Annotated in this window: 76 protein-coding genes and 3 tRNA genes; 39 read left to right on the forward strand and 40 right to left on the reverse strand. The window is 70.9% G+C overall.

What is annotated here, in order from left to right; translation table 11 throughout:
* Positions 1–339: 339 nt before the first annotated feature.
* Positions 340–951: a TetR/AcrR family transcriptional regulator gene (locus ACWGJB_RS08975; RefSeq protein ID WP_453379540.1), complete on the reverse strand. Its 612-nt coding sequence runs from the start codon at positions 949–951 to the stop codon at positions 340–342.
* A gap of 144 nt (positions 952–1,095) precedes the next feature.
* Here ACWGJB_RS08975 and ACWGJB_RS08980 point away from each other — a divergent pair, with 144 nt between their 5' ends.
* Both ACWGJB_RS08980 and ACWGJB_RS08985 read left to right on the forward strand, forming a co-directional pair.
* Positions 1,096–1,830 carry an SDR family NAD(P)-dependent oxidoreductase gene (locus tag ACWGJB_RS08980; protein WP_037738440.1) on the forward strand — a complete coding sequence of 245 codons (735 nt, stop codon included), beginning with the start codon at positions 1,096–1,098 and terminating at the stop codon, positions 1,828–1,830.
* A gap of 32 nt (positions 1,831–1,862) precedes the next feature.
* A complete protein-coding gene (locus ACWGJB_RS08985; protein ID WP_453379541.1) occupies positions 1,863–2,498 on the forward strand; it encodes an NADPH-dependent F420 reductase in 636 nt (211 codons plus the stop codon).
* Between the two features lie 269 nt (positions 2,499–2,767).
* On the opposite strand, the gene ACWGJB_RS08990 is transcribed toward ACWGJB_RS08985, so the two are convergent.
* Positions 2,768–3,007, reverse strand: coding sequence for a hypothetical protein (locus tag ACWGJB_RS08990; protein WP_453379542.1), 240 nt, complete (start codon positions 3,005–3,007; stop codon positions 2,768–2,770).
* Positions 3,008–3,165: 158 nt separating this feature from the next.
* On the opposite strand from ACWGJB_RS08990, the gene ACWGJB_RS08995 reads away from it, so the two are divergent.
* Entirely contained in the window at positions 3,166–3,429 is a 264-nt protein-coding gene (locus ACWGJB_RS08995; RefSeq protein ID WP_059205553.1) for a type II toxin-antitoxin system VapB family antitoxin, read from the forward strand.
* On the forward strand, positions 3,426–3,839 hold the full coding sequence (locus ACWGJB_RS09000; RefSeq protein WP_393839027.1) for a PIN domain nuclease: 414 nt from the start codon (positions 3,426–3,428) through the stop codon (positions 3,837–3,839). Before ACWGJB_RS08995 ends, ACWGJB_RS09000 begins: the two co-directional genes overlap by 4 nt.
* A gap of 863 nt (positions 3,840–4,702) precedes the next feature.
* On the opposite strand, the gene ACWGJB_RS09005 is transcribed toward ACWGJB_RS09000, so the two are convergent.
* Both ACWGJB_RS09005 and ACWGJB_RS09010 read right to left on the reverse strand, forming a co-directional pair.
* Positions 4,703–5,392: a response regulator gene (locus ACWGJB_RS09005; protein WP_453379543.1), complete on the reverse strand. Its 690-nt coding sequence runs from the start codon at positions 5,390–5,392 to the stop codon at positions 4,703–4,705.
* Complete coding sequence (locus ACWGJB_RS09010; protein ID WP_453379544.1) at positions 5,389–7,053, reverse strand: ATP-binding protein; 1,665 nt, start codon at positions 7,051–7,053, stop codon at positions 5,389–5,391. The genes ACWGJB_RS09005 and ACWGJB_RS09010 overlap by 4 nt, the downstream gene beginning before the upstream one ends.
* Positions 7,054–7,290: 237 nt before the next feature.
* Here ACWGJB_RS09010 and ACWGJB_RS09015 point away from each other — a divergent pair, with 237 nt between their 5' ends.
* The 3 genes from ACWGJB_RS09015 to ACWGJB_RS09025 all read left to right on the forward strand — a co-directional run bounded on the left by ACWGJB_RS09015 (position 7,291) and on the right by ACWGJB_RS09025 (position 10,182).
* A complete protein-coding gene (locus ACWGJB_RS09015) occupies positions 7,291–8,151 on the forward strand; it encodes an ABC transporter ATP-binding protein (RefSeq protein WP_453379545.1) in 861 nt (286 codons plus the stop codon).
* Positions 8,148–9,029, forward strand: a complete 882-nt coding sequence (locus tag ACWGJB_RS09020) for an ABC transporter permease (RefSeq protein ID WP_453379546.1) — start codon at positions 8,148–8,150, stop codon at positions 9,027–9,029. The genes ACWGJB_RS09015 and ACWGJB_RS09020 overlap by 4 nt, the downstream gene beginning before the upstream one ends.
* A 64-nt stretch (positions 9,030–9,093) precedes the next feature.
* Positions 9,094–10,182, forward strand: a complete 1,089-nt coding sequence (locus ACWGJB_RS09025; protein WP_453379547.1) for an ABC transporter substrate-binding protein — start codon at positions 9,094–9,096, stop codon at positions 10,180–10,182.
* Between the two features lie 73 nt (positions 10,183–10,255).
* Here the strand turns inward: ACWGJB_RS09025 and ACWGJB_RS09030 are convergent, their stop codons facing one another.
* The 5 genes from ACWGJB_RS09030 to ACWGJB_RS09050 all read right to left on the reverse strand — a co-directional run bounded on the left by ACWGJB_RS09030 (position 10,256) and on the right by ACWGJB_RS09050 (position 15,311).
* A complete protein-coding gene (locus ACWGJB_RS09030) occupies positions 10,256–11,905 on the reverse strand; it encodes an alkaline phosphatase family protein (RefSeq protein WP_453379548.1) in 1,650 nt (549 codons plus the stop codon).
* A 586-nt stretch (positions 11,906–12,491) separates the two neighbouring features.
* The gene (locus tag ACWGJB_RS09035) at positions 12,492–14,087 is read right to left on the reverse strand and encodes a phospholipase D family protein (protein ID WP_453379549.1); all 1,596 of its coding nucleotides are present in this window, start codon (positions 14,085–14,087) and stop codon (positions 12,492–12,494) included.
* Between the two features lie 810 nt (positions 14,088–14,897).
* Positions 14,898–14,971, reverse strand: a tRNA-Ile gene (locus ACWGJB_RS09040).
* Between the two features lie 189 nt (positions 14,972–15,160).
* Positions 15,161–15,233 (reverse strand) — tRNA-Asn (locus tag ACWGJB_RS09045).
* 5 nt (positions 15,234–15,238) lie between these two features.
* Positions 15,239–15,311, reverse strand: a tRNA-Asn gene (locus ACWGJB_RS09050).
* Positions 15,312–15,455: 144 nt separating this feature from the next.
* On the opposite strand from ACWGJB_RS09050, the gene ACWGJB_RS09055 reads away from it, so the two are divergent.
* From ACWGJB_RS09055 to ACWGJB_RS09070, 4 genes are all read left to right on the forward strand, one after another.
* On the forward strand, positions 15,456–15,758 hold the full coding sequence (locus ACWGJB_RS09055) for a YtxH domain-containing protein (protein WP_453379550.1): 303 nt from the start codon (positions 15,456–15,458) through the stop codon (positions 15,756–15,758).
* Between the two features lie 173 nt (positions 15,759–15,931).
* Entirely contained in the window at positions 15,932–17,386 is a 1,455-nt protein-coding gene (locus ACWGJB_RS09060; protein WP_453379551.1) for a xylulokinase, read from the forward strand.
* Between the two features lie 151 nt (positions 17,387–17,537).
* Complete coding sequence (locus ACWGJB_RS09065; protein WP_453379552.1) at positions 17,538–19,271, forward strand: ABC transporter ATP-binding protein; 1,734 nt, start codon at positions 17,538–17,540, stop codon at positions 19,269–19,271.
* Entirely contained in the window at positions 19,271–21,199 is a 1,929-nt protein-coding gene (locus ACWGJB_RS09070) for an ABC transporter ATP-binding protein (RefSeq protein WP_453379553.1), read from the forward strand. The genes ACWGJB_RS09065 and ACWGJB_RS09070 overlap by 1 nt, the downstream gene beginning before the upstream one ends.
* Before the next feature lie 228 nt (positions 21,200–21,427).
* On the opposite strand, the gene ACWGJB_RS09075 is transcribed toward ACWGJB_RS09070, so the two are convergent.
* The 5 genes from ACWGJB_RS09075 to ACWGJB_RS09095 form a co-directional block, all read right to left on the reverse strand.
* Positions 21,428–22,750: an RNA polymerase sigma factor gene (locus ACWGJB_RS09075; RefSeq protein WP_453379554.1), complete on the reverse strand. Its 1,323-nt coding sequence runs from the start codon at positions 22,748–22,750 to the stop codon at positions 21,428–21,430.
* 104 nt (positions 22,751–22,854) lie between these two features.
* Positions 22,855–24,762: a DNA primase gene (gene dnaG, locus ACWGJB_RS09080; RefSeq protein ID WP_453379555.1), complete on the reverse strand. Its 1,908-nt coding sequence runs from the start codon at positions 24,760–24,762 to the stop codon at positions 22,855–22,857.
* A gap of 103 nt (positions 24,763–24,865) precedes the next feature.
* Positions 24,866–26,128 carry an NAD(P)/FAD-dependent oxidoreductase gene (locus ACWGJB_RS09085; RefSeq protein WP_453379556.1) on the reverse strand — a complete coding sequence of 421 codons (1,263 nt, stop codon included), beginning with the start codon at positions 26,126–26,128 and terminating at the stop codon, positions 24,866–24,868.
* A 158-nt stretch (positions 26,129–26,286) separates the two neighbouring features.
* Positions 26,287–27,567 carry a deoxyguanosinetriphosphate triphosphohydrolase gene (locus ACWGJB_RS09090; protein ID WP_453379557.1) on the reverse strand — a complete coding sequence of 427 codons (1,281 nt, stop codon included), beginning with the start codon at positions 27,565–27,567 and terminating at the stop codon, positions 26,287–26,289.
* Positions 27,568–27,731: 164 nt separating this feature from the next.
* Entirely contained in the window at positions 27,732–28,466 is a 735-nt protein-coding gene (locus tag ACWGJB_RS09095) for a sirohydrochlorin chelatase (RefSeq protein WP_453379558.1), read from the reverse strand.
* Positions 28,467–28,652: 186 nt separating this feature from the next.
* Here ACWGJB_RS09095 and ACWGJB_RS09100 point away from each other — a divergent pair, with 186 nt between their 5' ends.
* On the forward strand, positions 28,653–29,342 hold the full coding sequence (locus tag ACWGJB_RS09100; protein WP_453379559.1) for a SanA/YdcF family protein: 690 nt from the start codon (positions 28,653–28,655) through the stop codon (positions 29,340–29,342).
* Between the two features lie 5 nt (positions 29,343–29,347).
* Here ACWGJB_RS09100 and ACWGJB_RS09105 read toward each other — a convergent pair whose 3' ends face one another.
* Positions 29,348–30,691, reverse strand: a complete 1,344-nt coding sequence (locus ACWGJB_RS09105) for an AMP-binding protein (protein ID WP_453379560.1) — start codon at positions 30,689–30,691, stop codon at positions 29,348–29,350.
* Positions 30,692–30,936: 245 nt separating this feature from the next.
* A complete protein-coding gene (locus ACWGJB_RS09110) occupies positions 30,937–31,389 on the reverse strand; it encodes a gamma-glutamylcyclotransferase family protein (protein WP_453379561.1) in 453 nt (150 codons plus the stop codon).
* Positions 31,390–31,524: 135 nt separating this feature from the next.
* On the opposite strand from ACWGJB_RS09110, the gene ACWGJB_RS09115 reads away from it, so the two are divergent.
* The 6 genes from ACWGJB_RS09115 to nirD all read left to right on the forward strand — a co-directional run bounded on the left by ACWGJB_RS09115 (position 31,525) and on the right by nirD (position 39,286).
* Positions 31,525–33,168, forward strand: coding sequence for a M4 family metallopeptidase (locus tag ACWGJB_RS09115; RefSeq protein WP_453379562.1), 1,644 nt, complete (start codon positions 31,525–31,527; stop codon positions 33,166–33,168).
* A gap of 244 nt (positions 33,169–33,412) precedes the next feature.
* On the forward strand, positions 33,413–34,075 hold the full coding sequence (locus tag ACWGJB_RS09120; RefSeq protein ID WP_453379563.1) for a YceI family protein: 663 nt from the start codon (positions 33,413–33,415) through the stop codon (positions 34,073–34,075).
* Positions 34,076–34,624: 549 nt separating this feature from the next.
* Positions 34,625–35,149, forward strand: coding sequence for a hypothetical protein (locus tag ACWGJB_RS09125; protein WP_450755372.1), 525 nt, complete (start codon positions 34,625–34,627; stop codon positions 35,147–35,149).
* 223 nt (positions 35,150–35,372) lie between these two features.
* Positions 35,373–35,990, forward strand: a complete 618-nt coding sequence (locus ACWGJB_RS09130) for a class F sortase (protein WP_453379564.1) — start codon at positions 35,373–35,375, stop codon at positions 35,988–35,990.
* A 321-nt stretch (positions 35,991–36,311) separates the two neighbouring features.
* Positions 36,312–38,921: a nitrite reductase large subunit NirB gene (nirB, locus tag ACWGJB_RS09135; protein ID WP_453379565.1), complete on the forward strand. Its 2,610-nt coding sequence runs from the start codon at positions 36,312–36,314 to the stop codon at positions 38,919–38,921.
* Positions 38,918–39,286, forward strand: a complete 369-nt coding sequence (gene nirD, locus ACWGJB_RS09140; protein WP_453379566.1) for a nitrite reductase small subunit NirD — start codon at positions 38,918–38,920, stop codon at positions 39,284–39,286. The genes nirB and nirD overlap by 4 nt, the downstream gene beginning before the upstream one ends.
* A gap of 91 nt (positions 39,287–39,377) precedes the next feature.
* Here nirD and ACWGJB_RS09145 read toward each other — a convergent pair whose 3' ends face one another.
* Positions 39,378–40,313, reverse strand: coding sequence for an oxidoreductase (locus ACWGJB_RS09145; RefSeq protein ID WP_453379567.1), 936 nt, complete (start codon positions 40,311–40,313; stop codon positions 39,378–39,380).
* Between the two features lie 137 nt (positions 40,314–40,450).
* On the opposite strand from ACWGJB_RS09145, the gene ACWGJB_RS09150 reads away from it, so the two are divergent.
* The 3 genes from ACWGJB_RS09150 (at position 40,451) to ACWGJB_RS09160 (ending at position 43,035) form a co-directional block, all read left to right on the forward strand.
* A complete protein-coding gene (locus ACWGJB_RS09150; protein WP_453379568.1) occupies positions 40,451–41,383 on the forward strand; it encodes an aminoglycoside phosphotransferase family protein in 933 nt (310 codons plus the stop codon).
* 171 nt (positions 41,384–41,554) lie between these two features.
* Positions 41,555–42,109, forward strand: a complete 555-nt coding sequence (locus ACWGJB_RS09155) for a dihydrofolate reductase family protein (protein ID WP_453379569.1) — start codon at positions 41,555–41,557, stop codon at positions 42,107–42,109.
* Between the two features lie 11 nt (positions 42,110–42,120).
* The gene (locus ACWGJB_RS09160) at positions 42,121–43,035 is read left to right on the forward strand and encodes an RNA polymerase subunit sigma-70 (protein ID WP_453379570.1); all 915 of its coding nucleotides are present in this window, start codon (positions 42,121–42,123) and stop codon (positions 43,033–43,035) included.
* An 88-nt stretch (positions 43,036–43,123) separates the two neighbouring features.
* Here the strand turns inward: ACWGJB_RS09160 and ACWGJB_RS09165 are convergent, their stop codons facing one another.
* Both ACWGJB_RS09165 and ACWGJB_RS09170 read right to left on the reverse strand, forming a co-directional pair.
* Positions 43,124–43,705: a YciI family protein gene (locus ACWGJB_RS09165; RefSeq protein ID WP_453379571.1), complete on the reverse strand. Its 582-nt coding sequence runs from the start codon at positions 43,703–43,705 to the stop codon at positions 43,124–43,126.
* A 252-nt stretch (positions 43,706–43,957) separates the two neighbouring features.
* Entirely contained in the window at positions 43,958–44,518 is a 561-nt protein-coding gene (locus tag ACWGJB_RS09170; RefSeq protein WP_453379572.1) for a TetR/AcrR family transcriptional regulator, read from the reverse strand.
* A 263-nt stretch (positions 44,519–44,781) separates the two neighbouring features.
* On the opposite strand from ACWGJB_RS09170, the gene ACWGJB_RS09175 reads away from it, so the two are divergent.
* Positions 44,782–45,750, forward strand: a complete 969-nt coding sequence (locus ACWGJB_RS09175) for an SDR family NAD(P)-dependent oxidoreductase (RefSeq protein ID WP_453379573.1) — start codon at positions 44,782–44,784, stop codon at positions 45,748–45,750.
* A gap of 3 nt (positions 45,751–45,753) precedes the next feature.
* Here the strand turns inward: ACWGJB_RS09175 and ACWGJB_RS09180 are convergent, their stop codons facing one another.
* Positions 45,754–46,317 (reverse strand): TetR/AcrR family transcriptional regulator, encoded by a 564-nt coding sequence (locus tag ACWGJB_RS09180; protein ID WP_453379574.1) that lies wholly within the window; start codon positions 46,315–46,317, stop codon positions 45,754–45,756.
* 114 nt (positions 46,318–46,431) lie between these two features.
* Here ACWGJB_RS09180 and ACWGJB_RS09185 point away from each other — a divergent pair, with 114 nt between their 5' ends.
* A complete protein-coding gene (locus tag ACWGJB_RS09185) occupies positions 46,432–47,241 on the forward strand; it encodes an SDR family NAD(P)-dependent oxidoreductase (RefSeq protein WP_453379575.1) in 810 nt (269 codons plus the stop codon).
* A gap of 110 nt (positions 47,242–47,351) precedes the next feature.
* Here ACWGJB_RS09185 and ACWGJB_RS09190 read toward each other — a convergent pair whose 3' ends face one another.
* Positions 47,352–48,515, reverse strand: coding sequence for a lactate 2-monooxygenase (locus ACWGJB_RS09190; RefSeq protein ID WP_453379576.1), 1,164 nt, complete (start codon positions 48,513–48,515; stop codon positions 47,352–47,354).
* A gap of 70 nt (positions 48,516–48,585) precedes the next feature.
* Between ACWGJB_RS09190 and ACWGJB_RS09195 the strand changes: the two genes are divergently transcribed.
* Entirely contained in the window at positions 48,586–49,674 is a 1,089-nt protein-coding gene (locus ACWGJB_RS09195) for an Lrp/AsnC family transcriptional regulator (RefSeq protein ID WP_453379577.1), read from the forward strand.
* Positions 49,675–49,690: 16 nt separating this feature from the next.
* Here ACWGJB_RS09195 and ACWGJB_RS09200 read toward each other — a convergent pair whose 3' ends face one another.
* The gene (locus ACWGJB_RS09200; protein WP_453379578.1) at positions 49,691–50,149 is read right to left on the reverse strand and encodes a hypothetical protein; all 459 of its coding nucleotides are present in this window, start codon (positions 50,147–50,149) and stop codon (positions 49,691–49,693) included.
* Between the two features lie 303 nt (positions 50,150–50,452).
* On the opposite strand from ACWGJB_RS09200, the gene ACWGJB_RS09205 reads away from it, so the two are divergent.
* Entirely contained in the window at positions 50,453–51,163 is a 711-nt protein-coding gene (locus tag ACWGJB_RS09205) for a rhomboid family intramembrane serine protease (protein ID WP_453379579.1), read from the forward strand.
* A 267-nt stretch (positions 51,164–51,430) separates the two neighbouring features.
* Here ACWGJB_RS09205 and ACWGJB_RS09210 read toward each other — a convergent pair whose 3' ends face one another.
* Entirely contained in the window at positions 51,431–55,669 is a 4,239-nt protein-coding gene (locus ACWGJB_RS09210) for a S8 family serine peptidase (RefSeq protein ID WP_453379580.1), read from the reverse strand.
* Positions 55,670–55,871: 202 nt separating this feature from the next.
* Between ACWGJB_RS09210 and ACWGJB_RS09215 the strand changes: the two genes are divergently transcribed.
* Positions 55,872–56,858 carry a TrmB family transcriptional regulator gene (locus ACWGJB_RS09215; protein ID WP_453379581.1) on the forward strand — a complete coding sequence of 329 codons (987 nt, stop codon included), beginning with the start codon at positions 55,872–55,874 and terminating at the stop codon, positions 56,856–56,858.
* Between the two features lie 227 nt (positions 56,859–57,085).
* Here the strand turns inward: ACWGJB_RS09215 and ppdK are convergent, their stop codons facing one another.
* Together ppdK and ACWGJB_RS09225 are read right to left on the reverse strand one after the other, a co-directional pair.
* The gene (gene ppdK, locus ACWGJB_RS09220) at positions 57,086–59,806 is read right to left on the reverse strand and encodes a pyruvate, phosphate dikinase (protein WP_453379582.1); all 2,721 of its coding nucleotides are present in this window, start codon (positions 59,804–59,806) and stop codon (positions 57,086–57,088) included.
* Between the two features lie 463 nt (positions 59,807–60,269).
* Positions 60,270–61,493 (reverse strand): ROK family protein, encoded by a 1,224-nt coding sequence (locus ACWGJB_RS09225; protein WP_453379583.1) that lies wholly within the window; start codon positions 61,491–61,493, stop codon positions 60,270–60,272.
* Positions 61,494–61,613: 120 nt separating this feature from the next.
* Here ACWGJB_RS09225 and ACWGJB_RS09230 point away from each other — a divergent pair, with 120 nt between their 5' ends.
* The 3 genes from ACWGJB_RS09230 (at position 61,614) to ACWGJB_RS09240 (ending at position 67,588) form a co-directional block, all read left to right on the forward strand.
* A complete protein-coding gene (locus tag ACWGJB_RS09230) occupies positions 61,614–63,035 on the forward strand; it encodes an MGH1-like glycoside hydrolase domain-containing protein (protein WP_453379584.1) in 1,422 nt (473 codons plus the stop codon).
* Positions 63,036–63,099: 64 nt separating this feature from the next.
* Entirely contained in the window at positions 63,100–65,037 is a 1,938-nt protein-coding gene (locus tag ACWGJB_RS09235; protein WP_453379585.1) for an amylo-alpha-1,6-glucosidase, read from the forward strand.
* A gap of 979 nt (positions 65,038–66,016) precedes the next feature.
* Positions 66,017–67,588, forward strand: a complete 1,572-nt coding sequence (locus tag ACWGJB_RS09240; protein ID WP_453379846.1) for a sulfatase-like hydrolase/transferase — start codon at positions 66,017–66,019, stop codon at positions 67,586–67,588.
* A 23-nt stretch (positions 67,589–67,611) separates the two neighbouring features.
* On the opposite strand, the gene dusB is transcribed toward ACWGJB_RS09240, so the two are convergent.
* Positions 67,612–68,799 (reverse strand): tRNA dihydrouridine synthase DusB, encoded by a 1,188-nt coding sequence (gene dusB / locus ACWGJB_RS09245; RefSeq protein ID WP_453379586.1) that lies wholly within the window; start codon positions 68,797–68,799, stop codon positions 67,612–67,614.
* 131 nt (positions 68,800–68,930) lie between these two features.
* Between dusB and ACWGJB_RS09250 the strand changes: the two genes are divergently transcribed.
* The gene (locus tag ACWGJB_RS09250; RefSeq protein WP_453379587.1) at positions 68,931–70,382 is read left to right on the forward strand and encodes an MFS transporter; all 1,452 of its coding nucleotides are present in this window, start codon (positions 68,931–68,933) and stop codon (positions 70,380–70,382) included.
* Positions 70,383–70,442: 60 nt separating this feature from the next.
* On the opposite strand, the gene ACWGJB_RS09255 is transcribed toward ACWGJB_RS09250, so the two are convergent.
* On the reverse strand, positions 70,443–70,790 hold the full coding sequence (locus ACWGJB_RS09255) for an SCO4225 family membrane protein (protein WP_453379588.1): 348 nt from the start codon (positions 70,788–70,790) through the stop codon (positions 70,443–70,445).
* A 45-nt stretch (positions 70,791–70,835) separates the two neighbouring features.
* Between ACWGJB_RS09255 and ACWGJB_RS09260 the strand changes: the two genes are divergently transcribed.
* The gene (locus ACWGJB_RS09260) at positions 70,836–71,021 is read left to right on the forward strand and encodes a hypothetical protein (RefSeq protein WP_453379589.1); all 186 of its coding nucleotides are present in this window, start codon (positions 70,836–70,838) and stop codon (positions 71,019–71,021) included.
* Between the two features lie 109 nt (positions 71,022–71,130).
* On the opposite strand, the gene ACWGJB_RS09265 is transcribed toward ACWGJB_RS09260, so the two are convergent.
* Entirely contained in the window at positions 71,131–72,957 is a 1,827-nt protein-coding gene (locus tag ACWGJB_RS09265; protein ID WP_453379847.1) for an ATP-binding SpoIIE family protein phosphatase, read from the reverse strand.
* A 722-nt stretch (positions 72,958–73,679) separates the two neighbouring features.
* On the opposite strand from ACWGJB_RS09265, the gene ACWGJB_RS09270 reads away from it, so the two are divergent.
* The 3 genes from ACWGJB_RS09270 to ACWGJB_RS09280 all read left to right on the forward strand — a co-directional run bounded on the left by ACWGJB_RS09270 (position 73,680) and on the right by ACWGJB_RS09280 (position 75,722).
* Positions 73,680–73,898: a hypothetical protein gene (locus ACWGJB_RS09270; protein ID WP_453379590.1), complete on the forward strand. Its 219-nt coding sequence runs from the start codon at positions 73,680–73,682 to the stop codon at positions 73,896–73,898.
* Between the two features lie 61 nt (positions 73,899–73,959).
* Positions 73,960–75,102 carry a serine hydrolase domain-containing protein gene (locus ACWGJB_RS09275; protein WP_453379848.1) on the forward strand — a complete coding sequence of 381 codons (1,143 nt, stop codon included), beginning with the start codon at positions 73,960–73,962 and terminating at the stop codon, positions 75,100–75,102.
* A gap of 188 nt (positions 75,103–75,290) precedes the next feature.
* The gene (locus tag ACWGJB_RS09280; RefSeq protein ID WP_453379591.1) at positions 75,291–75,722 is read left to right on the forward strand and encodes a hypothetical protein; all 432 of its coding nucleotides are present in this window, start codon (positions 75,291–75,293) and stop codon (positions 75,720–75,722) included.
* On the opposite strand, the gene ACWGJB_RS09285 is transcribed toward ACWGJB_RS09280, so the two are convergent.
* Positions 75,709–76,311: a TetR family transcriptional regulator gene (locus tag ACWGJB_RS09285; RefSeq protein ID WP_453379592.1), complete on the reverse strand. Its 603-nt coding sequence runs from the start codon at positions 76,309–76,311 to the stop codon at positions 75,709–75,711. The genes ACWGJB_RS09280 and ACWGJB_RS09285 overlap by 14 nt on opposite strands.
* A gap of 26 nt (positions 76,312–76,337) precedes the next feature.
* Positions 76,338–77,348, reverse strand: a complete 1,011-nt coding sequence (locus ACWGJB_RS09290; RefSeq protein ID WP_453379593.1) for an aldo/keto reductase — start codon at positions 77,346–77,348, stop codon at positions 76,338–76,340.
* Positions 77,349–77,581: 233 nt separating this feature from the next.
* Here ACWGJB_RS09290 and ACWGJB_RS09295 point away from each other — a divergent pair, with 233 nt between their 5' ends.
* Positions 77,582–78,628 carry a chitinase gene (locus ACWGJB_RS09295; RefSeq protein WP_453379849.1) on the forward strand — a complete coding sequence of 349 codons (1,047 nt, stop codon included), beginning with the start codon at positions 77,582–77,584 and terminating at the stop codon, positions 78,626–78,628.
* An 89-nt stretch (positions 78,629–78,717) separates the two neighbouring features.
* On the opposite strand, the gene ACWGJB_RS09300 is transcribed toward ACWGJB_RS09295, so the two are convergent.
* Positions 78,718–80,100 (reverse strand): glycine--tRNA ligase, encoded by a 1,383-nt coding sequence (locus ACWGJB_RS09300; RefSeq protein ID WP_453379594.1) that lies wholly within the window; start codon positions 80,098–80,100, stop codon positions 78,718–78,720.
* A gap of 185 nt (positions 80,101–80,285) precedes the next feature.
* Here ACWGJB_RS09300 and ACWGJB_RS09305 point away from each other — a divergent pair, with 185 nt between their 5' ends.
* The 4 genes from ACWGJB_RS09305 (at position 80,286) to ACWGJB_RS09320 (ending at position 83,398) form a co-directional block, all read left to right on the forward strand.
* On the forward strand, positions 80,286–81,242 hold the full coding sequence (locus ACWGJB_RS09305) for a metal ABC transporter substrate-binding protein (protein ID WP_453379595.1): 957 nt from the start codon (positions 80,286–80,288) through the stop codon (positions 81,240–81,242).
* 11 nt (positions 81,243–81,253) lie between these two features.
* A complete protein-coding gene (locus ACWGJB_RS09310; RefSeq protein ID WP_453379596.1) occupies positions 81,254–82,015 on the forward strand; it encodes a metal ABC transporter ATP-binding protein in 762 nt (253 codons plus the stop codon).
* Positions 82,015–82,917, forward strand: coding sequence for a metal ABC transporter permease (locus ACWGJB_RS09315; protein WP_453379597.1), 903 nt, complete (start codon positions 82,015–82,017; stop codon positions 82,915–82,917). Before ACWGJB_RS09310 ends, ACWGJB_RS09315 begins: the two co-directional genes overlap by 1 nt.
* Before the next feature lie 61 nt (positions 82,918–82,978).
* Positions 82,979–83,398 carry a Fur family transcriptional regulator gene (locus ACWGJB_RS09320; RefSeq protein ID WP_360484170.1) on the forward strand — a complete coding sequence of 140 codons (420 nt, stop codon included), beginning with the start codon at positions 82,979–82,981 and terminating at the stop codon, positions 83,396–83,398.
* Positions 83,399–83,635: 237 nt separating this feature from the next.
* Here the strand turns inward: ACWGJB_RS09320 and ACWGJB_RS09325 are convergent, their stop codons facing one another.
* The 9 genes from ACWGJB_RS09325 to ACWGJB_RS09365 all read right to left on the reverse strand — a co-directional run bounded on the left by ACWGJB_RS09325 (position 83,636) and on the right by ACWGJB_RS09365 (position 93,648).
* Positions 83,636–84,988 carry a histidine-type phosphatase gene (locus ACWGJB_RS09325; RefSeq protein ID WP_453379598.1) on the reverse strand — a complete coding sequence of 451 codons (1,353 nt, stop codon included), beginning with the start codon at positions 84,986–84,988 and terminating at the stop codon, positions 83,636–83,638.
* Between the two features lie 88 nt (positions 84,989–85,076).
* Positions 85,077–85,916, reverse strand: coding sequence for an isoprenyl transferase (locus ACWGJB_RS09330; protein ID WP_453379599.1), 840 nt, complete (start codon positions 85,914–85,916; stop codon positions 85,077–85,079).
* A gap of 17 nt (positions 85,917–85,933) precedes the next feature.
* The gene (recO, locus tag ACWGJB_RS09335) at positions 85,934–86,683 is read right to left on the reverse strand and encodes a DNA repair protein RecO (protein WP_351691460.1); all 750 of its coding nucleotides are present in this window, start codon (positions 86,681–86,683) and stop codon (positions 85,934–85,936) included.
* Between the two features lie 49 nt (positions 86,684–86,732).
* Positions 86,733–86,957 (reverse strand): hypothetical protein, encoded by a 225-nt coding sequence (locus ACWGJB_RS09340; RefSeq protein WP_453379869.1) that lies wholly within the window; start codon positions 86,955–86,957, stop codon positions 86,733–86,735.
* Positions 86,958–87,128: 171 nt separating this feature from the next.
* On the reverse strand, positions 87,129–88,055 hold the full coding sequence (locus tag ACWGJB_RS09345) for a dihydrodipicolinate synthase family protein (protein WP_453379600.1): 927 nt from the start codon (positions 88,053–88,055) through the stop codon (positions 87,129–87,131).
* The gene (locus ACWGJB_RS09350) at positions 88,055–89,053 is read right to left on the reverse strand and encodes an oligopeptide/dipeptide ABC transporter ATP-binding protein (protein ID WP_453379601.1); all 999 of its coding nucleotides are present in this window, start codon (positions 89,051–89,053) and stop codon (positions 88,055–88,057) included. Before ACWGJB_RS09350 ends, ACWGJB_RS09345 begins: the two co-directional genes overlap by 1 nt.
* A complete protein-coding gene (locus tag ACWGJB_RS09355; protein ID WP_453379602.1) occupies positions 89,050–91,092 on the reverse strand; it encodes a dipeptide/oligopeptide/nickel ABC transporter permease/ATP-binding protein in 2,043 nt (680 codons plus the stop codon). Before ACWGJB_RS09355 ends, ACWGJB_RS09350 begins: the two co-directional genes overlap by 4 nt.
* Positions 91,089–92,048: an ABC transporter permease gene (locus ACWGJB_RS09360; RefSeq protein ID WP_453379603.1), complete on the reverse strand. Its 960-nt coding sequence runs from the start codon at positions 92,046–92,048 to the stop codon at positions 91,089–91,091. The genes ACWGJB_RS09355 and ACWGJB_RS09360 overlap by 4 nt, the downstream gene beginning before the upstream one ends.
* Before the next feature lie 4 nt (positions 92,049–92,052).
* On the reverse strand, positions 92,053–93,648 hold the full coding sequence (locus tag ACWGJB_RS09365) for an ABC transporter substrate-binding protein (protein WP_453379604.1): 1,596 nt from the start codon (positions 93,646–93,648) through the stop codon (positions 92,053–92,055).
* Between the last annotated feature and the right edge of the window lie 319 nt (positions 93,649–93,967).

Here is a 93,967-nt window from a genome sequence, read left to right on the forward strand (position 1 = left end):
GGTGGGGGGGGGGGTCTCTCTGGGGTTGTGTGTGTCTAGCGGCGGGGGGGCGGCCCCCCCGCGCCCCGGGGGCCCCCCCCCCCCATCTTCTTATGTGATCAGCCGTCTGTTCGAACCGGCGGCGCGTCAGCGCCCTGGGCCGGGATGACGGCCTCGAGCTCCTGAAGCCTTCGGGGGTCGCCGGTCTCCCCGGCGGCTTCTGCTGCGGCCTTCAGCAGGCGGCGGCCAGTTTGGTAAAAGCCAGCAGGTCCGGTCCAGGTGCCGGGCGGCTGGTGTCGCGTACCTGCGGGTGCAGCCGCGCGAGGGGCGGCGCGTCGAGCCCGGTCGCGGAGTGCCAAGTCAACTTGACACTTCCTCCCGTCGCCGGTCATCGCCGGCTGTGGCGGGGATGGCGTTGTCGATGAGGACGGCGGCGATGGCGGCGGCGGTGGGGAAGGCGTCGGCGTCGAGGACCCGGGTGCGGGCCGCGGCGCCGTCGATGAGCAGCGCGAGCTGCTCGCCGAGCCGTTCAGGGTCGGCGGCGCCGGCTTCGCGGGCGGTCTCGGCGAGCCGCGCGGCGACGGCTTTCTTGTAGTCGCGTGCGTACTGGGATGCGGGGTGCTGGGGGTCGTGGAGTTCGACGGCGGCGGCGATGTAGGGGCACAGGGGGGTGGTGGGGGGGACGTCGAAGGCGGCGAGGAGCCGTTCGCGGGGCGTGAGGTCGGTGCGGTCGAACACGCCGGACAGAACGGAGGGGTCGAACCGGCGCAGGTACTCGGCGACGAGTTCGTCCTTGCCGGCGAAGTGCTGGTAGGCCGTGCGCTTGGACACCTCCGCCGCCGCGCACAGCTGGTCCATGCCGGTGCGGTTGATGCCCTGCTCGCGGAACAGCTGCTGGGACGCGCCGAGGATGCGCTCGCGGGCGCCCCGGCCGCGGCGGCGGCCCGTGGGGCCCTTCTCCAACTCCGTCATGGGCCCATGGTACCCCGGCTGGGTAACGACCGGTGTACATAGTTTGCGTCCCGGCCGGTCGCCCCGTACCGTAAGCACACAGGACGGTGTACTTAACGCCGTCGCCCCAGGTACACCCGGCACCACCGACCCAAGGGAACGACTATGGGAAAGCTCGACGGCAAGGTAGCGGTCATCACCGGCGGCACCACCGGCATGGCGCTGGCCGGCGCGAAGCTGTTCGTCGACGAGGGAGCGCACGTCTTCATCACCGGCCGCCGCCAGGACGCCCTGGACGAGGCCGTGAAGCAGATCGGCCGCAACGTCACCGGCGTCCAGGGCGACGCCGCCGACCTGGACGACCTGGACCGCCTGTACGACACCGTCAAGCGGGAGAAGGGCAGCCTCGACGTGCTGTGGGCCAGCGCCGGCGGCGGCGAGCCCGCCCCGCTCGGCGAGATCACCGAGGCCCAGTTCGACACCTGGTTCGGGCTCAACGCCCGCGGCACCCTGTTCACCGTCCAGAAGGCCCTTCCGCTCTTCAACGACGGCGGCTCCATCCTCATGACCGGCTCCAACGCCTCCCTCGGCGCCTTCCCCGGCTGGAGCGTCTACGCCGGCAGCAAGGCCGTCCAGCAGGCCTGGGCCCGCATCTGGCTCAACGAACTCAAGGACCGCCGCATCCGCGTCAACGTCCTGACCCCCGGCCAGGTCGCCACCGCCAAGCAGGAAGAACTCTTCGACGAGGCCACCAAGCGCCAGTTCGAGTCCCTCATCCCCCGCGGCCAGATGGGCCGCCCCGACGAGATCGCCACCGCCGCCCTCTTCCTCGCCTCCGACGACTCCAGCTACGTCAACGGCATGGAACTCGTCGCCGACGGCGGCACCACCGCCATCTGAACCGGACACACACAACCAGGGCAGGACATCTCATGAGCAGCATCAGCATCATCGGCACCGGGAACATGGCCCGTACCATCGGCGCGCGGGCGATAGCGGGCGGCAACACCGTCGAGGTCATGGGCCGCGATCAGTCCAAGGCCGCCGACCTGGCCAAGGCTCTCGGCGGCGGCACCACGACGGGAGAATGGGGCACCGCCCCGGCCGGGGACATCGTCATCGTGGCCCTGTTGTACGACGGCGTCGTGCCGGCCGTCGCCCAGTACGGAGACGCTCTCGCGGGCAAGGTCATCGTCGACATCAGCAATCCCTTCAACTCCACGTTCGACGGGCTGGCCCACCGCGAGGAGACCTCGATCGCGCAGGAAGTCGCCAAGGCCGCCCCGGCAAGCGCCAGCGTGGTGAAGGCGTTCAACACCGTCTTCCGCCATGTCCTGGAGAAGGGGCGGCCCGACGTCTTCATCGCCGGCGACAATGCGCAGGCCAAGGCGAGTGTGGAGGCGTTCATCGAGACCCTCGGGCTGCGCCCGCTGGACGTCGGCGGCCTGCAAATGGCGCACTGGCTGGAAGGAGCGGGCGTGGTCACGGTGGGCCTCGCCAACCACGGGGTGGGTAACTTGGACTTCGCCCTCAGCATCACCGAACTTCCCGTCCGAGTTCACGGTTGACGGATCGCCGAAAGGACTCGCCAAGTGAGGCCGTGGTGAGTCGGCGGGGTAGCCGTCCTGCACGTCCTCCGGGGGGATCACGCGCCGCATGGCTGTGCCCTTGGGATTGATGTAGATCAGCTCACGCGTCCCGATCCGGGACACCTGCCTGCCCCGCTCACGCGGCCTCGCCGCCTACCGGGACCTGCGTTCTCCTCGTCTGGGCATCAGACCGCCTGCCGTTCTGTCAGACGGCTCGCGTTGTCGGCGTAGGTCTTGTTCTGGTCGTTTCACTCCGCAATCGCCCTCGCAACCAGCAGGTTCGTCTGCCGGATGTAGCGCAGAGACCGCATCGTAGAGCCGGCGTGTCCGAGCAGCCGCTGAACGATCAGCAGATCGCCGAAGTCGGCGTGTTCGGCCGGCAAAGCACCCTGTCCGCCCTCGGCGATCTTCTCGGCGAGGGCGGACAGGATCATCTTGGTCAGAATTTCCAGCACGATCACGGCGTTCGCCGCCTTCTCTGGCAGCATCTCGACCGCGCACCGCCGGGCATCGACCCCGCCCTCACCACCGTGGCGAAAGGAGTGCCTAGCGCACGCGAACGGTTGCGGCCCCGCGCCTTGGAATATACAAAAGATCTTGTATCTTGATACACTTCGCCTGATACACTCAAGCGGAGGAGGCCACCATGAGTCGGACGGTCATTGATCTCGACGACGAGGCACTGGAAGCAGCTGCCAGAGAGCTCGGCACCTCTACCAAACGCGACACCATCAACACCGCACTGCGGGAAGTCACGGCCCGCTACCGGCGTTTGCGAGCACTCGACGAGGCCCGCGAACTGGTGGCCGAGGGCGCTCTGGACATCGACCTACTGCTGGACAAGAGCGCATACCGCCCCACGAGCGCGGGCGCGGCGGACGATGACCGCGACACCGGAGCGCACGAGTGACAGTCGCCGACTACCTCATCGACACCTCCGCCCTCGCCCGCGTCCTGCTCCGCCAGAACACGGCCGAATGGGACGACAGGATCGCCGCCGGCCTCGTCGCGATCTGCGACCTCACCGAACTGGAAGTCCTCTACTCGGCCCGTTCGGCCACGGACCGCGCCCGCTTGAAGTCGGCACTCGACGCCCACTACGCCTGGTGCCCCATGCCCGACGGCGTCTACCGCCGCTCCCGCGTCATCCAGGAACAGTTGACCGCCAAGGGAGAACACCGCAGCGCGGGCCCCGTGGACCTCCTGGTGGCCGCAGCCGCGGAAGAAGCGGGACTCACTCTGCTCCACTACGACCGCGACTTCGAAACCATCGCCCGCACGACAGGGCAGCCGGTCCGCACGATCGACCTCAGGCAGTAAAGCTCGCGCGGTGCCGACGGGCACCGAGCTTGTGACCGACCGGGCCGCCTGGCGGTCAGTCCGCTGTGGCCTGGGCCGTCTCCCGACACCCAGGGGTCACCGGGCGACACCACTTCCGGAACCTCGCGTCCAGCCAGCGTCCAGAATTCGACGTCCAGACGCTCGCACAGCCCACCCACGACGCCATCCTCCAGCCGCAGGCAGATACGTCTGCGCAGGTCAAAGCGATCCCAACGCACACTGACGGCCACAGAGTTGAACTCACGAGCAGCGGATTCGGCCCCGCAGCCCAAAGTCCTGCATCCGCACCCCAGATGAGACGTTTTCGCAGGTCAAAGCCCTGCACAGTGGGGCGGGTGGGACTCGGACCCACGGCCGACGGATTATGAGTCCTTTGAGGGTCTTGGCGGTCCTTGCCGATCAATACTCATCTTTGATGTTTTCCCAGGTCAGACACACTGATCAGTGTCAGTCCTGTGTGGTGCTTGTCGACGTGTTCCTGCCCTTGTGGCCCCTCAATGGCCCCTGGGAGTCGATGAGTTGGACGCTTCCCACAACAGCAGCCGCGTCCGCCCAGTTCAGCCAAGGGGATGCGATCCTCGCACAGCGGATTTCCTTTCCAACGACCTGACCAGCAACTTCACTGGCGGACCAGGGGGCTTGAGGGAACTTGGCGGACCTGGCGGGATCCAGGACACATGATCCAGGGGCCAAGCTTGGGGCCGGCGACTGGCCGGTATGCGTGATTGGTTCGCAGCCCGTGGGGTCCGAATTGATCCTTTCGGGCGTGTTCCGAACGCCCTGTTGCTGAACTGCTCTCTGTGGGCTGGCGAGCTGCTGTCGGGTGGGGCTCGGCGCCCGGCTCATCGGGCGATCCGGTAGCGGTGTTCGGGGCGGCCGGTGGCTCCGTAGCGGAGTTCGAGCCGGACCATGCCCTCCCGTACGAGGTACGAGAGGTACCGCTGGGCCGTTGCGCGGGAGACGCCGGTGAGTTCGGCGGCCTGGGCCGCGGACAGGGGGTCGTGGGCGGTGCGCAGGACCTGGTGCAGGAGGGCGAGGGTCGGTGCGGAGTGCCCCTTGGCCGGAACCCGGGGGACGGCCGGTGGCCGGGCGGCGCTGAAGAGGGCGTCCACGTCGGCCTGGTCGGTCCGCGGGGCGAGGCCCAACGCGGCTACGCGGTGCTGGAGTTCGCGGTAGGCGGTGAGCCGCTCGGCCAGGTCGGCGGAGCCGAACGGCTTGACCAGGTAGCCCACTGCGCCGAGCTTCATGGCGGTCCGTACCGAGGTGATGTCCCGGTCTGCGGTGATCATGATGACGTCGGGGCGGGCGCCGCCCTCGTCCGAGCTGAGCCGCCGCAGCACGTCGAGTCCGCTGCCGTCGGGCAGGAAGACGTCGAGCAGCAGCAGGTCGGGGTGGAGGGTGCGCACCGCGTCCAGCGTCTCGGCCACCGTCGCCGCCCGGCCGACCACCTCGAAGTCCTCGACGCGGGACGCGTAGTCGCAGTGGATGTGACCGACCCGGAAGTCGTCGTCCACCACCAGGGTCCGGATCATCCGCGGTCACCTCCGGTCGGCGAGGCCGTCGTGAACTGTGCGTCGCGTGGCCCGGGAGTGGCGTCCGGCAGCGGCAGGACGACGGTGAAGACCGCGCCCGGCCCCTCGCTGACCGTGATCGTCCCGCCGTGCCGCTGGGTCAGCCGGTGGACGAGGGCCAGCCCCAGCCCGCGCCGGGCGGTGCCCCGGTCGGGCCGGGTCGACCAGCCGTCCTCGAAGATCGACTCGGCGGCGCCCGGCGGAATCCCCGGGCCGCTGTCCGCGACCCGCACCATCACCAGGCCGACGGCCTCGACCAGCGAAAGCAGCACCTGCCGGCCGCCCGCCGGGGGCGGTCCCCCGGACGCCGCGTCGGTCGCGTTGTCCAGGAGGTTGCCGACGATGGTCAGCAACCGGCGCAGATGCGGCGGGTCCTCGCCGAGCGCGGAGTCGTCACTGAGCACCATCCGTACCCCGCGTTCCGCGGCAACCGTGGTCTTGGCGACGATCAGCCCCACGAGCAGCGCGTTGCCGATCCGTTCGCGTACGGACTCGGTCAGCGCCTGGTCGGCGCCGGCCGACTCGACGGCGTACTCGAAGGCGGCGTCGTGGTCGCCGATATCCAGCAGCCCGGCCACCGTGTGCATGCGGTTGGTGAACTCGTGCTGCTGGGCGCGCAGGGCGTCGGTCAGCCCGCGCACCGAGTCCAGTTCGCGCAGCAGCCCGATCAGCTCGGTGCGGTCGCGTACGGTGACCACCGCGCCCAGTTCACGGCCGTGCAGCGTCACCGGCATCCGGTTGACCACCAGGCAGTGGTCGTCGGTCAGCACGCTGAGGTCTGTGCCGGTCAGGGTGCCGTCCAGGGCGCGGCGCAGCCGCCCGTCGGGCAACACCTCGTCGAGCCTGCTGCCGAGCGCCGTACCGAGGCCGAGCAGAGTGCGGGCCTCGTCGTTGACCACAGTGATCCGGCCGTCGGGATCGAAGGCGATCACACCTTCCCGGATGCCGTGGAGCATGGCCTCGCGATCCTGGAGCAGTCCGGCGATCTCCTCCAGTTCCAGCCCAAAGGTCGACCTCTTCAGCCGACTGGCCAGCAGGAATGCCGCCGCCGAGCCGAGCGCGACGGCGATCGCGGCGTACAGGCCGAAGGTGGGCAGCTCCCGCCACAACTCGCTGAGGACGTCGCGTTCCGGAAGGCCGGCCGACACCTCGCCGACCAGGGTGCCGGTGGGCCCCTTCAGCGGGGCCTTGCCGTTGGCGGACCGTCCGGTGGCGCCCTGGTCGGAGCCGACGTGGGTGTGTCCGTCCAGGACCACGATCGGGTCGTCCACCGGCTCGCCGACCAGCGACGGGTCGGGGTGCGAGTGGCGGACACCGTGCAGGTCGATCACGACCACGTACGACGCCCCCGACGCCTTGCGGATCCGTTCGGCGACGGTCTGGACGACGTCGCCGCCACCGCCGTACTGCATGGCGTGCCGGATCTGCGGCTCGGCGGCCGCGGTCTGGGCGATGGACAGCGCCCGCTGCTCGTAGGACCGGTCGATCTCGCTCCGCTGCGCGAACGCGAGCAGTACGAAGCCGATTGCTCCGGTGAGGGCCAGGATGACCAGCTGGTTGGCCAGGATCCGCGCGGAGAGCCTCCCCTTCCCGCCGCGGTCGGTCCGGATACGGATGGGCATCACAGGTGCCTTCGCCCTTGTCGTACGGCCGGGCCCGGCCCCTTCGCCGTACCCGTGGTGGCGTGATTGTGTCCCACCGCGGATATTCTGCCCACCCCCTGAACCGCTGAGCAGAATGCGCAGAACCCCTGTCAACACTACTAACGCGGGATACGTCTGAAACAACGACGTAACACCACGAGGCCTTTAGCGTCTGCCTTCCTCGACCTCCGAGGTTAGGAAGGGAGACGGCCTCAGATGGCTTCGCGAAACGATGTCGCGACCAGCCCCGGCGCCGAGAGGATCGGCCGGGACAGCGCGCGAGTCGAGATTTCAGGACTCACCAAACGATTTCTGACTCCTGCGGGTGAGGTGTTCACGGCACTGCAGGACGTTTCGTTCACCGTGGAGCCGGGCCAGTTCTGCGCGGTGGTGGGCCCGACCGGCTGCGGCAAGTCGACGACGCTGAGCATGGTGTCCGGGCTCGACCGGCCCAGCGAGGGCTCGGTCAGAGTCGGCGGCCGTGAGGTGGAGGGCGTCACCGACGGCGTGAGCTTCATGTTCCAGACCGACGCGCTGCTGCCCTGGAAGACGGTCCTCGGCAACGTCCTGATGGGCCCCGTCTTCCGCAAGGTGCCCAAACAGCAGGCCCAGGCCTCGGCACGCGACTGGCTGCGCCGGGTGGGCCTGACGGGGTTCGAGGACCGCTACCCGCACCAGCTCTCCGGCGGCATGCGCAAGCGCGTGGCGATGGCCGCGGCGCTGATCAACGAACCCAAGATCCTGATCATGGACGAGCCGTTCGGCGCCCTGGACGTGCAGACCAAGGCGATCATGTCGACCGAACTGCTCGGCCTGTGGGAGCAGATCCGTCCGTCGGTCATCTTCATCACCCACGACCTCGACGAGGCCGTGGCGCTCGCCGACCGGGTCGTCGTCATGACGTCCAGCCCCGGCTCGGTCAAAGCGGTCTTCGACATCGACCTGCCGCGCCCACGCGGCGCGGTCCAGGAGATCCGCTTCCAGCCCCGCTTCATCGAACTCCAGCACCAGATCTGGGACTGCCTGCGCGAGGAGGTGGAGCGCGCCTACGCACGCACCGCAGGAGGTACGGCATGAGTACGACGTCCATCGTTTCCACCGGCCCGGTCAAGGACGGCTCACAGGTCTCCGCCAGGGCCGCCGCCAAGCGCGCCGTCCGGCGGCGCACCCTGCTGGTGTGGTCGGGTCGCATCGGGCTCGCGGTCTTCGTCCTCGGTGGCTGGCAGGCGTTCACCACCTGGGGGATCGTCGACCCGTTCTTCTTCGGGCAGCCGTCGGGCATCGCCAAGCGGCTGGTCGACCTCTTCCGGCAGGGCACCGAGTTCGGGTCCTTCTACTCGAACATCTGGACCACAATCCAGGAGGCGCTCGTCGGCTTCGCCCTCGGGGCCGTGACCGGAGTGATCTTCGGCGTCGCGCTCGGCCAGAGCCGCTTCCTCGCCGACGTGCTCGGCCCCTACATCAAGATGGTCAACGCCATCCCGCGTATCGTCCTCGGCTCGATCTTCATCGTCGCGTTCGGCATCGGCGTACTGCCGAAGATCCTGCTCGCCGCGGTGCTGGTGTTCTTCATCGTCTTCTTCAACGCCTTCCAGGGCGTCCGCGAGGTCGACCGCAACATCCTCGCCAACACCAAGGTCCTGGGCGCCTCGCAGCTGCAGATCATCCGGCACGTCACCGTGCCCTCCGCACTCACCTGGATCATCGCCAGCCTGCACAGCGCCTTCGGCTTCGCCATCGTCGGCGCGCTGGTCGGCGAGGTGCTCGGCGCACAGAGCGGCCTCGGCCTGGTCATCAAGACCGCGCAGAACAACTTCGACCCCAACGGTGTGTTCGCCACGATGCTCGTCATCTCGGTCATCGTGCTCGGCGCCGAGTGGCTGATCGGCAAGCTCGAACACCGGCTGCTGTCCTGGCGCCCGCCGGCCCCGTCCGAGGCCGCCAACACCATCTGACGCCCCCTCCCCCGCGCCCCCTACTTCACCCCAGAACCCCCTCAGCAAAGGAATGTGGTCAGCCATGTCCAGACGACCCGTCGCCGTCGCCGCGTCTCTGCTCACCGTTCTCGCCCTCGGTGCCACCAGCGCCTGTTCGGGCAACTCCTCGGCCTCGACCGGCGGTTCGGGCTCCACGCCGACCGTCAAGCTCATGGCCGGCGGCCTCGACAAGCAGATCTACCTGCCGTACCAGCTCGCCCAGCAACTCGGCTTCTACAAGAAGTACGGCGTCAACGTGCAGCTGAGCACCGAGCAGGACGGTGGCGTGGGCGCCGAGGAAGCCATGGCCTCGGGGCAGGTGGACATGGCGGGCGCCTGGTACAACCACACGATCGAGTTCCAGGCGAAGGGCAAGGCCGTGGAGGACGTCGTGCAGCTCTCCGGCGCGCCGGGCGAGCGCGAGATGTGCACCACCAAGTCGGGCGTCCACTCGGCCGCCGACTTCAAGGGGAAGACCCTCGGCGTCACCGACCTGGGTTCGGGCACCGACACGCTCACCCAGTTCCTGGCCGCAAAGAAGGGCGTCAAGACCAATCAGTTCCACCGGATCGGGGTCGGCGCGGGCTCCACCGCCATCGCCGCGCTGCAGAACGGCAAGGTCGACTGCGTGATGACGACGCAGCCGACGGTCGCCGCGATCCAGAAGAAGGGCGTCGGTACGTCCGCGATCGACCTGGCCACCACGGACGGCGCCACGGCGGCCATGGGCGGTGCCTACCCTGCCGCCAGTGTGCTCGCCCGCACCGACTGGGTGAACTCGCACAAGGCCACGGTGCAGAAGGTCGTCGACGCTCTCGTCGCCACCATGCACTGGATCAACACCCACAGCGCGGCCGACATCGCCAACAAGCTGCCGGCGTCGTTCGTCTCGAACCAGCTGGTGACCAAGGCCGACTACATCACCGCCCTGACCGAGGACAAGGGTCAGTTCCTCCCGGACGGTCTCATGCCGGCCGGCGGTCCCAAGACCTCCCTGGCCACGGAGCAACTCGTCGGCAACGTGAAGGGCTCGGTGGACCTCGGCAAGACGTTCACCAACGACTTCGCCCTCCAGGCCAACAAGACCGAGGGCTTCAAGACGACCACGACCCCGGCCGGGTCCAACGGCTGAGCCCGCACCATGCATGAGGCCGCCCGGCTGACTATCACCTGGGCGGCCTCATGGCCAGTCGTAAACGACCAGGTCAGCGGACCGGCAGGACGGCGGTGTGCTCCTCGCGCACGGCCTTGAGGGAGCGCGGGTCGAGACCGAGCAGGCTCAGGATCGTCGGTGCGATCTGCTTGGTCTGCACGCTCGCGGAGTCTCGCACGCCGCCCGGGACGGAGGCGCCGGACACGACGAGGGGGACGTCGAGGTCGTCGGAGTGGCTGCCGCCGTGCTCGGCGATCTTCTTGGTGCCGCCGGTGTAGACGACGCCGTACTGCGCGACTCCGAGGAGGTCAGGGACCCGGGCGTCGCCGGCCTTGACGTGGAAGTAGTCGGCGGCGGCCTGGCCGGCGTAGACCTTGTGGAGCCCGCTGTGGGTGTAGGCCTTGGGCGCGGCGTTGATGTCGGTGCCGGTGCCGCTCTGTGCGAGCAGGTACCTCTTGGCGAAGGCGGTGGCGGCCGCGGAGCGGTCGGAGAGCCAGAGCAGCATGGCGTCGTCGTCCACCGCGTGCGTCACCAGGTCGGCGGCGCCGGGGTGCAGCTTCTTCCAGGCGGCGTTGAGGCCGTCCAGCAGCGGGCCGTCGTCGACGCGGGTGAGCGCGGCGGGGTCGGTGGGCGACTGGCCGTGCTTGGCGGAGAGAATGACGGCGGTGCTGCCGGACAGGTGCCGCTTGCGGATCTCGGCGGTCAGGGCGCCGATCTCCGTGTTGACGAAGTCCAGGTTCTTCACCAGCAGCGGGCCCGGGACGTTCTTGGCGGTGTAGCCGCCGGTGAGGCCGTCGGAGGCGGGCAGCTTCTGCGCGGTGGAGACGGACTGGAAGTTGAGGCCGAAGATCGCCGGGGTGCCGACCTTGTGGGTGCGGCTGTGGTCGTAGCCGTCGATCTCGTTGAGGACGGCCTTCACCTTGTAGCCGTCGTACTGCTCGGTGGCCTTGTTGTCCGTGGTCCAGTCGTTGCCGGCGGCGTAGCCGAGGGCGTCGCTGTTGATCTCCGGGGTGAACAGGTCCTGGACGCCGGTGCCCGAGGGGCCGTCGAGGATCTCGTAGGCGGCGTGCTTGTCCGACCAGGCGGTACGCAGACCCGCCTGGCGGGCCACCTCGAAGACCGTGTTCACCTTGAGGTACGAGTGCGGGTAGACCGGCTTGCAGGTCTTCGGGTCGACGGGCAGCTTCGACGCGTTGATCAGGCTCTGCGGGTGGCCCGTCATCGACAGGATGCTGTCCGGCAGGCCCGCGAGGCCCTGACCGGCGTCGATGGAGGCCTGGTTCTTGTCCAGGTCTTCGGTGAGGTCCACCTCGACTCCGGGCTTGACGCCCTTGCAACTGGTGGTTCCCGCCGGGAGGAGCGCGGCGTTGTAGGTGTCGTCGTAGTAGATGCCCGTGGTGCCGGGGCTGCCGCCGGTCGCCTGGGCGACCATGCCGGGGAAGGAGTCGGACGGCGTGGTGGTCCTGGCGTGGGTGTACTCCACGCCGCCGCCGGCCAGCCGGGCCAGCGCGGACTCCGGGTGTCTGGCGATGTACCAGGCCAGGTCCGACTGGTGCAGCCCGTCGACGGAGACCAGCAGGACGTGCCGGGCGGCGGCACGGTGGTGGGAGGCGGCGAACGCGGCGGGCTGGGCGGCGGTAACCCCGGTCAGGACTCCGGCGGCGGCGAGGACGGCTGCGGGCCTGACGTGGCGTCTGGACATCTGGTCTCTCCCGGGTGTTCGGGGCGGGCTGCGGGTGCCGGGCCCATCAGAGGCCCGCCTTGTGTACCGGAAACGGCGCATGTGTGAACACGCCCGGAATGAGCGGTCGGGTCTTCACCAAGCGGGCCCGGCTTTCCCCAGGACGGAGACGCTCGAGAAGGTGGATATGGCCGCCCGTACCGCCGATGCGGGAGTGCGGCGGCGCTGCACACGTGCGCCCGCCGCAGACCGGCCGCCGGCTTCCGGCAACGCGGGCAGCCCTCAGCAGCAGCACCGGGGCATGACGCTGATCGGCACGATCAGCGTGTTCATCGGCACCCGCTCGGCCTGGACCCGGGCGATGCTCTCCCACCCGCCCGTCGCCGCGGACGTGCAGGCCGCGAACCAGATCGTGCACGGCCGCCCCGTCTACGGACAGCCCTGGCCCTGGCTGTTCGGCACGTCCAATTCCGGCCTGACCAAGACGATGTCCGGCTCGGCGCACTACACGTACGGCTGTCCACCGCTGACCGCCCTGACGGACCGGCACCAGCACGGTGAACGCGTTGGGGTGGCGGCTGGTCAGAAGGAGTCCGCCCAGGGAGCTTCAGTACTCGTTGGTGCGGCGGAGGGCCAGAGGGCGGCCGTCGGGGTCGGCGAGCAGTCGGTAGAGCGGGGTGACCAGGGCCGTCGTAGTGGGCGACAGACGCGGGGTGCGGTAGGTCCGCAGGCGGCCGGGAGGCCGGGGTCCCTGGCACCCGCCGTCGTACCACGCGTCCAACGCCGCGGCGGACTCCGCGAAGGCGCGGAAGGCCTTCACCGGGTCGCACAGTCCCTGCGGGTCAGCGCGGTCCAGGTGCTCGCAGGCCAGTTCGAGTCGCAGGTCGCGGGCGTAGGCGCGGGCGCCGTCGCCGAGACCTCCGGGGTCGCGTGGCTCACGGGGGTCGATCGCCTCGTCCACGACGGCGCAGCTCAACTCGGAATCGTGCGTCCAGGAACGGCGGTTGACGTTGTCCGAACCGACTGAGGACCACACGTCGTCGATGACGCAGACCTTCGCGTGGACGTACACGGGAGTCCCGGCGTGGTTCTCCACCGCGTAGACGGCGACACGGTCGCCGCCCGCGCGGCGCAGCAACTTCAGGGCGCTGATCCGCCCGACGAGGTTCATCGCCTGCGTCACCCGGCCGTCCTCGTCTGGCTCGGCGGGAATGACCGCGATGAGGCGCAGCCCGGGGTGGGCGGCCAGTGCCTCGGCGAAGCACCTGACGACCTGGGCGGACCACAGGTACTGGTCCTCCAGGTAGACCAGCGAGCGGGCCCGGCGCATGACCTTCTGGTAGCCGCGGGCGATGCTGCGCTCGCCGTGCGGGGCGAAGTCGTAGCCGTGGACACGGGCCGGATAGGTGCGCAGTAGTTGCACGGTGTGCGTTCCGCAGGGCTCCGGGTCGTCCAGCTGCGGAGGCAGCGTGTCCGCTGTGGTGTCCTCATGGCGCAGGAGTTCTCGCAGCCGCCCCAGCGGGCTGCGGCTGAGCGGAGCCGGGTCCTCCCAGCGTTCGCGGAAGTGGGCTTCGACATCACCGACGGCGGGGCCGTGGATCGCGAGCTGGACGTCGTGCCAGGGCGGACGCGACCCGTAGACGGCGGCGAACGGCTGGCTGAGCGGGTCGCCCTGATGAGCGGTGTCGTCGCGGCGGCTGTGGCACAGGTCGATTCCGCCGACGAAGGCGACGTCCCGCTCGGGCCGTCCCGGGTGGCGCAGTACGACGGACTTCTGGTGGTGCGAGCCGCCGGGGCGCACCCGCATGTCGAGCAGGCACTCTCCGCCTGCCGCTCTGATCTCCTCACCGAGGTGACGGTTCTCGCGTTCGCTGAACTGGAAGCGGTCCAGATGAGAACGCCAGATCAGCCCCTTGACGATGACACCGCGCTCGGCCGCCGCACACAGCACCTGTCCGATCTCGCTGCCGGGGCCGTCGAGCCGTTCGTCGGGGTCGCCGCGCCAGTCGGTGAACAGCAGCAGGTCGCCCGGCTGTTGGGCGCGGACGGCCTTGAGCAGTTCACCGAAGTACACCGCGCCGTGGACGAGTGGACGTACCTGGTTACCCGTCGACCACGCCGTTCCTCCGGGCCGGCGGCTCTCCAGACGGGTCGCGGGGTTACCTCGCTCGCCGGGCGCTAGCAGCCAGTCGGCCAGCTTCATGGCCCCTCCCACGGGCAGCGCCCGGCAAAGCAGGCATGTCCATCAGTCATCTGTGTGCCCAGGCCGCTGTCAGATGCTCCGGGGCGGGCATCTCGGCAGCATGGTTCCGTGATGTCCGCGATGCGGAGGATGCCGTCCCCGCGGGGTTGCCGCCGTAGCGTCTGGACACGTCCGCCGAGTAGCCCGCAAAGAAGTGCTGAAACCTCGCCGCCCCGGCCTGGGTCACCGTTTCGCAGGCGGCGCCGACGGGCCGGGCGTAGGCACGAAGAGAACGAGCCCGATCTCGACGCCGATCAGGAGCCGCGGCCCCGTCGGTGTCTGTGCGAGGCGGCGGAGCATCGCGTCCACGCCCCCTTCCTCGCGGGGGGTCACCGGAGCCCAGGTCCCGGGCCGGCTCCTACAGCAACCGGCGCGCGTCGGTCCTCACCCGCCTCGGCATCTCCGGCTACTGCACCATCAGCACCACCAGCAGCTGAGACCCCTCGGCCATCCCCAGACGCTCTCTCAGCAGCCACCTGCTGCCACTGAACACCAGGGCCACTATCGGCCCTGAGACACCGTCACCTGGACACGGCCGCGCCGTCCCGGCCCCTGTACGGCCCCTGGGCCTTGGCATCGACCCTCAGGACAGTCGCCCGGACGCCGAGCGACAACCTCGATCACCGATTCCGCCGCAGGTCAGATGGGGTGCAGCTCCCCCAACCACCGCCGGACTCCAAAGCCACGAGCAGCGGATTCAGTCCGTTCGGGCAAAGTTGACGCTGCGACACCCAAAAACGAATGTTTCCGCAGGTCAGAGACCTGCACAGGTGGGGCGGGTGGGACTCGAACCCACGGCCGACGGATTATGAGTCCGCTGCTCTAACCGGCTGAGCTACCGCCCCATAGCGGCGTGTCGCGTACAAGTGTGCGCGCCGTCTGCCGCAGCATAGCCGCTCATACGATCTCCTGCTTCGGATGGTCGGCTTCCGCGGACGTTCACGACCTTGAGGACATCGGTGCAGGCCCAGCGGTTCCCGCGGACACGGAACGGACATGAAAAAGGACCCCCGAAGGGGTCCTCGTTCAGCATGCTCCCCCGACTGGACTCGAACCAGTAACCTGCCGGTTAACAGCCGGCTGCTCTGCCAATTGAGCTACGGAGGACCGAGCTCCCCCGACTGGACTCGAACCAGTAACCTGCCGGTTAACAGCCGGCTGCTCTGCCAATTGAGCTACGGAGGAATGCCTCGTTGCATCGAACGTACCTACCTGGGTATTCGCCAGGGGGCGCCCGCTCGCTGCGACACATACATTAGCGCAAGCAGGGGGGTGCTCCGCCAATCGGTACTCTCCGACAAGACTCCCCCCGAGGGAAGGGTGGCCGCCATGCGCTACAAGCTCACGTTCGTCGCCGGGCTCGCTCTGGGTTACGTGCTGGGTACCAGGGCCGGACGCGAGCGATACGAGCAGCTGAAGAAGTCCGCCCGCCAGGTCGCCCAGAACCCCGCGGTCCGCAACACCGCCGAGACCGCCGCCCAGCAGGGCCGGGTCTACGCCGGCAAGGCATTCCACTCGGTCAGCGCAAAGGTCGGCGACCGGATGCCCGACTCGGTGGCCGCCCGGGTCCGCTCCCTGCGCGAGCGCAGCCAGAACGACGGCGGGGACGAGTGGGGCACCAGTAACACGTAGCGCCCACTTGTCAGCGCGGCTTCCCCGCACCTCCCAGGGGCGCGGGGCCGTGACATATGCGGCTCCGCCGCGTGGGCGCGACCAGCCCCGACGCACCCGCACTTCGACTCGGCCCTCACCCCAACGGCGCCCGTCGGCCAAACCACAGCGGCGCGTGCGGCAGAATTTCGTGCATGGGGATAGTCGCCGGGTTGGACAGCTCACCGGATTTCACTCGCATCGTGGTCTGCGACACGGACACGGGCGCGGTGCTCCGCCAGGGATACGCACCGCACCCGGTCGACACGCCGGACGGCGCGCCGCGCCCCAGCGACGTCGACCCGCAGGCCTGGCTGCTCTCCCTCGGCGAGGCCGCCGGCGGCGGGCTCCTGGAGGGCGTGCAGGCCATCGGCGTCTCCGCGCAGCAGAACGCGCTGATCCCGCTGGACGCCCAGGGCAACACCGTGCGCCCGGCGATCGTCGGCGGCGACCGGCGCGCCCAGGTCGCGGCGGCCGATCTCATCGACGCGCTCGGCGGCCGGGAGGCCTGGGCGCAGGCGGTGGGGTGCGTGCCGCAGGCCGCGCAGCCGGTGACCAAGCTGCGCTGGCTGGCGAAGGCCGAGCCGGAGAACGCCCGGCGGACCGCCGCACTGCTGCAGGCCCATGACTGGCTGGTGTGGCAGTTGCTCGGGCGGCCGGTGCGAAGGACCACCGACCGCGGGGGTGCCTCCGGGACCGGGTACTGGTCGGCCGCCACCGGCGGCTACCGGTCCGACCTCGTCGAACTCGCCCTGGGCCATCAGGCCATGCTCCCCGACGTGATCGGCCCCTCGGACGCCGCCGGTACGACTCCGGAGGGGCTGCTGATCTCCGCCGGGACCGGCGAGACCATGGCCGCCGCCTTCGGGCTGGGGCTTGGCTTCGGGGACGCCGTGGTGTCCCTGGGCGCGTCCGGGTCCGTGATGGCCATCCACCCGGAGGCGCTCGCCGACACCTCCGGGATGATCACCTCGCTCGCCGACGCCACCGGGATGCACCTGCCGGTCGTGACCACCCTGAACGCCGTACGGACCCTGCGCGGGACCGCCGAGCTGCTCGGGCTGTCGGACCTGGAGAGCCTCTCCGACCTGGCGATGAAGTCGACGCCCGGCTCGCACGGGCTGGTCATGCTGCCGTACCTGGAGGGTGAGCGGACGCCGAACCTGCCGCACACCGCCGGGATGCTGGCCGGGCTGCGCCGGGAGTCCATGAAGGCCGAGCACCTCGCGCGGGCCGCCTTCGAGGGCATGCTGTGCGGGCTCGCCGACGCGCTGGACGTGCTGCGCGGCCGGGGTGTGGAGGTGCGGCGGATCTTCCTGCTGGGGCAGGCGGCCGAACTGTCGGCCGTACAGGCGGCGGCGCCGATGCTGTTCGGCGCGCAGGTCGTCGTACCGCAGCCGGCGGACTACGCGGCGATCGGGGCGGCCCGGCAGGCGGCCTGGGCGCTCGGGGTCTCGCAGGGGGCCCTGGATCCGCGCACCCCGCCCGTCTGGCAGGGTGCGGCGGCGCAGGTGCTGGATCCCGGGGACGAGCTGGCCGTCGGGCAGGCGGTGCGACAGCAGTTCGTCTCGGTGCGGGAGCAGACCCATCCGGGGGCGTTCCGGTCGTAAACACCGCGAAGCCACGTCGGCGTACGTCCGCTGTCGGGTTAATCAGTTGAGGTAACGCGGGTGGAGTGTCGGACGATAGGGGCCTAGGGCAAGCGATCCCGCCTTTCGGGCAAGCGACCCCGCCCCCACCGCCGACTCCGAGAGACGTAGCGTGCTCATACGACTTCTGCGGACCTATCTCAGGCCCTACAGGAAACCCATCTCCATCCTGGTGCTGCTGCAGTTCCTGCAGACCTGCGCCACCCTCTACCTGCCCACGCTCAACGCACACATCATCGACAACGGCGTCGTGAAGGGTGACACGGATTACATCCTGTCCTTCGGGGCCCTGATGATCGGCATCTCGCTGGCCCAGGTGGTGTGCAACGTCGGTGCCGTGTACTACGGCGCCAGGACCGCGTCCGCGCTCGGCCGGGATGTGCGGGCCGCGGTCTTCGACCGGGTGCAGTCCTTCTCCTCGCGTGAGGTCGGTCACTTCGGTGCGCCCTCGCTCATCACCCGTACGACCAACGACGTACAGCAGGTCCAGATGCTGGTCCTGATGGCGTTCACACTGATGGCGTCGGCGCCCATCATGTGTGTCGGCGGCATCGTGCTCGCCCTCGGCCTGGACGTTCCGCTGTCCGGGGTACTGGTCGCCGTCGTCCCGGTGCTGGCCGTCTCCGTGGCCCTGATCGTGCGTCGGCTGCGTCCGCTGTTCCGGGCCATGCAGGTACGCCTCGACACGGTGAACCGGGTGCTGCGCGAGCAGATCACCGGCAACCGGGTGATCCGCGCGTTCGTCCGCGACGAGTACGAGCAGGGCCGGTTCGGGAAGTCCAACAAGGACCTGACCGACATGCAGCTGGCCACCGGCAACATGCTCGCGCTGATGTTCCCCATCGTCATGACGACGGTGAACGTCTCCTCGATCGCGGTGGTGTGGTTCGGCGCCCACCGCATCGACAGCGGTGACATGGCGATCGGCGATCTGACGGCGTTCCTCGCCTACCTGATGCAGATCGTGATGTCCGTGATGATGGCCACCTTCATGTTCATGATGGTGCCGCGTGCGGAGGTCTGTGCCGAGCGCATCGAGGAGGTCCTGGACACCGAGTCCAGCGTCGTGCCGCCGATCGCGCCGGTCGTCGAGCTGCGCCGGCACGGGCACCTGGAGATCCGGGGCGCGGGCTTCCGCTATCCGGGTGCCGAGGAGCCGGTGCTCAAGGCCGTCGACCTGGTGGCCCGGCCCGGTGAGGTGACCGCCGTGATCGGCTCCACCGGCAGCGGCAAGTCCACCCTGCTCGGCCTGGTGCCGCGGCTCTTCGACGCCACGGACGGTCAGGTCCTCGTGGACGGGGAGGACGTCTCGGGTCTCGATCCGAAGCTGCTCGCCAAGACGGTGGGGCTGGTGCCGCAGAAGCCGTACCTGTTCGCCGGCACGGTCGCGACCAACCTGCGGTACGGCAACCCGGACGCCACCGACGAGGAGCTGTGGCACGCGTTGGAGGTGGCGCAGGCCAAGGGCTTCGTGGAGAAGCTGGAGGGCGGACTGAACGCGCCCATCGCCCAGGGCGGCACCAACGTCTCGGGCGGCCAGCGGCAGCGTCTCGCCATCGCCCGCACGCTGGTGCAGCGCCCGGAGATCTACCTCTTCGACGACTCCTTCTCCGCCCTCGACTACGCGACCGACGCGGCCCTGCGTGCCGCGCTCGCGGAGGAGACGGCCGAGGCGACCGTCGTCATCGTCGCCCAGCGGGTGGCGACCATCAGGGAGGCCGACCGGATCGTCGTCCTCGACGAGGGACGGGTGGTCGGCACCGGCCGCCACCACGAACTCATGGCCGGCAACGAGACCTACCGGGAGATCGTGCTCTCCCAGCTGACGGAAGCGGAGGCCGCCTGATGGCCGGGCCCATGGGACGCATGATGGCCGGGGGCGGCCCCGACCAGCGCTCGATGGACTTCAAGAACTCGGGCAAACGGCTTCTCGCCCGGTTCAAACCCGAACGGTTCACCATCTATGTGCTGCTGTTCTGCGTGGTCGCGAGCGTCACCCTCAACGTGATCGGCCCCAAGATCCTCGGCCGCGCCACCGACCTGGTCTTCGCGGGTGTCATCGGCAAGCAGATGCCGGCCGGGACCTCCAAGGACCAGGTCCTGCAGGGCATGCACGACCGGGGCCAGGGCACCGTCGCCGACATGCTCAAGAGCACCGACTTCACCCCGGGCAAGGGCATCGACTTCGGCCAGGTCGGCGACGTCCTGCTGCTCGCGCTCTGCACCTACGTCGTCGCCGGCCTGCTGATGGCGGTGGCGACCCGGCTGGTCAACCGGTCCGTCAACCGCACGATGTACCGGCTGCGCGAGGACGTCCAGGGGAAGCTGTCCCGGCTCCCGCTGTCGTACTTCGACAAGCGGCAGCGCGGCGAGGTGCTCTCCCGGGCGACCAACGACATCGACAACATCGGCCAGACGCTCCAGCAGTCGATGGGCCAGCTCATCAACTCGCTGCTCACCATCATCGGCGTGCTCGCGGTGATGTTCTGGGTGTCCTGGATCCTGGCGCTGGTGGCCCTGGCCACCGTGCCGCTGTCGTTCGTCGTCGCCACCCGCATCGGCAAGCGCTCGCAGCCGCACTTCGTGCAGCAGTGGCGCACCACCGGCAAGCTCAACGCCCATGTCGAGGAGATGTACACCGGGCACACCCTGGTGAAGGTCTTCGGCCGGCAGCACGAGTCGGCGCAGCAGTTCGCCGAGCAGAACGACGCACTGTACGAGGCCGGGTTCCGGGCGCAGTTCAACAGCGGTGTGATGCAGCCGCTGATGATGTTCGTGTCGAACCTGAACTACGTGCTGGTGGCGGTCGTCGGCGGGCTGCGGGTGGCCTCCGGCGCGCTGTCGATCGGTGACGTCCAGGCGTTCGTCCAGTACTCCCGGCAGTTCTCGATGCCGCTGACCCAGGTCGCCTCGATGGCCAACCTGGTGCAGTCGGGTGTCGCCTCGGCCGAGCGGATCTTCGAACTCCTCGACGCGGAGGAGCAGGAGGCCGACCCGGTACCGGGCGAGCGTCCGGCGGAGCTGCGCGGGCGGGTGGCCCTGGAGCACGTGTCGTTCCGGTACGACCCGGAGAAGCCGCTCATCGAGGACCTCTCGCTGACGGTGGAACCTGGCCACACGGTGGCGATCGTCGGCCCGACCGGCGCCGGCAAGACCACCCTGGTGAACCTGCTGATGCGGTTCTACGACGTCTCCGGCGGCCGGATCACCCTCGACGGCGTCGACATCACGCGGATGTCCCGGGACGAACTCCGGGCCGGGATCGGCATGGTGCTCCAGGACACCTGGCTGTTCGGCGGCTCCATCGCGGAGAACATCGCGTACGGCGCCTCCCGCGAGGTCACCCGGGGCGAGATCGAGGAGGCGGCGCGGGCGGCCCACGCCGACCGGTTCGTCCGTACCCTCCCCGAGGGCTACGACACCGTGATCGACGACGAGGGCACCGGCGTCAGCGCGGGTGAGAAGCAGCTCATCACCATCGCGCGGGCGTTCCTGTCCGACCCGACGATCCTGGTCCTCGACGAGGCGACGTCCTCGGTCGACACCCGCACCGAGGTGCTGATCCAGAAGGCGATGGCCAAGCTGGCCCACGGGCGCACGTCGTTCGTCATCGCCCACCGGCTGTCGACGATCCGTGACGCCGACACCATCCTGGTGATGGAGAACGGCTCGATCGTCGAACAGGGCGCGCACACCGAGCTGCTGGCGGCCGACGGGGCGTACGCGCGGCTGTACAAGGCGCAGTTCGCGCAGGCGGTGGCCGAGGTGGACTGAGCAGGTACGGCACGGGTGGGGACGCTTACCGGCACTTGCAGGGTGCCGCTGCGCCCACCCGTGCCGCCTGGGGGCACCTCCCAGGCCCTTGAGGCACTGGGGGAGGCACGCCTGCCCGCAGCTATGCGGGACACGGCTGGGCAGCGCCCCTTCGGGGGCGCGGGGCCGTATCGATGTGCGGCTACCGCCGCGTGGGCGCGACCAGCCCCCACGCACCCGCACCCGGCGTCAGTCCAGATAACCCCTCAGCTGGTCCGCGAAAGCGTGATCCCGCAGCTTGTTCAAGGTCTTCGACTCGATCTGCCGGATCCGTTCCCGTGTCACGCCGAAGATGCGCCCTATCTCCTCCAGGGTCCGCGGGCGGCCGTCGGCCAGGCCGTACCGCAGTTGCACGACCTTCCGCTCCCGCTCCCCCAGCGTCGACAGCACCGCCTCCAGGTGCTCGCGCAGCAGCAGGAACGCCGCCGACTCCACGGGGCTCGCCGCGTCGCCGTCCTCGATGAGGTCACCGAGGGCCACGTCGTCCTCCTCGCCCACCGGGGCGTGCAGGGAGACCGGTTCCTGGGCGAGGCGGAGCACCTCGCCGACCCGCTCGGGCGCGAGGTCGAGGTGGGCGGCGACCTCCTCTGGCGTCGGCTCGTAGCCCCGTTCCTGGAGCATGCGGCGCTGGACGCGCACCACCCGGTTGATGAGTTCCACGACATGCACCGGGACGCGGATGGTGCGGGCCTGGTCGGCCAGGGCGCGGGACATGGCCTGGCGGATCCACCAGGTCGCGTACGTGGAGAACTTGTAGCCGCGGGCGTAGTCGAACTTCTCGACGGCGCGGATCAGGCCCAGGTTTCCCTCCTGGACGAGGTCCAGCATGGTCAGGCCGCGGCCGACGTACCGCTTGGCCACCGACACGACCAGCCGCAGGTTGGCCTCGATGAGGCGGCGCTTGGCCATCCGGCCCATGACGACCAGCCGGTCGAGGTCGAGGGCCAGCTCGCTGTCGAGGTCCGGGGCGCCGCCCAGCTTCTCCTCGGCGAACAGGCCGGCCTCGACGCGGCGGGCGAGTTCGACCTCCTCGGCGGCGGTGAGCAGCGGGATACGACCGATCTCGCGCAGGTACTGCCGGAACAGGTCGGAGGAGGGGCTGCCGTTGTCGGCGCGGGCGACGGCGGCCGGCTCGGGCTCCGGCTCGGTCTCGGGCTCGGGCCCGGTCTCCGGGGGGTCGGCCGCGAGTTCCTCCACGGCCGGGCCCTCGGCCTGAGCCGGCAGCTCGGTCTCCGTCTCGGGATGGAGCGCGACCCGGCTCTGCGGTGGTACGCCGGCGTAGACGTCGGCGTCGGCCTCCGGTTCGTCCGTGAGCGTGCTGTCGGTCTGGGTCAGGGTCTGGGTCTGCACGGGGGCGACCTCCAGGATGATCGCTGCCAGGGGGTACGGCAGCGGTACTTCGGGGACGGAGACGACGGCCTCGCCGCTGTCCGTCCCGTACGCGATGAGTGGAACGGCGGGGGTGTGGGACCCGTCCGGGACGGGCCGGCCGCGCTCCGAGGACTCAGGCACCGCCCCCCAGTGTGGGGTAAGACACATCGCCGCCACGAGGGGCGTGCGGTGACTTTTTGCGTCCGGTCCGTGACCGCGTGGTTATCCTGTCGGCCGCTCGAAGCTCACAGGGCGGCGACGCCGCGCTCGCGCAGCGCCTGCCCGTACTGCTGGAGCACCCACAACTCGTTCTGTACGGCGGCGAGTTGGGCCGGGTCGCCACCACTGCCGAGGCGGGTGAGGGTGATCTGGATCTCGTGGATACGGCGGTCCACGGCCCGGCGGCGGACGGTCACGAGCTGCTCGCCCGCGTAGTTCTCGTCGACCGTGCGGCGCATGATCGCCTCGACGGCGAGCTCCGTGACCATCGCGCGCACCGTGTCGTCGGGGGCCGACTCACGCACCCGGACCAGGTACTCCTGCGGATCCTGCACGCCCCACTCGGAGCCGCCCGCCTCCATGATGGTCTGGCGTACGGCCGCGTACGGCGCGGCGGTGAACTCGTCGATGCCGTACGCGTCGAACGCCGGGGAGACCAGCTCGGGCCGCTGGAGAGCGAGTTTCAACAGCTCGCGCTCGGTGGCGTAGACCGCGTTGCGCAGATTGAGGGCGGGCCCTGAGACGGCCGGGCGCGGGGCGCCGGTGTCGTACGAGGGCTGCTGCGGGCCGCGCGCCGGGGAGGGGCCCCTGCCGCCCTTGTCACGTGCCCAACGGGCCAGCTGGGCCACCCGCTTGACCACGAACTGGGTGTCGAGGATACCGAGCATGCCGGCCAGTTCGACGGCGACCTCGTGCTGGGCACCGCTGTTCTTGATCCGGGCGACGATCGGCGCGGCCTCGTCCAGGGCGGCCGCGCGGCCCGCCGGGGTGTCCAGGTCGTAGCGGGCCACGATCTGGCGGAGCGCGAACTCGAAGAGCGGGGTGCGGGGTTCGGCCAGGTCGGCGACCGCCTCGTCGCCCTTGGCGAGACGCAGCTCGCAGGGGTCCATGCCGTCCGGCGCGATGGCGATGTACGTCTCGGCGGCGAACTTCTGGTCGTCCTCGAAGGCGCGCAGGGCGGCCTTCTGGCCGGCCGCGTCGCCGTCGAAGGTGAAGATCACCCGGGCGCTGCCGTTGTCCATCAGCAGCCGGCGGAGGATCTTGATGTGGTCGCCACCGAAGGCCGTACCGCAGGTCGCGATCGCGGTCGTCACCCCGGCCAGGTGGCAGGCCATGACGTCCGTGTAACCCTCGACCACGACCGCGCGGCTGGCCTTGGCGATGCTCTGCTTGGCGAGGTCGATGCCGTACAGGACCTGGGACTTCTTGTAGATCGCGGTGTCGGGCGTGTTGAGGTACTTGGGGCCGTTGTCCGCCTCGTACAGCTTGCGGGCGCCGAAGCCGACGACCTCGCCGCCGATGTCCCGGATCGGCCACATCAGCCGCCCCCGGAACCGGTCGATGGGCCCGCGCCGCCCCTCCTGCGACAGCCCCGACAGCAGCAGCTCCTTGTCGGTGAAGCCCTGGCCGCGCAGATAGCGGGTGAGGTGGTCCCAGCCCTGGGGGCTGTAGCCGACGCCGAAGTGGACGGCGGCGGCCTGGTCGAAGCCGCGCTCGGCGAGGAAGACCCGGCCGGTCTCGGCCTCGGGGCTGGTGGCGAGCTGTTCCGCGTACCAGACGGCGGCGATCTTGTGCGCCTCGACCAGCCGGATCCGCTCACCGCGCTGGTGGGAGGGGTTGTACCCGCCCTCCTCGTACCGCAGGGTGATGCCGGCCAGCCCGGCCAGCCGCTCGACCGACTCCGAGAAGGAGAGGTGGTCGACCTTCATCACGAACGTGATGGTGTCGCCGCCCTCCTGGCAGCCGAAGCAGTGGAAGAGTCCCTTGCTCGGGCTGACCTGGAAGGACGGCGACTTCTCGTCGTGGAACGGGCAGAGTCCCTTCAGGTTCCCGCCGCCCGCGTTGCGCAGCTGGAGGTACTCGGACACAACGGCGTCGATCGGGACCGCGTCCCGTACCGCCTTCACGTCCTCGTCATTGATCCGTCCTGCCACGGATGAATTCTACGGTCACTGCAGTGCCCCGAAGGGGCGCGGGGAACTGCGCGACCAGCCCCCACCCACCCGCACCCGCGCAAACGCAGCGGAACGCAGACGGCTAGGCGAGCGATTCCAGCGGCACATGCGGATCCGCCAAGGCATCCGTGTCCACCACGGCCCCCGAAGTGATCAGCTTCTGGATCGGCTCTGTGACGTCCCACACATTCACGTTCATCCCGGCCAGCACCCGCCCCTCCTTCAGCCAGAACGCGATGAACTCCCGCTTCCCCGCGTCCCCCCGGATGACGACCTCGTCGTAGGACCCGGCCGGCGCCCACCCGCTGTACTCCATCCCGAGGTCGTACTGGTCGGAGAAGAAATAGGGCACCCGGTCGTAGGTCACGTCCCGGCCCAGCATCGAGCGTGCCGCCGCCGGACCGCCGTTCAGCGCGTTGGCCCAGTGCTCCACCCGCAGCCGCGTGCCGAACAGGGCGTGCGGGAAGGAGGCCACGTCACCGGCCGCGTAGATGTCGGGGTCGGACGTCCGCAGGCGTTCGTCGACGACGATGCCGCCGCCGTGCGCCCGGTCGGCGATCTCCAGCCCCGCCGCCTCGGCGAGCCCGATCCGCGGCGCCGCGCCGATCGCCGCGAGGACGTCGTGCGCCGGGTGCTCCTCGCCGTCGTCCGTGCGGGCGGCGAGCACCATGCCGTCCTGCCCGACGATCTCGGTGAGCTGTACACCGAAGCGGAACCGGACCCCGTGCTCCTCGTGCAGCTGGGCGAAGACATTGCCCAGCTCGGGCCCGAGCACGCCGTGCAGCGGGGTCGGCCCGTGCTCGATGACGGTGACCTCGGCGCCGTACGTCCGGGCCGCCGCCGCGATCTCCAGGCCGATCCAGCCGGCGCCCGCGATGACGAGGTGCCCGTTGTCCCGGCCGAGGGCGGCGAGGACGCCCTTGAGGCGCTCCGCGTGCGCGAGGCGGCGCAGGTGGTGGACGCCGGCCAGGTCGGTGCCGGGGATGTCGAGGCGGCGGGGCTCGGCGCCGGTGACGAGCAGCAGCTTGTCGTAGCGGACGATCGTGCCGTCGTCGCCGAAGCGGACGGTCCTGGCGGCGCGGTCGATCCGGTCCACGGTCTGGCCGAGGTGCAGCTCGATGTCGTTCCGCGCGTACCAGGCGGGCTCGTGCACGAAGACGCTGTCGCGCTCCTCCTTGCCGAGCAGGTAGCCCTTGGAGAGCGGCGGCCGCTCGTACGGGTGGTCGCGTTCGTCGCAGATCAGTATCACCCGGCCGGTGAAGCCCTCGGCCCGGAGCGTCTCGGCCGCCTTCGCGCCGGCGAGTCCGCCACCGACGATGACGAATGTCTGGTCCGCGTCGACCACTTGAAGCCTCCTCGTAAGGGTGCCGCCACATATGCCGCCCACATGCGCCGCACTGTGAGCCTCCCGCACGCAGCGTGATGCGGGAAGAGGGAGTACCCCCCGCTGACACGATCATGACTCGATCAGGCCACGGGGAGTCACAGAGGGTCACAAAATGTTCACTTACGCCCCGTCAGCCTCGCATGCAACGACCGCGCGGAGGCGTCGGTGAGCGAGGCGATCTGATCGACGATCACGCGTTTGCGGGCGTGGTCGTCGCCCGCCGTGTCGAACAGCGCCCGGAACTGCGGGTCGAGACCGTCCGGAGCCCGGCGGGTCAGCGCCTCGGCCAGTTCGGCGACGACGACCCGCTGCTCGGCGCGGATCCGCTCCTGTTCGGCACGCTGCATGACGTAACGGTGAGCGATCGCCTTCAGCACCGCACACTCCATCCGGGCCTCGCGCGGTACGACGAGTTCGGCGCCGTAACGGGTGAGCCGGCCGGTGCCGTACCGCTCCCGGGTGGCGGCCTCCGCGGCCAGGCAGAAGCGGCCGATGAGCTGGCTGGTGGCGTCCTTGAGGCGGGCCTGGGCGGCCGCGGTGCCGTCGTAGCCGTGCGGCCACCACTCCTCGTCCTGGAGCCGGTCGAGGGCGGCGGCGAGTTCGGCGGGATCGGTGCCGGCCGGCACGTATCTGCCGACGGCGACCGCGTACACCTCCTGCCGTTCCGGTTCGGCGTGCAGGCAGTTGGGGTCGACATGGCCGGCGTGCAGGCCGTCCTCGACGTCGTGCACGGAGTAGGCGACGTCGTCGGACCAGTCCATCACCTGCGCCTCGAAGCAGGTGCGGGTGCCGGGGGCCTCCTTGCGGACCCAGTCGAAGACCGGGCGGTCGTCCTCGTACACGCCGAACTTCGGGGACACCGGGTCGGTGGGGTGCGCGCCGCGCGGCCACGGGTACTTGGTGGCCGCGTCCAGGGCGGCGCGGGTGAGGTTGAGGCCGACGGATCCCTCCGGGGTGAACCGTTTGGGTTCGATCCGGGTGAGGAGGCGCAGGGACTGGGCGTTGCCCTCGAAACCGCCGCAGTCGTCGGCGAACGTGTTCAGCGCCTGTTCGCCGTTGTGACCGAAGGGCGGGTGGCCGAGGTCGTGCGAGAGGCAGGCGGCCTCGACGAGGTCGGGGTCGCAGCCGAGGGCGGCGCCCAGTTCCCGGCCGACCTGGGCGCATTCGAGGGAGTGGGTGAGGCGGGTGCGAGGGCTGGCGTCCCACATCTGGCTGGGGTTACCGGGGGTGACGACCTGGGTCTTGCCGGCGAGCCTGCGGAGCGCGGCGCTGTGCAGGACGCGGGCGCGGTCGCGCTGGAAGGCGGTGCGGCCGGGGCGTTTGTCGGGTTCGGGGGCCCAGCGGTCGGCTGACGCCGGGTCGTAGGCCGAGGTGGGTGCGGGTGCGGGGACTGCCATGGTTCGACAGTACGGGGCGATAGTGACAAACGGGTGTTTGGTGCGCCTACTGCTCCGCCAAGTCGTGTTGCCGGGCGGGGGCGGGCAGGTGGGGGCTGGTCGCGCAGTTCCGCGCGCTCCTGAGGGGCGCGTTGCAGGGCCGCACCTTCCTCACGAGCCCCCTTTCAGGCGGCCGCGGCCACCTGCGTCCCCAGTGCCCGCCGGTAACGGTGGAGAACCAGCTCGGCCATCGAGACGTGGGCTCCCAAAGGGGCCGCTGCCATCCATGGCGCCTGTGCCGCGCACTGCGTCGAGAAGCGGCCCGGGGCCGTGAAGTAGGAGGCGATGGCGATGCGGTGACGGCCCCTTGCCCGCAGAGCGGTGATCGCCTCCTGGACCGTCGGAGCCGCCGCCGAGGCGTAGGCCGGGAGGACCGGGACACCCAGGCGTGCCGCGAGGAGCCGGGCCATGCGGTTGGTGTCGACCTTGGAGTCGGGGTCGCGGGAGCCGGCCGCCGCCAGGACCACGGCACTCGCGGGCCGGGGGCGCCAGCCCGCCTCCAGCAGCCGGGCGTGCAGGGTGCCGGCCAGGAGGGGGTGCGGGCCCAGCGGGGCGGCGACACGGGTGCGGGCCGGGGAGGCCGCGGCCATCTCCGGGATGTCCTGCCTGACGTGGTACCCGCGGCTCAGCAGCAGCGGGACCAGGACGGCCGGGGTGTCGCCGAGTGCCGCGAGGGTGTCCGGGAGCAGCGGTTCGTTCAGCTCGATGTGACCGAGGTGCACGCGGAGACCGGGGCGCAGCGCGCGTACCCGGTCCATGAGCGCCCGCACGGTGATGAGCGCACGCGGATCACGGCTGCCGTGGGCCACCAGGACCAGGGCGGGCGGGCCGGGGCGCGGAGGAAGGTCGGACACGGTCATGCAGGGATCCTCGCCGGGCGGGATTGCGCCCCCGTTGCCTGACCGTCACGAGAGTTTTCGTACGCTTCACGGCACGAATCCGGCCGCTGTGAGCGAACCGGAACGCCTCGGCACGCGTCCTCCAAGGTCGGAGCCGCCAGGGGGAGGCCACCGGAAGCCGAGGAGAGGTCGAGGGGGAACAACCGTATGAAGATCCGCCGACCGCGTCTGCCGCGCACCCGTACCGGCAGACGTCGCCTGGTGCAGGGCGTGATGGCCGGCTGCGTGCTGGCGCTGCTGCCGGCCACCTGGCTGTACGTTTCGACGGCCGACCGGCTGTACACGGTGGCGGACGTACCCCGCACCGACGTCGCGGTCGTCTTCGGCGCGGGCCTGTGGGACGGCGAGCCGTCGCCGTACCTCGCCCACCGCCTGGACGCGGCGGCGAAGCTGTACCGGGAGGGCCGCGTCGAGGTCGTCCTGGTGACCGGGGACAACAGCAGGAAGGACTACGACGAGCCGGACGCCATGCGCACGTACCTCACCGGGCACGGGGTACCCGGCAGGCGCATCGTCAGCGACTATGCCGGCTTCGACACCTGGGACTCCTGCGTCCGCGCGAAGAAGATCTTCGGTGTGGACCGGGCGGTGCTGATCAGCCAGGGCTTCCACATCCGGCGCGCGGTGGCGCTGTGCGAGGCGGCGGGGGTGACGTCGTACGGCGTCGGGGTCGACGCCAAGCACGACGCGACCTGGTACTACGGCGGGACGCGGGAGGTCCTCGCGGCCGGCAAGGCGGCCCTGGACGTGGTCTTCGAGCCGAACCCCCAGTTCCTCGGCAAGAAGGAACCGGGGGTCTCGAAGGCCTTGGCCGCGGCGGCCCGTCAGGCCGGTTAGACCGCTCAGGCGCGCGGGGCGGTGTCGGCGTACGTGGCCGCCGCCGCGGTCGGGGCCGTGGTCGGTGCCGTGGTCGGGGGGTGCGGGCGGCCACTTCCGGTGCGCGGGCGGAACGTGGGCGTCTCGGCCCGGTCGTCGGGGGCGCGGCCGAGGTGTTCGAGGCCGCCGTCGGGGGTCCAGCGGCCCAGCGCGCCGGTGCGGAGCATGGCGCGGCCCTCGCCGAGGAACGGATCGGGTGCGTACCGCCCGGCGTTCCGCGCGCCGTCGCCGAGGTGTCCCGCCGGGACGCAGTCGCCGCCCGCCCACACCTCGCCGGTCTCACCGACGGGCAGCGGCCGGCGGTCCGTGTCGAGGACGTACACCGTGGTGTTGGGGACGGGGCGGCCGACGGCCGGCCGCCCGGCGGCCGGGTCGTGGCGGGCCATGGTGACGACGGTCGCCTCGGCCGGACCCCGGCAGTCGAAGAAGGCGGCGTGTCGCGACCAGAGGTCGGCGAGCGGGCGCGGCGGACCGGGCTCCCCGGCGACGGCGACCGTGCGCAGGCGCGGGCAGCCGGCGGGGTCGATGCCGGACAGCACCGCCGGGGTGGCGATCAGGACGGTCGCGGTGCCGGCCGCGGCGGCGGGGTCCGCGCCGCGGATGACCAGGGTTGCGCCGCGGGTGAGACAGCCGAGGATCTCCCAGGCGGCCAGGCCGGAGGCGAGGTCGAGGAGTTGGGCCACCCGGTCGCCGGGCCGGATGCCGAGGCCGCCGGGTTCGGTGAGCAGCAGGTTGGTGACGTTGCGGTGGGTGACCCTCACGGCTTCGGGGCGGCCGGCGGCGAAGAGGACATGGCAGCCGTCGTCGGGGTGCGAGAGCACGACCGGGGTGGCCCGCTGGTACGGCACGGGGTCGTCGAGAGCGATCAGCCGGTGGCCGTCGGGGAGCGGGATCCGCGGGGTGTGTTCCTTCTGGGTGAGGATCACCCGGGTGCGCGCGGTGCGCACGACATGGCGGAGCCGGTCCGGGGACGTGCGGCCGATGTCCTGGGGGACGTAGGTGGCGCCCGCCTTGAGGACGGCGAGCAGGCCGACCAGCATCGGGATGGAACGGCGGGCGAACAGGCCGACATGGTCGCCGGGGCGGACGCCCTCACGGACCAGGTGGGCGGCTAGGGCACCGGCGTAGCGGTCGAGTTCGCCGTAGGTGAGGGTCGCGCCGTGGTGTTCGGCGGCGACGGCGTGGGGGTGGGCGATCGCGTGCCGTTCGACGGCACGGTGGACGAGCGGTTCGTGGACGGGTGCGCCGGCGCCGCGGCCGTACTGCCAGAAGAGGTGCTGGTCGCGGGGGGTGAGGTGACGCAGAGGCATGGCTCGGAGACCTCCTGGCTGCATGCGTGTACGTGGGGGGAGGCCGGGTCCGGGTGCGGCGGGGGCCCGGACCGGGCCGTGGAGCGGAACGGGGAAATGCCGAACGTCGTACGGGGTGTTGCGAGGAGCTTCACGAACAGGTGCACGACTGTAGTCCGGCCTCTTGAAGTCTCAACGGTGGCCGCTCGGCCAACCCCGGCACGGAACAAGCCACATGGGCCGTACGGAGTGCGCCCGAGCCACAGCTATGACGCGGTTGGGCCGGGCAGCCCGCGGGCCAGCCAGTCACCGCCCTCGATACGACGGCCGTCCGCCCGCAGTTCCGCGGCGACGGCGGCCCCCGCGAGGTACACCCAGGCCCGGACGGCGGCCCCGTCCCGCCGCCGTACGACGTCCCGCTCCACCCGCACGTACAGACTGCGCGGGTCCCCCGGCACGCACTCCTCCAACTCGTCGAGTTCCAGGAGGAGTCGGTCGTACGACTCCGGGCGGGCGGTGACCAGTTCGCCGCTCAGTCCGCCGCCGGACTCCTCGACCGCGTAGGGGTAGCCGGGCCCGTCGTACAGCACCGCGCCCAGCAGGCGTCCCGGCTCCTCGGCCCGCGTCCGGCCCCGCAGGAACAGGTCGTGGTTGGGCTCGCCGGGGCGGAGCGTGCCGTAGACGAAGAAGGGGAGGTGGCGGTGGTTCCGGGTGGTCACAGAAAGGATTCTCCACCCCCTTCACCCCCACACACATCTCCATGGAGGCGCTATGGACATGGATTGTCATGGCCTCTTAAATCGCTGTCGTCAGCGCCACCCCCACGCCTCTGAGGCGCATCTCCAAGGAGATCGATGAGCCGGACACGGAACACCCGAGTTTCCCGTCTCGCCACGGCCGGCGTCGCCGCCACCACCGCGACCCTGCTGGCCGCCGCGCTCTCCCCCGCCGCCCACGCCGACGCGAGACCGACCCGGGCCACCGCGATCGAGAACGCGGCGCAGGCGCTCGTCCGGTACGCCGGCACCCTCGGACTCACCGCCGCCGAGGGCACCAAGGTCCGCGACGTGATCGTCGACAAGAACGGCGCCCAGCACGTCCGTTACGACCGCACCTACCACCAGCTCCCCGTGCTGGGCGGTGACTTCGTCGTCCATCTCAAGGCGGACGGCGCCTACCGCAGCACCGACCGGGCGACCCGGAGCAAGATATCCCTCGCCTCGATCGTCCCGGACATATCCGCCCCGAAGGCCGCCGACCTCGCGGTGAACGCGCTGCGCGCGGCGAACCTCGGCGACGCGCTGAAGCAGGTGAAGGCCAGGCCGGAACTGGTCGTCGACGCGCTGCACGGCACCCCGAAGCTGGCCTGGCGCACCAACGCGGTCGGCAAGGACTCGCTCGGCAACCCGGTCGCCCGCACGGTGCTGACCAACGCCCGCACCGGCGCCCAGATCGACGCCTGGGACAGCATCGAGACGGCGACGGGCGACGGCAAGTCGCTGTACAGCGGCACGGTCCCGCTGGAGACGACCCTCTCCGGATCGTCGTACAACCTCACGGACCCCACCCGCGGCAACACGTTCACCGGGGACGCGGCCAACAAGACCGACCTGTGCATCTTCGGCATCTGCATCAGCCGGGCGCCCAACACGGTGTTCACCGACGCCGACAACCACTGGGGCACCGGGGCGACCTCGGACCGTTCCTCGGCCGCCGTCGACGCCCAGTACGGCACCAACGAGACCTGGGACTACTACAAGAACGTCCACGGCCGGAACGGCATCGCGGGCGACGGCAAGGGCTCGTACAACCGCGTCCACTACGGCAACAGCTACAACAACGCCTTCTGGGACGACAGCTGCTTCTGCATGACGTACGGCGACGGTGACGGGACCACCTTCGGCCCGCTGGTGGCGCTGGACGTGGCGGGCCACGAGATGACCCACGGCGTCACCTCCAAGACCGCGGCGCTGACGTACTCGGGCGAGTCCGGCGGCCTGAACGAGGCGACCTCGGACATCCTCGGCACGCTGGTGGAGTGGTACGCGAACAGCCCCTCCGACCCGGGCGACTACCTGATCGGCGAGAAGATCGTCCGCTCCGGCTTCGGCAAGGCGGCGCTGCGGTTCATGGACCAGCCGTCGAAGGACGGGAATTCGGCGGACTACTGGAGTTCGTCGGTCGGGAACCTGGACGTGCACTACTCGTCGGGCGTCGCCAACCACTTCGCCTACTTGCTGGCGGAAGGCAGCGGCGCCAAGACCATCAACGGCGTGAGCTACAACTCCCCGACGTACAACGGCTCGACGGTGACGGGGATCGGGAGGGACAAGCTGGGGGCCATCTGGTACCGCGCCCTGACGGTCTACATGACGTCCTCGACGAACTACGCGGGCGCGCGGACGGCGACCCTGAACGCGGCGAAGGACCTGTACGGGGCGGGCAGCACCGAGTACAACGCGGTGGCCGCGGCCTGGAGCGCGGTGAACGTGAACTGACCCGCCGCGTGGGCGGGTGACGGCGGCCGCCCCGGTGAACGAACCGGGGCGGCCGTCACATACACCCCAGACAAAGGGGAATAGTGCAATTCAAGGAAACGCGAAATCCGGGAATACCGAGCACTTCCCGAGTGGATCCCATGGTGATGATGTGCAGTTTCGGTGACCGTATACGCAATTCCCGAACTCCTTTGCCCTGACGACCACTTGCGGCAATTCCCCGAGTGGACTAACTAGATAAATCATGAACTTGTTCAGCCGCCCCCACACGTCCCGCCGCACCCCCACGGCCCCCCCACGCCCGACGGCGGCGCCGCCCTCCCCCACCTCCGCCCCCGTCCTCCTCGACCCCGCCCTCGCCGCCCTCACCGGCGAATGGATCATCGACCCCGCCCACAGCAGAATCGGCTTCTCGGTCCGGCACGCGATGGTCACGACGGTCCGCGGGGCCTTCGCCGAGTACAAGAGCCGCCTCTACTTCGACGGCCGCGACCCGTCCCGCTCCCAGGCGGAACTGATCATCGCCACGGGGAGCGTCGACACGGGAGTGGAGCAGCGCGACGCCCACCTGGTGGGCCGCGACTTCCTGGACGCGGCGACCCATCCGCGCATGCGCTTCGCCAGCACGGCGGTCCGTCTCAAATCCCCCGCCGTCTACGTCATGACCGGCGACCTCACCATCAAGAACACGACGCGCCCGGTCGACCTCGAACTCACCTACATAGGCAACGTCACCGACCCCTTCGGCTACCAGCGCGTCGGCTTCGACGGCACGACCACCATCAACCGCATGGACTGGGGCCTGTCGTACAACTCCCGCCTGGCGGAAGGCGGCGCGATGGTGAGCGAGACGGTGCGGCTGCAGTTCGACATCGCGGCGATCCGGATGACCCCGGAGGGGGGCTGACTTCGGCCGGGGAAACCTCATTCGTCGAACACCGAAAACGGCAGCCTGCCGATCCCGAGAGGGATCGCCCATGGCGCCAGGGCGCGGCGGAGCCGGGCGGCGAATTCCGGCTCCCTTTCCAGTGAGGGTCCGATCAGCCTTGAGTCGTGCAGTCTGCACCGCCGTCGCCACGGCCCGGGTCGGGGCGACGCGACGCGACGCGACGCGACGGCGGAGGGTGCGCCCGGCCGCCCGCCGGGAGGCCGGGATCCGGTGCGTGCCGACGGTGGCCCCGGACGGCCCGCCGCCGTGGCTCCCCCGGCCCCGGGGAGCCGTCGTGGCGGGCGTCACCCGTTCACTCCCCACGGAGGCCCGCCGTTCGTGTGTTTTTCATACTGGACCCTCCGTATCCCCCTTGACCTGCCGGAACTCCCCCTCAATCGCTGCCTCGCCCCCTCTCCGTGACACCCATTCATCCCACACCTGACGAATTCTCAGGGAGCGGTCCCGGCCCGTTGGCTTTTACCTCGGAAGAGCAAGGGAGTGGGACGAGCTCGACGAGGGAGCACCATGCGACGCACTGTCCGTCCACTGACCGGGGCCGCGCTCGCCGTGGCCGCGGCCGGTCTCGCCGCCGCGCCGGCGTACGGCGGCAGTACCGGCGGCCTGGACGTCTACCCGTCGACCACGACGCCGGGCGCCCAGGTCTCCGTGAACACGGCGGCCTGCGGGGAGCAGTCGTCGGCGCTCGGCGACGCCAGTTCGGTCGGCGCCGGGACGTTCACGCTCGCGCCCAGCACCCATGAGGGCGAGGCGATCGGCCAGTTCCAGGTGCCGGCCAGCGCGCAACCGGGGACGTACGAGATCGTCGCGAAGTGCGCCGACGGGACCCGGCAGGTGACCGGCGACCTGGTGGTGGCACTGATGCCGGCTGCCGGCGGGCAGGTACAGCCCCACGGCAGTGTGAAGACGGGGGTCGGTGGTGCCCTGGGCACCGACCCCGTGCAGACCGCGGCAGGTGTGACGGCTCTGGCCGTCGCCGCCGCGGGCGGTACCTGGCTCCTGCATCGCCGGGCGAGAGGCGACGGGATCTGACGGACACCCTCCGCTGTCCGTCCGCCGGTACCGCACATCCCACCCCCTCCGGGTCCGACGCCCCTCGCGGCCCGGAGGGGGTAGGGGGTCAGGTTTGTTAGAGGCTGTCACCTTCGTGAGACCTCTGGCTTCCGTTAGAGGTAGCGCCCTTGCTGCATCGGGGCGTTCCCGCTAGCCCCTCTCCCCCGCGTTAGAAGTTCCAGCCTCCGAAAAAGGGGTTCGCATGCGCAAGATCGGGGACACCGCGATAGCCGCCGTAACCGTGATAGCGCTCGGCTCTGGCGTCTGGCTGCTCGGCTCCGGCCCGCACACCGCGCCACCCCAGCCGTCCGCCGCCGAGGGCCGCCCCGACCCCGGCGAGGAACGCCTCGAGGCCCCCGCGCTGCCCCCCTCCCCGCCCACCCGCATCCGCATCCCCGCGATCCGTGTCAACGCCCCCCTCATGGGCCTCGCCCTCACCTCCACCGGCAGCCTCGACGTCCCGCCGGCCGGCAACAAGAACCTCGCCGGCTGGTACGAGTCGGGCACCGCACCCGGCGAGACCGGCACCGCGATCGTCGCCGGGCACGTGGACAACACCGACGGCCCCGCCGTCTTCTACGACCTCGGCGCCCTCAAGCGCGGCGCGACCATCGAGGTGGACCGGCAGGACAAGACCGTCGCCGTCTTCACGGTCGACGCGGTGGAGGTGTACCAGGCCCGGAACTTCCCCGACGAGAAGGTCTACGGCGCCGCGCGACGCCCCGAGCTCAGGGTCATCACCTGCGGCGGCGGCTACTCCCGGGCCACCGGCTACCAGGGGAACGTCGTCGTCTTCGCCCACCTGACGGCAAGCCGCTGACCGAACACGGACGGCCGGCCGACGGCGATCGGCCACCCGGTGCCCTACGACACACCGCTCCCCGCGTCTCCCCACCTCACAGCCCCCGCCGTCTCGCCTCCAGACCCCTCACACCCCACGCCCGCCCCCGAAGAGGGCAGCGTTCCGAGCGGGAAACAGAGGGGATGCGGCCGGGTAACGTCGGCGCCGCACGCTCCAGGGCATGACCTTGAACTCGCCTGTGGTGGTGATCGGCGCCGACGCCGAGGTACGCACCCGCCGCGACGCCGTGCCGCTCGCCGTCGCCACCCCGGGCACGTGCACCCACGATGGAGGCTCCTGATGACCGCCACCCCGGGATCCGCCCCCACGATCGTGCTCGTCGGTCACGGCATGGTCGGCCAGCGCTTCCTCGAAGCGCTGGCCGAGCGCGGCCTGACCACCACGCACCGCGTGGTCGTACTGTGCGAGGAGCCGCGTCCCGCCTACGACCGGGTCGCCCTCACCTCGTACTTCGCGGGCCGGTCCCCCGCCGAACTCTCGGTGACCGACATGGAGTTCATCGAAGCCCACGGCATCGAGCTGTATGTCGGCGACCCGGCGGAGACGGTCGACCGCGCGGCGCGGACGGTGACGGCCAGGTCCGGCAGGGTCTTCGGTTACGACACGCTCGTGCTGGCCACCGGCTCGTACCCGTTCGTGCCGCCGGTGCCCAACAAGGACGCCACCGGCTGTTTCGTCTACCGCACGATCGAGGACCTCCTGGCGATCGAGGCGTACGCGAAGTCGAGGGCGACCGTGGGTGCCGTGGTCGGCGGCGGTCTGCTCGGACTCGAGGCGGCGGGCGCGCTGAAGGGGCTCGGACTCACCGCGCACATCGTGGAGTTCGCGCCCCGGCTGATGCCGGTGCAGGTGGACGCGGGCGGCGGCGCGGCCCTGCTGCGCACCATCGAGGAGATGGGCCTGAGCGTGCACACGGGCGTGGGCACCCAGGAGATCGTGACGGACGACGCGGGCGCCGTCGTCGGCATGAAGCTGTCCGACGGATCCGAACTGGCCACCGACATGGTGGTGTTCAGCGCCGGGGTCCGGCCGAGGGACCAACTCGCCCGGGACTGCGGTCTGTCCGTCGGCGAGCGCGGTGGCATCGCCGTCGACGAGCAGTGCCGTACGGTGGACGACCCCCGGGTGTTCGCGATCGGCGAGTGCGCGCTGGCGGCGGACGGCCGGGTGTACGGCCTGGTGGCGCCCGGGTACGAGCAGGCGGCGACGGCCGCGGCCACCATCGCGCGGGACGAGTCCGCCTTCACCGGCGCCGACCTGTCCACCAAGCTCAAGCTGCTCGGTGTGGACGTGGCCTCCTTCGGCGACGCGCACGGGACGGCCGAGGACTGCCTGGACGTCGTCTACTCCGACGCCCGCTCGGGCCTGTACAAGAAGCTGGTCGTCGGCCGGGACGGCACGCTGCTCGGCGGCATCCTGGTCGGCGACGCGGACGCGTACGGCACGCTGAAGGCCTTCACCGGTTCGGTGCCGCCGGTCTCACCCGAGTCACTGGTGCTGCCGGCCGGCGCGAGCGGCGGCGCCCAGCTCGGCCCGTCCGCGCTCCCCGACGACGCGGTCGTCTGCTCCTGCCACAACGTCAGCAAGGGAACGATCCGCGGCGCGGTGACCGAGCACTCCTGCACCACCGTGCCGGAGGTCAAGAGGTGCACCAAGGCCGGTACCGGCTGCGGCAGTTGCGTCAAGGTCCTCGGCCAGCTGGTCACCGCCGAGCTGGAGGCGTCCGGCGTCGAGGTCGACAAGGGGCTGTGCGGCTGCTTCGCGCAGACCCGCGAGGAGCTGTACGAGATCGCCCTCGCGCTGCGCGTCAACACCTACCGGGAGCTGCTCGACCGATACGGCCGGGACGGCGCCCGGGGTGGCGACGGCTGTGAGGTCTGCAAGCCGGCGGTGGCGTCGGTCATCGCCTCCCTCGCCCCGACGATCGGCGCGAGCGGCTACGTCCTGGACGGCGAACAGGCCTCGCTCCAGGACAGCAACGACCACTTCCTCGCCAACCTCCAGAAGAACGGCTCGTATTCGGTCGTCCCGCGCATCCCGGGCGGTGAGATCACCCCCGAGGGCCTGATCGTGATCGGTGAGATCGCCCGGGACTTCGGCCTCTACACGAAGATCACCGGCGGCCAGCGGATCGACATGTTCGGCGCGCGGGTGGAGCAACTCCCGTTGATCTGGACCAGGTTGGTGGACGCGGGCTTCGAGTCCGGCCACGCCTACGGCAAGGCGCTGCGCACGGTGAAGTCCTGCGTCGGGCAGACCTGGTGCCGTTACGGAGTCCAGGACTCGGTCCGGATGGCGATCGAGCTGGAGCTGCGCTACCGGGGCCTGCGGTCGCCGCACAAGCTCAAGTCGGCGGTCTCCGGGTGCGCCCGCGAGTGCGCCGAGGCCCAGTCGAAGGACTTCGGTGTCATCGCCACGGCCAACGGCTGGAACCTGTACGTCGGCGGCAACGGCGGCGCCACCCCGCGCCACGCGGATCTGCTCGCCCAGGACCTGACCGACGCCGGACTGGTCCGGCTGATCGACCGCTTCCTGATGTTCTACATCCGTACGGCGGACCGCCTGGAGCGCACGTCGACCTGGCTGGAGCGCATCCCGGGGGGCCTGGACCACGTGCGTGACGTGGTGGTCGAGGACTCCCTCGGCATCTGCGAGGAGCTGGAATCCCTGATGGCGGCGCACGTGGCCCACTACGCCGACGAGTGGGCGTCGACCGTCGCCGACCCCGACAAGCTCGCCCGGTTCGTGTCCTTCGTCAACGCCCCCGACACCCCCGACCCGGTCGTCGGCTTCGTGCCCGAGCGCGACCAGATGAAGCCCGACCTGCCCCTGCTGTCGATCGGCCTGCGCCCCGCCGAGGATGTTCTGGAAGGAAGCGCCCAGCGATGACCCTGGCACCCGAGACCACCGAGCTGATGATCCAACTCCGGCTGGACGACGGCTGGTTCACGGTCTGCGACCTGAGCCGGCTGACCCCGGGGCGGGGGGTGGCCGCGCTGCTGCCGGACGGCCGCCAGGTCGCCGTCTTCCGGGACCGCGCGGACCGTCTGTACGCGATCGACAACCGCGACCCCTTCGGCGGCGCCGCGGTCCTCTCCCGCGGCCTGACCGGCACCCACGGGGACCGCCCCTTCGTCGCCTCCCCGCTGCTGAAGCAGCGCTTCGACCTGGCGACCGGCCAGTGCCTGGACGACGAGACGGTACGGGTGGCCGCCTACGCGGTACGGGCCGTGGACAGCGCCGGCTCGCCGTAGCGCCCAGGGCTCCTCCGAGCTCCTACAGGCTCCTCCGGACTCCCGCGGACTCCCGCGGACTCCTCCGGACTCCTCCGAGTTCGTCGGCTCCTCAGATCTCCTTCAGGACCACCGCGCAGGAGACCCCGGTGAGCCGCTCCGACGCGTCCCAGAGGCGTTGCGCCATGGTGTCGTCGCGGGTCCAGGGGGCGCGCCGGGAGGGGGCCGGGGCGCCGCGCCACATCGCGATCGCGGGCCCGGTGAAGGAGTCGGGCCGTACGCCGGGGGCGGTGGCCGCGTACAGCGTGGGCAGCGCGCCGGCCTCGGCGGACTGTGCGAAGACGACGTTCGCGGCCGCCATCACCCGTTCGGCCCCGCGCCGCCCTTCGGCACGGGGCCCGGCGGTCTGCAGGTTGGTGGCCGCGTACCCGGGGTGGGCGGCGGCCGCGACGAGGTCGCCGCCGTGGGCGTCGACGCGCCGGGCCAGCTCGTGAACGAAGAGCAGGTTGGCGGTCTTGGACCGGCCGTAGGCGACCCAACGCCGGTATCGGCGGGCGCTGTTGAGGTCGTCGAGATCGATGTTGGCGATGACGTGCATCATGCTGGAGACGGTGACGACCCGGGCGGCGGGGGTGCCCAGCAGTACGGGCATGAGCAGCCCGGTGAGGGCGAAGTGCCCGAGGTGGTTGACCCCGAACTGCGTCTCGAACCCGTCCGCGGTGGTCCCGTACGGCGGTGCCATCACCCCGGCGTTGTTGACGAGGAGATCGAGCCGGCCGTACGGGAACGAGCCGGCGAAGTCCCTTACCGAGGCCAGGTCTCCGAGGTCGAGCCGCCCGAACTCGATGTGGGCGTCCGGCACTTCGGCGGCCATCCGGTCCCCGGCCTCGTGCCCCCGCGCCTCGCTCCGGCAGGCGAGCACGACCCGGGCCCCCTTGCGGGCCAGCTCGCGCGCGGTGACGTACCCGAGCCCGCTGTTGGCCCCGGTGACGACGGCGACGCGGCCGGTGAGGTCCGGGATGTCGCCGCTGCTCCAGCCGCTGCGCATGAGAACACCCTCCACAGGTGGGGGTCTGGGTCGCGGCCAGCCTACGAGGAGGTGCCACGACGTGACGCCGGACACGGCCGCACACCGGACGCGGCCTTGCGCCGTGCGAACCGCTCGGTGGCGCGTAAGGTGCCGGGATGATCGGCATTCCGGAGGAGCTGGCGCGCGGCACGATCGACCGTGAGGGTGACCGCGGTGCGGCCTGGATCGCCGGGCTCCCCGCGATCGTCGAGGACCTGCTGGAACAGTGGGAGTGCCTGCCCGACGGTGAGGTGACGCACGGGGGCGTAGGGGTGATCGTCCCGGTACGGCAGCGGTCCACCGGCGGCCGGTTCGTCCTCAAGGTGTCCTTCCCGCACCCCGGCAACGTCCACGAGCCGGACGCGTTCGAGGCGTGGGAGGGCCGGGGAGCGGTCCTCCTGCACCGGCGGGACGACGCCCGTTTCGCCCTCCTGCTGGAACGCGCCCATATGTCGACGCTGGCGGCCCTCCGGTCCGACGACGAGACGGTGGTGACCGTCGCGGGCCGCCTGAACCACCGCCTGGCCGTCCCGGCGCCGGCGGGGCTGCCCCGGCTGAGGGACCGCGCCGGCGCCTGGGAGACGGAGCTGCGCAGGGACGCGACGGAACTGACGCACGCGCTGCCGCCCCGCGTGGTGGACGCGGCCGTCGCCACCGCGCGCGAACTGGGCCACGACCAGCCGGACACCCTCGTCCACGGCGACCTGCACGCGAGGAACATCCTGCGGGCGGACCGGGAACCGTGGCTGGCCGTCGACCCCAAGGGCTACGCGGGAGACCCGGCGTACGACGGCGGCACGCTGCTCAAGTCCCGTGCCCTGTCCCTCATGCGGGCCGACGACCTGGCCAAGACGGTCCACCGCCTCCTCGACGTCTTCGCCGAAGCGGCGGAAGTCGACCGCGAACGCGTCCGACGCTGGGCGCAGTTGCACGCCGCACAGGCGGCGTTCTGGGGCCGCCGGCACGGCTTCCGTATCGCACGCGGCGGCTCCCGGCTGGACCGCATCACACTTTTCGCCGACGAATTGGCGGAGTTGCTCACCGTCTAGGAGCTGTCCGGTGATCGTGTGACTGTCTGATGGTCTTGTCGTCGCTGTGGGCATGGGCGGGGTGATCCGACGGATACCGAGCGGGATCGGCTACGGCCGATTCCTCTCGGGGCCGAGCCGAGTCTTCATATTCGAGGGCCGGAACCTCCGACCCCGAGGACGGAGACCATCATGCGCAAGCTCATCGCGGGGGCATTCCTCACGCTTGACGGCGTGGCCCAGGATCCGGGCGGATTCAGCGAGATCGAACGCGGCGGCTGGGCACTGGACTATTTCGACGACACCTCGCGCCGGCGGGCCACCGACGCTCTCCTGGCGAGCGACACCTTCCTGCTGGGGCGGGCGACCTTTGAGATCATCGAGAAGGCATGGTCGCGCAATACCGGGCCGTATGCCGAGGCGATGAACAACATTCCCAAGCTCGTCGTGACGAGGACGCAGCGCGGCCCGTTGCCCTGGAACGCCCTCGCACTCACCGGGGAAGCGGCGCAGACGGTCGCGAAGCTCAAGCAGGAGCCCGGCGGCAACATCGTCATGTACGGCAGCTCCACGTTGATGCGAACTCTGCTCCAGCACAACCTGATCGACGAGCTGAACCTCGGCGTACACCCCCTTGTCGTCGGCGAGGGAAAGCGGCTCTTCGACAGTGCGCTGCCGGGCTCGCTGCGGTTCTTGGCCGCAACACCGAGTGCGACGGGAGTCGTCACGCTCACCTACGCCCCGTAGTGTCGATCGGGATGGGAGATTTCGCGACGGACACGGAACCCTACCGGCGTGAGCTGCTGGCGCACTGCTATCGCATGCTTGGATCGGTGGACGACGCCGAGGACGTGGTCCAGGAGACCTACCTGCGTGCGTGGCGTTCGTATGAGGCGTTCCAGGGCAGGTCGTCGGTACGCACCTGGCTGCACCGGATCGCCACCAACGCCTGCCTTTCCGCGTTGTCGCACCGTAGTAGGCGTTTCCTGCCGTCGGGACTCGGCGAACCGGCCGACGATCCCATGACTCCGCCGGTGGCCGCGGACCCGCAGTGGGTTCAGCCCATTCCCGACTCGATGCTCGACCCGGCAGCGATCGTCGCGGCGCGCGACAGCCTGCGGATCGCGCTGATCGCCACGCTCCAGGAGTTGCCGGGCCGCCAGCGGGCGGTGTTCATCCTGCGCGACGTCCTGGCGTGGCCGGCGTCGGACGTCGCGCAGGTGATGGGCAGCAGCACGGCAGCGGTCAAGAGCATGCTGCAACGCGCGCGTGCACGGTTGGAACAGGCGCCTCCTGACGTCGAGCAAGCGGTCGAGCCCGGCGAGCTGAGCGCCGTCCTCGCCCACTACATCGCGGCAGTCGAGGAGGCCGACGGCGCGGCACTCGAACAGCTGCTGCGTGTCGATGCCAGCGTCGAGGCGACGCCTTGGCGCACGTGGTTCTCCGGCCGTGCCTCCTGCGTGCCCTATCTCGTGCAGCAGGTCATGGGCTCGCCGGGCACGTGGCGGTTGCTGCCGACCAGCGCGAACGGTCAGCCGGCGGCGGTCGGCTACCGCGATGGTGAGGCCTACGGCCTCCTCCTGCTCACCGTGACCTCGGCGGGCATCGCGAGAATCAACGCGTTCGGGGATCCGGGGCTTGTCAAGCGGTTCGGCTTCCCTACGTCCCTGTGAGCGCGAAGACCCGCAGGTCTTTCGGGGTTGGTCCTCCCCGCCGAAAGACCACGATCTGTGACTGGAGACCAGGAGGTACCTCGGCTCGTCACCGCCGTCCGCCGAACTCCCACTCGTGCACCTCCGTCTCCGCGTACCGGTGCGGAGCCAGGACGGCCCGTGCCCGCTCCGGGTCCGGCGCCCGGACCAGTGCCGCCGTACCCAGCCAGGTGGTCGCGTCGTCGGACAGCAACGGGCCGAAGGCGACCAACTCGTCACGGTCGATGCCGGGCGGCAGGCCGGGGCCGGGTGGCAGGCCGGGGTCGACGCCGGCGTCGTCCCGCGTCGGGCCCAGGCCGAGCACCAGGTACCGGTTGCCGCCGGTCCGGCCGCCGGGGAACTCCCACATGGTGCGGCCGAGCAGGTTGCGCCACCGGCGCAGCAGCACGTCCCGGTACACGCCGGCCTGGTAGTTGGGCTCGTCGAAGGCGAACGCGCGGGCAGCGGCGGGATCCGGCAGATCGACGATGTGCACACTGCCGGTGAGCGTCTCGCCGTCGGCACCGAAGGCCGGCCCGCGGGCGATCAGCTCCGCCTCGTACCGGTCCATGTAGGACCAGTGCTCCTCCACCAGCTCCCGGCGCAACGCCAGGGAACCGGCCCGGTCACGGTGGTAACAGAAGAACTCCATGGCCGAGGACCCTTCCGCACCTCGGGGCGGCATCTCAACAGGATTCCCCGGGTGTCCGCCCCCGTCCCCCGAGCCGGACGTCCTACAGGCCGCGGGCGGTGGCGGGTGAGCCGGGCGTTCGCGGTCTCGTCGGGCTTGAGGCGCCGGCATCACCACCGCATCAGGATCCAGAACACGGCAGCGACCGAAACGCATCGGAACAGCGCCTGCGGCTTCGGCCGAAGAAGGTCTCCGCCGGGTCGCGCGGTACTCTCAGCCGCCCACCACCCCGCGCAGCAGCAGGTCAATGAGCCGGCTCGCCAGTTCGCGCTGTTCCTCGCTCGCCGCCATCAGGCTGATCCCCCCGAGCGCCATCAGCACATCGCGCGCATCGACCCCCGGCCGCGCCACCGGCGACGCCCCCTCCCCGGCGTCCAGCAGCCAGGCGATGGCGTCGACCAGCAGGGTCCGGGTGTGCAGCTTCTCGCTGTCGTCCGTCAGGATCACGCGCAGCGCGTCGGCCATCCCCTGCTTCGCCGCCATGAAGTCGATGAACCGCTCCATCCACGTCCGCAACGCCTCCACCGCCGGCAGCGTCGCCGCCAGTTCCTCCGCCGCCTCGCACAGACGCTGCACCTCGTGCCGGTACACCGCCTCGATCAGCAGTTCCTTGGAGGGGAACCGGCGGTAGAGGGTACCGACGCCGACGCCCGCCTGCCGGGCGATGTCCTTGACCGAGGCACCCGGCCCCTCCCGGGCGAACGCCTCGGCCGCCGCTTCCAGCAGCCGGTCCTCATTGCGCTGCGCATCCGCACGCAACGGCTTGCGGGACATCGCCCCGCCTCCGTCGATTCCGGTCACCCTCGGCTCCCCTTCACCCACACCACTTGCAAGCGGAACCAGTTCCGCTTACCTTCGAGGGGCGAACCGGAACCAGTTCCGGATAAGAGCGTACGACGCCCCCTGCCGCCGCGCCATGCCATGCCCTGCATGCCATTCACGTCATCGCCGGTGACGCCGTGCCGTGCCGTCGGGTTCCCCCCTTCCGGCCCGGCCGATTCCACCCTCACCCCACCCCTCGCCCTCTGGAGAGCGCCATGTCCCACAGCCCCGTCACCACCCCCTTCGGAGCGCAGACCACCGCCGCCGAGGTGCTCCTCGGTCTCGACCTCGGCGGCAAGCGTGCCGTCGTCACCGGCGGAGCCTCCGGTATCGGGCGGGAGACCGCCCGTGCCCTCGCCGCCGCCGGTGCCGAGGTCGTCATCGGCGTCCGCGACCTGGCGGCAGGCGCACAGGCCGCCGAGGAGATCACGCCGGCCGACGGTCCCGGCACCGTCCGCGCCGCCCTGCTCGACCTCGCCGACCAGTCCTCCGTACACGCTTTCGTGAACGCCTGGCACGACCCCCTGCACACCCTCGTCCTCAACGCCGGCGTCATGGCCACCCCGCTCCAACGGACCAGGGAGGGCTGGGAGCTCCAGTTCGCCACCAACCACCTCGGCCACTTCGCCCTCGCGAACGGCCTGCACGGCGCCCTCGCGACGGCCCGGGACGCACGCGTGGTCGCGGTCAGCTCGGTCGGACATGTCAACGGGGACGTCCTCTTCGGCGATCCCAACTTCGAGCGGCACCCCTACGACCCGTGGGCGGCCTACAGCCAGTCCAAGACCGCCAATGTCCTGTTCGCCGTCGAGGCCGCCCGCCGCTGGGCCGCCGACCTGATCGCCGTCAACGCCCTCAACCCCGGCCGTATCACCAGCACCCGGCTCGGCCGCCACATCGGCGACATCGCCGACAGCCCGTCCTCGTTCGACCCGGCCAGCACCGACGTGTCCTGGAAGAACATCGAGCAGGGCGCCGCGACCTCGGTCCTGCTCGCCGCCTCCCCGCTGGTCGAGGGCGTGACCGGACGCTACTTCGAGGACGCCAACGAGGCCGGCCCGCACCGGCCCGGCATCCGCCGCGGAGTCGCCGCCCATGCCCTGGACCCCGAGCACGCGACCCGTCTCTGGCAACTCTCCGCCGACCTGCTCACGGCCACGCCGACAACCCGAATCTCGCTCTGACCGCTACGGCCGTACCACCACGGCCACCGCCACACGGAGTTTCTCCAGGAACTCCGCCCGGTCCGCGACCCGGTGTTTCCACCCCTCGCCGGCCGCCTGGAGGACCTCCGCGATCTGCCGCGGCGTGACGGTCGCCGCCCCCCGGCCGGAGTCGGCGATCGCCGCGGCGAGCGTGTCGACGAAGGCGTCCCGGTAGTCGTCGTACATGCCGTGCAGCTGGGCCGTCCCGTGCTCCAGCAGTTCGTCGACACCCTCGTTGAGGTGCGTGCCGACGTACCGGCCCAGGTTCGCGTCGAGCGCGGCCACGAGACGCGCGTCGAGATCGGCGCCGGGCGCGGCCAGCGCCGTACGGACGTCGCCCAGCGCCCGGTCCAGCTCCTGCCGCATGGTCTCGCGGAACAGCTCCTCCTTGCCGGAGAAGAGGAAGTACAGGCCGGGGCGGGAGATGTCCGCGGCCCGGGCCACCGCATCCATCGACGTCTTGCGGTAGCCGAACGTGGCGAAAACGCTCAGCGCCGCCGCGAGCACCTGCTCGCGGCGCTGGATGTCCCCTCGGGTCGCGGTCATATGCACACCATACCGACTGGGCGTGCTATACATGTTTTGTAGATTCTGTTTAGTAGCGTGAAAGCGCAAGCGGGGGGGACCGCAGCACCCGAGAGAGCATCGAGAGAGAGCATCATGAGCAAGACCGTTCTGATCACCGGCGCTTCGACCGGCATGGGCGAGGCCCTCACCTTCGAGTACGTGGCACGCGGCTGGAACGTCGCCGCCACCATGCGCGACCCCGCCAGGGCCAACCCGGCCTTCGCCGGCCTCGGCAACGTCCTGGTCACGCGCCTCGACGTCACCGACGCCGCGAGCGTCGAGCAGGCCGTGCGGGAGACCGTCGAGCGCTTCGGCGCCGTCGACGCGGTCGTCAACGCCGCCGGCTACGGACAGGTCGGCGCAGTCGAGGAGGTCAGCCCCGCCCAGGTGCGGGACCAGTTCGAGACCAACGTGGTGGGCATCGTCCAGGTGGTCCAGGCCGTCCTCCCGCACATGCGGGAACGCGGATCCGGCCACATCCTCAACATCGGCTCCATGGGCGGCCATGTCAGCCTGCCCACCATGGCCGTGTACTGCGCCTCCAAGAGCGCCGTGCAGAACCTGACCGAGGGACTGGCCAAGGAGCTCGCCCCGCTGGGCATCCGCGTCACGCTGGTCGAGCCGGCCGGCTTCGACACCAACTTCGGGACCAGCTCCAGGCTCCCGGCCAGGTCCGTCCCGGACTACGCGGGCTCCTACGCCACCATGGCCGAGTTCGACAAGCAGGCGGTACGGGGCGACCTCACCAGGTCCATGGCGGCCGTGGCCGACATCACCGGCGCCGAGGAGCCCCCGGTGCACCTGGCGGTGGCCACCGCCGGCCTGGAGATGGTGCGCGGCCACTTCGCCGAGCTGCTGGACGAGTACGCCCGCTGGGAGTCGGTCACGGCCGTCACCGGCTGACGACCGTCCCCAGGGCCCAGGCCGAGGCCGGGCCACCGGCTGACGACCGTCCCCAGGGCCCAGGCCGAGGTCGCGCCACCGGCTGACGACCGCTCCCCGGGCCGCGCGGGTCAGGCGACGCGCCGCAGCGCCTCCGGCGTGAGGTCGGCGAGCGTCGGGTACCCGTCGACGGCCATGATCAGATCGGCCTCGGCCAGCAGGGCCCGCAGCACATGGACGAGGCCGGCTTCACCGCCGTAGGCGAGACCGTACGCATAAGGACGGCCGACGCCTACGGCGGTCGCGCCGAGGGCCACGGCCTTGATGATGTCGGCTCCCGTGCGCACCCCGGAGTCGAACAGGACGGGCAGGCCGTCGGCGGCCTCGACCACGCCGGGCAGCGCGTCGAGGGCGGGCAGGCCCCCGTTGGCCTGCCGGCCGCCGTGGTTGGAGCAGTAGATGCCGTCCACGCCGGCGTCCTTGGCCCGGCGGACGTCCTCGGGGTGGCAGATGCCCTTGAGGATCAACGGCAGATCGGTGATCGACCGCAGCCAGGGCAGGTCGTCCCAGGTGAGCGGGTTGCCGAAGATGCCCGCCCACAGGGCGACCGCGCCCTGCGGATCGTCCTCGGGACTCCGGCCGCCGAGCAGGGAGCGGAAGACGGGGTCGCTGGTGTAGTTGGCCAGGCAGTTCCCGCGCAGCTGGGGGAAGTTGCTGGTGCTCAGGTCCCGGGGCCGCCAGCCGGTGATCCAGGTGTCCAGGGTGACCACGATCCCCTTGAAACCGGCCCGCTCGGCCCGGTGCACCAGGCTCTCGGCCAGCTCCCGGTCGGTGGGGGTGTAGAGCTGGAAGAAGCCCGGGGTGTCGCCGAACTCGGCGGCGACCTGCTCCAGCGGATCGACGGTCAGCGTGGAGGCGACCATCGGTACGCCGGTACGGGCGGCCGCCCGCGCGACGGCGAGGTCACCGTGGCCGTCCTGCGCGCACAGCCCGATCACCCCGACCGGCGCCATGAACAGCGGCGCGGCCAGCCGCATCCCGAACAGCTCGACGGACAGATCCCGCTCACTGGCTCCCACCAGCATGCGCGGCACCAGCCCCCAGCCCTCGAACGCGCCGACGTTGGCCCGCTGCGTCCGCTCGTCGCCCGCGCCGCCCGCGACATACGACCGCACCGAGGTGGGCATCGCGGCCTGGGCCAACGGTTCCAGATCGTCGTACGTCATCGGGAACCGCGGCATCACCCCGCTCAGCCCGTCGAGGTAGATCTCGTTCTGGTAGTCGGCGAAAGCCATGGTCCAGACCTCCTTCACGCCCCCGCCCGCCGGTTGCGGGTCCTCGGGTCCTCGGGTCCACAATGAGAGAGTGACGCGGGAAAGCCTTGAAACGCAGGATTCTGGCTCCACGGGCTCCGTTCCGCAGGATGCTGTCCCCGCACTGCTGGGTGAGGACGAGCTGGCGCTGATCAACGCCCTGCAGCTGCGCCCGCGCGCCTCCTGGACCGAACTCGGGCGTGTCCTGGACGTCGACCCGGTCACCGTGGCCCGCCGCTACCACCGCCTCTCCGAGCAGGGCACCGCCTGGGTCGGCTTCTCCCCCGGCCCACGCCTCCTCGAACAGATCTGTGTGGCGTACGTCGTGATCGACTGCGCTCCGGGAGCGACCGCCCGGGTCGCCGCGGCCCTCAGCGCCCACCCCCACATGGTCACCATCGAACGCACGGCCACCGGCCACGACCTCCTCACCACGGTCGCCACCCGCGACCTGCCGGCCCTGTCCCGCTACACCCTCGACCGGCTCCCCCACCTGCCCGGCATCACAGCCGTACGATCCCGGGTCGTCACCCACATGTTCACCGAGGGCGGCCACTGGCGCATCGCGGCCCTCGCCCCCGCCCAACGCGCGCAGTTGACGCCCCCGCCGCCGCCCCGCACCACCCCCACCCTCGCCGCCGAGGCCACTCCCGTCGACCGCGCCCTGGTCACCCACCTCGCCCACGACGGCCGTATCTCCTACCAGACCCTGGCCCGGCACCTGGGCGTCAGCCTCTCCACCGCCAAACGCCGCATCGAACACCTCACCCGCCGCGGTCTGCTCCGCTTCCGATGCGACTTCGCCCGCCCCCTGGGCGGCTGGCCGGTCGCGGTGACCTTCTGGGCCAAGGTCCCGCCCGCCGACCTCCCGCACATCGGCCAGGCCCTCATCCGCCTCCCCGAGACCCGCAACTGCGCGGCGATCAGCGGCCCCGAGAACCTCGTCCTCCAGGCCACGCTCCACTCACTGGCCGACATCCTCCGCCTGGAGACCCAACTGGCCACGGCCCACCCGACCCTGGACATCGCCGACCGGGTCATCACCCTGCGCCACGACAAACTCCTCGGCCGCCTCCTGGACCCCCACGGCCGCTCCACCGGCGTCGTACCGGCGGACCTGTGGGCGGAGCCGACGCTGTGAACGGAGACGACCGGTGTCAGGCGGGAGGGTTGGTGCTCTTCGTCCATCCCACCGACAGGCCCCAGGATCCAGCCGTCTTGGAAGTGACCGTTACGACAACGTTCCTGTAGTCACGATCGAGAACGGATTCGTTGTGCACCCCGGGGTCGCCGTCGGCGCACACGGTGGTGGAGTCCGCAAGAGAGCCGACTTTGACGTCGACGGTCCCGGAACCCGAGCAGATCACCGCGAACTGCAGGGTTCCCTTCCGAATCTCAGGGATCACCGGAAACGAGCGAGGCCCGGTATTTCCGCCTGTTTTGACGAACGTCTTCTGAGCGTCGGCAAGCTGGGGCGGAACGCGAGGGTCCCCGGTGGCCGAAGCGGTGACGGAGGGTTCGCCGGACGAAGCCGTCCCGGCCGGCGCCTCACTCGCGGTTGCCCGATCACCGGTCGACGTCGCACTGGTGCAGCCGGCCAACGCAAGCAGGACCACTGGAACGGCTATCCCTGCTCGGCTCATGCGTACCACCCGACGTCCATGGGCCCGTGGCCCGTCACCTTGTCGCGCGTAAATTAGCAGGTGAGGTGCTGGTTGCAGGCAGCGCCGACGAACTCGCGGCGCCGTATGCCTGTTGTTCACCAGGAGATCTCCTACGCGCGGCGCTGGGCGTTCCGCAGCCGATCGGCGGCGAGCCGGCGGGCGTTCCGCGGCGCCCCGTGTCGCGGCGGCCGTGCGGTGGGCTGTCGTAGAGTGCGGCGTGGTGGGGACGCTGAGTCGTTGGAGGGGGAGCCTGCCATGGGTGCGGCGAACAGAAACCGGGCCGACCTGGCGCCGATGAATCCCGAGGAGATGATCGCGGAGGCGCGGAAGGCGTTCTTCGTGATGTTCGCGCTGCTCGCCGTCGTCTGGCTGGTGCAACTCGCCAACTTCGCCGACCACTACGCCCTCTCCCGGGACTACGCCGTGGTCTCCGGCGACGTCGGCACGCTGCCCGACGTCCTGGTCGCGCCGCTGCTGCACTGGAGCTGGGCGCACATCGAGAGCAACTCCGGCCCGCTGTTCGTGTTCGGTTTCCTCGCCGCCTACCGCGGAGTGCTGCGGTTCCTCGCGCTGACCCTGCTGATCGCGGTGAGCAGCGGCGTCGTGGTCTGGTTCTTCGAGAAGGGCGACGTCGCGACGGTCGGCGCCAGCGGCCTGATCTTCGGGTACTTCGGTTACGTCGTCGTACGCGGACTCTTCGACCGGCACCTGATCGACACGCTGATCGGGATCGTCATGGGCGCCTCCTTCGCGTACCTCCTCACCGTGGCCGTGCCCGGCACGCCTGGGGTGAGCTGGCTCGGACACCTCGGCGGGCTGCTCGGGGGCTTGCTGGGCGCCTGGCTCTTCCGGGACCGGCACCCGCGGGCCGGCACCGGCGAGAAAACCCCCCGGGCGGTGACCGGCGACGCCGCGCAGCCGCGCTCCGACCTGTACAAGGAACTCGGCGACCTCGGCCTGCTCTGACGACCCGTCATCCCGTACCCGACGGTCGCGCCCCGAACCCCGCTTTCCGCCGCCGAGGGGCGGCACCCCCGACGTCGCAGGGCAGAGCTGTACGGCAACCGCCGTCACGCGGGACGCCGACCCGGGCCGGGCCGGGGCGGGGCGGGGCGGGGGGCGGCTAGGCCGGAGCGGGTAGGCCGGGGCGGGCGCCGCCGGTCCTCCGAAAACACCGCGGGTCCGCGGACGCCGTGGCGCCCGCGGACCCGGGTGGTCGAGCAGCGGATCGGGTCAGTAGGAGAACTGCTGGATCTGGCTGCCGTCGCCTGCGTACGTCCAGCCGGTCCGGGTTGCCGGGTCGAGCTGGATGGCGCGCTCACGATGGGAATCGAGCCGGCCGTTGTAGGACCCGAACGCCGGGTACTCGACGCCGGTCACGGTGCCCACCGTCTCGCCCGTCTTCAGGTCGACGACGGCGATGCGGCCGGTGGCGTTGTTGTCGGTGAAGCCGTACTGCTGAAAGCCGCCCATCGGCTTCAGTTCCGGGTACCGGAAGGCGAACAGCGCCAGTTGATGCACGCCGTCGACGGCGAGCGTGATGGGCGCTTGCTGCGTTCCGAGATTCACCGGGTCCCCGCTGGGCAACTGCGCGAAGTACCCGGTGCCGGCGAAGTTGACGCTAGATGAGTGGTACCACGTTTCGTAGAGGTTGCCCTTCTGGTCGGAGGCGAGGTTCCCGGCGCAAGGGATTCCCCCCTGGCTGTGGGTTACCGTTCCGCTGTCCAGGTTGATCGCGGCCATGGTGCCGGACCCGATCGAGGCCAAGCAGTTGACGGTGATCCCGGACTTCTGCGCGGAGAAGACGCCGGTCGACTCGTCCAGCTCCAGCAGGCCGTACGAGGTTTTCCCGTCCGGGGCGGGCTCGAGCTGGAGCGGCATCCCCTGAGCGCCGGTCGCCGTGTCCACGGGGAGCACGAAGCCCGCACGGTCGCTCGAACGGGAGGCGAGCACCGCTGCGCGGTGGCGCTTGGCGTCCACCCGCCCGCCCGTCACGACGTACTGGTCGTCGACCCGGACGGGGCTGCCGACCGCGTTGCCGGTGCTCGTGTCGTAGGTCTCGAGCCACTGCTCACCGGTTGTGGTCTGCTTGTGCAGGACCAGCGTGTGGTGGGCGGAGTCGACGCCGAACACCTCGTAGACGGAGCCGTACGCGGGGTCGCTCGTCAACTTGCGCCCATAGGTTCCGGTGGCGGCGTCGTAGTCGTACACCGAGCCTTCACCGGTGGGGCTTTCGACCGCCGCGACGGACGTGCCGCCTGGGACGATCGCGAAGTTGGTCAGGTTGGTGCCGTCGGGGGCCAGTCCGTCGTCGAATCCCAGCAGGGACGTCGGCGAAGCCTGCCCGACTGTCTTGCCGTGCCGGTCGACGGCGAACACCCGCAGGTTGTAGGCGATCGACGAGGGAAGCTTGAGCGCGAGGGCGCCGAGTGCCGCCGTGCCCCGCGTGCCCTTCAGCGAGCGGTCGAGCGTGGCCGGGCTGTCCACCCCGTTGTGGTCGCGGGTGGTGCCGTTCTGGTTGCTGACCAGGTTGTACGAGTTGTACAGGTTCGGCCCGGGCGCGGAGAACTCCAGCAGCGTGCCGGTGGCGCCCTTGACCCCCGATACGTCGTAGTGCACCGAGAACTGCGGTGCGGCCCGGTTGATCTCCAGCAGGTGACCGAACTCTCCGGACGTCTTCGCGGCCAGGGTCGGCGCTGCCGGGCGCTGCGAGGGGTCACCGCCGTCGACCCGGATCGAGGCGAACTCTCCGTATGCCGGGCCACCCTTGTAGCCGGCTGTGGGGTTCTGGAGGATACCGATCCCGTAGATGCCGCCGCCGGCGGAGAAGGCGCCGGCCGGGACGGTGACCGTGCCGCGAAGTCCCGTCAGCGGGGCGGTGTAGGAGGCGGAGAAGATGGGCGCCGCCGCGGGGCTCCAGTGGCCGACTCCCGACACGACCAACTCCGGCGAGCTGACGTTCCGCACTCCGGTGAGGTCGTAGCTCACCTGCACGGAGTGTCCCGCGCCGGCGACGGGCCGGACCACCGGGGCGAGCGACTCGGCGTAGCTGCCGTCGGTGGGTCCGAAGGTCAGCTCGTGGGTGGTCGAGGCCAGCACCTGGTGGCCGTGGCGCACCTCGAAGGTGAGCGGTACCTGACGGTCCGTCGTGGAGACGACCGGCAGTCCGGCCGTGGTCAGCATCTGCGTGGGGGTCAGCCGGATCGCCGGTACATCGGAGGTGAACTCGTGCTTCCCGATGCGCAGCGCGTAGCTGACGCCTTGCCGGCCGGGCACGCCGGTCACGTCGGCGCCGATGGTCACCGGTCCCACCAGGCCCTCCCCGGTGGCGCCGGCGCCCGTGCCCGGTCCGGCCAGGTCGATGTAGCCGGGATCGGTGCCTTCGGTGTACGCGCCGCCGAGTCCACCTGTGGTCTGGCGATGCGCCACGGAGAGCCGGACGATGCGGGGCGTGCCGGTGTGGGCCTGGCTGCCGTGCGCCTTGGCCAGGACCGCTTGCAGCGCGGCGGTGACGTCGAGTTGCGGGCCCACGTGCAGCGGCTGGTCGATCTGCGGCGGCGTGGGCACGGCCCGGCCGGTGCGCTCCAGCAGCGAACGGACGTCATCGGGCGACGGGTGCTGTCCGGTCAGCCGGGAGGCCTGCAGGACGACTGCGGCGGCGGCCGCGATCTCGGGCGCGGATGCCGAAGTGCCTCCGTTGAGGACCTCCGTCACCGACTGCGCGGTCTGGCCCTGGTGTTCGAAGGCGGGGATGCCGTCGCTGGGTGCCGAGACGTTCACGCGCGTGCCGAATCCCGAGGAGAAGACCTCGGAACCGTTGAGCCTGGTGGTCGCCCAGGTGCCGTTGGCCGACGCGGCGCCGCCGTTCTGCGGAGGAACGGACAGCGTGTCGTCGGTCGTGGTGCCGCCCGCGGCGATCGCGCCGGAGTCCAGCACCTTGCTCGGCGTGGACGACAGCTGGTCGTCGTCGATCCGGGTGGTGCCGGCGGCCTTGCGCGTGACGTCGGTCGCGGTGCTGCCGCCGTCGGGGCCGACGGCCGCGTTGGTGAACAGCCTGGTCCCGTCGTTCGACGAGACCACCACGGTGATGCCGTACTGCTGCACGATCGACGCGATCACGGCCTGCTGGACCGGGTCGTCCTCCAGGTAGCGGCCGGGGAGCCCCTGGGCGTCGGTGCCGTAGCCGAGGCTGGCGGTGATCACGTCGGGTCGCGGCTGCTGCCGGGCCGCGGCCAGCAGCGCCACCGCGATCTGGCTGAACGTCGGCTGCTGCGGGACGACGAGCCGGTAGTCGGCACCCGGGGCGATGCCCAGCAGGTCGGAGGACCCGCTGCCCTGCATGCCCGGACGCTGCAGCTCGTGCGGAAGCGGCGCCATCACGGAGAAGTCCAGCAGCACCTCGCCCAGCGCAGGGTCCTGCCCCTGGGTGGATCCGGCCGGGTCGAGTGCGCCGGTCGGGTCCGCGGTGTAGGTGGGGATCAAGGGCATCGTGGGGATGTCCAGGTACCGCCGGCCGTTCTGGACGACGGTCGTCGGCCCGCTCGCGGCGAGGTCGGGCGTCCCCACGTCGGTGAGGTCGCCGACCGAGACGTTGGTGATGGTCTCACCGGTGCCCGGCAGCTGGCCGAACTTCTGCTTCAACACACTGAAGGCGCCCGTCGCGTTGACGCCGCCGGCGTTGAGGAAGCTCTGCGCCGAGGTACCCAGAGCCGCGTTGCCGGGCACACCGTCGGAGCCGGTCGTACCGCCGTCCTGCCCCTTCTCCGACGAGCCGGCCTTCCCCGCCGCGGCGCTCACCGAGGAGGGCAGCGGCACGGCGCCGGTGTTCATGGGGGAGACGGTCCGGTCGGGCTCGGCGTAGACGACGCCGGGTGTGGCGGCCAGCGCCCGGGCAGCCGCCGAGGCGTCGCCACCGGCGAGCTGGACGACCTGGACCTTGGCCAGGTCGATCGCCCCGGAGCCCAGCTTCGCCTGGGCGGCCGAGCGCAACTGCTTCGCCTGGGCGGCCGGCAGTTCCGGCATCAGGGGCCGCATGGAGACCGCGTGGGCCCGCCGGAGCGCGGTGTTGACCGCGGTGTCCGAGGTCAGCGGGGTACGGGCCTGCAGATTGCGCTGCTTGCCCAGCGGCGTGCCCGTCACCTGGGTGGCCGAGCCGAGTACCACAAGGACCTGGTGAGGGCTGTTCTTCGCCGACTGCGCGGGCGTGGGCTTCAGGAACGAGCGCCACGGACCGAGCGCCGAGGATCCGGGTATGGAGGGCAGCGCGGCCCCCGCACCGGGCTGTGCCGCTGATGAGCTGCTGCCGAGCGGGGTCTTGACGGCCGGCGACCGGCCGGGATCGGTGGGCGCGGAGCCGGACCGGGAGGAGCTTGAGGGGAGCGCGGCCGCGGGTATCGTTACGGCCGCGGTGATGGCCACGAGCGCGACACCGACGGCACCAAGCCGTCTGCCGCGCGTGTGGGCATACGTCATGGGACACCTTTCTCGGGGAGCGAATCCGCGAGCACGGATCCACACCGGAAGGCTCTGCCCGCTCGAACATGCTCAGGACAGCGCCGACTTCAGCGTGAAAGATGTCAACCGCGACCAACGAAACACAAGGTTACGACGCTGGCGGATCCCTGCCAGGTGGCGGAAGCCGCCACGGAAATTGGCGGACGGTATGGAATTTGACGTGCTCGGGCTTGCGGAAGAAACAGAACACGTCTACGTGGCACTGGTCCGGCAGCCGCGCTGCACCTCTTCGGAGTTGGCCGGCGTCTGCGACATGCCCGCGACCACCGTGGGAAGACTGCTGTCCAAACTCGTCAAGGTCGGGCTCGCCGTGCAGGACGCCGGACGCCCGCCACGCTTCACCGCCACTCCCCCGGATGTCGCCGTCACCGCGCTGATCGACCAGCGCGAGCACCAGCTCAAGGAAGCACGAGCCCTGGTACAGCGGTTGACCGAGACCCACCGGGAGGCGGCCCGGATAAGCCATCCCGACATGGCCGTCGAACTGCTCACCAGCCGTGAGCACATCAGCGCCGCCGTGCACCGGCTGACTGTCGACGCCCGCCACCAGGTGCGTGCGTTCGACCGCCCGCCCTATGTCGACGGCCCCGGCAGCAACCTCGACCGCCAGCTCCAGCAGCAGCGGCGCGGCGTGATCCACCGGGTGATCTACGACCGCGAAGCGGTGGCCTGGCCCGACAGACTGAACAACGACATCGTGCCCAGCATGAAGGCAGGCGAGCAGGCACGGGTACACCCTGAGCTGCCCCTCAAACTCGTCATCAGCGACGACCGGGCGGCCGTCCTCCCCTTCAGCCTCGGACCTGGGGGCCAGTCAGTCGCCTACCTGGTCCACCGCTCCCCCGTGCTCGTCGCCCTGGAATCGCTCTTCGAGGCGCAATGGGAGCGCGCGGTGCCGCTGCCGGACGCCCCCATGCCACCCGGCGACGCCACCACCGCGGCCGAATCCGAGGACGCAGAGCCTGATGAGGCGACCCGGTCCCTGCTTGCCCTGCTCGCCTCCGGCCTCAGCGACACGGCCATCGCGCGTGCCCAGGGCTGGAGCGAGCGGACCACGCAGCGTCGCGTCCACCAACTCATGTGCCGGCTCGGCGCCTCCACCCGCTTCCAGGCGGGCCTCACCGCCACCCGACGCGGATGGCTGTGAAACGAGCACCAGCGAGCCCGACCCCATGCCGGGTACGCCCGCGACCGGAGCCGATCGCAGATGCCTGACCGGCGGCTTTGCCTGAAGCATCCGCAGACGACGCGCCAAGGGGCGGCACCCCCGCACAGGGTGCCGCCCCTCTCTTGCGTGCCGGGGCCGCCGTCCATCGGTCTTGAGGGTCGGGGACGGACGGCGGACCCGGGGTTCACAGGAGGCCGGTGACTGCCTCAGCGGTGGTCGCTGCCCGCCGACTGCGTCGCTGCCCGGCCTGCCTCCAGGCGGGCCACCGGGATCCGGAACGGGGAGCAGGAGACGTAGTCCAGGCCCACCTCGTGGAAGAAGTGGACGGACTCCGGGTCACCGCCGTGCTCGCCGCAGACGCCCAGTTTCAGGTCCGGGCGGGTCGCGCGGCCGGCCTGGGCCGCCGCTGCCACCAGGGAGCCGACGCCGTCCCGGTCGATCGTCTCGAAGGGGGAGACGCCGAAGATGCCCTTCTCCAGGTACGCGGTGAAGAAGCTCGCCTCCACGTCGTCCCGGCTGAAGCCCCAGACCGTCTGCGTCAGGTCGTTGGTGCCGAAGGAGAAGAACTCCGCGGCCTCGGCGATCTGGCCCGCCGTCAGGGCGGCCCGCGGGAGCTCGATCATCGTGCCGATCGAGAGTTTGAGGCTGGTGCCCGTCGCCGCTTCCACCTCCGCGATGACCTGGTCGGCCTCCTCGCGGACGATCTCCAGCTCCTGGACCGTGCCCACCAGCGGGATCATGATCTCCGCGCGCGGGTCGCCCTTGGCGTTCTTGCGTTCGGCCGCGGCCTCGGCGATCGCGCGGACCTGCATGGTGAACAGGCCGGGGATGACCAGGCCGAGACGTACGCCGCGCAGGCCCAGCATCGGGTTCTGCTCGTGCAGGCGGTGGACGGCCTGCAGGAGCCGGAGTTCGTTCTCGTGCGGCTCCTGGCGGGACTCGGCGAGGGCCACCCGGACCGAGAGTTCCGTGATGTCCGGGAGGAACTCGTGCAGCGGCGGGTCGAGGAGGCGGACCGTCACCGGGAGGCCGTCCATGGCGGAGAGGAGTTCGACGAAGTCCTTCTTCTGGAGCGGGAGCAGGGCCCCGAGGGCCTCCTCACGCTCCGCCTCGGTGTCCGCCAGGATCAGGCGTTCCACCAGCTCACGGCGGTCGCCGAGGAACATGTGCTCGGTGCGGCACAGGCCGATGCCCTGGGCGCCGAAGCGGCGGGCCCGCAGCGCGTCCTCGGCGTTGTCGGCGTTGGCGCGCACCCGCAGCCGGCGCTTGCGGTCCGCGAACGCCATGATCCGGTGCACCGCCTCGACCAGTTCGCCGGCGTCGTGGGCGCCCGCGTGCATCCGGCCCTCGAAGTACTCGACGACCGGGGAGGGCACGACCGGGACCTCGCCCAGGTAGACCTTGCCGGAGGAGCCGTCGATGGAGATGACGTCGCCCTCCTCGACCACGTGGCCACCGGGGACCGTCATCCGCCGGCGCTTGGTGTCGACCTCCAGCTCCTCCGCACCGCACACACACGTCTTGCCCATGCCCCGGGCCACCACGGCCGCGTGGGAGGTCTTGCCGCCCCGGGAGGTCAGGATGCCCTCCGCCGCGATCATGCCGTCGAGGTCGTCGGGGTTGGTCTCGCGGCGGACCAGGATGACCTTCTCACCGGAGCGGGACCACTTGACCGCCGTGTACGAGTCGAAGACCGCCTTGCCGACCGCCGCGCCCGGCGACGCCGCGATGCCCCGGCCGACCGGCTGCGCCTTCGCCTGCTCGTCGAAGCGGGGGAACATCAGCTGCGCGAGCTGGGCGCCGTTGACGCGCTGCAGGGCCTCCGTCTCGTCGATCAGGCCCTGGTCGACGAGCTGGGTCGCGATCCGGAAGGCGGCGCCGGCGGTGCGCTTGCCGACGCGCGTCTGGAGCATCCACAGCTGACCGCGCTCGATGGTGAACTCGATGTCGCAGAGGTCCTTGTAGTGGTTCTCCAGCGTCTCCATGATCTGCATCAGCTGGTCGTACGACTTCTTGTCGATGCTCTCCAGCTCGGCCAGGGGGACCGTGTTGCGGATGCCCGCGACCACGTCCTCGCCCTGGGCGTTCTGGAGGTAGTCGCCGTAGACGCCCTGGTGGCCCGAGGCGGGGTCGCGGGTGAAGGCGACGCCGGTGCCCGAGTCCGGGCCGAGGTTGCCGAAGACCATCGAGCAGACGTTGACGGCGGTGCCGAGGTCGCCGGGGATGCGCTCCTGACGGCGGTAGAGCTTGGCGCGGTCGGTGTTCCAGGAGTCGAAGACCGCGCGGATCGCGAGGTCCATCTGCTCGCGCGGGTCCTGCGGGAAGTCCCGGCCGGCCTCCGCCTTGACGATCTTCTTGAACTTGGTGACGAGCTTCTTGAGGTCGGCCGCCTCCAGTTCCGTGTCGACGGTGACCTTCTTGGCGTCCTTCGCCGCGTCGAGGGCCTCCTCGAAGAGCTCGCCGTCGACGCCGAGGACCGTCTTGCCGAACATCTGGATGAGGCGGCGGTAGGAGTCCCACGCGAAGCGGTCGTCGCCGGCCTGCTTGGCCAGGCCCTGGACGGACTTGTCGGAGAGGCCGATGTTCAGGACCGTGTCCATCATGCCGGGCATGGAGAACTTCGCGCCGGAGCGGACCGAGACCAGGAGCGGGTTGTCGGCCTGGCCGAGCTTCTTGCCCATCCGCTGCTCCAGCGCGTCGAGGTGCGCACTCACCTCGTCACGCAGTGCCACCGGTTCCTCGCCGCTGTCGAGGTAGACCTTGCAGGCTTCCGTCGTGATCGTGAAGCCCGGGGGAACAGGGAGCCCGAGGTTGGTCATCTCGGCGAGGTTCGCGCCCTTGCCACCCAGGAGGTCCTTGAGGTCCTTGTTTCCCTCGGTGAAGTCGTAAACGCACTTCGCTACGTGGGGTTCTTTGTTTTCCGACACGGGTCTCGACTCCCTGAAGGACGCGGTGGCTGCCCTGACGGCGAGGAACATACCCAGATCGAAGGCGTCTGGGTACGTCTGCTCGCGTGTCATGCGCCCGTAACCGATCGTCCGCCACCGGATCGAAAGTCAAAGGTTGGCAAGCGGAGACGGACGGATGTTTTCACTTCTTGAACGCAAGACCGCTCAGGGACGCACTATTTCGCTCAGATGAGCGGAGCGGCTGCACGCCTGATTTCGATCGATGAACGATCAAGGGGTGGCACCCAGTGCCACCCCTTGGAGAAGTGCAGTCGCTCATGATCCGCTCATCTGAGCGCAACCCTTATCAAGGGTGGCGAGAATCACGCTGCCACAGACGCCGGGATTTCACCATGCGGACACGGAATGGACGCGGAAAGCGGACGGAAACAACCGCGTCATCTCGGCCGCGGCGGCACCGACAGCGGCAGCGGCAGCCGCCTCACATCCCGAGCGCCAGCAACCGCTCCTCCACCCGCTCCGGCGCGTACAGGTGCTCCACGACCAGTGCCCCGGCGCCGATCACCCCGGCCCGGTCCCCCAGCCGTGAGGTGACGACGTCCAGGTGAGCGGTGGAGCGGGGCAGCGCCCGCTGGTACAGCAACTCCCGCACGCCGGTGAGGAACGAGGTGCCCGACAGATCCCCCGCGATCATCAGCACGCCCGGATTCAGCAGGGTCACGACCGTCGCCAGTACGTCCCCGACCCGGCGGCCGGCCTCCCTGGCCAGTGCCGCCGCCTCCGGATGACCCGAGGCGAGCAGATCGCGCACATCTGAGCCGGAGGCCGCCGGAACCCCAGCCTCCGCCAGCCGCCGGGCCACCGCGCCGCCGCTCGCGACAGCGGCGAGGCAGCCGTACGAACCGCAGCGGCACTGCGCCTCGGTGCCCACCCGGATATGGCCGATGTCCCCGGCACCGCCGTCGATGCCCCGGTAGATCGAGCCGTCGACCACCACCCCGGCGCCGATACCCGTGGAGACCTTCACCAGCACGAACGCCGAGCAGTCCGGGTGTGCCGTGCGCTGTTCGCCGTACGCCATCAGGTTCGCGTCGTTGTCCACCAGGACCGGGACCCCCGGCGGCGCGCCCGTGTGCTCGGTGAACGCCCTGGCCACACGGCCGCGTATGTCGTAGCCGTCCCAGCCGGGCATGATCGGCGGCTGGACGACCCGGCCGGTCTCGGAGTCCACGGGACCCGGCACCGCGAGGCCGATCCCGCACACCTCCGCCGCCAGGTGGCCGGCCTTCTCCAGCAACTCGGCGAACCAGCGGCCGAGTTCGGTGAGCACGGCGTCCGGGCCGTCCTGGATGACCAGCGTGCCGGAGTGTTCGGCGAGGATCTCGCCGGTCAGGGAGAGGACGGCGGCCCGGGCATGGCGGGTCTCCAGGTCGGCGGCGAGGACCACGGCGTGCGAGTCGTCGAACTCGAGGGTGATGGAGGGGCGGCCGCCGAGCGGGGAGTCGACCGGGCCGCCGGCGCCCTCGCGCAGCCAGCCGGCGCGGAACAGCCGGTCCAGGCGCAGGCCGACGGTCGCGCGGGAGAGTCCGGTGGCCTGCTGGAGGGCGCCACGGGTCACGGCCCGTCCGCTGCGCACCAGCTCCAGCAGTTCGCCCGAGCTCGCCTGTCCGCCGCCCTTGCCGGTCCTGCCGGGACGTCCGGTCATGCGCACCCCCTTGTGTTTCTCAAGCTTGCATTACATATTGAGTTTTGCGTGTTAAATAGACGTAACCCTACGGTAGCCACTGCCGAACCCGGTCGGCCGGACGTCTTCGGGGAGCCCCGAGTGGATCGCACTGCCCAGCTCACAGCCCATGCGCTCGCTTCCGAGATCGCATACGATCCACCGTCCACGCGCGCCCCCGGCACCACCGGCCCGGCGTCCCTGCACGTCAGGGCCGCACGTGTGCTCACCGACAACTGGACCGGCGGTTCGACCGTGCCGTCCCGGAGCCTGTACCCGCACCAGTGGTCCTGGGACTCGGCGTTCGTCGCGATCGGCCTCAGACACCTGTCGCCGTTGCGCGCGCAGACCGAGCTGGAGACGCTGCTGGCCGCCCAGTGGGCCGACGGACGGATCCCGCACATCGTGTTCAACCCCTCCGTGCCCCTCGACGCGTACTTCCCGAGCCCCGACTTCTGGCGTTCCTCGACCGCGGGGCGCGCCGCGGGCGCCCCGCGCACCGTACAGACCTCCGGAATCGTGCAGCCACCGGTGCACGCGCTGGCGACCTGGCTGGTGCACCTCGCCGATCCCGGCCTGTCGCGGGCGCGCGGCTTCCTGGCGACCGCCTATCCCCGGCTCGCCGCCTGGCACCGCTATCTGCTGCACCGGCGGGACCTCGGCGGCGGCGGTCTCGCGTCCGTCGTGCACCCCTGGGAACAGGGTATGGACAACAGCCCCTGCTGGGACGCCCCGCTGGCCCGTGTCGCGCCCGCTCCGGCGCGCTCCTTCCACCGCGCCGACCTGGACCACGGCGCCGCCGAGGACCGGCCGACGGATCTGGACTACGGGCGGTACGTGCGGCTGGCCACGGACTACCGGGACGCCGAATACGCGGACCGGCAGCGTGAGTTCGCCGTCGAGGACCCGGCCTTCAACGCCCTGCTCATCGCCTCCGAGCACGCCCTCGCGCGGATCGCGCAGGAGTTGGGGGCCACCGGGACGGCACGGCACGCGCGCGCGGAGCGGTTGACGGCGGCCCTGGTGGACCGGCTGTGGGACCCGGAGCGGGAGATCTTCCTCTGCCGGGACCTGCGAGGCGGACTGATCCCCGAGCGCGGGGTCTCGGGTCTGATCCCGCTGATCCTCCCGGAGTTGCCGCGCGAGATCGCCGCCGCGCTCGTCCGGACGCTGAGCGGCCCGCACTTCGGCACCGGCACGCATCTGGTCCCCAGCTACGACCTGCTCGGCGCGGCCTTCGACCCGCACCGGTACTGGCGCGGCCCGGCCTGGGCCAACACCGGCTGGCTGCTGGAGCGGGGGCTGCGCGAACACGGCGAGCGGGAGCGGGCGGACGCGCTCGGCGCGGCGGTCGTACGGACGGCCGGCGCGACCGGGTTCGCCGAGTACGTCGACCCGTACACGGGCGAGGCGTGCGGCGCGACCGGGTTCAGCTGGACGGCGGCGCTCGCGCTCGATCTGCACCACCGGCGGCACGCACCGCACCACGGACTCCGGAAACGTCAAGATGCGGACAAGAGCTGACAAAACGAGGTGTCTTCCACGGACACCGCACGTTCGACCTGGGGAACAAAGGAGGGGACCGGGGATGACGGACCGGCATCATCTGCTCGTGCACGGCGCGACGTTCGCCGCCGTGGACGACCGCGGAGACATCAGCGGCGTCCGGGGCGGCGGCTCCCCGGACGGGTTATTCGTACGGGACGCCCGGCACCTCAGCCGCTGGCAGCTGACGGTCGACGGGGCGCTGCCCGAGGTGCTCACCCCGGTCTCCGGCGGGGACGGCACCCGGTGTGTGCTGGTCCCGCGCGGTGGCCGCCAGGAACCGCCCGCGCACACCCTCTTCCGTGAACAGGCCGTCGGCGACGGCTCGTTCGCCGAGTCCCTGCGGGTCACCAGCAACCGTCCGGTGCCGACCACCATCAAGCTCGCGATCACCGCCGACGCCGACTTCACCGACCAGTTCGAACTCCGCGCCGACCACCGCACCTACACCAAGTCCGGCGCCGTACGCTCCCGCCAGGTCCTCGACGACGGAGTGGAGTTCGGCTACCGCCGGGGCGAGTGGCGGTCCTGTACGACGATCACCGCCGAACCGGCGCCGGACGGCGTCGAGGAGACCGGGACCGGCGCCCGGCGGATGGTGTGGACGCTGGACCTCGCCCCGCACGGCACGACCGAGCTGGTCGTCCGGGTCATCGGGCGCCCGCACGGCGACCGGCGGGCCCTGCGGGTGCCCCGCGACCCGGCCGCGCTGAACGAACAACTCCTGGCGCTGGAGGGTGAGTTCGTCGACGGCGTGGCCTTCCCGACCGGTTGGCCCGAGCTGGCGGCGGCCTGTGCCCGCGGCCTCTCCGACCTCGCCGCGCTCCAGGTGCCGGCCACCGGCCCGGACGGCGAGGAGCTCAAGGTCCCCGCCGCGGGCGCCCCCTGGTTCCTCACCCTGCTCGGCCGCGACGCCCTGATCACCTCCCTCTTCGCCCTCCCCTACCGGCCCCGGCTGGCCGCCGCCACCCTCCCGGCCCTCGCCGCCACCCAGGCCACCGAGGCCGGCGCGCACCCCGTGGCCCAGCCCGGGAAGATCGTCCACGAGGTACGGCACGGGGAGCTGGCGCACTTCGGGCAGGTGCCGTACGGCCGTTACTACGGCTCCGTCGACGCCACCCCGCTCTTCCTGATCCTGCTCGGCGCGTATGTGGAGCAGACCGGGGACACCGGCATGGCCCGGCGCCTGGAACGCAACGCCCGTGCCGCCATCGGCTGGATGCTCGACCACGGCGGGCTGACCTCACGCGGCTATCTCGTCTACCGCGCCGACAAGGGCGGGCTCGCCAACCAGAACTGGAAGGACTCCCCCGGCGCGATCTGCTCCGCCGACGGCGGCCGGCCGGTGGGCACCGTGATGGCGGCGGGGGCGCAGGGATACGCGTACGACGCGCTGCGCCGGACGGCGTGGGTGGCGCGGACGGTGTGGGCCGACGAGACCTACGCGGCGCTCCTCGAACAGGCCGCCGCCGATCTGCGGGACCGGTTCCAGCGGGACTTCTGGATGCACAGGGCCGCGTTCCCCGCGCTGGCCCTGGACGGGGAGGGCCGGCAGGTCGACGCGCTCGCCTCGGACGCCGGGCATCTGCTGTGGTCCGGGCTGCTCGACAAGGAGTACGGGGAGGAGGTCGGACGGCGGTTGCTGGAGCCGGACTTCTTCTCGGGGTGGGGGGTACGGACGCTGGCCGCGGGGCAGGCGGCGTACCACCCGTTGTCGTACCACCGGGGGTCGGTGTGGCCGCACGACAACGCGCTGATCGCGTTGGGGCTGGCGCGGTACGGGCTGCACGACGAGGCCCGGGCCGTGGCGCACGGGCTGGTGGACGCGGCGACGGCGGGCGGGCACCGGCTGCCGGAGGTGCTGGCCGGGTACGGGAGGGACACGCATCCGGAGCCGGTGCCGTATCCGCACGCGTGCGTGCGGGAGTCCCGGTCGGCGGCGGCGCCGCTGGCGCTGCTGACCGCGGTGGGGGGCGCGTAGCCATCGTGTCCGGCTGCGGGCCGGCGGAGCTTGTTCACGCCCGCGCGGCGAGCCGCACATCGGCACAGCCCCGCACCCCCGTCGGGGCGCTGTGTTTGCCCCTTGTTTGCCGAAAGACCTGAACAGGGGGCTTGTGTGAGCCGTACGGGAAGATGGCGGGCCAGGGCCTCCTCGGCATGGGCCCGCCGTTTCCGTTTCACGGGTCTCGCACGGAAGGACCTCCGGGTTGCCTCAGCACACGAGCATTCGCCAGTCATCGGACACGCCCTCGGGGCCGTCCGAACGCGAGGGCGCACCGGAGGCGTCCGAGGCCCTGACGTCCGAGCGGGAAGCGGCTCCCGAGATATCCGAGCCCGCCGCCGAGGCGACCGCGGACGCGTTGCCGGCGGAGCCCGGGGAGACGGCCACGGAGAGCACCGCGCCGGATGCCGAGCCCCCGGAATCCAGGCCGGAATCCAGGCCGGAATCCGCCGCCGCACCCGAATCGGAACAGGCGTCCGCCGTTACGGCCGAGCAGTCGACGTCCGTCGCCGAATCCACTGACGCCGAATCCCCTGACGCCGAGTCCGATTCCGTCGCGTCCAAGTCCGCATCCGCCGAGTCCGAGTCCGAGTCAGCATCCGCCGGGTCCGAGTCCGGGTCAGCATCCGCCGGGTCCGAGTCCGGGTCAGCATCCGACGGGTCGGATTCCGCCACCCGCCCCGAAACCGCGTCCACCGCCGGCCCCGAAGGCGTGTCCGCCGACGGCCCGGAAGCCATGGTCGCCGACGGAGGCGAGCGGGAAACCGCCCCCCCCGCCGGGCCGGACGGGAGCGACACCCCCGCCCCCGCCACACCCCGCCGTCGCGGGTGGGCCTCCTGGAGTGGGCGGGTTCGGGCGCGGCGGGAGGCCTGGCGGGACGCTCATCCCGGCGCCGCCTCCGCACTGTCCATCGGCATCAGCGTGCTGTGCGCCGCGCTGGTGATCGCCGCACTGGTGATGCCGAACACCGTCGTCGGGCTCGGACCGGCGAAGTTCCTGCGGATACCGTCCGAGGGGATCATCGCGGCCGCCGTCGCGCTGGCGCTGCCCCGGCGGCCCCGGATGGTGCTGGCCGCGGTGTTCGGCGTCGTGCTCGGTGCGCTGACCCTCATCAACTTCCTCGACATGGGGTTCAACGAGTACCTCGGCCGGAGCTTCAACGCCATCCTGGACTGGAGCCTGCTCAGCGACGCGGAGTCGTACCTTGAGGACACCCTGGGCAAGACGGCCACCGTCGCCGTCAGCGTCGGTGCCGTCGTCCTCGTGCTCCTGCTGTTCGTGCTGCTCGCCCTGGCGACGGTACGGCTGAGCAATCTGCTGGCGCGGCATCCGGGGCGGGCCACCCGCGGCACGCTGATCGCGGGTGTCGTCTGGATCACCTGCTCCTCCTTCGGCCTCCAGATCGCCGGCGGCGTGCCGCTGGCCTCCGACCGCACCGCCGGCGCGCTGGAGATCAAGGCCCGCCAGGTGCGGGACACCCTGCACGACGAGGCGGAGTTCCGGAAGGTCGCCAAGGTGGACGCCTTCGGGAACACCCCGGCCGACCAGCTGGTGCCGGACCTGCGCGGCAAGGACATGATCTTCACGTTCATCGAGAGCTACGGCCGCAGCGCCATCGAGGACCCGATCATGGCGCCCGGTGTCGACCAGACGCTCGACGCCCAGACCAAGGCTCTCACCAAGGCCGGTTACGCCGCGAAGAGCGGGTGGCTGACGTCGGCGACCTACGGCGGCAGCAGCTGGCTCGGGCACTCCACGACCATGTCGGGGCTGTGGGTGAGCAACCAGCAGCGCTACCGGACCGTCATGGCCAGCGACCACCTCAGCATCACCAAGGCCTTCCAGAAGACCGGCGACTTCGACACGGTCGGTGTGATGCCGGGCATCCAGAAGGGCTGGCCGGAGCAGAGCTACTACGGCCTCGACAAGGTCTACAACGCCTTCCAGCTCGGGTACAAGGGACCCAAGTTCAGCTGGTCGACGATGCCCGACCAGTACGCGCTCCAGCAGTTCCAGGACCGGGTGCACAGCAAGCAGCCGGCCGACGGCAAGTCACGGATGTCGTTGCTGATCCTGACCTCCAGCCACCAGCCGTGGGCGCCGATCCCCAAGATGGTGCCGTGGGACCAGCTGGGCAACGGTTCGGTCTTCGACGCCATCCAGAAGGCCGGCAACAAGGCGTCGGACGTCATCGCCGACACCACCAAGTCCCGCCAGGAGTACGGCAAGTCGATCCAGTACTCGGTGACCGCGCTCACCCAGTGGCTGGAGCGCTACGGCAACGACGACACCGTGCTCGTCTTCCTCGGCGACCACCAGCCGATCGCCCGGGTCAGCGGCAACCACGCCAGCCGTGACGTGCCGATCTCGATCGTCGCCAAGGACCCGAAGGTGCTGGACGCGATCAACTCCTGGAACTGGACCGACGGTCTGCGCCCGGCGCACAACGCCCCGGTGTGGAAGATGAGCTCCTTCCGCGACAGGTTCCTGACGGCCTACGGCTCCACGCCGCACCCGAAGACGAACTGACGCTCACGAGACCGCCTTCGGCCTCAGCCGCCGGAGGTGTCCAGCTCCGCGTCCTCGCCGATGCCCGCGCAGTCATAGGGATCCTTGAGCCAGCCGTCCGGCAGCACCACCCGGTTGTTGCCGGACGTACGGCCGCGGGGGCCGTCGGCGCCGGTGGGCCAGGGCTGGTCGAGGTCCAGTTCGTCCAGGCCCGCGCGGAGTTCGGCCAGCGAGGAGGTGATGGCGAGGCGCTTGCGCATCTCGCTGCCCACCGCGAAGCCCTTGAGGTACCAGGCGACGTGCTTGCGGAAGTCGACGACTCCCTTGGACTCGTCGCCGAGCCACTCGCCGAGCAGTGTGGCATGGCGGACCATGACGTCGGCGACCTGGCGCAGGGACGGGCGCGCGATGTCGTCGTGACGGCCCTCGAACGCGGCGACCAGGTCCGCGAACAGCCACGGCCGGCCCAGGCAGCCGCGTCCGACGACCACTCCGTCGCAGCCCGTCTCCCGGACCATCCTGAGCGCGTCCTCGGCCGACCAGATGTCGCCGTTGCCGAGGACCGGGATCTCCGGGACGTGCTCCTTGAGGCGGGCGATGGCCTCCCAGTCGGCGGTGCCCCCGTAGTGCTGGGCGGCGGTGCGGCCGTGCAGCGCGATCGAGGCGACGCCCTCCTCGACCGCGATCCGGCCGGCGTCGAGGTAGGTGATGTGGTCGTCGTCGATGCCCTTGCGCATCTTCATGGTGACCGGGAGGTCGCCGGCGCCGCTGACCGCCTCGCGCAGGATCGCGCGGAGCAGGTTGCGCTTGTAGGGGAGGGCCGAGCCGCCGCCCTTGCGGGTGACCTTCGGGACCGGGCAGCCGAAGTTCAGGTCGATGTGGTCGGCCAGGCCCTCCTCCGCGATCATGCGGACGGCCTTGCCGACGGTGGCCGGGTCGACGCCGTACAGCTGGATCGAGCGCGGCTTCTCGGTCGCGTCGAAGCGGATCAGCTGCATGGTCTTCTCGTTGCGCTCGACCAGCGCCCGGGTCGTGATCATCTCGCTGACGAACAGCCCCTTGCCGCCGCTGGCTCCATCCTTTGCTTCGCCTCCGGCGAAGGCTTCGCCTTCGGCGAAGTGCCTGCACAGAGTGCGGAAGGGCGCGTTGGTGATCCCGGCCATGGGGGCCAGGACGACCGGCGGCCGGACGGTGTGCGGGCCGATCTGGAGCGGGGTCGTGGGCTCGGACATTCCCCCATTGTCGCGTACGGCGCGCGGTGCTCGGCCGGCCTGTGGACAACCGCCGATCCCACACCCTCCGTCATGATCATGTAACACTCATTAGTTAGACGCACTATCGAAATGGGCGTACGATGGAGCGCATGCCCGAGCTGAGCCCCCGCCGACGCATGCTCGTGCTCGCGATCTGCTGCATGAGCCTGCTGATCGTGAGTCTCGACACGACCGCCCTCAATGTCGGCCTGCCGTCCATGCAGCGTGAACTGCACGCCTCGACGGCCGGTCTGCAGTGGACCATCGACGCCTACACGCTGGTCCTGGCCTCGCTGCTGATGCTCGCGGGGTCGACCGGCGACCGGGTCGGCCGCAAGAAGGTCTTCATGACGGGCCTGGTCGTCTTCTCGCTGGGCTCGCTGCTCTGCTCGCTGGCGCCGAACCTCGAATCACTGATCGCGTTCCGCATGGTCCAGGCGGTGGGCGGCTCGATGCTCAACCCGGTGGCCATGTCGATCATCACCAACACCTTCACCGACCCGCGTGAGCGGGCCCGGGCGATCGGCGTGTGGGGTGCGGTGGTCGGCATATCCATGGCCGCCGGACCGCTGGTCGGCGGCCTGCTGGTGGAGTCGGTCGGCTGGCGCGCGATCTTCTGGGTCAACCTCCCGGTCGGCCTCGCCGCGCTGCTGCTGACGCTGCGTTTCGTGCCGGAGTCCCGGGCGCCGAAGGCCCGCCGGCCCGACCCGGTCGGCCAGGTGCTGGTCATCGCGCTGTTCGGCGCGCTGACGTACTCGATCATCGAGGCGCCGACGGCCAGCGCGGCCGCGGTGGTGCCCTTCGCGGTGGTGGCCCTCGCCGCCCTGGCCGCCCTGCTCTGGTACGAGCCGAGGCGCACCGAACCCCTCATCGACCTGCGGTTCTTCCGTTCGGCGCCGTTCAGCGGGGCCACGGTGATCGCGATCAGCGCGTTCGCGTCGCTGGGCGGCTTCCTGTTCCTGTCCACCCTGTACCTGCAGAACGTGCGCGGACTGGACGCCCTGCACGCCGGCCTGTGGATGCTGCCGATGGCCGTCCCGATGTTCCTGTGCGCCCCGCTCGCCGGCCGTCTGGTCGGCAGCCGCGGTCCACGGCTGCCGCTGGTGATCGCCGGGGTCGCGATGACCGCGAGCGCGGTGCTGTTCGCGGCCTTCGAGGCGGAGACCTCCGACACCACCCTCTTCCTCGGCTATGTCCTGTTCGGCATCGGCTTCGGCTTCGTGAACGCGCCGATCACCAACACGGCGGTCTCCGGCATGCCGAGGTCCCAGGCGGGTGTGGCCGCCGCGGTCGCCTCCACCAGCAGGCAGCTGGGCCAGACCCTGGGCGTGGCGGTCATCGGCGCGGTCCTCGCGTCGGGGATCGGCTCGTCGTCGTACCGCCAGACCTTCGTGACCGCCGCCCGCCCCGGCTGGTGGATCCTCGCCGCCTGCGGGCTCGCGGTCCTCACCATCGGCGCCCTGACGAACGGCCGCTGGGCCCGGGCGACGGCCGAGCGCGCGGCGCAGCGCCTGGAGTCGGCGGAGATACGCCAGGTCGTGGGGACAGCCGAGCGGGTGTGACCCCCCGAACCCCCGGCCGGCGTCAGTAGGACGGGCGGCGGTCAGCAGGACGGGTGGCGGTCAGCAGGAGCCGAGCATCCGCTGGTGGCGGGTCCGTATCGCCTGCCCCAGGGTGCCCAGAGCCAGGGACTGCAGTAACGCCGATATAACAAGCACTGCGGCGAAGGACCAGGCCGGCAGCTCCGCCGTACCCCATGCCGTCCGGCCCAGTGCCGCGACGAGCGGGAACGCGGGGAAGGTGACCAGGGGCGGCCAGAGCCAGGCGAAGTCCTGGGCAGGGCCGTCGGCGGCGGCGAGGGAGTCTGCCGTGGCCTTGGCGACGACGACGGCGACCACGGCGAGATAGGCCACCGAGACACGGTTGGCGAGCGTCAGTCGGACAAGGGTGCGCGCAGGGCCGGTTGTCATCGGTCGTCCCCCCGGGGCCGGTTGTCGGTTCCTCTTCCTCCCTGCATGGTCTGCCGACGGCGGCGCGCTGTCCTGAGTACCCGTACTCAGCCCTGCTCGGCGGAGACGGCCAGCGCGTACAGCTTCTCCAGCCGGTCCCGGGACGCCCTGGTGGTCACACTGCTGGTGCAACTGGGCCTGGTGGTCCTGACCGGCCTGCTCAGCCTGCGGCTGCCCCGTACGGTGCGCTGACCGCACCTCGACCGTGGCCGGTCCGGACGCAGACGCCGTGAGGTGCCTGTCGTTCGGCTGCGGCGCCGTCGTGGCCGGTCGCGCAGTTCCCCGCGCCCCTGCGGGGCGCTCAGGCTCCGGTGCCGGCCAGTTCGAACCAGACGATCTTGCCGGTGCCCAGCCGGGTGGTGCCCCAGCGCCGGGCCAGCCGGTTGACCAGGAACAGGCCCCGCCCGTGCTCCTCCTCGGGCGACGCCCGGCGCAGCCTGGGCAGTTGCGGCACGTCGTCGCCGACCTCGCAGCGCAGCACGTCGGTGCGCAGCAGCCGCAGGCTGATCGGCCGGGAGGCGTGCCGTACGGCGTTGGTGACGATCTCGCTGACCAACAGCTCCGCGGTGTCGGTGAGTTCCTCCAGGCCCCAGCCGGCCAGGGCCTGCCGGGTGAGCCGGCGGGCCCGGCCGGGGCTGCTGTCCTCCGGTTCGAGGGTCCAGTAGGCCACGTCGCTCGGCGCGATGCCGTCGAAGCGGGCGGCGAGCAGCGCGATGTCGTCGTCCCGGTCGCCGGGCCCGAGCATGTCGAGGACCTCGTCGCACAGCGCCTCCAGCGGGGGCGGCCGGTCGGGGCCGGTCAACTGGGCGGTGGCGGCGAGCCTTTCGCGCAGCTGCTCGATGCCGGTCCACACGTCGCGCAGCCGGGACTCGACCAGGCCGTCGGTGTACAGGAGCAGGGTCGCCCCGGCGGGTGCGTCCAGCTCCACCGCCTCGAAGTCGATGCCGCCGACGCCGATCGGGGCGCCCGGCGGCACCGCGAGGACCTCCGTCTTGCCGCCGGGGTGCAGCAGGATCGGCGGCGGATGGCCGGCGTTGGCGACGGTGATGCGGTGCGAGACCGGGTCGTAGACGACGTACAGGCAGGTCGCCATGCGGTCGGTGCCCAGCCGCTGGGCCTGCTCGTCGAGGTGGTGGAGCACCTCCTGCGGCGGCAGGTCGAGGCCGGCCAGGGTCAGCGCCGTGGTGCGCAGCTGGCCCATCACGGCCGCCGAGGTCATGGAGTGCCCCATGACGTCGCCGACGACGAGGGCCACCCGGCTGCCGGGCAGCGGGATCGCGTCGTACCAGTCGCCGCCGACGCGGGCGGTCTCGGCGGCGGGGAGATAGCGGACGGCCAGCCGGACGCCGGTGGGCCGGGGCAGCGAATGCGGCAGCATCGCGCGCTGCAGCCGGTCGGCGATGAAGGCCTCGCGGCTGTACAGCACCGCCTTGTCGACGCCGAGTGCGGTGTGGGTGGCCAGCTGGGCGGCGACCAGGAGGTCGGCGGGCTCGAACGCCGGGCGCTCCGGGCGGCGCAGGAAGACCACCGCGCCGGTGACCCGGCGGCGGCCGCGCAGCGGGGCGAGGATCGCGTGCGTGCCGGCCCAGCCGTTCAACGCGCTGTCCTCGCCGACGAGTTCGCTCAGCGCGGCCCGGGTCGCCGGGTCGTCGGCGAACACCGGCCGGACCCCGCGCAGCACCTCGGCGAGCGCGCCGCCGGGCACCACCTCGCTCCAGTCGGCCGCGTCCAGGGCGTCCTGCTCGTCGTCGATGGTCTCCGCCGGCCAGACCAGGCCCTCGGCGCCGGGGCCCTTGATCCGGTCGGTGCGGCGCAGCCGCAGCACGGCGGGGCCGGCCGGGCGTTCGTCGCCGACCGGCAGCGGGTCGCGCAGATAGACGAGGGCCGCGTCCGAGTACGTCGGTACGGCGGCCCGGCACAGGCCGAGCACGATCTCGTCGGTGTCGAAGCCGCGGGCGATCCGGCGGGTGGCGGCGCCGACGTAGCGCAGCCGGTCCTCGTCCGGGGCCCTGGGGGCGGCGGGCCGGACCTGCGGGGCGTCGGTGTCCTCGCTCACGCCGAGCGCGGCCTGTGCCGACAGCGCGTCGGCCAGGGCGATGTCGTCCGCCACGAAGTCCTCCCGGTCCATGCGCCGCAGGAACACCGCGAGACCCACGACGGCGTCGGGCGCGCGCAGCGGGGCGAGCAGGACCCTGTTCCCCTGCGGGAGACGGGGAGCGCTCCCGAGCAGCTCACGCAGGGCCTCCTCGATGTCGTCCGGACCTCTGCCGCGCGCTCTGCCGCACCGCAGGAACCCGGCCAGCACGCCGTCGGAGGGCACCGGGGCGACGGCCGGGGGTGCGCCGCCCATCAGGCCGCCGAGTTCGGCCGGCGGTCCGTCGAGGAGCAGGCGCAACGGGCCGTCCGGGTCCTGCCGTTGCTCGGCGAGGTAGACGAACACCCCGTCCGCCAGGTCCGGGACGGTCGACAGGCACAGCTCCCTGACGACCTGGGCCGCGCCCTCGGCGCGAGCGATCCGGCGGCCGGAGACGGCCAGGAAACGTTGAGGATCCGGCAGCATCGCCTCTCCGTGCCGGTGGCCGCTTCAGCTAAGGTCGCTCTCATCTTGAGCCTTGGTCAATGCCGTGTCCAGGGTTTCCGCCGGTACACCAAGTCCGGCTCGTGGCCGGAGGGTTGGTCCGGAAGCCTGGATCTGGACCGGGAACGGCCTGTCCAGCGGCGGAATCCCGGCCGCCCGGACACGGCTTGGCCAACTCACGGTGAAGAAATCCCTGTTGATGTTGGTCGTGCTGCACACTCCTCCCGTCGACACGTGCCGAACGACAGATCGGGCACCGACTCGGAGGCGTCATGTCACAGATCGACTCGAGCAAGGTCAGCCGCTGGGACCAGCACGGGCGGGAACACACGGTTCGGGTGCAGCGCACCGGCATCCAGCGCACGATCAGGTGTGACACCTGCGGCTGGCAGCAGCGCGCGCAGTTCCTGCCCTGGCTGAAGGCGGAGGAGCATCTGGCCGAGGCCCACCAGGCCACCGTGGACCCCGCGGGAGCCCAGCCCTCCCGATGAGTTTCCGTCGGGGTGGGAGTCGTACATCCGACCGCACCCGACGGAAGGACTACCGATGACCGTGTCACCGCTCCATGCCACCCTGCGCCGCCATTTCGACGGCGGAACGGTTCCCGGGGCCGTCGGGCTGGTCGCCCGGGGTGCCGACGTCGAGGTCGTGACCGTCGGGGACCTGGATGCCGAGGGGGCCGCGCCGATGACCCGGGAGTCGATCTTCCGGATCGCGTCGATCACCAAGCCGGTCACCGCGGCGGCGGTGCTGATGCTGGTGGACGAGGGCCGGATCGGGCTCGACGACCCGGTGGCCGAGTGGCTCCCGGAGCTGGCGAAGCCGGTGGTGGTCCGCACGCCCGCGAGCCCCGTCGACGACGTCGTGCCCGCCGACCGCCCGGTCACCGTGGAGGACCTGCTCAGCTTCCGCGCCGGCTGGGGCCTTCCCGACGACTTCGCGCTGCCCGCCGCGCAGGCCCTGTTCGCGGTGCAGGATCACAGCCGTCCCTTCCAGGACTGGCCGGACCCGGACACCTGGCTGGGGCTGCTCGCCCAGGTGCCGATGCTGCACCAGCCGGGCGAGGCCTGGCTGTACGGCACCTCGTCCGCCCTGCAGGGCATCCTGGTCGCCCGGGTGTCGGGCCGCACCTTCCCCGCCTTCCTGGCGGAGCGGATCTTCGAGCCGCTGGGCATGCGGGACACGGCGTTCGATGTACCGGCGTCGAAGCGGGACCGCTTCACCTCGTCCTACGCCCCCGCCGAGGACGGCACCCTGCGCCTGACGGACACCCCGGACGGCGACTTCAACCGCCTGCCGCGCTTCCCCTCGGGCGGCGGGGGCCTGGTCTCCACGGCCGACGACTGGCTGGCGTTCGCCCGGCTGCTGCTGAACGCGGGCGTCGCCCCGGACGGCCGCCGGCTCCTGTCCGCCACCTCGGTCAGCCGGATGACCACCAACCATCTGACGGCGGCCCAGCGTGAGCGCGCCACCCTCTTCCTGGAGGGCCAGGGCTGGGGCTACGGCGGCCAGGTCGACGTCACCCCGGCCGACCCGTGGAACGTCCCCGGCCGCTACGGCTGGGTGGGCGGCACCGGCACCACCGCGCACCTGGTCCCCACCACCGGCACGGTCACGGTCCTGCTGACCCAGGTGGCCATGACGGGCCCGACCCCGAACCCGCTGATGCGGGACTTCTGGCGGGTCACCGCCTAGCCCGTCCATTACTGCATTCGGGTGACATCACCGGTAAGAATCGCGAGGTCAGCGCACATATCGCCACCTGCGGACTTTGCCGGAGCATGGGGCCGCCCTCATCGCCTGCGAACCTTCCCGCGTCGCCGTCGCGCGCGCCCCGGCCAAGCCTGGAGGAGTCCCCCGTCCTCGTCGACAGGAGCTCTGCCATGCACCGCATCCACCGCCCGGTGTCCCGGGCCCTCGCCGCCGGCGCCCTCTCGCTGGCGCTGCTGTCCGCCGGTACCGCCGGCGCTTTCGCCGCGGAGGCCAAGCCGAGCCCCGCGCCCAGCAGCGCCAAGCCGAACCCGAGCCCGTCCAGGACCGCCATGGGCTCGATCACGGTCAAGGCGAGCAAGACCTCGGTCAAGGGCGGTGACACGGTGACCTTCACCGGTCGCACCCAGGGCCTGAAGATCGGCACGCCGCTGGTGCTCCAGCACCAGAACAACGGCAAGTGGATCCCGCTCAGGGCGAGCGTCAAGGTCAAGAACGGCAGCGCCTACGCGCTCACCGCGAAGATCAACACCAAGGGCACCGAGCATCTGCGGATCGCGGCCGGCAAGACCCACTCCCCCACGGTCACCGTCAAGGTGAGCTGAGGCCGCGCAGCAACAGGTCCACCAACGAGGCGAAGTCCGCCTCGGCCTCCGGCCGCACCCACTCGCGCGCGTACCCCGGGTCGTGGAAGCGGCCGGTGGCCTGGAAGACGACCCGGGCCGCCGCGGCGGGGTCGGACACGGTGAAGGCTCCCGTGCCGGCCCCGTCCCGGAGGATCTCGGCGAGCTGCCCGGTCAGGTCGTCTATGTGCCCGGTGACCGCCGGGCCGTTCTCGTCGACCAGCACCATGTAGGTGGCGAACAGCTCCGGATCGTCGCCCGCCTTGCGGCGCTTGGCGTCGAAGAGCGCCCACAGCCAGTCGCGCAGCCGCACGTCCGGAGCGCGGTCCTCGGCCACGATGACGGACAGCACTCGCGAGGTGCGGTCCAGCCACCGCTTGGTCACCGCCTCCCGCAGCGCCGCCTTGGTCCGGAAGTGCCGGTACACACTGCCGTGGCTGACGCCGAGCGCACGGGCCACGTCCACCACGGTGGCCTTGGCCGGGCCGTGCCGGCGCAGCACCTCCTCGGTGGCCTCCAGGATGCGCTCGGCGGTCAGGGCCGGGGTCGGGGTCGGGGACGTCGCTGCCATGGCCTAGACGGTACCCGGCGCCGCGGTCAGTGCTCGGTGCCGAGATGGCTCATCTGCGCGGCCGGGTAGCGGGTGCCCGCCGCCGCGTCCGCCGGTACCGCCTCCTCGATCGCCGCCAGGTCGGCCGCGTCCAGCGTGACGTCCAGCGCGCCCAGCGACTCGGCGAGCCGCTCGCGGGTGCGGGCGCCGACGAGCGGCACGATGTCGTCGCCGCGGGAGAGCACCCAGGCGATGGCGATCTGCGCGACGGTCACGCCCTTCTCGTCGGCGATCTTGCGCAGCGCCTCTACGAGGTCGAGGTTGTGCCGGAGGTTCTCGCCCTGGAAGCGGGGCGAGAAGGCCCGGAAGTCGCCCGCGCCGAGCTGCCGGTCGCGGGTGAAGTGGCCGGAGATCAGCCCCCGGGACAGCACGCCGTACGCGGTGATGCCGATGCCCAGCTCACGGGTGGTGGGCAGGATCTCCCGCTCGATGTCGCGGGTGATGATCGCGTACTCGATCTGGAGGTCGGAGATGGGCGCGGTGGCGGCGGCCCGGCGGATGTTGTCCACGGAGGCCTCGCTGAGGCCGATGTGCCGGACGTATCCCTGCTCGACCAGTTCGGCGATCGCGCCGACCGTCTCCTCGATCGGCACGTCCGGGTCGACGCGGGCGATCCGGTAGACGTCGATGTGGTCGACGCCGAGGCGCTGGAGGGAGTAGGCGGCGAAGTTCTTCACGGCCTGCGGGCGGCCGTCGTAGGCGTTCCAGCCGCCGGCCGGGTCGCGCAGGGCGCCGAACTTGACGCTGGTCAGGGCCTTTTCACGGAGGGCGGCGGGGGCGGTGCGCAGGGCCTCGCCGACCAGCATCTCGTTGTGGCCCATGGCGTAGAAGTCGCCGGTGTCGAGGAGCGTCACGCCCGCGTCGAGGGCGGCGTGGACGGTGGCGATCGACTCGGCGCGGTCGGCCTCGCCGTAGAGGGCGGACATGCCCATGCAGCCGAGGCCGAGGGCCGAGACGCGGGGGCCGGTGGTTCCGAGGGAGCGCGTGTGCATCGTCATGGCTCCACCTTGGCATGACAGCTGACAGATTTCAATATCTGTCATTCCATACCCATCGCCATACCCGCCGCCGCACCCGTCGCCGCATCTGTCTTCACACCCGTCGCCGCACCCGCCGTCACGCCCGGCACCGGGTACGCCCGTTTCTGGTCCAGACCTATTGACGAGAGGTCTGGACCACGAGCACTGTCATGGCTACGACACCTCGCCGCACCCCCACCGGGAGGATCCGTATGTTCCGCCGCGCCCTCAGCCTGCTCGCCGCCGCCCTGGCGACCGCCGCGCTCACCCAGCTCCCCGCCGCCGCGCCCGCCTCCGCCGCCGACACCTGCGCGGTGAAGTCGCGGCCCGCCGGAAAGGTCCTGCAGGGCTACTGGGAGAACTGGGACGGCTCCGCCAACGGCGTCCACCCGCCCTTCGGCTGGACCCCGATCACCGACTCCCGGATCGCCGCGCACGGCTACAACGTCATCAACGCGGCCTTCCCGGTGATCCGTTCCGACGGGACGGCCCTGTGGGAGGACGGCATGGACGCGGGCGTGAAGGTGGCGACGCCCGCGGAGATGTGCGCGGCGAAGGCGGCCGGCCAGACCATCCTGCTGTCGATCGGCGGCGCCGCGGCCGGCATCGACCTGAGCTCGTCCGCCGTGGCCGACAGGTTCGTCGCGACGATCGTCCCGATCCTGAAGAAGTACAACTTCGACGGCATCGACATCGACATCGAGACCGGCCTGGTGGGCAGCGGATCCATCACCCAGCTCTCCACCTCGCAGGCCAACCTGGTCCGCATCATCGACGGCGTCCTCGCCCAGATGCCGGCGGGCTTCGGCCTGACGATGGCCCCTGAGACGGCCTACGTCACCGGCGGCAGCATCACCTACGGCTCGATCTGGGGCGCCTATCTGCCGATCGTCAAGAAGTACGCCGACAACGGCCGGCTGTGGTGGCTCAACATGCAGTACTACAACGGCAGCATGTACGGCTGCGCCGGCGACTCCTACTCGGCGGGCACGGTGGCCGGCTTCACCGCCCAGACCGACTGCCTCAACAAGGGCCTGGTCGTGCAGGGTACGACGATCAAGGTGCCGTACGACAAGCAGGTCCCGGGGCTGCCCGCGCAGTCGGGAGCGGGTGGCGGCTACATGTCACCGAGCCTGGTCGCCCAGGCCTGGAACCACTACGGCACGTCTCTCAAGGGCCTGATGACCTGGTCTCTCAACTGGGACGGCTCGAAGAACTGGACCTTCGGCGACAACGTGAAGGCACTGCAGCACCGCTGACCCCACCGAACCGGCCGAGTCAGAAACGCCCACCCGCCGGCCGACAGAGTCGGGTGGCGGGTGGGCGCAAAGGCGTAAGGGCCCCGGACCTAGCAGCCCAGCAGGCGCCCGGCGAGGTAACCCTCGATCTGGTCCAGCGAGATCCGCTCCTGCTTCATCGAGTCACGCTCCCGGACCGTCACCGCGTTGTCCTCGAGCGTGTCGAAGTCGACGGTCACGCAGTACGGCGTACCGATCTCGTCCTGACGGCGGTAGCGGCGGCCGATGGCACCGGCGTCGTCGAACTCGATGTTCCAGTTCTGCCGCAGGGCGGCGGCCAGCCCCTTGGCCTTCGGGGACAGCTCGGGGTTGCGGGACAGCGGAAGGACCGCGACCTTGACCGGCGCCAGGCGGTGGTCCAGGCGCAGCACCGTGCGCTTCTCCAGCTTGCCCTTGGCGTTCGGCGCCTCGTCCTCGACGTACGCGTCAAGGAGGAACGCGAGCATCGCACGGCCGACACCGGCCGCCGGCTCGATGACGTACGGCGTCCAGCGCTCCCCGGCCTCCTGGTCGAAGTAGGAGAGGTCCTGGCCGGAGGCCTTGGAGTGGGCGTTCAGGTCGTAGTCGGTGCGGTTGGCGACGCCCTCCAGCTCACCCCACTCGTTGCCGCCGAACTGGAAGCGGTACTCGATGTCGGCGGTGCGCTTGGAGTAGTGGGAGAGCTTCTCCTTCGGGTGGTCGTACCACCGCATGTTCTCCTCGCGCAGGCCCAGGCCGGTGTACCAGTTCCAGCGCTGCTCCATCCAGTACTCCTGCCACTTCTCGTCCTCGCCCGGCTTGACGAAGAACTCCATCTCCATCTGCTCGAACTCGCGGGTGCGGAAGATGAAGTTGCCGGGCGTGATCTCGTTGCGGAAGGACTTGCCCATCTGCGCGATGCCGAACGGCGGCTTGCGGCGCGAGGTGGTCTGCACCTGGGCGAAGTTGGTGAAGATGCCCTGCGCGGTCTCGGGGCGCAGGTAGGCGACCGAGCCGCTGTCCTGGGTCGGGCCGAGATGCGTCGACAGCAGACCCGAGAACTGCTTGGGCTCGGTGAACTGGCCCTTGTTGCCGCAGTTCGGGCAGTTCACGTCCGCCAGACCGTTCTCCGGGAGGCGGCCGTGCTTGGCCTCGTAGGCCTCTTCCAGATGGTCGGCGCGGAACCGCTTGTGGCAGGCGGTGCACTCGGTCAGCGGGTCCGTGAAGGTGGCGACGTGACCGGAGGCCACCCAGACCTCCGGGGCCAGGATGACGGACGAGTCGAGACCGACCACGTCCTCGCGCGACGTCACCATGTAGCGCCACCACTGGCGCTTCAGGTTCTCCTTGAGCTCGACACCGAGCGGCCCGTAGTCCCAGGCGGCCTTCTGGCCGCCGTAGATCTCACTGCAGGGGAATACGAAGCCACGGCGCTTGCTCAGGCTGACGATGGTGTCGATCTTGTCGGCGGCCACGGTGCTCTCTTCATTACGACGACGGGCGACGAAGCGAGATGCTTCAGAGCGAATGCTTCAGGTTACCGGCGGGGGCTCCCCCTCGACCAAATCGGTCCCCCATGACGGACAGACCGGCCAGGGCTTACCGACGTCTTACCGGTCGTTGTTGACAACGGTTTCCATATTTGTTGAAAATGACTCTCATGAACGTACGACGCCGCCTCATACCCGCGGCCGCCGCGGCCGCCGTCACCGCACTCGGCATAGCGACCCTCACCGCCTGCGGAGGTGACGCCACGGCGGCCCAGACCGGCAAGTTCGACGTCGTCGCGTCGTTCTACCCGATGGCCTTCCTCGCCGACCGGATCGGCGGGAACCACGTCCACGTCACCAGTCTCACATCGCCCGGCCAGGAACCGCACGACCTGGAGATCAGCCCCAAACAGATCATCGGGATCGAGAAGTCCGACGCGGTCCTCTACCTGAAGAACCTCCAGCCCTCCGTCGACGACGCCGTCGCCCAGTCCTCGGTGCAGACGAAGATCGACGCGGCCTCCCTGACCACGCTGGAGCAGCACGGCAACGAGGTCGGCGGCCACGCGGCCTCGCACGACACCTCGAAGAACGAGGAGCTGTCCGGCCTCGACCCGCACATCTGGCTGGACCCGGTGCGCTACGCCCAGGTCGCCGAAGGGGTCGGCAAGGCCTTCGAGAAGGCCGACCCGGACCACGCGGCCGACTACCGGAAGAACACCGCGGCCCTGGTCAAGAAGCTGGACGCCCTGAACACCCAGTTCAAGGACGGCCTGGCGAACACGAGGACCAAGGTCTTCATCACCACCCACGCGGCCTTCGGCTACCTCGCCGAGCGCTACGGCCTGACCGAGGAGGCCATCAACGGCCTCGACCCCGAGTCGGAGCCGAGCGCGGCCCGCGTGAAGGACCTGGAGACCATGGCCAAGGCCGACGGCGTCAGCACCGTGTTCTACGAGACGCTCGTCAGCGACAAGACCGCCAGGACCATCGCCGCCGACGCCGGACTGAAGACGGACGTCCTCGACCCGATCGAGGGCATCACCGGCAAGTCCCGCGGCAAGGACTATTTCGCGGTCCAGGAAGCCAACCTCAAGGCCCTCCGCACGGCCCTGGGCGCCAAGTGAGTGGAGAGAAGATGACCGGCGAGCCCGTCATATCCCTGCGCGGGGTCACCGCCGAGCTGGGCTCGCGCCCCGTGCTGCGCGGCATCGACCTCAGCGTGCACCGCGGTGAGGTCGTCGCGCTGCTCGGCGCGAACGGCTCCGGCAAGTCGACCGCGATCCGCACGATCATCGGCCAGGTACCGGCCAGCGGCGGCGAGATCACGCTGTTCGGCACCCCGCGCGGCACCTTCCGCGACTGGTCCCGGGTCGGCTACGTCCCGCAGCGCACCACCGCCGCGGGCGGTGTCCCCGCCACCGTCACCGAGGTCGTCTCCGCCGGCCTCCTCTCCCGCACCCGCTTCGGCCTCTTCCGCAAGGCCGACCACCAGGCCGTACGGGACGCGCTCGGCCTGGTCGGGATGGCCGACCGGGCCAAGGACAACGTCGAGGCGCTCTCCGGCGGCCAGCACCAGCGGGTGCTGATCGCCCGCGCCCTGGTGGCCCGGCCCGAACTGCTGATCATGGACGAGCCGATGGCGGGCGTCGACCTGGCCAGCCAGGAGATCCTCGCGCGGACCCTGCGCGAGCAGGTCGAGCAGGGCACCACGGTCCTGCTGGTCCTGCACGAACTGGGCCCGCTGGAGCCGCTGATCGACCGCGCGGTCGTGCTGCGCGACGGCTGCGTCCTGCACGACGGGCCGCCCCCGCGGGCCGTGGGCCAGCACGCCCTCCCCGGCCACGACCACGTCCACCCCCACGAGCACGCGCCGATCCGCACGGGACTGCTGAGCTGATGGACTTCCTGAACTACGCCTTCATGCAGCGGGCCCTGCTCGCCGCCGTCCTGGTCGGCATCACCGCGCCCGCCGTCGGCATCTACCTGGTCCAGCGCCGCCAGGCCCTGATGGGCGACGGCATCGGGCATGTGGCGATGACGGGCGTCGGCCTGGGCTTCCTGCTCTCCACCTCTCCGGTGTGGATGGCCACGGCCGTCTCCGTCCTCGGCGCGATCCTGATGGAGCTGATCCGCTGGTACGGCAGGACCCGCGGCGACATCGCCCTCGCGATGCTCTTCTACGGCGGGATGGCCGGCGGGGTGATGCTGATCAACCTCGCGCCGGGCGGCTCCAACGCCAACCTGATGTCGTATCTCTTCGGCTCGCTGTCGACGGTGTCCGAGTCGGACGTGACCGCGATCTGCGTGCTCGCCGCCTTCGTCCTCCTGGTCACCCTCGGTCTGCGCCGGCAGCTGTTCGCGGTGAGCCAGGACGAGGAGTTCGCGCGGGTGACGGGCCTGCCGGTGCGGGCACTGAACCTGCTGACGGCGATCACGGCGGCGGTCACGGTCACGGTCGCGATGCGCGTGGTGGGGCTGCTGCTGGTGTCGGCCCTGATGGTGGTCCCGGTGGCCGCGGCCCAGCAGCTGAGCCGGAGCTTCGCGGCCACGTTCGCGATCGCCGTCGCGATCGGGGTGACGGTGACGATCGGGGGCACGATCACGTCGTACTACCAGTACGTTCCGCCGGGGGCGACGATCGTGCTGCTGACGATCGCCGCGTTCATCGTGCTGAGCCTGCTGGCCGCGCCGCTGGCCCGGCGACGCGCCCGTGCGGCGGCCGCGCGGCGGCCCGCCGGGGATCCGGCGGAGTGCGCGATTCCGGCCGGTCGGCAGGCCGCCGACGAGGTCGGCGTCTGACCGCGCACACTCCGGGCTGGCACAATGGCCCGGCAGAAGCAGTGATGTGAGGAGGCAACCGGTGACGACCGCTGGACCGCCCGTGAAGGGCCGCTCGACCCGTCAGCGGGCAGCCGTGGCGGCGGCCCTGGACGAGGTCGACGAGTTCCGCAGCGCGCAGGAACTGCACGACATGCTCAAGCACAAGGGCGACTCGGTGGGCCTCACCACGGTGTACCGCACCCTCCAGAACCTCGCCGACGCCGGCGAGGTGGACGTCCTGCGCACGTCCGAGGGCGAGTCGGTGTACCGCCGCTGCTCCACGGGCGAGCACCACCACCACCTGGTCTGCCGCGTGTGCGGCAAGGCGGTGGAGGTGGAGGGCCCCGCGGTGGAGAAGTGGGCGGAGGCGATCGCGGCGGAGCACGGGTACGTGAATGTGGCGCACACCGTGGAGATCTTCGGTACGTGTGCGGACTGCGCGGGGTGCGCCGCGGGGTGAGCCGGTTGTCCGGGCGCGGCCCGGTGGGGGTTGCTCGCGCCCACGCGGCGGAGTCGCAAATTGATACAGCCCCGCGCCCCGTACGGGGCGCTGCAGTCGCGTCAGCCACATAGCTGCGGGCAGGCGTGCCTCCCCCAGTGCCCTTAAGGGCCTGGGAGGTGCCCCCAGGCGGCACGGGTGGGCGCAGCGGCACCCGGCCAGCGCCGGTGAGCGTCCCACCCCTGCCCCAACCCCCGGTCAGCTCCTCCCGAAGCAGCGCTCCAGTTCGTCCAGGTCGTAGAACTTGCTGTTCTTCCTGATCGGGTGGCAGCCCTGCTTGAAGGCGACCTCTTTCTCGTTGTAGAGCATCCGCACCAGGTAGTCGTCGCCCTTCCGGAAGACGTCCCACTGGATGTTGGAGGCCAGGGAGGCGACCTCGGCGCCGCGCCAGGGGTTGTCGGCGTAGGTGTACGTCCGGCCCGGCGTCGCGGCCTTCTCGCTGCCCGGCAGCCGCATCAGCGCGGCCAGCGGGATGATCTCCTCGGCGTGGGTGAAGCGGAGTTCGGCGCCCAGCGTGCTGGTGCCGTCCCGCTTGGCCTCGGCCTGCTTGAAGAGGTCGTCGAGGAGGACGCCGGCCATCTTGTAGGTGATGTCGCTGTCCGAGAAGCTGGGACCCTTCTCGTAGAAGTCCTCGGCGTCGCTGAGGTAGCCGAACCAGGCCGCGTCGCGCGGGGCGATGTAGCGGTCGAAGTCCCAGCCCTTGCCGTTCGGGCTCTCCTCGCTCATCGCGGGCGCGATGGCGTAGAGGTTGTAGACGGCCTGGGCGGCGGTGATGTCGGAGGCCGTGGAGGAGAACTCGCCGTCGACGACGCGCTGCACGAACGCACGCTTGAAGATCTTGCCGAGGACCCGGGCGGCGGCCTTGTGCGAGGCCGGCCGGTCGGTGACCGCCTCCAGGGTCGAGGCCAGCCGCTCGTCGCTCGCCAGCCACTTCTGGTAGTCGGCGCCGCCGGCGGACTTGTGGAAGTAGAGCAGGTCCTTGTCGACCCGGGCGGTGCCGAGCGAGGCCTTGAGCGCCGGGTCGGCGTCGGTGAGGGCGGTGGCGAAGACCGTACCGCTGTCGACCGCACGGCCCTGGCCCGAGCTGACGACGTCGATCTTCTCGCCGTTCTTCGCGATCGAGGAGAACAGACCCGGCAGGCGCTTCTCCAGGCGGACGGCGGTGGCGCGGAGTTCGTCCTTGCCGCGGCCGCTGAGGTTGCCGTACCCGATGGTGCTCATGGCCGCTTCGAGGGCCTGCACGTCCGGGCCGAACTCCTTGCCCAGCTCGGTGAGTTGGCCATCGGCCTCGGCCTGGTTCCAGAGCGCGAGGATCGTGTCGCCGTCCTCGCCGTCGGTGGCCGAGCGGGATCCGTGCCGGGAGACGTTCTCGGTGAACACGGCGGTGTACCCGGCGGGCGCGTGCTGGTAGGTGCGCGGGTTCTGGCCGGGGGAGTACACGGCCTTGGTGCCGTAACTGTCGCGGTGGGCGATCCCGTTGTCCGTGGCGTGCGCGGGCAGCGCGGTGAGGAGCAGGGCGCCCAGGGCGAGGACAGGGATGACACGCTTCATGAGGGACCGTTCCAGAGGCGGGAGACCGGGGAGTGGCCTGGCATGATCTCCCGCATCCTGGACGGCTCTCGTGAACGGCGGGTGGCCGTCAGTCGCCGGGCTGGTTGCCCTCCATGGCCAGCAGTTCCTCGTTGGGGATGGCGCCGCCGAACCGGCGGTCCCGGGAGGCGTATTCGAGGCACGCGCGCCACAGGTCGCGACGGTCGAAGTCGGGCCACAGGACGTCCTGGTAGACCATCTCGGCGTAAGCGCTCTGCCAGAGCAGGAAGTTGGAGGTGCGCTGCTCGCCGCTGGGGCGCAGGAACATGTCCACGTCCGGCATGTCCCCGTAGTACATGTGCTTCTGGATGGTCTTCTCGGAAACCTTCGACGGGTCGAGCCGGCCCGCCCTGACCTCCTCGGCGATCGCCTGCACCGCGTCGGCGATCTCGGCCCGGCCGCCGTAGTTCATGCAGAAGTACAGGGTGAGCAGGTCGTTGCCCTTGGTCTGCTCCTGGGCGACCTGGAGCTCCTTGGCGACCGACTTCCACAGCCGGGGCATCCGGCCCGCCCAGCGCACCCGGATGCCGAGCTCGTCGAGCTGGTCGCGGGTCCTGCGGATGAAGTCGCGGTTGAAGTTCATCAGGAAGCGGACCTCTTCGGGCGAGCGCTTCCAGTTCTCGGTGGAGAAGGCGTAGAGGGAGATGTTCCGGACACCGATCTCGATGGAGCCCTGGAGCACGTCGAGGACGCGCTCGGCGCCGACCTTGTGCCCCTCGGTGCGCGGCAGCCCGCGCTCCTTCGCCCAGCGGCCGTTGCCGTCCATGACGATGGCCACATGGTTCGGGACCAGCTCGCCCGGGAGCTTCGGCGGCCGGGCACCGGACGGGTGTGGCTCCGGCGTCCGGTACTCGCGGCGCCGGCCCCCCAGGATCCCGCGTACGACCATGTGCTTCTCGTCTCCCTCTAGCTCTTCTCTACATACCTGAGCGAGCGCAGCCCCCGCTCCAGGTGCCAGTGCAGATAGGCGGACACCAGTCCGCCGCCCTCCCGGACGTGCCGTGCCTCGGCCGCGTCCGCCGTCTCCCAGTCTCCCGTAAGCAGCGCGCCGAGGAGAACCAGGGTCTGCGGGGAGGGTACGACGCTGCCGGGCACCCGGCAGTCGACGCAGACGCTGCCCCCGGAGGCGACCGAGAAGAAACGGTTCGGGCCGGGCATCCCGCACTTGGCGCAGGAGTCGAAGCTGGGCGCGTAGCCGTTGACGGCGAGGGAGCGCAGCAGGAAGGCGTCGAGGACGAGGTGGGGTGCGTGCTCGCCGCGGGCGAGTGTCCTGAGCGCCCCCACCAGCAGCAGGTACTGCTGCACCGCGGGCTCGCCCTCATGATCCGTGAACCGCTCGGCGGTCTCCAGCATGGCCGTCCCTGCGGTGTACCGGGCGTAGTCGGTGACGATCCCGCCGCCGTACGGCGCGATGGTCTCGCTCTGGGTGCACAGCGGCAGCCCGCGCCCGATCAGCTCGCTCCCCCGCGCGAAGAACTGCACGTCGACATGGGAGAACGGCTCGAGCCGCGCCCCGAACTTCGACTTGGTCCGCCGCACCCCCCGAGCGACGGCCCGCACCCGGCCGTGTCCGCGGGTGAGCAGCGTGATGATCCGGTCCGCCTCACCCAGCTTCTGGGTGCGCAGCACGATGCCGTCGTCGCGGAACAGGCTCATGGGCCCATTCTGCCCTGCCGTGGCAGGGGACCGGTCCGGACCCGAACCTTCAAGGCACCTCGCCGCGGCTGCGGGCGTTGGCGTGGGCGGTGGCCGCGCTGAGCCGTTCGGCCTGGGTCGCGATCCGTACGGCGTCCGGGTGGGCGTCCCACTCACGCCCTCCCCCGTACGGCCTCAGCTGCACATAGGGGCCTTCGTGCCCCATGACGATGCCCAGCCGTCCGGTACGGGAGTCGACGGCGCAGGAGCCGACGGGGAGGTTCTTCGCGTTCACCTCACCTGGCTCCCCCGCCCCCGGGAATTTCACGCTTCGCATCACCGAGGTGGCGCTGCGTGCCTAGACTCGGCCGGAGTCTGTCCCGGACGGCCGCCCGAGCACGGGTTCCGGTGCCGCCTGCCGTTCGCGCGGTGACAGTCGTCCGTCCGCGGCTGCCGCGGCGCCGGCTCACATCAGCCCCGCCGCCGCGAGGTGCTTGCCCACGCACTCGATCTCCGCCTCCGACAGCTGCACCTGCGGCTCCGCGGTGACCGGGGACGCGATGACCCCGCGCAGATGCAGTGCCGCCTTGAACGCGCCCAGCGCCGCCGAGCTGCCGCCCATCCGGCGCCCGTCACCGACCCGGACCATCGCGAACAGCCCGCACAGCCGCTCCTGTTCGGCCCGCGCCCGCTCCCAGTCACCGGCCCGGCAGAGCCGGTGGAGACGGACATAGCCGTCCGGGTCGACGTTGGCGAGCCCCGGTACCGCGCCGTCGGCGCCCAGCGCGAGGGCCGAGTCGACGGTCAGCTCGGATCCGGTCAGCGCGCTGAAGCGGGGCAGGCTCCGGCTGCCGGTGACGACCTCGCGGAAGCCCGCCAGATCGCCGCTGGAGTCCTTCAGCCCGGCCAGCACCCCGTCGGCGGCCAGTTCCAGCACCAGGTCGGCGGGGAGCTTGGTGTGGACGGCGGACGGGATGTCGTAGGCGATCACCGGGACGGGCGAGCCGTCGGCGACCAGCCGGAAGTGGCGGGCGATCTCGGCGGGGTGGGTGCGAGTGTAGAAGGGCGCGGTGACGACGATCGCGTCCGCGCCGGCGGAGGTGACGGACTCGACGTGGTCCAGGACCCGGGGGGTGGTCATGTCGATCACGCCCGCCAGCACCGGGAGCCGCCCGGCCGCATGCGTCACCACGGTCTCCGTGACCAGCCTGCGCTGCCGGTCCGTCAGGTACGCCACCTCCGATGTCGAGCCCAGCACGAACAGGCCGTCCACCCCGGCCGCCGCCAGATGGTCGACGAGCCTGCGCAGGGACGGGACGTCCACCTCGCGGTCCGGGGTCAGGGGGGTGCAGACGGGCGGTACGACACCGGTCAGCGGGGTGGGCAGGGTCATCAGGGCTCCCTGGGCAGGCTGTGGCTCGGCTGGTCCTCCTCCAGTGGATGGTGACAGCGGTAGCGGTGAGCGGTGCGTGACGCGGCCGTGAAGTCAGGCATGCGGACGGCACACTCGTCGTCCGCCTTCCAGCAGCGGGTGCGGAACGGGCAGCCGGACGGCGGGCGGGTGGCCGAGGGGACCGGACCGGTGAGCGGGATGGGGTCGATCGGGCGGAGCAGGCCGGGGGTGGCCGAGAACAGGGCCCTGGTGTACGGGTGCCGGGCGTGCCCGGTGACCTCGGCGGCCGGGGTCTCCTCGACGATCCGGCCCAGGTACATGGTGATCACCCGGTCGCTCATCCGCCGTACCGTCTGGATGTCGTGGGAGACGAAGACCATGGCCAGGCCGAGCCGCTCGCGCAGGTCGAGGAGGAGGTTGAGGATCTGGGCGCGGACCGAGACGTCCAGCGCGCTGGTCGGTTCGTCCGCCACCACCAGGTCGGGGTCCAGGGCCAGTGCCCGGGCGATCGCCACCCGCTGCCGCTGTCCGCCGGAGAGCTGGCCGGGCAGGGCATCTGAAAGGGCCCGGGGCAGACCGACCAGGCCCATCAACTCCCTCACCCGGTCCTCCCGTTCGGCCCAGGTGCCGCGCTCGTGGACGTCCAGCGGGTCGCGGAGGATACGGCGTACCGGCAGCCGGCGGTTGAGGGCCGTCGACGGGTCCTGGAAGATCATGCCGGTGCCGGCGCCGACGGTCGACCGGCGTTCGGCCCCCGGCATCGCCCACAGGTCGCGGCCGTGGAAGGTGACCGTGCCCGCGGTCGGTCGCTGGATGCCGACCAGCACCTTGGCCAGCGTCGACTTCCCGCACCCCGACTCGCCGACCACGCCGACCGTCTCGCCGGGCGCCACGGTGAGGTCGGCGCCGGTCAGCGCGTACACCCGGTCCCGGCCGAAGACGCCGCCGCCGCGGGCCCGGTGGACCACGTGGACGCCGGCCAGCTCCACCGCGCTCATGTCACCGCCTCCGTGCTCGCCAGGTCGACGGCCGGGTGGTGACAGGCCACGGTGTGGATGCGGGAGCCGACGAGGTCCGGTGCCGTCGTAAGGCAGACCTCGCTCGCCGCCGGGCAGCGGTCCGCGAAGCGGCAGCCCGCCGGGAAGTCGGCCGGGGACGGCACCACGCCCCTGATCTGGGTCAGCCGCTCGGCCCCGGACTCCAGCGACAGCACGCTGCCGAGCAGGCCGCGGGTGTAGTGGTGGGCCGGGGCGGCGACCAGCTCCGCGGTGACACCGGTCTCGACGATCTGTCCGCCGTACATCACCACCACCCGGTCGGTGACGTCCGCGACGAGGGCCAGGTCGTGGGAGACGAGGATCAGCGCGAAGCCGAGTTCCTCGCGCAGGCGCAGGAGGAGTTCCATCACCTGGGCCTGGACGGTGACGTCGAGGGCGGTGGTCGGTTCGTCGGCGATGATCAGGCGGGGGTCGCGGGAGAGGGCCATGGCGATCAGGACGCGCTGGCGTTGGCCGCCGGAGAGTTCGTGGGGGTAGCTGCGGAGCGTTCCACTGGGGTCCAGGCCGACGAGGGCGAGCAGTTCGGCCGGGGTGTGGTGGCCGCCGCGTCTTGTCAGCTGCTTGAGCTGGGCGTTGACGGTCATGGAGGGGTTCAGGGAGGACAGGGCGTCCTGGTAGACCATCGCGAGTTCGTGGCCGAGGAGGCGGCGGTGGGGGGTGGTCAGGTCTACGGGCGGCTGCGGGCCGGTGGGGGTTGATCGTGCCCGCGCGGCGGTAGCCGCATGTTCGATACCGCCCCGTGCCCCTTTGGGGCGCGTTCCCTCACCGGGGGAGAAATCGATCCGGCCCGTCACCCGCGCCGTCTTCGGCTGCAGGCCCATGATGGTCAGGGCCGTCAAGGACTTTCCGCAGCCCGATTCCCCCACCAGGCCCAGCACCTCACCGGGATGTACCTCGAAGCTGATGCCGTCGACGATGTTCACGCCGCGGTGGCGGTCGGGGAAGCCGATGGCCAGCCGCTGCACGGCCAGTACCGGTTGCCCGTCCGAAACGGGGGGCCGGGCGCGGGCCCGGAGTCGTTCGCCGGCCTCCGTCAGGCCGGGCAGCTCCAGGACCTCGCCTCGCTCGACGGTCTCCACCGGGTCGGCCGCTGTCGGCTCCGCCTCCCTCCCCGCCGGTGACGCCCACGCGTCCGAGACGCCCTCGGAGAGGATGTTCAGGGAGAGGACGGTGAGCAGGATCAGCAGGCCGGGGAAGAGGGTCGCCCACCAGCCGCCCGTCAGCACCATGTTCCTGCCGTCCGCGATGACGCTGCCCCAGGACGGGTCCGGGGGCCGCACGCCCGCGCCGATGAAGGACAGGGACGCCTCGAAGACGATGGCCTCGGCGACCTGGACGGTGCAGAAGACCAGGACGGGGGCGGCGCAGTTGACGGCCACGTGGCGGAGCACGATGTGCGGGGTGCGGGCGCCGATCACGCGTTCCGCGGTGACGTAGTCCTCGCCGTACTGGTCGAGGACGTTCGCCCGGACCACGCGGGCCACGGGCGGGGTGAAGAGAAAGGCGATCGCGCAGATCAGGACCGTGATGCCGCCACCGAAGACGGCGACCAGGACCGCGGCCAGGGCGATGCCCGGGAACGCCATCACCACGTCCAGGCAGCGCATCAGGGTCTCGTCGACGCCTTTGCGGGAGGTGGCCGCGAGGGCGCCGAGCAGCGCGCCGGCGACCAGGGCGAGGCCGGTCGCGCCGAGGCCGATCGCGAGGGACCAGCGGGCGCCGTACATCAGCCGGCTGAGGATGTCCCGGCCGAGGCTGTCCTGGCCCATCCAGTGGCCGGCGGAGGGGTGCCCGGTGCCGTCGGCGGGCGCCTGCTGGGCGAGGGGGTCGTCGGGGGCGAGCAGCGGCGCGCACACCGCCACCAGGACGACCACGGCCAGGAAGACGAGGGCCGCCCTGGACGGCGGGGACAGTCTGCGCAGTCGTACGCCGGGACGGGCCAGGGCGGTGGTGAGGGCCGCGCGGGTGAACGCCGTCATGCCGCCTCCCTCAGACGGGGGTTGACCAGCAGGTAGAGGACGTCGATGACGAGGTTGACGACGACGAAACCGGTCGCGGTGGTGAGGACCACGCCCTGGACGACGGCCGGGTCGCCGTTCTGCACGGCGTCGATCATCAGCTTGCCCATGCCGGGCAGGGCGAAGATCGTCTCGATGACGACGGCGCCGCCGAGGAGGTAGCCGACCCGCAGGCCGAGCACGGTCAGCGGGTTGACGAGCGCGTTGCGCAGGACGTTGCGGCCGACCACGACATGGGGCGGCAGGCCGCTGCCGATCGCCGTGCGGACGTAGTCCCGGTCGAGTTCCTCGACCACCGAGGTGCGGACGATCCGGGTGAGCTGGGCGGCAACCGGGAGGGAGAGCGCGAGGGCGGGCAGGGCCATGGTCTTCAGCCAGCCGGTGACGGAGTCCTCCGGGTTGATGTAGCCGCCGGACGGGAACCAGCCCCGGTCGACCGCCAGGTACTGGATCATCAGCAGCGCCAGCCAGAAGGCGGGGGCGGCGACGCCGACGAGCGAGAGCACCCGGATGGCCTGGTCCGGCCAGCGGTCCCGGTGGATGGCCGCCGTGACACCGCCGGCCAGCGCCAGGACGACCGCGATGCCGAGGCCGAGGAAGGTCAGCTGGAGGGTGAGCGGCAGGGCGGTGGCGACCTGGTCGAGGACCGGGGTGCGGGTGAGGGCGCTGGTGCCGAGGTCGCCGTGGAACAGGTCGCCGACGAAGTGGACGTATCGCAGGGGCAGGGGGTCGAGGAGGCCGTTGCGTTCGCGGAAGTCGTGGAGCTGTTGCGGGGTGGGGTTGGCGCCCTGGAAGAACGCGGACGCCGGGTCGACGTCGGAGAAGCGCATCACCAGGAACACGAACAGGGCGATGCCGAGCAACAGCGGCACCAGCAGGGCGATGCGGCGCAGCAGGATGCGCAGGACGGCGTTCATGCCGTCAGGCCCACTTGGCCGTCAGGACGTTGATGCCGGGGTAGGGCTGGGCCCTTATGCCGGTGAGTCTGCGCGGGTCCCAGGCGGTGATCAGCTCGTTGTGGACGACCGGGTAGAGGACGGCCTGTTCCGCGACGATGTCGACGTAGTCCTGGATCATCGTCTTCTTCTTGTCGGGGTCCGGTTCGCGGGTGGCCGCGTCCATGTCCTTGAAGAGCCGTTTCGCGACAGCGTTGTCGGACCAGCGGGCGTAGCCCATCCAGAGGTTCTCGGGGCCGTAGTTGTAGTGCATGACCAGGTCGGCGTCGAGGCCGAACTGGTTGGGGTTCGAGACGGCGGCGACGACCTGGTAGTCCTGTTTCTGATCCATCTTGGTGAACACGGCCGTGGTCTCCTGCGGGGACAGGGTCGTGGCGACGCCGATCGCGTCCCAGGACGACTTGATGGTGGGCAGGCAGTCGACGAGCCAGCTCACGTTGACGGCGAGGATGTTGATTCTGAGCCCGCTGACGCCGGCCGCCCTGAGGAGCGCCTTCGCCCTGTCGGGGTCGTGGTCGTAGACCGTCTTCGCCCTGCGGTAGGCGGGGTTGGTCTCGTTCAGGAACGAACTCGCCGGTTTTCCGTGGCCCTTGAGGGCGACCTCGACGATCTTCGCCTTGTCGATGGCGTAGTGCAGGGCCTGGCGGACCCGGACGTCGTCGAATGGTTTGTGCCGCGTGTTGAACATCAGGAACAGGTTGTTCATCCCGGCGCCGCCGCCGACCGAAAGTCCGCCCTGTTCGAGGCGGGTGATGTTGGCGTAGGGGATGTTGTCGGAGATCTGCGCGCCCGCGTCGGCCCCGGAGATCCTGGCCACCCGTGAGGCCGCGTCGACGATCGTCAGCCAGTTCATCCGCCGGAAGGCGGCCTTGCGGGGGCCGTTGTAGCCGTCGTACGCGGCGAAGGTGGTGTTCGACTTCGGGTGGTGCCCGGTCTGCCGGTACGGTCCGGTGCCCACCGCGAGTCCCTTGATCGCGTCGTCCCAGGCGCCGGGCCGGGAGAACACGTGCCTGGGCATGATCTTGGCGAGGGTGAGGCGGGCGATCCCGTCCGGGAAGGGAAATCCGAGGACCAGGTCGACGGTCCGGGTGTCGATCTTGCGGGCCTCCTTCAGCCAGCTCGCGAAGAAGCCCTTGGCGAGGGTCTGGGTGCCCGGGTCGAGGATCCGGTCGAAGACGAAGACCACGTCGTCGGCGGTGACCGGCCTGCCGTCGTGGAAGGTGGCGCCCGGGCGCAGGGTGAACCGCCAGGTGGTGGCGTCCGGGTCGGCGGGCAGCCGGGTCGCCAGCGCCGGATAGGGGGCGCGGGTGATGGGGTCGGTGTCGGCGAGGCCCTCGTAGATGTGGTTGTTGGCGGCCATCGCGAACGCGGACGCGGTCTGGGTCGGGTCCCAGCTGCCGTCGTTGCCGTAGCCGATGACGGCCGTCAGGGTGCGGTCGGAGCCGCTGCCGCCGAGGTCGATCGTCGACTTGGGTCCGCAGGCCGTCAGCGAGGCGGCCGCCCCCAGTGCACCGGCGTGTTTCAGGAACGTCCTGCGGCCGTGGGCCGCCTCGTCGCGCACGGTGCCTCCAGCGTGGGGGAAAAGGAGACGTCGGACGTCATGTGTAAGCGCGACCATAAGAGGGGGTTTCGGGGCGGTCAAGGCACCGCACACGAATGGCGTAAACCATCAGAGGTCGGACCAATGACGTCGCGAACGGCAGCAGAAAAGACAGCAGAGGGGCAGCAGAAGAGGCAGCAGAGAGGGCCGCAGAGGAGGCAGCGGTGGGGGGGGGCGGGCGGGGGGGTGGGACGGCCCCGGGGGGTAGCCGTAGGCCCGGCGGGGGGGCTGTGGTGCTCACCCGGGGTCGGGGGGGCCCGGGGGAGTTAGTGGGGGGGCG

Source organism: Streptomyces sp. NPDC054813 (assembly GCF_053611365.1).

Excerpts from the sequence above, each read along its gene's own strand:
- ACWGJB_RS08975 (WP_453379540.1), bottom strand. The coding sequence starts at position 951 with ATGACGGAGTTGGAGAAGGGCCCCACGGGCCGCCGCCGCGGCCGGGGC.
- ACWGJB_RS08980 (WP_037738440.1), top strand. The coding sequence starts at position 1,096 with ATGGGAAAGCTCGACGGCAAGGTAGCGGTCATCACCGGCGGCACCACC.
- ACWGJB_RS08985 (WP_453379541.1), top strand. The coding sequence starts at position 1,863 with ATGAGCAGCATCAGCATCATCGGCACCGGGAACATGGCCCGTACCATC.
- ACWGJB_RS08990 (WP_453379542.1), bottom strand. The coding sequence starts at position 3,007 with ATGCTGCCAGAGAAGGCGGCGAACGCCGTGATCGTGCTGGAAATTCTG.
- ACWGJB_RS08995 (WP_059205553.1), top strand. The coding sequence starts at position 3,166 with ATGAGTCGGACGGTCATTGATCTCGACGACGAGGCACTGGAAGCAGCT.
- ACWGJB_RS09005 (WP_453379543.1), bottom strand. The coding sequence starts at position 5,392 with ATGATCCGGACCCTGGTGGTGGACGACGACTTCCGGGTCGGTCACATC.
- ACWGJB_RS09010 (WP_453379544.1), bottom strand. The coding sequence starts at position 7,053 with ATGCCCATCCGTATCCGGACCGACCGCGGCGGGAAGGGGAGGCTCTCC.
- ACWGJB_RS09015 (WP_453379545.1), top strand. The coding sequence starts at position 7,291 with ATGGCTTCGCGAAACGATGTCGCGACCAGCCCCGGCGCCGAGAGGATC.
- ACWGJB_RS09020 (WP_453379546.1), top strand. The coding sequence starts at position 8,148 with ATGAGTACGACGTCCATCGTTTCCACCGGCCCGGTCAAGGACGGCTCA.
- ACWGJB_RS09025 (WP_453379547.1), top strand. The coding sequence starts at position 9,094 with ATGTCCAGACGACCCGTCGCCGTCGCCGCGTCTCTGCTCACCGTTCTC.
- ACWGJB_RS09030 (WP_453379548.1), bottom strand. The coding sequence starts at position 11,905 with ATGTCCAGACGCCACGTCAGGCCCGCAGCCGTCCTCGCCGCCGCCGGA.
- ACWGJB_RS09035 (WP_453379549.1), bottom strand. The coding sequence starts at position 14,087 with ATGAAGCTGGCCGACTGGCTGCTAGCGCCCGGCGAGCGAGGTAACCCC.
- ACWGJB_RS09055 (WP_453379550.1), top strand. The coding sequence starts at position 15,456 with ATGCGCTACAAGCTCACGTTCGTCGCCGGGCTCGCTCTGGGTTACGTG.
- ACWGJB_RS09060 (WP_453379551.1), top strand. The coding sequence starts at position 15,932 with ATGGGGATAGTCGCCGGGTTGGACAGCTCACCGGATTTCACTCGCATC.
- ACWGJB_RS09070 (WP_453379553.1), top strand. The coding sequence starts at position 19,271 with ATGGCCGGGCCCATGGGACGCATGATGGCCGGGGGCGGCCCCGACCAG.
- ACWGJB_RS09090 (WP_453379557.1), bottom strand. The coding sequence starts at position 27,567 with ATGGCAGTCCCCGCACCCGCACCCACCTCGGCCTACGACCCGGCGTCA.
- ACWGJB_RS09095 (WP_453379558.1), bottom strand. The coding sequence starts at position 28,466 with ATGACCGTGTCCGACCTTCCTCCGCGCCCCGGCCCGCCCGCCCTGGTC.
- ACWGJB_RS09100 (WP_453379559.1), top strand. The coding sequence starts at position 28,653 with ATGAAGATCCGCCGACCGCGTCTGCCGCGCACCCGTACCGGCAGACGT.
- ACWGJB_RS09105 (WP_453379560.1), bottom strand. The coding sequence starts at position 30,691 with ATGCCTCTGCGTCACCTCACCCCCCGCGACCAGCACCTCTTCTGGCAG.
- ACWGJB_RS09115 (WP_453379562.1), top strand. The coding sequence starts at position 31,525 with ATGAGCCGGACACGGAACACCCGAGTTTCCCGTCTCGCCACGGCCGGC.
- ACWGJB_RS09120 (WP_453379563.1), top strand. The coding sequence starts at position 33,413 with ATGAACTTGTTCAGCCGCCCCCACACGTCCCGCCGCACCCCCACGGCC.
- ACWGJB_RS09125 (WP_450755372.1), top strand. The coding sequence starts at position 34,625 with ATGCGACGCACTGTCCGTCCACTGACCGGGGCCGCGCTCGCCGTGGCC.
- ACWGJB_RS09130 (WP_453379564.1), top strand. The coding sequence starts at position 35,373 with ATGCGCAAGATCGGGGACACCGCGATAGCCGCCGTAACCGTGATAGCG.
- nirB (WP_453379565.1), top strand. The coding sequence starts at position 36,312 with ATGACCGCCACCCCGGGATCCGCCCCCACGATCGTGCTCGTCGGTCAC.
- nirD (WP_453379566.1), top strand. The coding sequence starts at position 38,918 with ATGACCCTGGCACCCGAGACCACCGAGCTGATGATCCAACTCCGGCTG.
- ACWGJB_RS09145 (WP_453379567.1), bottom strand. The coding sequence starts at position 40,313 with ATGCGCAGCGGCTGGAGCAGCGGCGACATCCCGGACCTCACCGGCCGC.
- ACWGJB_RS09150 (WP_453379568.1), top strand. The coding sequence starts at position 40,451 with ATGATCGGCATTCCGGAGGAGCTGGCGCGCGGCACGATCGACCGTGAG.
- ACWGJB_RS09155 (WP_453379569.1), top strand. The coding sequence starts at position 41,555 with ATGCGCAAGCTCATCGCGGGGGCATTCCTCACGCTTGACGGCGTGGCC.
- ACWGJB_RS09160 (WP_453379570.1), top strand. The coding sequence starts at position 42,121 with ATGGGAGATTTCGCGACGGACACGGAACCCTACCGGCGTGAGCTGCTG.
- ACWGJB_RS09165 (WP_453379571.1), bottom strand. The coding sequence starts at position 43,705 with ATGGAGTTCTTCTGTTACCACCGTGACCGGGCCGGTTCCCTGGCGTTG.
- ACWGJB_RS09170 (WP_453379572.1), bottom strand. The coding sequence starts at position 44,518 with ATGTCCCGCAAGCCGTTGCGTGCGGATGCGCAGCGCAATGAGGACCGG.
- ACWGJB_RS09175 (WP_453379573.1), top strand. The coding sequence starts at position 44,782 with ATGTCCCACAGCCCCGTCACCACCCCCTTCGGAGCGCAGACCACCGCC.
- ACWGJB_RS09180 (WP_453379574.1), bottom strand. The coding sequence starts at position 46,317 with ATGACCGCGACCCGAGGGGACATCCAGCGCCGCGAGCAGGTGCTCGCG.
- ACWGJB_RS09185 (WP_453379575.1), top strand. The coding sequence starts at position 46,432 with ATGAGCAAGACCGTTCTGATCACCGGCGCTTCGACCGGCATGGGCGAG.
- ACWGJB_RS09190 (WP_453379576.1), bottom strand. The coding sequence starts at position 48,515 with ATGGCTTTCGCCGACTACCAGAACGAGATCTACCTCGACGGGCTGAGC.
- ACWGJB_RS09205 (WP_453379579.1), top strand. The coding sequence starts at position 50,453 with ATGGGTGCGGCGAACAGAAACCGGGCCGACCTGGCGCCGATGAATCCC.
- ACWGJB_RS09210 (WP_453379580.1), bottom strand. The coding sequence starts at position 55,669 with ATGACGTATGCCCACACGCGCGGCAGACGGCTTGGTGCCGTCGGTGTC.
- ACWGJB_RS09225 (WP_453379583.1), bottom strand. The coding sequence starts at position 61,493 with ATGACCGGACGTCCCGGCAGGACCGGCAAGGGCGGCGGACAGGCGAGC.
- ACWGJB_RS09235 (WP_453379585.1), top strand. The coding sequence starts at position 63,100 with ATGACGGACCGGCATCATCTGCTCGTGCACGGCGCGACGTTCGCCGCC.
- ACWGJB_RS09240 (WP_453379846.1), top strand. The coding sequence starts at position 66,017 with ATGCCGAACACCGTCGTCGGGCTCGGACCGGCGAAGTTCCTGCGGATA.
- dusB (WP_453379586.1), bottom strand. The coding sequence starts at position 68,799 with ATGTCCGAGCCCACGACCCCGCTCCAGATCGGCCCGCACACCGTCCGG.
- ACWGJB_RS09250 (WP_453379587.1), top strand. The coding sequence starts at position 68,931 with ATGCCCGAGCTGAGCCCCCGCCGACGCATGCTCGTGCTCGCGATCTGC.
- ACWGJB_RS09255 (WP_453379588.1), bottom strand. The coding sequence starts at position 70,790 with ATGACAACCGGCCCTGCGCGCACCCTTGTCCGACTGACGCTCGCCAAC.
- ACWGJB_RS09260 (WP_453379589.1), top strand. The coding sequence starts at position 70,836 with ATGGTCTGCCGACGGCGGCGCGCTGTCCTGAGTACCCGTACTCAGCCC.
- ACWGJB_RS09265 (WP_453379847.1), bottom strand. The coding sequence starts at position 72,957 with ATGGACCGGGAGGACTTCGTGGCGGACGACATCGCCCTGGCCGACGCG.
- ACWGJB_RS09270 (WP_453379590.1), top strand. The coding sequence starts at position 73,680 with ATGTCACAGATCGACTCGAGCAAGGTCAGCCGCTGGGACCAGCACGGG.
- ACWGJB_RS09280 (WP_453379591.1), top strand. The coding sequence starts at position 75,291 with ATGCACCGCATCCACCGCCCGGTGTCCCGGGCCCTCGCCGCCGGCGCC.
- ACWGJB_RS09285 (WP_453379592.1), bottom strand. The coding sequence starts at position 76,311 with ATGGCAGCGACGTCCCCGACCCCGACCCCGGCCCTGACCGCCGAGCGC.
- ACWGJB_RS09290 (WP_453379593.1), bottom strand. The coding sequence starts at position 77,348 with ATGACGATGCACACGCGCTCCCTCGGAACCACCGGCCCCCGCGTCTCG.
- ACWGJB_RS09295 (WP_453379849.1), top strand. The coding sequence starts at position 77,582 with ATGTTCCGCCGCGCCCTCAGCCTGCTCGCCGCCGCCCTGGCGACCGCC.
- ACWGJB_RS09305 (WP_453379595.1), top strand. The coding sequence starts at position 80,286 with ATGAACGTACGACGCCGCCTCATACCCGCGGCCGCCGCGGCCGCCGTC.
- ACWGJB_RS09310 (WP_453379596.1), top strand. The coding sequence starts at position 81,254 with ATGACCGGCGAGCCCGTCATATCCCTGCGCGGGGTCACCGCCGAGCTG.
- ACWGJB_RS09315 (WP_453379597.1), top strand. The coding sequence starts at position 82,015 with ATGGACTTCCTGAACTACGCCTTCATGCAGCGGGCCCTGCTCGCCGCC.
- ACWGJB_RS09325 (WP_453379598.1), bottom strand. The coding sequence starts at position 84,988 with ATGAAGCGTGTCATCCCTGTCCTCGCCCTGGGCGCCCTGCTCCTCACC.
- ACWGJB_RS09330 (WP_453379599.1), bottom strand. The coding sequence starts at position 85,916 with ATGGTCGTACGCGGGATCCTGGGGGGCCGGCGCCGCGAGTACCGGACG.
- recO (WP_351691460.1), bottom strand. The coding sequence starts at position 86,683 with ATGAGCCTGTTCCGCGACGACGGCATCGTGCTGCGCACCCAGAAGCTG.
- ACWGJB_RS09345 (WP_453379600.1), bottom strand. The coding sequence starts at position 88,055 with ATGACCCTGCCCACCCCGCTGACCGGTGTCGTACCGCCCGTCTGCACC.
- ACWGJB_RS09350 (WP_453379601.1), bottom strand. The coding sequence starts at position 89,053 with ATGAGCGCGGTGGAGCTGGCCGGCGTCCACGTGGTCCACCGGGCCCGC.
- ACWGJB_RS09355 (WP_453379602.1), bottom strand. The coding sequence starts at position 91,092 with ATGACGGCGTTCACCCGCGCGGCCCTCACCACCGCCCTGGCCCGTCCC.
- ACWGJB_RS09360 (WP_453379603.1), bottom strand. The coding sequence starts at position 92,048 with ATGAACGCCGTCCTGCGCATCCTGCTGCGCCGCATCGCCCTGCTGGTG.